This is a genomic window from Neptunomonas concharum, from assembly GCF_008630635.1.
Lineage (GTDB): Bacteria > Pseudomonadota > Gammaproteobacteria > Pseudomonadales > Balneatricaceae > Neptunomonas > Neptunomonas concharum.
Genome location: NZ_CP043869.1, coordinates 3,235,001 through 3,348,266, shown reverse-complemented (window position 1 = coordinate 3,348,266; position 113,266 = coordinate 3,235,001). Strand labels below are relative to the sequence as shown.

Genomic DNA, 113,266 nt, shown 5'->3' with positions numbered 1-113,266 from the left:
TTGGCTGAAGATGATTGGCTTTGGCATATTAGGTGTGATGTTGCTCTAATGAACGCTTTCCGGCAAGTCTCGCTTTTTAATCTGGTGTTGCTTGTTCTGTGTTTGTCTATACCAGCTTTTTTGGTTGAAAATACCTATTTACAGCGCTTCAACTGGATCTACTACGATATGGTTCATGGCTTGATGGGCCAGCAACCAAGTGATGAAGTAGTGATAGTGGCGATTGATGAAAAAAGTCTAAAAGCGCTTGGGCGTTGGCCGTGGTCACGCCATGTCCATGCCAACTTGTTACATAAAATTAATCCCCTGACGCCGAAAGCGGTGGGCTTTGATATCTTGTTTCCGGAAACCGAGACCTTAGAGGCTGATACCGCGTTGGCCGATGCGATAAAAGCCTCTGGACGAGTGGTCTTGGCGATGGCTCCTGAGGTGAGTGCGCAAGGGATCATCACATCGGAGCTGCTGCCTGAAGCGAAATTAGCAGCGTCAGCGTACGCATTGGGTCATGTGGATTTTGAGCTCAGCGTTGATGGTATTTGCCGTTCGGTTTACCTCTACGCAGGCTTAGGCAATAGTCATTGGCAGGCGTTTGCGTTAGCACTTTACTCAACCGCTACCCATAAACAGCTGGAACCGAACTTCCAGAACATCCAAGGGGATTATTGGGTACGGGATAAGCTCACATATATTCCATTCTTGAAAGATGGCCGGCCCCAGCAAGTCTCTTATATTGATGTCTTGCAAGGGCGGGCAGATGACCAACTCCGCCATAAAATAGTGCTTATTGGTGCAACGGCTGAGGGGTTAGGTGATCAACTAGCGACTCCTGTCTCGGGGGGGCGGCAGATGATGCCTGGGGTTGAGATGAACGCTCATCTTCTTACCGCACTGCTCAATCAGCGTTTTTTTACACACGCCAGCTATGTGGCTCAGTTTAGCTACGGTGTATTATTAACAGCGCTGTTTTGTGGGCTCCTTTACCTTTTCGGTCGAACGCATCATCTGATATTGCTAGTGGTATTTACAGTCGCTCAAATACTATTGTCATTTGTGCTTTTACGGCTTTTCCAATATTGGTTACCGCCTTTTGTTGGGCTGGTGGCCGTGGGCGTAGTTTATGTTATCTGGAGTTGGCGAGCGCAACTTAAGGTTAAGCAAGAGATTCGACGGCTTAATCAAGATCTTAGTCATCAGGCAGAGTACGATGCCGTTTCAATGCTGCCTAACCGCAAAGCGTTAGAGGCACAGTTGCAACAACAGTTAAAAGCGGCAAAGGCATCCGGCTATTTGGTAGGTGTCTATGTGATAAATGTGGGCGAAACCCGACTCATTAATGACCAGCTTGGTTTTAAAGTTGTGGATGAGCTACTCACGCGGGCTGCAGATCGAATACGTTTAGTGCTGGGTCATAATACTATCCTTGCTAAGGTCAATGGCGAGTTCACGATTGTTGACTCGGCTCAAACTGAGCTACGTATCAAACATATTGGTGGGCGTTTGCTGCAAATGTTGCAAAAACCTTTTCATTGGGAAGGGCAAGACTATTACCTCCCACCTAGTATTGGCATTAGTGTATTTCCTGAAGATGGCCTTAGTAGCGAGTCACTGATCAATAATGCATTCACAGCGATGCATCGAGCGAGGCTAGATCAGAATCGAGGGTTACTGTTTTTCTCCAAGAAAATGAAACAAGATCTTGTTCAGCAATCAGCCTTGGAAAACGATCTGCGAAAAGCACTTCAAAGACAAGAGTTTATCGTCTACTACCAGCCTCAGATAGGTGTTGAGAGTGGCCAGATCGTAGGAGCAGAAGCGCTATTACGGTGGCGACATAAGGCCCGAGGTATGGTGCCGCCCGATGAGTTTATCCCCCTTGCAGAAAAGCTAGGGCTGATTGATGAAATCGGCGAGTGGGTATTACAGCAGGCCTGTATTGCAGCGAAGGCTTGGAGTGGTCGATATATGCACCCGTTACGCGTTGCGGTGAATGTGTCGGCTTATCAACTGTCAGAAACCTTTGTTGAAAAAGTTGCCCATGCATTAGTTAAAACTCAGTTACCTGCGGAGTGTTTAGAGTTAGAGGTGACAGAAACCGCTCTGATGAGCAATTTGGATGTAACGTGTCAGGTGCTAAATCAAATAAAAGCCTTAGGGGTAAAGATCGCGGTTGATGATTTTGGAACGGGGTATTCATCCCTTAACTATCTGAAAATGTTTCCTGTAGATAGACTTAAAATAGATCGTACGTTTACACAGGATATTGGCCTGCAAGCCAGCTGCGAGGATATTACCCTAAGCATTATTGCCATGGCGCATCGCTTGGGTTTAGAAGTGGTGGCAGAGGGCGTGGAGACTCATGTTCAGGCAGCATTTCTGAAAGCGCAGTCTTGTCATCTGTTGCAGGGATATCTATATGGAAAGCCTATGCCCTTAGAGGCGTTCCATCGCTTTTTGAGTGATAGCTCTGTATCTGATGAGTTGTCATAAACAATATGAACTTTATTATTTTAATGCGCTAAAAAGCCATTATCTCCTTAAGCTTCAATAAGATTTCGTGAGCCACTAAGGTGTTATCAACCTTTAATTAATAATGATAACACCGAGGTGAAAACAATGAAGCGCTCCTCTTTTTCAATGAAACGACGCACTCTTTTAGCTGCTGCGATGGCCGGTTGCTTGATGGGAAGTTTCTCTGTGCAAGCGGCACCAGCCAAGCTGGATACAATCCACTTCCTAATTCCTGGCGGTGCTGGCGGCGGGTGGGATGGCACCGCACGTGGCACGGGCGAGGCACTAACAAAGTCGGGTCTAGTAGGATCAGCCTCTTTCCAAAATATGTCTGGCGGTGGTGGCGGTAAAGCAATTGCTCATCTGATCGAAACGGCTAAAAATGCGGAAGATACCTTAATGGTGAATTCCACCCCAATCGTTGTACGTTCCCTAACCAAAGTCTTCCCTCAATCGTTCCGGGATCTGACACCAGTCGCTGCAACTATCGCGGACTATGGTGCATTTGTTGTACGCGCTGATAGCCCTTTATCTGACTGGAAACAAGCGGTTGAGCTTTTTCGTGAAAACCCCCGTAAGCTGAAATTTGCGGGTGGATCATCGCGTGGCTCCTTAGATCACCTAGTGCCAGCTGCAGCTATTAAAGCAGAAGGTCTAGACCCAAAAACACTGGTTTATATCCCTTATGATGCGGGCGGTAAGGCGATGGCTGGTCTTTTGTCAGGGGAAGCAAAAATTCTATCCACAGGCTTGGGTGAAGCCTTAGATATGGCAAAAGCAGGGCAGGTACGCATCTTGGCTATTACCGCCCCTGAGCCTGTTAAAGAGGCACCCGGTGTTAAGACCCTCAAAGAGATGGGCAACGATACGGTGTTTGCTAACTGGCGTGGCTTCTTTGCAGCTCCAGGCGTCTCGAAAGAGAAAGTGGCTCAGTGGAATGCTGTGCTGAGTGAGATGTACAGCACTCCGGAGTGGGAAACGGTTCGTAGTCGTAATGGTTGGGTAAACGATTACAAGTCATCTGAAGAGTTTTACCGCTTCCTAGAGCAACAGGAAGAGCAGGTGGGCTCGTTAATGCGAGAGCTGGGTTTTCTGAAGTAAGGTGAGGCAGGGCGGTTAACGCCGCCCTGACAGTGTATGACAATAACGAAAGATCGTGTTGGTGGCCTGATATTTTTAGCAGTATCGATCGCCTATGGATACTCTGCGACGTCTATTCCGATGTACCCCGGTGATGAGCTGGAGCCGTTTACGGCTCGCACGCTACCTTATGTATTGGCGGTGCTCGGTGGTGCTATTTCGCTTTTTATTGTGTTGTTAAGCAGTGACGGTGAGACGCTGAATGATATGCCCTCTCTGAATCTCAAATTGGCCGCCGGCTTGCTGTTACTGATGGTGGCATATGGGCTGACATTAGAGTGGCTGGGCTTTTTTCTTGCGACCTCTTTGTTTCTGATTGCGGGATATTGGGTCTTGGGTGAGCGGCGAAAATCGATGCTCTTTTGGGCGTCGTTCCCGTTTGCGGGAGGCTTTTGGCTAATCCTGACACAATTGCTGGATATTTATCTTGCTCCAGGTGAGCTTATGCAGTGGCTGGGGGGTATCTAATGTTTGATGGTATTTTGACAGGTTTGCTAACCGCCGTAATGCCTTTCAACCTCTTGATGGTTTTTGTCGGATGTTTTGCCGGTACGTTTATCGGCATGTTGCCAGGTCTAGGCCCTGTTTCAGCGGTGGCGCTGATGATACCTGTGACCTATGGGCTTGATCCTTCTTCCGGCATTATCTTGATGGCTGGTGTTTATTACGGTGCCGTTTTTGGTGGATCTACATCCTCTATTCTTATCAATGCGCCGGGTTGCTCTAGCACGGTTGTTACGGCTTTTGATGGTTACCCGCTTGCGCAACAAGGTCATGCGGGTAAAGCATTGGCATTGGCTGCTTACTCGTCATTTACCGGCGGTACGATTGGTGCCATTTTTCTTTTGGTTGCTGCACCTATGTTGGCCAAAGTATCGCTGAGTTTTCAGTCAACGGATTACTTCGCCTTAATGGTCTTAGGTCTCACGGCCGTGGCGGCCTTCTCGGGTAAGGGGCAAGTACTCAAAGCCTTGATGATGACGGTCTGTGGTTTAATGATTGCAACCGTTGGTACGGATCGCTCTGCTGGAGTAGAACGTTTTACGTTTGGCATGATCGATCTGATTGATGGTATTAGCTTTCTGCTATTGGCTATGGCTACTTTTGCTTTGGCAGAAGTCGTGATGTCTGTCATGGACAAAAAAACAGCCAACGAGAGTACTGAGACGGATATGAGCCAGTTGGGCAGTATGAAGCTGACCAAGGAGGAGGTGAAAGAAGTGGCACCTGCGGTGGCTCGATCCTCAGTATTAGGCTTTATCGTTGGTGTTCTTCCCGGTGCTGGAGCGACCATTGCAGCGTTCTTAGCATACGGTGTTGAGCGTAATCTGGCCCCTCTAAAACAGAAGCTGATGTTCGGAAAAGGTGCATTACGAGGTCTGGCCGCACCGGAAACGGCAAATAATGCAGCATCTACTGGCTCCTTTGTACCTTTGTTAACTTTGGGTATTCCAGGTTCGGGTACGACCGCCATTATGTTGGGCGCTTTAATTGCCTATGGTATTCAGCCGGGGCCTCGATTATTTGTAGATAACCCTGACGTATTTTGGTCGGTGATTATCTCCATGTATTTCGGTAATTTAGTGCTCTTAATACTTAACCTGCCTCTGATCCCCTATATCTCGCGTTTACTGGTGGTGCCACGGCCTATTTTAATACCGATGATATTATTCTTCTCGCTCACCGGTGTTTATTTAGTGTCTTTCAATACCTTCGACATTCAGATGATGGTGATCATCTGTGTGATCGCGTTGGGCTTGAAACTACTTAATTTCCCGATGGCTCCGATGCTACTTGGATATATTTTAGGTGGGATGCTGGAAGATAATTTGCGCAGAGCATTGGTCATCAATGATGGTAGTTTGAGCTTTATGTGGGAACGCCCATTGACAGCTTGTATTCTCGCTTTGGCTTTCCTTGCACTGTTTGGACAACCGTTACTACAAATGATACGTAACCGTATTGGGTTTGCGAAAGCTCAACAAGCGGTGGATGGAGAGTAACAGAACCGATTAACGTGCACCCCAGCCTGCTTGAGTGGATTGGGATTTTTAGAGAGCTTCGGCTCTCTTTTTTTTATTTATATTTGGCTTGGTAGCGACGTTCGGGACGGCCGACTCCGCCGTAGCTAACGTCAGCGCTGATCTCACCCTCTGTGACTAAATACTCCAGATAGCGCCGGGCTGTGGTGCGGCTCGTACCAATGGCATCTCCCATCTCTTCCGCATTGATATGCTCGCTTGGGTTTTGCAGAAAGTGCTCTCGAACTTTGCTCAGCGTAAGCCCGTCTATACCCTTAGGTAGGCGGGTTGGTGCCGGCTCAAGGGAAGCTTGGCCGCCTTTGGGAATTAAATGATCCACATCCTGTTGATTTAGCGTTTGCAGCTCTTCAAGTTTAAGGCGGTGGTTGTAGTAAGTCAGCAGTGTTTGCTGGAGTCTTTCAAAGATTAATGGCTTAAGAATGTAGTCAAAAACGCCGCAATGCATCGCTTCGGTGAGGGTGCTAACCTCTTTGGCCGCGGTGATCAGTATGACATCCGCCTTGTTATGCTCGGCGCGGATCTGACGGAGAAAGTCTAGGCCGTTCCCTTCCGGAAAATGGATATCTAAGAGTAACAAATCGGGCTGTAAGAGCTCGGTAAGATCTTGAGCGTCGCGGGTGGAGTGTGCAATGCCTACCACCTGAAAGTTTTCTATTCGCTCAACAAAACGATGCTGGATTTCAGCGATTCGTGGATCGTCTTCAATAATCACCACGTTAATGGTTTTCATGAGTGTTGCCTCTTAGGTAGATAAACAGTGATGCGTGAGCCTCCTTTACTGGGGCACTCAACTTCTATCTGCCCATGCAGTTGGTTGATGATTTGTCGTGCTAGATATAAGCCCCAACCATGTCCTGTTTCTGACTTGCTGCTTACGCCTTTTTCAAAAATTTGGTTAACCTCAGCAGGTGGGATACCAGCGCCTTGGTCTTCGACTTCGAAGATAAGATCGTTACCAAGATCAGTCATGGATAGCTGTATCTCTTTACCGTGGTGTTTAAGTGTGGCCTCAAAAGCGTTGTCTAAGATATTACCTAGAACCGTCACCAGTTGTTCTGCCGCAATATGTGGAGGCAGTACGTCGATACGGCTCTCCTGATCAATGGTTAATTTTAGCCCCATTTCGTGGGCTCGGTTAAATTTGCCTAATAAGCAGCCGGACAGGACAGGGTCTTTTACTGCATCGACCAAGAAATGCAGTAACGCTTGGTGATCTTGCGTCTCTTGTCCAATTATTTCCAAAGCTTGTTCTGTGGCACCTATCTCTATGAGTCCTGCGATGGTATGTAATTTATTGGAGTACTCATGAGCTTGGCTGCGCAGCGTTTCAGCGTAGTGTTGGATTCGGGTTAGCTGTCTGCTGACTTCTTCCATCTCATCTTTGCGTCTAAAGCTGGATACAACGCCGGTCACTTTGCCTTCGTCGATAATCGGAATACGGTTCACTATGATGCTTTTCTGATTCGCATAACTCTCGTGGTCAAATTGGGGCTTACCACTTTCGAGAATCTCTAGAAGGTTGGTGTTAGGTAAGACCTCCCGAAGAGGCTTGCCGTTGAGAATTTGATTAGGCTCTAAGCCAAGTGTTTCGATAGCAGCACGGTTGAATGTCGTAATGATGCCGTCGGCATTAACAGAGATGACCCCTTCCCTAATCGACTCCAGCGTGGCATTTCGCTCATTAAATAAACGCGCAATCTCTTCCGGTTCCAGACCAAAAATCAGCTTCTTAATATATTTAGAGATCAAAATTGCAAAGTAGGTCGACGCTGCCAGCGCAATGAGCATCGTAAATAGTATGTTGCGCTGATAGTTGTCAATGATGTAATCCACTTTGTCCACCATATAACCCACCGATACGACACCAATGATTTGGCCATAACGGTCGATAACGGGAGCTTTACCACGGATGGAGGGGCCGAGTGATCCGGTTGCTTTGGAGATATAGGACTTCCCCTCTTTAAGAGCCGGTTCATTGTCGTCACCTACTCGGGGTTTGCCTATCCGCTCTGGGATGGGATGTGTGAACCGAATGCCCTGTGTATCGCCTATTACGATAAATCGGGCATCTCCTGTCTTGCGTATTGTTTCAACCAGTGTTTGTAGAGACTCTGAATCGCGGGATTTGACCCCATAAATAACAGCAGGCATCTGTGCAACGGCATTTGCCATCTGGAGCGCTCTTAGGCCAATCTGTTCTTCAACGGTGCTAGCTAAGTGGGATAATGCATATCCCCCCAGCAATGCAGTCTGGATAAGCACGAGCGCAGAGAGGGCTAATACCACGCGCGTCTGTAATGAAAGCTTAAATGATAGTCTATTTTTTTTCTTATTATTCATGCCGTTTACTCAGTATCGAGTCCTGCTCATAATACCTGATATGACGGAACTATGGATAAGATAGTTATATCTCATTAGGCACGGGAGTTTTTTCGGCGGATACTGGTCATAAATAGATATCGGAGAAAGGAGAAAGCCATGCTTAAAGTAAAAGATTTGATGAGGCAACATCCCCCCGTATTACAGCTGGATACCGGTTTGGCCGATGCCGTTGATGCTATTTTACAAAGCGGGTATTTAGGTTTGCCTGTAGTGGATGAGAACTCGGCCTTAACAGGGTTTTTATCGGAGCAAGATTGTATAAAAGCGCTGATAACCGATAGCTATCACTGCGACACCCATATTCATGTTCGGGATATTATGCGGGCAGATCCGTTGTTTGTTTCTCCCCAGTTGTCGATTCTGGAGCTGTCCCAAATTCTTGGGCGCGGTCAGCCGAAAATTTTCCCTGTTGTAGATGAAGAGGTTTTGGTTGGGCTAATTACCCGGGGTGATGTTATGAAGTCACTGAATGAGTCTTTGCAATCTTGCCGAGCATCCTGAATGGTGGGATGCTCGACAGACGTCTTTGTGGGCTAGCGCAAACTGATGCTTGGCCAGTGGCGTTCTTGGGCGATTTGCAGCAGTGTTTCATCCGCATCGACAACGACTGGATGATCAACGATCTCAAGCAGAGGTAAATCATTGCGTGAGTCACTGTAAAAGTGGCTGTCCTCTAATGAGTAGCCGGTCTCTTCCAGCCAGCGTTTTAGACGAATAACTTTGCCTTCTTGAAAGCAGGGGGTACCAGCTACTTTGCCGGTGTAGATGCCGTCGTGCTGTTCTGGGTCTGTTGCCAATATGGCGTCCACACCCAGTCGTTTGGCAATAGGGGAGGTGACAAAACTATTCGTAGCGGTAATGATAAGCAGGAAGTCGCCTTGAGCTTTGTGTTTTTGCAACAAGCTCAATGATTTGCTTAGTATCATCGGTTCTACTTTGTCCGCCATAAATTGCGTGTGTAAGCGATGCAGCTCGTCATTTGGAAGCATAGTCAGAGGACGCAAAGCAAAGCTGAGAAACTCATGAATATCGAGTGTTCCCTTTTTGTATTCCTCATAGAAATAGTCATTAGCTCGGCTGTATTCCGCCGCATCAACGATACCTTGTTCGCATAAGAACTCACCCCAAGCATGGTCGCTGTCACCGGCTAGTAAGGTGTTATCCAAGTCAAAAATTGCCAATCGCATCACTTATCTCCTTCCTATAGCGGCGCAAGCATAGAGGTATCTGTTAGTGCTTTCAAATATCTAAAAGAAAATTGTCTGGTAACGAGAGAGTTGGCAGGCTATTTGCGGATGGCGGGAAGTGTGGAACAATAGGGGTAATTAAGTTTAGGATTTTAAAACGTGATTGATTCAGATGGGTTCAGACCGAATGTCGGTATCATTCTGGCAAACTCTCTGGGTCAGGTGCTTTGGGCGCGGCGTATAGGACAAGATGCTTGGCAGTTTCCTCAAGGGGGAATCAATCCGGATGAGACACCAGAACAAGCGATGTACCGCGAGCTGAAAGAGGAAATCGGCCTCAATGCGAGCGATGTTGAAGTTGTTGCGGTTACCCGTGGCTGGCTTCGTTATCGACTACCCAAGCGCATGATCCGCAGACACTCCCACCCGGTCTGTGTGGGACAGAAACAGAAGTGGTATCTGTTGAGAATGTTAAGTCATGACTCAGCAGTGACCATCGACCACAGTGAGTCGCCAGAGTTTGATGGGTGGCAATGGGTGAGTTATTGGTATCCACTAGGGCAGGTTGTTTCATTTAAGCGTGAAGTGTACCGTAAGGCTATGAAGGAGTTGTCACCTAGGTTATCGCGTGTGATCGATAGACGGTAATCTTGTAATCTAAAGGAGCTGTGCTCATGCTTGAGTTGCTGCGTAAAATTGTTCAGGAAGTGAGTACAGCAGCGGATGTTAATTCTGCACTGGATCTCATCGTGCGCAGAATTCAGCGAGACATGAAAACCGAAGTTTGCTCGGTGTTTCTCTTCGATCCTTCCTCTCAGCGGTTTGTGTTGAGGGCATCGCAGGGCCTGAATCGGAAATCTATAGGCAAGGTATCGCTGTCCTCTTCTGAAGGGATCGTTGGGATGGTCGCGCGACGCGCAGAGCCTATTAACCTAGAAGATGCCGAAACCCACCCCGCCTTTTGTTATCTCCAAGAAACAGGAGAGGAACGCTTCCATGCGTTTCTTGGTGTACCTATTATCCATCAACGGCAAGTGCTGGGCGTGTTGGTGGTGCAGCAGAAAGAGTGTCGCCGCTATGATGAAAGCGAAGAAGCTTTTCTAGTGACAGTGTCGGCTCAGTTGGCGGGTGTCATTGCGCTAGCAGAGGCAACAGGTTCAGTTTCAAAAGTGTCAAAGACACAAGAAAAAGGGATTGAGTATCGGTTCGAAGGCGTGCCAGGCGCACCTGGCGTTGCTATTGGCACCGTCGTGGTTGTCGCCCCTTTGGCTAATATCGAGGCGGTTCCAGAGAAAGAAGCAGAAGATATTGAGCTGGAAATAAAGCGTTTTCAGCAAGCGCTGGACAAGGTTCGCAAAGATATTCGTAAGGTGAGCGCAAAACTGGCGCGCCGTTTGCGTCATGATGAGCAAGCTTTATTTGATGTTTATCTGCGTATGTTGGATGACAACGCTTTATCCGGGGAAATCGTTGAGCAGATTCGAGCGGGTAGTTGGGCACCGGGCGCACTGAGCCGCGTTATTATGACGAATGCTGGTCAGTTCGCCATGATGGATGATCCTTATCTTCGAGAGCGGGCAACGGATATCCGTGATCTGGGGCGACGGGTACTCAGTTATCTTCAAGAAGAAAGCGAACGACAAGCTATCGAGCTTCCCGAAAATGCAATATTGGTAGCCGATGAGCTTTCGCCCGCCTTACTGGGCGAGGTCTCTACTGAGAAGCTAGCAGGCCTTGTTTCGGTACATGGTTCTGGTAACTCTCATGCGGCGATTATAGCTCGTTCTATGGGCATACCCACAGTTATGGGGATAGTCGACTTACCTTACCGCCGTCTCGATGGCCGACATATTATTTTGGATGGCTACTCCGGCCGGCTCTACGTTGATCCGTCGGATGAATTGTTAGAGGCATATCGTGAGATTTTGCGGGAGCAGGCAGAAGTGGCGGCAGAGCTTGCCACTTTAAAGGAACTGCCTGCGATTACTCAGGACGGCGTGCGGATGCCGCTTTGGGTAAATACCGGGCTGATCGCCGATGTGGCCAGGTCTTTGGAAAAGGGAGCTGAAGGCATCGGCCTGTATCGCACAGAGATTCCTTTTATGGTGCGTGATTTTTTCCCGAGTGAGCATGAGCAAACGCAGATCTATCGTAAACAGCTGGAAGCGTTTGCGCCTTTGCCCGTGACCATGAGGACATTGGATATTGGCGGGGATAAAGCGCTGCCTTATTTTCCTATTCAGGAAGAGAACCCGTTCTTGGGCTGGAGGGGTATTCGCGTCACATTAGATCATCCTGAAATTTTTCTTGTTCAGATTCGCGCCATGCTTCGGGCGAACGAGGGCTTAGGTAATTTGCGGATTATGTTGCCTATGGTCACCAGTGTTCATGAAGTCGATGAAGCGAAACGTCTGCTGGATCGAGCTTTGGCCGAATTGCAGGACGAGGGTTATGTGGTAGAGCGCCCTTTAGTGGGTGTAATGATTGAGGTGCCCGCAGCCGTTTATCAAGCAAGGCTGTTTGCTCAGCGAGTTGATTTTATTTCTGTGGGGTCTAACGATTTAACGCAATATCTGTTGGCGGTGGATCGCAATAATCCACGAGTGGCCGGACTTTATATGGCTTATCATCCTGCTGTGTTAAAAGCCTTGGAATATATATCAAGAGAAGCCCACAAAGAGGGTGTGCAAGTCTCTATTTGCGGGGAAATGGCGGCTGAGCCGGGCGGTGCACTACTGCTGATGGCAATGGGTTATGATGTGTTATCAATGAACGCTACCAATCTTCCTGGTATAAAATCAGCGATTCGGGGCGTGACCATGGCCCAAGCGGAGGCTTTGCTAGCACAAGTCAGCCGCATGGATGATGCGGATAAAATACAAGCGCTGATGTCCGATACCATTCAAACATTAGGCTTAAGCCAGCTAGCTCGGCCAGTGCTTCCAGACTAATCGTTGTGCAAATAGCTTTTTATTCTTTGTTTCCGATAAGCGGTATTTGCTCACTGTAGCGCCGCTGTTCGAGAAACCCTTCTGCTCCATAGCTGGTTTCGATTAGCTCCGTTAGCCCATCTTTACGCTGTCTCAATACGGTGGTCGCTCGGGTTCCATACTCTGCAGAATGAATGAAGCAGGAGGACAATAATCTTTCCCATGCTTGACTGATACCGGTATCTGGCAGTTGTTCATCGGCAGCTACTTTTTGGTCGTTCAAAATATTGGCAAGATTCCCTAGTGATATTTCCGTATTGAGTGCTGCTCGTAGATTCTCTTTGGCTTTCAGGAGTTTTGGCCAAGGTGTATCAAGGAAAGCGTTACTCAGCCCGTAAATGCCGGGTGTTAATTGGGTGCTTTCTGCGCCGCGATTAGACGTATAGTAAAGTCCCGTCTTATCACCCAAGAGTAGATTAAAGCCGCCATAGTTTTGCTTAGTGTGAGATAGGTGATTTAAAAAATCAGAAGCGCTGTCTGGGCCGGTTAAGAATTCCCTTGTCAGGTTGCCGCGTGATAGGAGAGTCGTGTTTTTATCTTTTCCATTTCGGTAGTTGGTAACGGCCGAAAACTTCCCTTCTTTACTCACCCCTAGCCAAGTTCCCATCTGCTCAAGGTCTCGGCCAGCAAGAACCGTGGGATGGTCAGGCCATATATCCATTGCCAAGGTCGGGCGCGCAAAGAACTCATCGCGGTTGGCGACAAGTAATAACGGGTAGTCCGGATGGCATTGGTAAGCAAAAACAATTAAGCACACGGTAGGAGCTCTCTCTTGTATGTTTAATGAAAGACTATTCCGATACACTAGCCTTTTATACGATCATAATGGATTTTGACGGATGTTACTTACACTCTTGCTTTATTTAGTACTCGGTGCTGCTGCTGGTGTCGTTGCTGGCTTATTTGGTATCGGTGGTGGTCTTTTGATCGTTCCTGTGTTGGTGTTTAGTTTTGGCTTGCAAGGTATGTCTCCAGACGTGCTCACCCATGCAGCAGTAGCTACGTCGTTGGCGACGATCGTTGTAACCTCTATCAGCTCGATTCGTGCGCACCATAAGCGAGGTGCTGTTCGTTGGGAGATATTCAAACCGCTGATGGTGGGGATTCTAATCGGTGCGTTTGTTGGCGTGCTGACGGCAGATAAAATGGAGGGCAGGCACCTGCAAATTGCGATTGGTCTCTTCGCCTTGGCGGTTGCTTTCCAAATGGCTTTTGGGCTTAAGCCTAAAGCCGGTGCTGAAGTCCCCTCTAATAATGGTTTGGCTGGAGCTGGTGGTGTGATTGGTTGGGCGTCAGCCCTGTTTGGCATTGGAGGGGGAACGCTAACAGTGCCCTACCTCACTTGGAAGCAAGTTCCTATGCAGCAAGCTGTGGCTACCTCGGCTGCTTGTGGTCTACCCATTGCTGCCATGGGCGCACTCACTAATATTTATACGGGCTGGGGAGAAGAAGGGCTAGCACAGTGGAGCTTAGGATATATCTACCTGCCAGCCTTTCTGGGCATTATTGCCAGTAGCTCGATTTTTGCGAAGGTCGGTGCGAAATTGGCTCACAGCCTGCCCGCTGATCTATTGAAGAAGATTTTTGCGGTTTTTTTATTTTTAGTGGCACTGCGCTTTCTATTATCTAACATGTTTTAGGGAACAGTATGTGGGTTCATAATATCGATCCTATTGCCCTCGATTTAGGGTTTATGCAAATACACTGGTATGGCTTGATGTACCTTATTGCCTTTGCTACGGCGTTTGGTTTGGGCAGTTATCGAGCGAAGCAACCCAACTCTGGTTGGACGACCGAACAAGTTTCTGACCTTATTTTTTGGGGGGCGATGGGGGTTGTTCTCGGTGGGCGCATGGGCTATGTCCTTTTTTATAATTTTGATCAGTTTTTAACTGACCCACTGTGGTTATTTGCTGTCTGGGAAGGAGGGATGTCCTTTCATGGCGGCTTGATAGGTGTACTCGTTGTGCTTTGGGTATTTGGGCGGCGCTACGATAAAAGCTTTTTTCAGATGGGAGATTTTGTTGCGCCACTGGTACCTATAGGCTTGGGGGTTGGTCGCGTTGGTAACTTTATCGGCGGTGAGTTATGGGGGCGAGCGGCAGACGTACCTTGGGCGGTTGTGTTTCCGCGTGCTGGTGATGGTATTGGGCGCCATCCTTCGCAACTTTATGAAGCTCTGTTAGAAGGTTTGGTGATGTTTGCTGTACTTTGGTGGTTCTCCGCTAAACCTCGCCCGAGAATGGCCGTATCCGCCATGTTTCTGATTTTGTATGGTGTCTTTCGTTCGGCAGTTGAATTTTTCCGTGAGCCAGATGCTCATATTGGCTACATTGCCTTTGGTTGGCTAACGAAAGGGCAGTTGTTATCACTACCGATGATAGTGATAGGTCTTTTGTTATTTTATTGGGCATACCAAAAGAGAGGAAAATCTGAGCTGTGATATACGTGCAATCACAGCCCAGAGAGTGAGCTTTTGCAATCAGAACTTAAACTGTTTTACTAGGTTGCCTATTTCATTTCCGAGCCCTTTTAACTGCTCCGCCGAAGCTGTTGTTTCGATAGACTGATTCAGTGTTTGCTCTGAGATGTCGGACATGGTGTTTACATTCTGGCTTACCTCGTCTGTAGCTGCTGCTTGTTCGGTAGCTGCGGCTGAGATCTGTCCAATAGAGTCGTTAATTTGTGCGACATAAGAGGCGATAGAGGTTAGAGATTCCTCTGCGGCTCTGACTCGCTCTTCGGTGCTTTCAGCATTCAATCTGCTTTGTGCCATTGCCTTACTAGCGCTTTCTGAGCGCTGCTGCAGATTGACGATGATGGTTTGGATCTCTTCTGTTGATACCTGTGTTCGCGATGCTAAAGAGCGAACTTCGTCCGCAACAACGGCAAACCCCCGGCCCTGCTCGCCTGCTCGGGCCGCTTCAATGGCGGCGTTGAGAGCTAGTAAGTTGGTTTGCTCAGCGATACTGCGGATAACATCTAGAACGGAGCCGATCTCTTCACTATCTGAACGGAGGCTATCAACGGTGCTGCTGGATTCTGCCACTTGCTGAGATAACTGTCGCATAGCGTGTGCTGCTTCGACAACGACGCTTTTGCCTTGGTTTGCGGCAGCAGCAGTCGATTGAGAAAGCTCCGATGCCATCGCTGCGCTGTGACTTACCTCCTGCGCACTGGCTGCCATTTCATTGGTTGCAGAGGCTGCCATTTGAGCTTGTGTTTGCTGCTCATAGATCTCTTTTTGAGTCCCATTAGCCAGTGTGGTCATATTGTCGGCGGAGCTTTTTAGTGTATCAACCGATGATGCTAGCTGAGTAATGGTGCGTTGCAACTTCTCAGCGAAGGTATTGTAATTCTGTGCAAGCTTAGCTAACTCGTCAGAGCCGGAAACTGGGATGCGAATGGTTAAATCTCCTTCGCCTTGTGCAATATCTCCCAGCACTGAGTTAGTGTTATTGATCTTACTGATAATGGCTCTCGCTATGACGAAAGAAACCACGATACCGACTAAGATGCCAATGATAGTAACCAGCCAGAGCGTTGTGGTTGCCGTATGCGTGGTGTTCTCTGCGGATTCGGCTGCTGCTTGCATGGATTCTGCGATTGAGTGGCGTAGTTTGGCAACCAGAGTAACGGTTTGTGGGCCAATGGTGTCGAGCTTTTCAATGCCTTTATTTCTCTCGAAAATGACTTTACTGACGGCATTGGCAGCGGTTGCATATTTATTGATAAGATCTTGTGATTCTAATGTCAGGGTGCGTCGGGTTGGGTTTTCCAGGGTGCTCAATAAACTATCGATCTCTTTATGGACTGCACTTAGTTCATCGTTAAAGCGCTCGACTTGCGCAGGCTTGTTCTCAACAAGGAACTTGGCGGTATACAGCCGTGCTAAAAGAAGGGCGCGAATTGCCCGACCAGCATGATAAGCGGCAATAACATCACCATCCTGCTTGGCGCTATCCATGACTTTTGTCAGGTTTTTCTCAATCTTGGGGCCGTTGGCATCAAGTACGTCGTGAACTAAAGCATTACGCTTACGCATATTGGCTACAACGGTTTCCAGAAACGTATTTTGGTAATCCTGTTTCATGGATTTGAGTTTTTCCAGCATGTTCACGCGCTCAGGATTAAGGATGTCGGCAAACGCACGCGCTTGGGTTTCTTCCCATTCTTTGCTGATATCTTGGAATTTGCTAACGTGCTCCTCATCACCCGTTTTGATGTAGTTTTTTACATTCAGTCGTAATCCGTACACTTTGTCGGTTACGATGGCGGCAAGCTCTAGATCAGGCGCTAAGTCGAATGAAACAACCCTCATCTCTTCTGAAAGCTTAAAAAGCAGGTTGGTTCCTATAGCAACTGTTGTAAGCAGAATAAGGATTAATACAGTAGGAGCGATAGCAAGCTTTTTTGCTATTGATATGCTGTCTAATTTTTTCACATGGAGACCTCTGGTGATGTTCTTCTCTCTTTGGTATAGCACATAACCAGAAGAAGGGTGTTTCTAGGATGTATACTTTAGGCCTGATTCGTACGTTTTTTCTTTTGTTCTTAAATAAAGATATTATAAGACGACAGATGTTTAGTAACTTATATCTCACTGAAGGTGCTTCACGATGAAAGCGTATTTAGATCTTTGCCAGCGCATTATTAATGAAGGCCGGTGGGTTGAAAATGAGCGAACAGGTAAGCGTTGTTTGACCGTTATTAACGCAGACCTAACTTATGATGTAGAGAATAATTGCTTCCCTCTGCTAACGACTCGAAAGTCTTTTTGGAAGGCTGCTATTGCAGAGTTGCTGGGTTATATTCGTGGATATGATAGCGCTGCCGATTTTCGAGCGTTGGGCACAAAAACTTGGGATGCTAATGCGAATGAAAATGCCGCTTGGTTGAAGAACCCCTTTCGTAAAGGGCCGGATGACATGGGGCGTGTTTACGGAGTGCAGGGGCGAAATTGGCAAAAGCTGGATGGGGAAGTGATCGATCAGTTGCGTAAATTGGTTGATAACCTATCCCGTGGTATAGACGATCGCGGAGAAATTTTGAGTTTCTATAACCCCGGCGAATTTCATATGGGGTGCTTGCGTCCGTGTATGCATACGCATACATTTTCTCTGCTCGGGGATACCTTATACTTAACTTCTTATCAGCGCTCATGTGATGTGCCATTAGGATTGGTGTTTAATCAGGTTCAGGTATTCGCATTTCTAAAAATCATTGCGCAGATTACAGGCCATAAACCGGGGCAGGCGTTTCATAAAATTGTGAATGCTCATATCTATGAAGATCAGATCGCGTTGATGCGCGATGTGCAGCTCAAGCGAGAGCCGTTCAATTTGCCACAGTTGCATATTAACCCTGATATTAAATCCCTCGAAGATCTCGAAACTTGGGTGACGCTGGAAGATTTCGAAGTAACCGGGTATGAATGCCATCCTGCGATACAGTATCCTTTTTCAGTGTAAGAAGTTGTCGCGTAACTAATTTCCAAAAGGTGTAAATTGAATGAGAGTCGCTATGATCGTTGCCCAGGCTCAGAATCGTGTTATAGGACGTGATAATAAGCTGCCATGGTATCTGCCGGGGGATCTTAAGTATTTCAAGCAGGCTACGATGGGGAAGCCCATTATCATGGGGCGTAAGACGTTTGACTCCATCGGTAAGCCGCTTCCTGGGCGCCTCAATATAGTAGTCACAAGAGATCTGGATTATCAGCAAGAGGGTGTTAAGGTCGTGCACTCCTTGGATGAAGCGATCGATCTTGCTGAAAGTCAGGCGATGATTGATGGTTGTGACGAGGCAATGATTATTGGAGGAGAGCAAATCTACTCACAAGCTTTGCCATTGACTAAGAGGCTGTATGTCACGCAAGTTCATGCTGAAGTTGAAGGTGATGCCTATTTTCCTGAGTTTAAGCAGTCTGACTGGGAAGAGATTGGTCGCGAAGACTTCTCTGCAGAAGGGCCTAACCCCTATGATTATAGTTTTGTCGTGTATCAGAGAGTCACTGCATGATAGATGAGCGTTTACTGTCAGTACTTGCAGATGGATGTTTTCATTCCGGTCAGGAGCTGGGTGAGCGGCTTGGTGTGAGCCGTAGTGCTATCTGGAAACAGATGAAGATGCTTGAATCTTTAGGCGTTGAAATATATAGCGTCCGTGGGCGGGGTTATCGATTGCCTAGGGGGCTGGATTTGCTGTGTGAGCAAAGTATTTCGCAAGCTTGCCATCAGCAGGTGGGGGCGCGGCTAAAGCGTATTTTGCTTGAAAGAGTAGTCGACTCTACAAATCTCATGGCGATGCGTGACGTTCAGCAAGGATCGGCGGCTGGGCATTTATATCTGGCTGAATATCAGACAGCTGGTAAAGGGCGCAGAGGGCGGACATGGGTGAGCCCCTTTGGCTGTAATCTTTACTTTTCCCTTGTGTGGGGTTTTAGCGAGGGTGTTGCTGCGTTAGAGGGGTTAAGTTTGGTTGTAGGTTTAGCGATACATAAAGCCTTGCAATCGTTGGGTATTCAAGGGGTAAGCCTCAAATGGCCCAATGATCTGTTGGTGGGCTCTCATAAACTTGCTGGTATTCTATTGGAGATGCAGGGTGATGCAGCAGGTGAGTGTCAAGTTGTTATTGGTGTTGGTGTTAATGTGGCGATGCCTGAAGGTGAAGAAGCCAAAATAGATCAACCATGGGTCGATCTAAGCCGTTTAACCAGTATGCCCATGTCACGGAATCAGTTAATGGCCGCTATTTTAAATCACCTAATTCCTGAATTAGAGCGGTTCGGCTCAATAGGTTTTTCCGGGTATAGAGAAGAGTGGCAAGCGGTACATGCTTTTCAAAATGAACCGGTGAGGTTGATTTTAGGGAATAAAGAAATTGTTGGTCGTTGCTTGGGTGTTGACGGACATGGAGCGCTGATTATTCATCACCAAGGAGGCGTGGAGCACTTCCATGCAGGCGAAGTCAGTATGAGGGCGCTGCGTGATTCTTGAAATCGATGCTGGTAATACTTTTATCAAGTGGCGGCTAGTATGTAATAACACGGCTGTGCAGTCGGGCGCTGTTCGAACCCCTCTATTTGAGCCGGGATCATTTGATACGCTGGCAGAGTATGCCATACAGCAGGTGCTTGCTGGGTCGGTGGCAGGCGTTGAGTTCGAGAGAGCCTTGGTTGATGTGTGTGAACGTTTGTGGTCCTTAACACCCCTGTTTGCACGGACGCAGTCTTTGTGTGGGCGTGTCAAAAACAGCTATGCGGATCCCTCAAAAATGGGGGTGGATCGTTGGTTGGCTATGGTAGCGGCCTATGATCGGGCGGAGTGTCAGGTGATCGTTGTTGATTGTGGTAGTGCGATCACAATCGACTTTGTTAGCAAGGATGGGCAGCACGATGGTGGCTATATCATTCCGGGTCTGCGTCTCATGCAGGAAAGCCTACTTCGTAATACGGCTCAGGTGAGGTTTGATGAATCTGTCAGTAATCTCTTATATGTGCCGGGCACAAATACTGCTGAAGCAGTCATGCATGGCGCTGCTTTTACACTCAATGGATTGGCGCTATCTATTCGGCAAAAGGCTGATGCTGAGGGTGCGCAACTATTCATCACTGGAGGAGACGGCGCCTTATTTCATAAAATGGCTGGTGCAGGGCAGTATCTGCCGGATTTGGTTTTGGAAGCATTACCAAAAGTGTGTTTATCGTGAAAAAGTGGATTCTGGCATTTCTCGTATTGGCGAACGCTCTGACATTCTTTGGCTTCGTGATGCTCGAAAAGCCACAACAAGAAGAGGAATCTTTGGCATTAGAGCGGGCGATGGAGTTGCGCTTTGTTACTGAAGTGCCTGATCAGGCGCTGACAAAACGGTCTGAGCCTTTGGTTTTTAAGGAATTAGATAAGGATGGTTTGTGCTACGAATATCGAGGTATAGGTACGCAAGCCGATGCTGATCAAATTGCTGCCTTTATGACTGAGCAGGGGCTGGAGCCGCTCATTCTGTTGGATGATGCTCAAGATGCTCGGGCAGAACTGCCAGAGCGGCAGGAAACTGGCCAATATCGGGTGCGCTTGAAGTTGATAAGTGATGAGAATTTGATCAATAAAATCAATGATGTGCTGCTAGAAGCTTATAGAAGTATAAAAATAGAAAAAAAAGTGTGCAAAGGGGTTGCATCACAAAAACGTGATCAGTAACATATGCGCCACTTCGTTAAGCCGGTATAGCTCAGCTGGTAGAGCAACTGACTTGTAATCAGTAGGTCCCGAGTTCGACTCTTGGTGCCGGCACCACGAAGTAAAAAATGCTGGTGGGGTTCCCGAGTGGCCAAAGGGATCAGACTGTAAATCTGACGCGAAAGCTTCGGTGGTTCGAATCCACCCCCCACCACCATAACAAAGCTCGGTTCGGCGGGTATGGTATAGTGGCTATTACCTCAGCCTTCCAAGCTGAAGAGGCGGGTTCGATTCCCGCTACCCGCTCCAGAGCTTGCTATATTTGCTCAAGTAGCTCAGGGGTAGAGCACACCCTTGGTAAGGGTGAGGTCGGCGGTTCAATTCCGCTCTTGAGCTCCAGAATTTAAAAGGGTAGATGTAGAAATATGTCTGCCCTTTGTTGTATTGGTGGTCTATAGATCTTAACTGGTATGTTTGGGAATATTAACGATGGCAAAATCAACATTTGAACGTAATCTGCCGCACGTTAACGTAGGTACTATCGGCCACGTTGACCACGGTAAAACAACTTTGACAGCAGCTCTGACGCGCGTATGTGCAGAAGTATTCGGTGGTGAAGCGGTAGCGTTTGACGGTATCGATAAAGCACCAGAAGAGCGTGAGCGTGGTATCACAATCTCTACGTCGCACGTAGAGTACGAATCAAGCATCCGTCACTATGCGCACGTAGACTGCCCAGGTCACGCCGATTATGTAAAAAACATGATCACCGGTGCGGCTCAGATGGACGGCGCAATTCTAGTATGTGGCGCAACTGATGGCCCAATGCCACAGACGCGTGAGCACATCCTGCTATCTCGTCAGGTTGGTGTACCTTACATCGTAGTATTCCTGAACAAAGCCGACCTGCTTGCAGAAGACTGTGGCGGTGTTGACTCTGAAGAGTACGCTGAAATGCGTGAATTGGTAGAGATGGAAATTCGTGAGCTGCTGGATACTTACGACTTCCCAGGCGATGACACGCCAATCATCTGCGGTTCTGCATTGATGGCATTGAACGGCGAAGACGACAACGAGCTGGGCACAACAGCGGTTAAGAATCTGGTAGAAGCACTAGACTCTTACATCCCTGAGCCAGTTCGTGCGATCGATCAGCCATTCCTGATGCCTATCGAGGACGTATTCTCAATCTCTGGTCGTGGTACGGTAGTAACAGGCCGTGTTGAGCGTGGTATTGTGAAAGTGGGTGAGCCAATCGAAATCGTTGGTATCCGCGAAACACAAACAACGACATGTACAGGTGTAGAGATGTTCCGTAAGCTGCTTGACGAAGGTCGTGCAGGTGAGAACATTGGTGCCTTGTTGCGTGGTACTAAGCGTGATGACGTAGAGCGTGGTCAAGTATTGGCTAAGCCAGGTACGATCAACCCGCACACTAACTTCGAATGTGAAGTATACGTACTGAGCAAAGATGAAGGTGGTCGTCATACGCCATTCTTCAAAGGCTATCGTCCACAGTTCTACTTCCGTACAACGGACGTAACAGGTAACTGTGAACTGCCAGAAGGCGTAGAAATGGTAATGCCAGGTGACAACGTTAAAATGGTTGTTAGCCTGATTGCACCAATCGCGATGGATGAAGGTCTGCGTTTTGCGATCCGTGAAGGCGGTCGTACAGTAGGTGCAGGCGTTGTATCTAAAGTAATCGCTTAATACTTGTAAAAAGGTATTGCCAAGTACCGGGGGTGTGACTATAATGTGCATCCCTGTTTTCAGTAGGTCAGTGGCTCAATTGGCAGAGCAGCGGTCTCCAAAACCGCAGGTTGTGGGTTCGAGTCCCTCCTGGCCTGCCATCTTCAGTCGAAGATGGTTTCAAAGCGCAAGCTTTATTCGAAGCCGAGGCTAACAAGCGTGAATTCAAAAGAGACAACTGAAGTATCTAAGTTTGACGCTATAAAGTGGTTGGTAGTTATTCTGCTGGTTGCTGTAGGTGTTGTTGGTAACTCGATGTATGCGGAGCAGTCTTTGCTGTATCGTGTTATTGGGTTGCTGGTGCTGGCTTTGGTGGCTGGTTTTGTTGCATTGCAGACGGCTAAGGGTAAGGCGTTTTTCACTCTTTTTAAAGAGGCGAAAAATGAAGTGCGTAAGGTGGTTTGGCCTACGCGCCAGGAAACGCTTCAGACTACGGCGATGGTTGTGGTTGTTGTGTTGTTAATCGGCTTGTTTTTGTGGGGGCTTGACTCATTATTGGGTTGGATGGTCTCTAGTGTGATTGGTTAGGAGAGAGCGGCGTGGCTAAAAATTGGTATGTTGTTCATGCTCATTCTAACTATGAGAAGCGTGTTAAAGGTTCGCTGGAAGAGCGTATAGCGTTAGCGGGTCTTGAGGATATGTTTGGCGATATTCTTGTGCCTACTGAAGAAGTGGTTGAGATTCGCGAAGGTAAAAAGCGTAAGTCTGAGCGTAAGTTTTATCCGGGTTATGTTTTTGTTGAAATGGAAATGACGGATGAGACGTGGCATTTGGTTAAGCATACAGACCGCGTTCTAGGTTTTATTGGCGGTACGGCGGATAAGCCGGCGCCGATGACCGCTCGTGAGGCTGAAGATATGAAGTCTCGCGTTGAAAGTGGCGGTGATAAGCCTAAGCCTAAAACGGTATTTGAGCCTGGTGAAATGGTTCGTGTTTCAGATGGTCCTTTTGCTGACTTTAATGGTGTGGTTGAAGAGGTTGACTACGATAAGAATCGCCTTAAGGTTGCGGTTTTGATTTTTGGTCGCTCTACGCCGGTAGAGTTGGAGTTTGGTCAGGTCGAAAAGGCCTAAGATAAGAATTTTTGAAAACTCTGCCTTTGTTGAGGTGGAGTTTTTGCGTCTGTAAAAATCGGGGAGCCGTAAGGCGATTAACCCATAGGAGATAAAATAATGGCCAAGAAAATACAGGCTTACATTAAGCTGCAGGTCAAAGCAGGTCAGGCAAACCCAAGTCCCCCAGTTGGTCCAGCTTTGGGTCAGCATGGTGTGAACATTATGGAGTTTTGTAAGGCTTTTAACGCTGAAACTCAAGGTTTAGAGCCAGGTCTGCCTACACCAGTAGTTATTACTGTGTACAGCGATCGCAGCTTTACCTTCATCACAAAAACGCCTCCAGCTTCTATTTTGTTGAAGAAAGCAGCCGGTTTGAAGAGTGGCTCTGGCCGTCCTAATACTGAGAAAGTCGGTACTGTGACTCGTGCTCAAGTTGAAGAAATTGCAACAACTAAGATGGCAGATTTGACGGCTGCTGATATGGATGCTGCTGTTCGTACTATCGCAGGTAGTGCTCGTAGCATGGGTATCGTCGTGGAGGGTATGGAATAATGGCTAAGCTGACTAAGCGCCAAAAGGCGATCCGTGAAGTAGTTGAGTCCGGAAAAGCATACTCTATTACAGAGGCTGTAGAGACATTAGCAAAAATTTCGACTGTAGGCTTTAAAGAGTCTATCGATGTGTCTATCAATCTAGGTGTTGATCCTCGTAAATCTGACCAGGTTGTTCGCGGCTCTACTGTTTTGCCAAACGGCACAGGTAAAGATGTTCGTGTTGCTGTATTTGCTCAAGGCGAGAATGCCGAAAAAGCAAAAGAAGCTGGTGCTGATGTGGTAGGTTTTGAAGACCTTGCAGAAGCAATGAAAGGTGGTGATCTGGATTATGGCGTTGTAATCGCTACTCCTGATGCTATGCGCGTTGTGGGTCAGTTGGGTCAAGTTCTAGGTCCTCGTGGTCTGATGCCTAACCCAAAAGTTGGCACGGTAACGCCTGATGTTGTTACAGCGGTTAAAAATGCTAAGGCTGGTCAAGTACGCTTCCGTACAGATAAGAACGGGATCATCCATGCTGGTGTTGGTAAGATTGAATTTGCTCCTGAGTCGATTCAGCAGAACATCGAAGCATTGCTTGCTGATCTTAAGAAGCTAAAGCCTGCTTCTGCCAAAGGCGTTTATGTTAAGAAAGTGACACTGTCCTCTACTATGGGGCCAGGTCTGTTGGTTGATCAGGCGTCACTAAACGCTTAATCAACCCTCAAGGTTTTTTGAGGGTCTTCGTGACCTGTTAGACAGAGACGAAGGCCGTCAAAGACCGCAGGTGATACTTGTTGAAAGTGTCTTAATGGGGAACCGGCCTGCGCAGACGGTGAAAAACACCGCACACTCGTAAATCTACGTTTGTAGATTTGGTAAATAGTCGAAAGACTCAATCCAGGAGTTAATTGTGGCATTAGGACTAGAAGACAAAAAAGCGATCGTCGCTGAAGTCCAGGAAGCTGCTCAGAGCGCTCTATCAGCTGTAGTTGCTGACTCTCGCGGTGTAACCGTGACTGACATGACTGCGCTGCGTAAGCAGGCTCGTGAAAATGGCGTATGGCTGCGTGTTGTTCGTAACACGCTGGCTCGTCGTGCAGTAGCTGGATCAGCGTTCGAATGTCTGTCTGATTCTTTCGTTGGCCCTACTATCATTGCATTCTCTAACGAGCACCCAGGTGCTGGTGCGCGTATTCTGAAAGAATTCGCTAAGGGAAATGATAAGTTTGAGCTGAAAACAGCAGCCTTTGAAGGTTCAGTTGTAGACGTCAGTATGTTGGCAAGCTTGCCGACTTACGAAGAAGGTCTGGCAAAACTGATGAGCTGTATGAAAGAAGCAGCAGCTGGCAAGTTGGTACGTGTTATCGACGCTGTTCGCGTTCAAAAAGAGCAGGAAGCGGCGTAAATTACGCTCACTTGTTACAGTATTTAATGAGCTTAGGCTCCACTAGTTTTTATAGGAAAAAGTCATGTCTCTGACTAAAGAAGATATCATCAACGCAATCGCTGAAATGTCTGTAATGGATGTAGTTGAACTGGTTTCAGCTATGGAAGAAAAATTCGGCGTATCTGCTGCTGCTGCTGTTGTTGCTGGCCCTGCTGGCGATGCTGGTGCTGCTGCTGCTGAGCAAACTGAATTTGACGTTGTTCTGACCGCTGCTGGCGATAAGAAAGTAAACGTTATCAAGGCTGTTCGTGCAGCTACAGGCCTAGGTCTGAAAGAAGCTAAAGAAATGGTTGATGGTGCTCCATCTACTATTAAAGAAGGTGCTAGCAAAGAAGAAGCTGAAGAGCTTAAGAAAGCACTGGAAGAAGCTGGCGCTTCTGTTGAGCTTAAGTAATCGCACTTATGCTTTACAAGCAGCCTGAGACTGCTTGAAACACCTATGGCTGGTGGCAAATTGCCACCGGCCTTTTTCCGTTATTTATAGACAGCAATTAAATGACGGCAGCACAGACCGGAAGCTCTCATTCTGGACTGCTTCTCAACTTGGTGCACATGCTGGGGAACACTGATGGCTTATTCATATACTGAAAAGAAACGCATCCGCAAAGATTTCAGCAAATTGCTGCAAGTCATGGATGTACCTTACCTGCTAGCGATCCAGCTAGACTCTTACCGCAAATTCCTCCAAGAAGGAGTGGAAGCCGGAGATCGTAAAGAGGAAGGCCTGCACGCGGCTTTTAAATCTGTATTTCCTATTGTCTCTTATTCCGGCAATGCGGCTTTGGAATATGTTGGCTATCGTCTTGGTGAGCCCGTATTTGATGTTAAAGAGTGTCAACTGCGTGGTGTGACCTATGCGGCACCATTGCGTGTGAAAGTTCGCTTAGTGATCTATGATCGCGAAACGTCGAACAAGTCAGTCAAAGATATTAAAGAACAAGAAGTCTACATGGGCGAAATGCCTTTGATGACGGATAACGGCACTTTTGTTGTCAACGGAACAGAGCGTGTTATTGTATCTCAGTTGCACCGTTCGCCGGGTGTGTTCTTTGATCACGATAAAGGTAAAACTCACTCTTCGGGCAAGTTGTTGTATTCAGCTCGTATTATTCCTTATCGTGGGTCTTGGTTAGACTTTGAGTTTGATCCAAAAGATGCGCTTTTCGTGCGTATCGATAGACGTCGTAAGCTACCAGCAACTATCTTGCTACGTGCGTTAGGCTATGAAGCAAGCGAGATTTTAGAGATTTTCTTTGAGAATACTAACTGGACTTTGTCGGCCAGTGGTATTCAAATGGAATTGGTGCCCGAACGCCTACGTGGTGAAACCATGTCGTTCGAGATTAAGAGCCCACAGGGTGATGTGGTTGTTGAAGCGGGTCGTCGTATTACTCCGCGCCACATTAAAAAGATGGCTGATGCCTCTATGACACAGTTAGATGTTCCTATGGAATATCTAGCCGGTAAGGCGATCGCCAAAGATATTATCGACCCTGCTACGGGTGAACTCATCTGCCCTTGTAATACTGAAGTGACTGAAGAGTTAGTCGCTAAGCTATTGGCTGCTAATGTAACGGCTATTGAGACACTCTATACCAACGATTTGGATTGCGGTCCGTTTATTTCTGATACATTGCGTATTGACCCAACTCGCAGCCAGTTGGAGTCTTTGGTTGAAATTTACCGCATGATGCGCCCTGGTGAGCCACCAACCAAAGAATCAGCAGAAGCGCTATTCGAAAACCTCTTCTTCTCTGAAGAGCGTTACGATATGTCTGCTGTTGGTCGTATGAAATTTAATCGCCGCCTTGGCCGTAAAGAAGAAGTTGGCTCTGGCGTACTGGATAAAGATGACATTCTTGATGTCATGAAAACTTTGATCGATATCCGCAACGGTAAAGGTATTGTTGATGATATCGACCATTTAGGTAACCGCCGTATTCGCTCTGTTGGTGAGATGGCAGAAAACCAGTTCCGCGTCGGCCTTGTACGTGTAGAACGCGCGGTCCGCGAGCGTCTGAGCATGGCTGAATCTGATGGTTTGATGCCTCAAGATTTAATAAATGCTAAGCCAGTGGCTGCTGCAGTGAAAGAGTTCTTTGGCTCTTCACAGTTGTCGCAGTTTATGGATCAAAACAACCCGTTGTCAGAAGTTACTCATAAGCGTCGTGTATCTGCATTGGGCCCCGGCGGTTTGACGCGTGAACGTGCAGGCTTCGAGGTTCGTGACGTTCACCCAACGCACTACGGTCGTGTATGTCCTATCGAAACGCCAGAGGGGCCAAACATTGGTTTGATCAACTCCTTGGCAACATTTGCGCGCACAAACGATTATGGTTTCCTTGAGACGCCATACCGTAAAGTGGTTGATGGTGTTGTTACTGACGATATCGAATACTTGTCAGCGATTGAAGAGAACAAATATGTCATCGCGCAGGCTTCGGCCTTGATGGATGAGAACCGTCGTTTAACTGATGAGCTGGTTGCGGTTCGTCACCAGAACGAATTTACGGTAATGACGCCTGATCGCGTTGACTTCATGGACGTTTCACCACGTCAGGTTGTATCTATAGCGGCCTCTTTGATTCCGTTCCTTGAGCATGACGATGCTAACCGTGCATTGATGGGTTCAAACATGCAGCGTCAGGCTGTTCCAACACTGCGTGCTGATAAGCCGGTAGTTGGTACGGGCATGGAGCGCTATGTTGCTCGTGACTCGGGTGTATGTATCACCGCTAAACGTGGTGGAGTTATCGAATCTGTTGATGCTGCACGTATTGTTGTGCGTGTGAATGATGATGAAGTGACAGCGGGTGATGCGGGTGTTGATATTTACACGCTGACCAAGTACACGCGTTCTAACCAGAATACTTGTATTAACCAGCGTTCGATTGTCCGCCAGGGCGAAGTGGTAAGCCGCGGTGATATCATGGCGGATGGTCCATCAGTTGATATGGGTGAGCTGGCGTTAGGCCAGAACATGCGCATCGCCTTCATGCCTTGGAATGGTTACAACTTCGAAGACTCGATCCTTATCTCGGAGCGTGTTGTTCAGGAAGATCGTTTCACAACGATTCATATTCAGGAACTGACCTGTGTGGCGCGTGATACCAAATTGGGATCTGAGGAAATTACTTCCGATATTCCAAATGTGGGAGAGTCTGCACTGGCCAAACTGGATGAGTCCGGTATTGTGCATATTGGTGCGGAAGTTGGCCCTGGAGATATCCTTGTCGGTAAGGTTACACCGAAGGGAGAAACTCAGCTGACTCCAGAAGAGAAACTGCTACGTGCGATCTTTGGTGAGAAAGCGTCTGATGTAAAAGATACCTCTTTGCGCGTTAAAGGTGGTACGACCGGTAAAGTTATTGATGTACAGGTCTTTACTCGTGATGGTGTTCAAAAAGATGAGCGTGCTCTCTCGATTGAAAAAGCCGAGATGGATGCTATTCGTAAAGACTTAAATGACGAATATCGCATTGTTGAGCAAGCAACTTATGAGCGCTTAGCAAAAGTGTTGGTTGGCCTCAAGGCTGATGGTGGTGCTGGCTTGAAGAAAGGCGAAGAGATCACAGACGCTTTCTTAGGTGAAATTAAGAAAGATGAGTGGTTCAAGATTCGCGTATCTGACGATGCCGTTTCTGAGCAGTTAGAGCAAGCACAAGCGCAATTGCTAGAACGTCGTGAAGAGCTTGATAAGAAATTCGAAGATAAAAAACGTAAGCTTCAGACAGGCGATGATCTTGCGCCAGGCGTTCTTAAGATCGTTAAGGTTTATGTGGCAACAAAACGCCGCGTACAGCCTGGTGATAAGATGGCGGGCCGCCACGGTAACAAAGGTGTTATCTCGGTCATTATGCCTGTAGAAGATATGCCTTACGACGAAAATGGTGAGCCAGTAGATATAGTGCTGAACCCGCTGGGTGTACCATCGCGTATGAACGTTGGTCAGATTCTAGAAACGCATATGGGTGCAGCCGCAAAAGGCCTGGGTCGTAAGATCAATGGCATGTTGGAAGTCGAGCGCGAAAAGGCAGAAACGGTCAAAGAGATTCGTGAATTCCTGCACAAAATCTATAACTCAGAGCTAGACGGCTGGGAGTCTTCTCGTAAAGAAGATCTGGATAGTTTCTCTGATGATGAGATTATGGAGTTAGCGCGCAATCTGTGCGGTGGTGTTCCATTAGCAACGCCTGCATTTGACGGTGCGAAAGAAGCAGAAATCAAAGAGCTTTTACGTCTGGCTGACATGAATGATAGTGGTCAGGTAACGCTGTTTGATGGTCGTACCGGTGATCAGTTTGAGCGTCAGGTGACTGTTGGTTACATGTACATGCTCAAGCTTAACCACTTGGTGGATGACAAAATGCATGCTCGTTCTACCGGTTCTTATAGCTTGGTTACTCAGCAGCCGCTGGGCGGTAAGGCTCAATTCGGTGGTCAGCGCTTCGGTGAGATGGAAGTGTGGGCACTAGAAGCTTATGGAGCCGCTTATACATTGCAGGAGATGTTAACCGTGAAGTCGGATGACGTTAATGGCCGTACCAAAATGTATAAGAATATCGTTGATGGCGACCACAGAATGGAGCCGGGAATGCCGGAATCATTCAACGTATTGATCAAAGAGATCCGCTCTTTGGGTATCGATATCGAGCTTGAGAACGACTAAGGTATAACCGAATCACCCGGACGGATGATGACATCCGTCCAATAACTCCGCGAGGAGCTGTTGATAATGAAAGATTTGCTGAATCTGCTTAAGACACAAAGCCAGGCTGATGAGTTTGACTCGATCAAAATCTCACTGGCATCACCAGAAATGATCCGCTCATGGTCTTTCGGTGAGGTTAAAAAACCAGAAACTATCAATTATCGTACGTTCAAGCCTGAGCGTGATGGTCTTTTCTGTGCGAAAATTTTCGGTCCTGTGAAGGACTATGAGTGCTTGTGTGGTAAATACAAGCGCATGAAGCACCGCGGTGTTATTTGTGAAAAGTGTGGTGTTGAAGTCACACTAACTAAAGTGCGTCGTGACCGTATGGGCCATATTGAATTGGCGTCCCCTGTTGCGCATATTTGGTTCTTAAAATCGCTTCCGTCCCGTATTGGCTTAATGCTGGATATGACGCTGCGTGATATCGAGCGTGTGCTTTACTTCGAATCATTTGTAGTGATCGAGCCAGGTATGACAACGCTTGAGCGTGGTCAGTTGCTAAACGATGAGCAATACTTCGAAGCGTTAGAAGAGTTTGGAGACGAATTCGATGCGCGTATGGGTGCTGAAGCAGTTCAGATGCTGATGGCTTCTATTGATCTGGAAGAAGAGATTCAGATGCTTCGTGAAGAGATTCCGGCAACTAACTCTGAAACTAAGATCAAAAAACTATCTAAGCGCTTAAAGTTGTGTGAATCATTCTACAAATCTGGCAACAAACCAGAGTGGATGGTTATGTCGGTTCTGCCGGTTCTGCCACCTGATCTGCGCCCACTAGTACCGCTGGATGGTGGTCGTTTCGCGACATCTGATCTAAACGACCTGTATCGCCGCGTTATCAACCGTAATAACCGTTTGAAGCGCCTATTGGATCTTAATGCGCCTGATATCATCGTACGTAACGAAAAACGTATGCTGCAAGAATCCGTTGATGCGCTGCTTGATAACGGCCGTCGCGGTCGTGCAATTACGGGTTCTAACAAACGCCCTCTGAAATCTTTGGCAGATATGATCAAAGGTAAGCAGGGTCGTTTCCGTCAGAACCTGCTTGGTAAGCGTGTAGACTATTCGGGTCGTTCTGTAATCGTAGTAGGTCCGTATCTGCGTCTACACCAGTGCGGTCTGCCAAAGAAAATGGCACTGGAGCTGTTCAAGCCATTCATCTTCTCTAAGCTAGAGTTGCGCGGTTACGCGACGACGATTAAAGCTGCGAAGAAAATGGTTGAGCGCGAAGAGCCATTAGTATGGGATATTCTGGATGAAGTTATCCGTGAGCATCCTGTGCTTCTGAACCGTGCACCAACGCTTCACCGTTTAGGTATTCAGGCGTTTGAGCCTGTTCTAATTGAAGGTAAAGCGATTCAGCTTCATCCGTTGGTTTGTGCGGCGTATAACGCTGACTTTGACGGTGACCAAATGGCGGTACACGTACCGCTGACTATTGAAGCACAGCTTGAAGCACGTGCTTTGATGATGTCCACCAATAATATTTTGTCACCAGCCAATGGCGAGCCTATCATCGTTCCTTCTCAGGACGTTGTATTGGGTCTGTACTTCATGACGCGTGACCGTATCAACGCTAAAGGCGAAGGTATGGTGTTCTCGGATATTGAAGAAGTAGAGCGCGCTTATGGCGCTAAACAGGTTGATCTTCAGGCAAAAGTTAAAGTTCGTATCAGCGAAGTTATCCGCGATATCGAAGGCAATGTAACTGCATTAACTGAGCTAAAAGAGACCACTGTGGGTCGCGCAATGCTGTTCTCTATCGTTCCAGACGGATTGCCATTCTCGCTGGTTAATCAGACGATGAAGAAAAAAGCAATCTCCCGTTTGCTGAACGAAGCGTATCGTCGTTGCGGTTTGAAAGACACGGTTATCTTCGCTGACCAGTTGATGTATACCGGTTTTAAACAAGCGACAACCTCAGGTGCTTCAATTGGTGTAAACGACTTCGTTATTCCTGATGAAAAAGCAGCCATCGTTGGTGAAGCAGATGTTGAAGTAAAAGACATCGAGCGCCAATTTGCAGACGGTTTGGTGACGCAGGGCGAGAAATATAACAAGGTTATTGATATCTGGTCGCGTGCTAATGAATTGTTGGCGAAGCGAATGATGGAGAACCTGAAAACTGAGAAAACCATCGATCGTGAAGGTAATGAAGTTGATCAGGAATCGTTCAACTCTGTTTACATGATGGCCGACTCCGGTGCCCGTGGTAGTGCTGCTCAGATTCGTCAGTTGGCAGGTATGCGTGGTTTGATGGCGAAGCCGGATGGTTCTATCATCGAAACGCCAATTGTTGCTAACTTCCGTGAAGGCCTGAACGTACTTCAGTACTTCATCTCTACTCACGGTGCTCGTAAAGGTTTGGCCGATACCGCACTTAAAACAGCGAACTCGGGTTACCTGACACGCCGTTTGGTAGATGTGGCGCAAGACTTGGTTATAACAGAAGCCGATTGTGGTACTGAGAACGGCTTGGTTATGCAGCCAATGATCGAAGGCGGCGATGTGGTTGTTGCTTTGGGTGATCGTGTTCTTGGGCGTGTTGTTGCTAAGGATGTATTAGACCCGGCTGGTGTTGACGTACTCATTCCAGCAGGTACGTTGATTGATGAAGCGTGGGTTAATCGCCTTGAGAATGACGAGCGCTTCTCCTCTATCGATGAGATTATCGTACGTTCTGCGATCACGTGTAATACTCGTTTCGGTATATGCTCTGCCTGCTATGGTCGTGATTTGGGTCGTGGTCACGGTGTTAATCCTGGTGAAGCGGTTGGTGTTATTGCGGCACAGTCGATTGGTGAACCAGGTACTCAGCTGACCATGCGTACCTTCCACATCGGTGGTGCGGCATCTCGAGCAGCAGCAGTTGATAGTATTCAGGTTAAAAACGGGGGTGAAATTCGCCTGCATAACTTGAAGTATGTTGAAACACCCGCAGGTATGCTGGTAGCCACCTCTCGTTCCGGTGAGTTGGGCGTTACCGATGAGCATGGTCGTGAGCGTGAGCGCTATAAATTGCCTTATGGTGCAGTCATTAAAGTTAAAGATGGCTCATCAGTGGATGCTGGTGACATCGTTGCTAACTGGGATCCGCATACTCACCCAATTATTACAGAGGTAGCGGGTAAAGTTGTCTTCATGGGTATGGAAGACGGTATTACTGTTAAGCAGACAACGGATGAACTCACAGGCCTATCCACTACTGAGGTCTTGGATGCTAAAGACCGTCCTGCTGCAGGTAAAGATATCCGCCCAATGATCAAGCTTGTCGATGACAAGGGCAATGATATCTGCCATCCAGGTACTGATGCACCAGCGCAGTATATGTTGCCGGCTAAAGCGATCTTGAACATGGTCGATGGTGCTAGTGTGGCTGTGGGTGATGCGCTAGCGCGTATTCCGCAGGAAGGTTCTGTAAACAAAGATATCACCGGTGGTTTGCCGCGTGTTGCAGACTTGTTTGAGGCGCGTAAGCCAAAAGAGTCTTCAATTTTGGCAGAAGTATCCGGTATCGTTACCTTTGGTAAAGAGACTAAAGGTAAGAAGCGTCTGGTGATTACACCAAATGACGCAGAGCCTTATGAACTGATGATTCAGAAGTGGCGTAACCTGAACGTATTCGAGGGTGAGTACGTAGAAAAAGGTGAGGTTATTTCTGATGGCCCGTCCAATCCACATGATATCCTGCGCATTCTAGGTGTTGAACGCCTAGCAGAATACATCGTGAACGAGATTCAAGACGTTTACCGTCTGCAGGGTGTAATTATCAATGACAAGCACATTGAAGTTATTGTGCGTCAGATGTTGCGTAAAGTTGAAATTGTTACATCCGGTGATTCTACCTTTATTCCTGGTGAACAGGTCGAATATGCCGCTGTTGTTGCTGAGAATGCAGAGCTTGAAGCGGCAGATAAGATCCCTGCTAAGTTCGAGCGTGTGCTATTGGGTATTACCAAAGCATCGTTGGCTACAGAGTCGTTCATCTCTGCAGCATCTTTCCAGGAGACAACACGCGTACTCACGGAAGGTGCGGTAACAGGCAAGCAAGATTTCTTGCGCGGCCTGAAAGAAAACGTTGTTGTAGGTCGTCTGATCCCTGCGGGAACAGGCTTGGCTTACCACAGTGAACGCAAGCGTAAACGTGCGCTTGCTCAAGGAACTGAAACAGTCAGTGCAGAAGAGGTGCAAGAAGCACTGACCGCTGCATTGAATGCTTCTTTGTCGAATGCTGATTAATAAATAATCAGTGATTGACGAGATGGGGCGGAATTGGTTAAAATTCCGCCCCCTTAGTGACCGGATTATCTTAATCCGGTTTTTTGGTGCTTATTATTTAAACGTGAAAACGTGGAGTTTGCTTAAATGGCAACAATTAACCAATTGGTTCGCTCGCCACGTAAGCGCAAAGTACAAAAAAGTGACGTTCCGGCACTGCAGGCTTGTCCTCAGCGTCGTGGCGTTTGTACACGTGTTTACACAACAACTCCGAAGAAGCCTAACTCGGCTCTTCGTAAAGTTTGCCGTGTTCGTTTAACAAACGGCTTCGAAGTGACTTCCTACATCGGTGGTGAAGGTCACAACCTGCAAGAGCACAGTGTGGTGCTGATCCGTGGCGGTCGTGTAAAAGACTTGCCAGGTGTTCGTTACCATACAGTTCGTGGTGCACTTGACTGTTCAGGTGTTAACGACCGTAAACAGGGTCGTTCGAAGTACGGTACAAAACGTCCTAAGTCTTAATATCCGTATAACGGTGAGGTTGAAAGTAGTAGTGCGTCTGTTCGCAGGTTCAATACTAAATTTAGCTAGGCCGGTCACGGTAAGAGTAAGGTCAGGTAGTCGAAATCTATCTGAAGTTCCTGAAGACCTTTTAACAATGAGGGCTTATCATGCCTAGAAGACGCGTCGCTGCGAAGCGCGAAATACTACCGGATCCAAAATTCGGTAACATTACACTGGCAAAATTCATTAACCACGTTATGGTCAGCGGTAAGAAATCTGTTGCTGAGCGTATCGTGTACGGTGCACTGGACAAAATCCAGGAGCGCACAAATAACGATCCACTGGAAATGTTTGAAAAAGCATTAGAGAGCATTCAGCCGGCGGTAGAGGTTAAGTCACGTCGTGTGGGTGGTGCTACGTACCAGGTTCCATGTGAAGTTCGTCCTTCTCGTCGTATGGCATTGTCTATGCGTTGGTTAGTAGACTCAGCACGTAAGCGTGGTGAGAAGTCTATGGCTTTGCGTTTGGCTGGCGAGATGTTGGATGCGGCTGAAGGTCGTGGCGCTGCTGTTAAGAAGCGTGAAGACGTGCACCGTATGGCAGAGGCTAACAAAGCTTTTGCTCACTATCGTTTCTAACATTCAGAGGAATGAGTCGTGGCTCGTAAAACACCCCTTGCCCGTTACCGTAACATCGGTATTTGTGCGCACGTAGATGCCGGCAAAACCACTACTACAGAGCGTGTACTTTTCTATACAGGTCTGTCTCATAAAATCGGTGAGGTGCATGATGGTGCCGCAACGATGGACTGGATGGAGCAGGAGCAGGAGCGTGGTATTACTATCACTTCTGCGGCGACTACCTGTTTCTGGAAAGGCATGAACCAGCAGTTTGAAGATCACCGCGTAAATATCATCGACACCCCAGGTCACGTTGACTTTACAATCGAAGTAGAGCGTTCTTTGCGTGTACTAGATGGCGCGGTCGTTGTGCTGTGTGCGTCTTCTGGCGTTCAGCCTCAGACAGAGACAGTATGGCGTCAAGCAAACAAGTATGAAGTTCCTCGCATGGTATTCGTCAATAAGATGGACCGTGCAGGTGCTGACTTCTACATGGTTGTTGATCAGCTGAAAAAGCGTTTAGGCGCTGTTGCTGTACCAATTAATATCCCAATTGGTGCAGAAGATGAATTTAAAGGCGTTGTTGATCTGATTCGCATGAAAGCGATCATGTGGAATGAAGAAGACCAGGGTATGACCTATGAGCTGGAAGATATTCCAGCTGATCTGCAGGATAAGGCTGATGAACTGCGCGAGCAGATGGTCGAGGCGGCTGCAGAAGCTTCTGATGAGCTGATGGATAAGTACCTTGAAGAAGGTGAGCTGTCAGACGAAGAGATTAAGCAAGGTCTGCGTGCGCGTACTTTGGCTAACGAAGTTGTTCTGATGCTGGCTGGTTCTGCATTTAAGAACAAGGGCGTTCAAGCGATGCTAGACGCTGTTGTTGAATACTTGCCATCGCCAGAAGAAGTTAAGGCGATCGAAGGTACGCTAGACGATAAAGACGAAACTGTTGCAACGCGTGAAGCTGATGATAATGCTCCGTTTGCTGCTTTGGCGTTCAAAATTGCTACCGACCCGTTCGTTGGTACATTGACGTTCGTTCGTGTTTATTCAGGTGTTCTGAACTCTGGCGACAGCGTTTACAACTCTGTTAAGCAGAAGAAAGAGCGTATCGGTCGTATGGTGCAGATGCACGCAAACAGCCGTGAAGAGATCAAAGAGGTTCGTGCTGGCGATATCGCAGCGATGATCGGTCTGAAAGATGTGACTACAGGGGATACTCTGTGTGATCTGAATAACAAGATCGTACTTGAGCGCATGGAGTTCCCGGATCCGGTAATTTCTGTTGCTGTTGAGCCTAAATCAAAAGCTGATCAGGAAAAAATGGGTGTTGCGCTGGGTAAGCTTGCTCAGGAAGATCCTTCTTTCCGTGTTGAAACCGATGAAGAATCTGGTCAGACAATCATCTCTGGTATGGGCGAGCTTCACTTAGATATCATCGTAGACCGCATGCGTCGCGAATTCAGTGTTGAAGCCAACATTGGTAAGCCTCAGGTGGCATACCGTGAGAAGATCCGCCAGTCTATTGATGCAAACCATAAGTTTGCTCGTCAGTCAGGTGGTCGTGGTCAGTATGGTCACGTTATGATCGAATTCAGTCCTTCTGATGAAGAAGGTTTAGAGTTTATCAATGAGGTTGTGGGTGGTTCGATTCCTAAGGAATATATCCCTGCAGTGCAGAAAGGTATTGAAGAGCAGATGAAAAACGGCGTTATCGCTGGTTATCCTCTCATCGGCCTGAAAGCACGCCTTTATGATGGTTCATACCACGATGTTGACTCCAATGAGATGGCATTTAAAATTGCTGCATCCCAGGCGCTGAAGAAGTATGCACAGCAGGCTAGTCCTTGCTTGCTTGAGCCTATGATGAAAGTTGAAGTGGTAACACCAGAAGATTACATGGGCGATGTTATGGGTGACCTAAACCGTCGTCGTGGTCTCGTTCAGGGTATGGAAGATTCTCCTTCTGGTAAGATCATCAATGCGCAAGTTCCACTAGGTGAAATGTTTGGTTACGCAACTGATTTGCGTTCTGCGACCCAAGGTCGTGCAACATACTCTATGGAATTCGAGTGCTACGCTGAAGCTCCGAACAACATCGCTGAAGCGGTGATGAAAGATAATTAATTTCGCCAGTATAAAGAGGTAATTTCTCGTGGCAAAATCAACATTTGAACGTAATCTGCCGCACGTTAACGTAGGTACTATCGGCCACGTTGACCACGGTAAAACAACTTTGACAGCAGCTCTGACGCGCGTATGTGCAGAAGTATTCGGTGGTGAAGCGGTAGCGTTTGACGGTATCGATAAGGCACCAGAAGAGCGTGAGCGTGGTATCACAATCTCTACGTCGCACGTAGAGTACGAATCAAGCATCCGTCACTATGCGCACGTAGACTGCCCAGGTCACGCCGATTATGTAAAAAACATGATCACCGGTGCGGCTCAGATGGACGGCGCAATTCTAGTATGTGGCGCAACTGATGGCCCAATGCCACAGACGCGTGAGCACATCCTGCTATCTCGTCAGGTTGGTGTACCTTACATCGTAGTATTCCTGAACAAAGCCGACCTGCTTGCAGAAGACTGTGGCGGTGTTGACTCTGAAGAGTACGCTGAAATGCGTGAATTGGTAGAGATGGAAATTCGTGAGCTGCTGGATACTTACGACTTCCCAGGCGATGACACGCCAATCATCTGCGGTTCTGCATTGATGGCATTGAACGGCGAAGACGACAACGAGCTGGGCACAACAGCGGTTAAGAATCTGGTAGAAGCGCTAGACTCTTACATCCCTGAGCCAGTTCGTGCGATCGATCAGCCATTCCTGATGCCTATCGAGGACGTATTCTCAATCTCTGGTCGTGGTACGGTAGTAACAGGCCGTGTTGAGCGTGGTATTGTGAAAGTGGGTGAGCCAATCGAAATCGTTGGTATCCGCGAAACACAAACAACGACATGTACAGGTGTAGAGATGTTCCGTAAGCTGCTTGACGAAGGTCGTGCAGGTGAGAACATTGGTGCCTTGTTGCGTGGTACTAAGCGTGATGATGTAGAGCGTGGTCAAGTATTGGCTAAGCCAGGTACGATCAACCCGCACACTAACTTCGAGTGCGAAGTATACGTACTGAGCAAAGATGAAGGTGGTCGTCATACGCCATTCTTCAAAGGCTATCGTCCACAGTTCTACTTCCGTACAACGGACGTAACAGGTAACTGTGAACTGCCAGAAGGCGTAGAAATGGTAATGCCAGGTGACAACGTTAAGATGGTTGTTAGCCTGATTGCACCAATCGCGATGGATGAAGGTCTGCGTTTTGCGATCCGTGAAGGCGGTCGTACAGTAGGTGCAGGCGTTGTATCTAAAGTAATCGCTTAATCGTAAGCATTTAAGCTTTAAAAAGGCCCTCCTAGTGAGGGCTTTTTTTGTTTTTGGTTAAAAAGTAAACTGTGCTCTTGACGTGGCTTGCCACCCTGAGTAGAATTTGCGTCCCCTTCCTAGAAGGGGAGGTCGGCTTATGCCGTTATGAAACTTTAGAAAAGTGTGATCAAAATGCAAAACCAGAAAATCAGAATTCGTCTGAAAGCGTTTGATCATCGCCTGATCGACTCGTCTGCGCAGGAAATTGTTGATACTGCAAAGCGTACGGGTGCTCAGGTGCGTGGTCCGATCCCGCTTCCGACTCGCAAAGAGCGTTACACTGTTCTGATCTCTCCGCATGTTAATAAAGATGCGCGTGATCAGTACGAAATTCGTACGCATAAGCGTGTTCTGGATATCGTTGAGCCAACAGAAAAAACTGTTGATGCTTTAATGAAGCTGGATCTCGCTGCGGGTGTAGAAGTGCAGATCAGTTTAGGCTAATCAGGCACTGCGCAGAATTATTAATTTAATGAAGCGCTGCTTGTGGAATGCTCCTGGAATGGGCAGCCGTAGTGGGTAACAGCCCCGTACACAACTGGCAAGAGGTAATAGAAATGTCTGTAGGTTTAATCGGACGCAAAGCGGGTATGACTCGCATCTTCACAGAAGATGGCGTATCCGTGCCAGTCACGGTCATCGAGGTGGATCCGAACCGCGTGACGCAGGTTAAAACTGTTGAAACTGATGGCTACCAAGCTGTTCAGGTGACTACAGGTGGAGTTAAGGCTAATCGCCTAAACAAGCCTGAAGCTGGTCACTTTGCAAAGGCAAGTGTAGAAGCAGGTCGTGGTTTGTGGGAGTTCCGTCTGTCAGGTGATGAAGAAATCAATGTTGGTGATTCGCTAACAGTTGAGCGCTTCGAAGCAGGTCAGAAAGTAGATGTTACAGGTCAATCCAAAGGTAAGGGCTTCCAGGGTGGCGTTAAGCGCTGGAACTTCTCCATGCAGGATGCGACTCACGGTAACTCGCTGTCTCACCGTGCTCCGGGTTCCATCGGTCAGTGTCAAACTCCAGGTCGTGTTTGGAAAGGCAAAAAGATGGCAGGTCATATGGGTGCTGAACGTGTCACTGTTCAGACTCTGGAAGTTGTGCGTGTAGATGCAGAACGTAACCTGTTGTTGATCAAAGGTGCTGTTCCAGGCGCAACTGGCGGCGACGTTATCGTTAAACCAGCTGTTAAAGCTGGCGCCTAAGGGGGATAATGATGAATCTGAATCTCGCTGGAGCCAATGGATCGGTCGAAGTATCCGATCTGGCATTTGGTAAAGAATTCAACGAAGCACTTGTGCATCAGGTAGTTACAGCTTACCTGGCGGGTGCTCGTCAAGGTACAAAAGCACAGAAGACTCGCTCTGAAGTTGCTGGCGGTGGTATTAAGCCTTTCCGTCAGAAAGGAACAGGTCGTGCTCGTGCTGGTACTATTAGTTCTCCTATCTGGCGTAGTGGTGGTGTAACTTTTGCTGCTAAACCACGTAGCTATGCTCAGAAAGTGAACAAAAAAATGTATCGTGCGGCTATGCGTTGCATCTTCTCTGAACTTGTTCGTCAAGAGCGTTTGGTTGTTGTTGAGCAGTTCTCTATGGAAGCTCCAAAAACCAAGCAATTTATTGCGAAGATGAAAGAGTTTGATCTGGCGAATGCTTTGATCGTTACAGAAGATGTAGAAGCGAACCTGTATCTGGCTGCACGTAATGTCCCGCATGTGGATGTTCGCGATGTTGCTGGCATTGACCCTGTGAGCCTAGTTGGCTTTGACAAGGTTGTTGTTACAGTGGCTGCTCTGAAGAAAATTGAGGAGGCGTTAGCATGAACCAAGAACGTCTGTACAAAGTACTATTAGGTCCTCATATCTCTGAGAAAGCGACTATTATTGCTGATAGTTCTCAGCAGGTAGTTTTTCGTGTGGCAAAAGATGCTACCAAACCTGAAATCAAAGAAGCAGTAGAACAGCTATTCAACGTAAAAGTTGCAGGCGTTAATGTTCTGAACGCAAAGGGTAAAACCAAGCGTACTGCTCGTGGAATGGGCAAGCGCAGCGATGTGCGTAAGGCATACGTATGTCTTGAAGCTGGTTCTGAGATTGATTTCCTTGGTGGCGAATAAGAGGGGTTAAATCATGGCAGTTACTAAAACAAAGCCGACCTCTGCTGGACGTCGTCACGTAGTTAAGGTTGTTGGTGCTGAGCTGCATAAAGGTAAGCCTTTAGCTGCATTGCTCGAAAAGAAAAGCAAAAGCGGTGGCCGTAACAACAATGGTCGTATTACGACACGTCATATCGGCGGTGGTCACAAGCAGCATTACCGTGTTATCGATTTTCGTCGTAACAAAGACGGTATTCCTGCAACGGTTGAGCGCATCGAATATGATCCTAACCGTTCGGCGCATATTGCATTGTTAAAATATGCTGATGGTGAGCGTCGTTACATTATTGCACCGAAAGGTATTTCAGCTGGTGATAAGCTGGTTTCTGGTGCGGATGCTGATATTAAAGCAGGCAATACGCTTCCGTTGCGTAATGTTCCGCTAGGTAGTGTGGTTCACTGTATCGAACTGAAGCCTGGTAAAGGTGCTCAGATGGCTCGCTCTGCGGGTACGTCTGCTCAGTTAGTTGCGCGTGATGGTGCTTATGCAACGCTGCGTCTTCGCTCTGGTGAAATGCGTAAAGTGTTGATTGAGTGTCGTGCGACTCTTGGTGAAGTGGGCAACTCTGAGCACTCGCTGCGTCAGCTTGGTAAGGCTGGTGCAACGCGTTGGAGAGGTGTTCGTCCGACCGTTCGCGGTGTGGCGATGAACCCAGTAGATCACCCGCATGGTGGTGGTGAGGGTCGTACTTCGGGCGGTCGTCATCCTGTTACGCCTTGGGGTGTGCCAACTAAGGGTTATAAAACACGTAAGAATAAGCGTACGAACAAGTTAATCGTTCGTAAGCGTTCTGCTAAGTAACTAATTTGAGGATACAGCTGTGCCACGTTCACTGAAGAAAGGTCCATTTATCGACCTTCACCTGTTGAAGAAGGTAGAAGCTGCAATTGAGAAGAGCGATCGTAAACCAATTAAGACTTGGTCTCGTCGTTCTACTATCTTCCCTCACTTTGTAGGGTTGACGATTGCAGTTCATAACGGCCGCCAGCACGTTCCAGTCTTCGTTACTGAAGACATGGTTGGCCACAAACTGGGCGAATTCGCTGCTACACGTACTTATCGTGGTCATGCTGCGGATAAGAAGGCTAAGAAGCGTTAATAAGGGGATAAATGATGGAAGTCGCTGCTAAATTAAAAGGCGCCCGCATTTCTGCCCAGAAGGCGCGCTTAGTTGCTGATCAGATTCGCGGTAAGTCGGTGGGTGAAGCTTTGAATATCTTAGCTTTCAGCCCGAAAAAAGGGGCTGATCTGGTCAAGAAAGTGCTTGAGTCTGCTATTGCAAACGCTGAGCACAATGAAGGAGCAGATGTAGATGAGCTTTTCGTGTCAACCATCTTTGTAGATGAGGCAATGACTATGAAGCGCATCAAGCCACGTGCAAAGGGTCGCGCAGATCGCATCCTGAAGCGCAACTCCCATATCACCGTTAAGGTGTCCGACTAAGGCTGAGTGCTAGGAGAGTTCGTTATGGGTCAGAAAATACATCCGACCGGTATTCGACTTGGAATCGTTAAAGATCACACCTCTGTGTGGTATGCGGACAAGTCTGAGTACGCAAGCAAGTTGTTAAATGATCTTAAGGTGCGTGAGTATCTTGAAGGTCAGTTGAAAAATGCATCTGTCAGCCGCATCGAGATCGAGCGTCCTGCACAGAATGCAAAAATCACAATCTTTACTGCTCGCCCCGGTATCGTTATCGGTAAGAAAGGTGAAGATGTTGAGAAACTGCGTAATGCTGTTTCCGACATGATGGGTGTGCCAGTTCACATCAACATCGAAGAGATTCGCAAACCTGAGCTTGATGGTATGTTGGTAGCGCAGAGCGTTGCTAGCCAGCTAGAGCGTCGTGTTATGTTCCGTCGTGCTATGAAGCGTGCGGTTCAAAATGCTATGCGTCTGGGTGCTAAAGGCATCAAGATCCAGGTTAGTGGTCGTTTGGGTGGCGCTGAGATTGCTCGTTCTGAGTGGTATCGTGAAGGTCGTGTACCTTTGCATACGCTTCGTGCAGATATCGATTATGCTACTTATGAGGCGCACACTACTTATGGTGTGATTGGCGTTAAAGTCTGGATCTTCAAAGGTGAGGTTCTTGGTGGTATCGAGCAGGTACGCGCTGAGAAGAAAAATCCACCTAAGAAGAAAGGTTCTAAGTGAGGTAAACGTCAATGCTGCAACCAAAACGACTGAAATACCGCAAGGTAATGAAAGGTCGCAACCGCGGCCTTGCACAGCGCGGCAGTAAAGTGAGCTTTGGCGAGTATGGTCTAAAAGCCACTGGTCGCGGACGCATTACCGCGCGTCAGATCGAAGCTGCACGTCGTACCATGACTCGTCACGTAAAGCGTGGTGGTAAAATTTGGATTCGTATCTTTCCAGATAAGCCAATTACTACCAAGCCGCTAGAAGTGCGTATGGGTAAAGGTAAAGGTAACGTGGAGTACTGGGTAGCGCAGATTCAGCCAGGTCGCGTACTGTTCGAAATGAGCGGTGTGCCAGAAGATCTGATGACTGAGGCATTCAATCTTGCCGCTGCTAAGCTGCCTGTGTCTACAACCATTGTCAAACGGACGGTGATGTAATGAAAGCTAATGAACTGCGTGAAAAATCTTCCGAAGAGCTTCAGCAGGTGCTGTTGGGTCTTCTGAAAGACCAGTTCAATCTGCGTATGCAGAAAGCAACTGGTCAGCTGGCGCAGACTCACCTCCTGGGCCAGGTTCGTCGCGATATTGCTCGCGTTAAGACAGTACTGAATATTAAGGCAGGTGAAAAATGAGCGCGGAAAAACGTACTCGGACTGTAACTGGCCGTGTGGTCAGTGACAAAATGGATAAAACCATTACAGTTCTGGTTGAGCGTAAAGAGAAACATCCGATTTACGGTAAGTTTATGACGCGCTCCTCCAAATTGCATGCTCACGATGAAAAGAATGAGTGCCACATCGGGGATCTTGTTACAGTAGAAGAAACCCGTCCTTACTCCAAGAGTAAAACATGGGCGCTTGTAAGTATTGATGAGCGCGCTGCGAAGGTGTAGAATACGCGCCTTCGCTCCATTTTGACGGTTTGCCCGTCAGATTATGACGGGCAGCTAACATAGTTTTGGAGTAGACCATGATTCAAACTGAATCGATGCTTGATGTTGCTGATAACAGCGGCGCTAAGCGAGTGCAGTGTATTAAGGTCCTGGGTGGTTCACACCGCCGTTACGCAGGTATCGGTGACATTATTAAAGTTACTGTGAAAGAAGCAATTCCTCGCGGTAAGGTTAAGAAAGGTCAGGTTCTTAAGGCTGTTGTAGTACGCACCCGTAAAGGTGTGCGTCGTCCAGACGGTTCTGTAATCCGCTTTGATACAAACTCTGCGGTACTACTGAACGCTAACGACGCCCCAATGGGAACTCGTATTTTTGGCCCAGTAACGCGTGAACTTCGCTCAGAGAAGTTCATGAAAATCATTTCCCTGGCGCCTGAAGTGCTGTAAGACCTTATTCTTATTGAATTTTGTCTTCGAAAACGCCACTCCCGAAAGGGTTTGGCGTTTTTCAGCATGAGAAGGTAGTAGGAAGCGATAAAGGTATAACATGCGTAAAATTAAACGTGACGACGAAGTGATCGTCATCGCTGGTAAAGATAAAGGCAAGCGTGGGAAGGTTCTGCGTGTATTGAAGGATGATCGTTTGATCGTTTCCGGCATCAATATGGTGAAAAAACACACCAAGCCTAACCCTATGTTGGGTAAGCCGGGTGGTATCGTTGAGAAAGAAGCAGGTATTGCTACTTCTAACGTTGCGATCTTCAACCCTGCTACCGGTAAGGGTGATCGTGTTGGCTTCAAGACGCTTGAAGATGGCACAAAAGTTCGCTTCTTCAAATCTAACGGCGAAGTCGTCGCTAAATAAGGAGCAGAGCTATGTCAAGATTGAAAGCGTTGTACGCTAACGAAGTAAAGCAGCAGCTCAAAGAAGAGCTGAATAGCCCAAATATTATGGCTGTGCCTCGTGTTACTAAAATTACCTTGAATATGGGTGTTGGTGAAGCTCTGGGCGACAAAAAGCAGCTAGAATACGCTGTGCGTGATTTAACTGCGATTGCTGGTCAGAAACCGGTTGTTACTTTGGCTCGCAAGTCAATTGCAGGCTTTAAGGTACGTGAAGGTTGGCCAATTGGTTGTAAAGTAACACTACGTGGCGAACGTATGTGGGAGTTTCTAGACCGTCTTGTTGACGTTTCTATTCCACGTATTCGTGACTTCCGTGGTCTTAACCCAAAATCTTTTGACGGTCGTGGCAACTATAGCATGGGTGTTAAAGAGCAGATTATTTTCCCTGAAATCGAATACGATAAAGTGGATAAATTGCGTGGTCTGGATATTACGATCACGACAACTGCTAAGACAAACGACGAGGGTCGTGCCCTGTTGGCTGCCCTAAACTTCCCGTTCAAAAAGTGAGGTAGGGTGAGATATGGCTAAGTCATCTATGAAAGCGCGTGAAGATAAGCGCACCAAAGCAGTTGCTAAGTATGCTGAAAAGCGCGCTCAGCTAAAGGCTATTATTAAAAATCCAGCGAGCTCTGATGAGCAGCGTTGGGATGCACAGGTTGCGCTGCAGAAATTGCCGCGTGATGCTAACCCAGTTCGTCAACAGCGTCGTTGCCAGTTGACCGGTCGTCCTCATGCGGTTTACCGCAAGTTCGGTCTGTGTCGTAACAAGCTTCGTGAAGCGGCAATGCGCGGTGACGTTCCTGGTTTGAAGAAGGCAAGCTGGTAAGACAGTTTGTTAAACGGTAAGCACGATGGTCAGGGCAGTATTCTGCTACCGCATCGTGCTGCACATTTGAGGAAGTAAAACGCATGAGCATGCAAGATACTTTAGCGGATATGTTTACCCGTATCCGTAACGGTCATATGGCTGAAAAAACAGCTGTATCCATGCCGTCTTCCAAAATGAAAGTTTCAGTTGCTGAAGTACTGAAAAACGAAGGTTACATTACTGACTATGCTGTAGAAGGTGATGCTAAGCCGTTGTTGACAGTCGAGCTGAAATATTTCGATGGAAAGCCGGTTATTGAAGAGATTAAACGTGTAAGCCGTCCAGGTCTGCGCATTTACAGAGGCAAGGGTGACCTGCCAACTGTTTCTGCTGGTCTGGGTGTTGCGATTGTGTCGACATCTAAGGGTGTTATGACGGATCGTGCTGCGCGCGCTGCTGGTATCGGCGGCGAAGTCATCTGTACGGTATTCTAAGGGGATTACAATGTCACGTATTGCAAAAAATCCCGTAGTACTACCTGCAGGTGTTGAGCTGAAGCTGGATGGTCAGTCTGTCAGCGTAAAAGGTAAGAACGGTCAGCTTTCTATGGAGCTGCACTCTTCTGTTGAGATTAAGCAGGAAGGTACTGAAGTGACTTTTGCTGCGCGCGATGGCTCTAAAATCGCACGCTCTATGTCTGGTACTGCCCGTTCGCTTGTTAATAACATGGTCGTTGGTGTCAACCAGGGCTTTGAGAAAACATTGTTGCTGCAAGGTGTAGGTTATCGTGCTGCAGCTAAAGGTTCTACTTTGGGCCTGACTTTGGGTTTCTCTCACCCTATCGATTATGAATTGCCTGAAGGCGTAACAGCTGAAACCCCTAACCAAACCACAATCGTTATCCGTGGTGCTGATAAGCAGCGTGTTGGGCAAGTAGCAGCAGAAGTTCGCGCATTCCGTCCGCCAGAGCCTTATAAAGGTAAGGGTGTACGCTATGCTGACGAATATGTTCGTCGTAAAGAGGCTAAGAAGAAGTAAGGCAGGGTTATGAACGCTAAGAAACAAGCTCGTATTCGTCGCTCACGCCGTGCTCGCCTGAAAATGCGTGAACTGGGCGCAACACGTTTGTGCGTAAATCGCACACCACGTCATATTTATGCTCAGCTCATCTCTGCAGATGGTAGTCAGGTTTTGGCTTCTGCATCTACAGTTGAACAGGCATTGCGTGAAGGCTCTACTGGAAACGTCGATGCGGCGGCTAAAGTAGGTGTACTGATCGCTGAGCGTGCTAAAGAAGCAGGTATCACAAAGGTTGCTTTTGACCGATCTGGATTCAAATTCCATGGTCGTGTAAAAGCGCTGGCTGACGCAGCCCGTGAAGGCGGCCTGGAATTCTAAAGGGGTCGATGATGTCAAATCACGAACAAAAAGATGGTGAACTACAGGAAAAGCTGGTTCAGGTAAATCGCGTAGCCAAGGTAGTTAAGGGCGGTCGCATTTTTGCTTTTACAGCATTAACTGTAGTAGGTGATGGTAAAGGTCGTGTTGGCTTTGGCCGTGGTAAAGCACGTGAAGTACCTGTTGCAATTCAGAAGGCAATGGAACAAGCACGTCGTAACATGATTCGTGTTGAGTTAAACGGTGATACTTTACAGTATCCAGTTAAAGCTCGTCACGGTGCATCAAGAGTTTACATGCAGCCCGCTTCTCAGGGTACAGGTGTTATCGCCGGTGGTGCGATGCGTTCTGTTCTTGAAATCGCTGGCGTACACAACGTACTGGCTAAGTGCTACGGCTCTACAAACCCAGTTAACGTTGTTCGTGCAACAGTTAAAGGTTTGCAGCAGATGCGCTCTCCTGAAGATGTTGCCGCTAAGCGTGGTAAAACTGTAGAAGAGATTCTGGGGTAGGATATGGCTAAGACTTTAAAAGTTACACTGGTCCGCAGCCCAATCGCTACTCTACCAAAACACAAATTATGTGTTAAGGGTCTCGGTCTGCGTCGTATCGGGCATACTGTTGAGTTGGAAGATACTCCAGCTGTTCGCGGTATGATCAATAAAGTTTACTACATGGTTAATGTAGTAGGCGAGTAAGAGGAGTTCGTCATATGCGTCTGAACACTCTCAGCCCAGCTGCTGGTTCAAAACCTGCTCCTAAGCGCGTTGGTCGCGGTATTGGTTCAGGTCTTGGTAAGACTGGCGGTCGAGGTCATAAGGGTCAGAAGTCCCGCTCAGGCGGTTCTGTTAAACCGGGTTTTGAAGGCGGTCAGATGCCGTTGCAGCGTCGTCTGCCTAAGTTCGGCTTCACATCCCGTAAGGCACGTTATGCTGCTGAAATTCGTCTGAACGAATTGAACGGTATAAGTGCAGAAGTTATCGATCTGGCAGCACTGAAAGCAGCTGATATCATCTCTGAAGAGATTAAGACTGCTAAAGTCATACTGTCAGGTGAGATCAAGAAAGCAGTGAACATCAAAGGTCTTAAAGTGACTAAAGGTGCTCAGTCTGCAATCGAAGCTGCAGGCGGCAAAATCGAGGCGTAAATGGCTAAAAAAGGATCAATACCAGCAGGCATGCAGAACGGTTTAGGTGAGCTTTGGTCTCGTCTGCGTTTTGTTTTACTGGCAATCATCGTTTATCGTATCGGCGCACATATTCCTGTGCCTGGGATAAACCCTGATCGTCTGGCCGCGTTGTTCGATCAGAATCAAGGGACGATCCTAAGTCTCTTCAATATGTTCTCGGGTGGTGCTTTGGAGCGCATGAGTATTCTTGCGCTAGGTATCATGCCATACATCTCTGCCTCTATTATTATGCAGTTGATGACCGTGGTCAGCCCGCAGCTCGAACAGCTGAAGAAAGAAGGTGAAGCAGGTCGTCGTAAGATTAACCAATATACCCGTTATGGTACTGTGGTATTAGCAACCGTTCAGTCATTTGGTATGGCGGTCGGACTTGCAAACCAAGGTGTGGCATTTACGGCTGGCGCAAGCTTCTATTTTGTTGCAGTAGTAACATTAGTAGCTGGGGCTGTTTTCCTGATGTGGTTAGGGGAGCAGGTTACCGAGCGTGGTATTGGCAATGGTATATCCATTCTGATCTTTGCTGGTATTGTTGCTGGTCTTCCAAGTGCTATCGGGCAGTCTTTTGAGTCTGCTCGTCAAGGGGATCTGAATATTCTTGCGCTTCTTGCTATTGCTGTATTGGCGGTAGCAACGGTTGGGTTTGTTGTGTTTATGGAGCGTGGTCAACGCCGCATTACCATTAACTATGCTAAACGACAGCAAGGGCGTCAGGTTTTCGCAGCACAGACTAGCCATCTGCCACTGAAGGTTAATATGGCAGGTGTTATTCCGCCTATTTTCGCATCGAGTATATTGCTTTTCCCTGCATCAGTTGGTCAGTGGTTTGGCCAGACTGAGGGGATGGAATGGTTGCAAGATGTTGCCTTGGCTTTAGGCCCAGGGCAGCCGCTCTACATCATTTTGTTTGCAGTATGTATCGTGTTTTTCTGTTACTTCTATACGGCGATTATGTTTAATCCTCGGGAAGTGGCAGACAACTTGAAGAAGTCAGGTGCTTTTATACCGGGAATTCGCCCGGGTGAGCAATCTGCCCGTTATATCGACTCAGTGTTGGGCCGCTTGACCTTGTTTGGCGCGCTTTACATTACAGCGGTCTCTCTTATGCCTCAATTTTTGGTTGTAGCATGGAATGTACCCTTTTACTTCGGTGGCACTTCGTTGCTGATCGTAGTAGTCGTTGTAATGGACTTTATGGCTCAGGTGCAGTCACATTTGATGTCTCACCAATATGAGTCCCTGATGAAAAAATCAAATCTCAAAGGTGGTGGTGCAGGTTTGCTGCGCTAAACCCCTCAGGAGTGGATCATGAAGGTACGCGCGTCTGTTAAAAAGATTTGCCGTAACTGCAAGATTGTACGTCGCAACGGTTCCGTGCGCGTGATCTGCAAGGTGGAACCCCGCCATAAGCAGCGTCAGGGTTAATCACCTGGCAAGGGAGTAGAGGGTGCGGGCCTTGATTTATTTTTAATCAAGGCGTATAATTGCGCGCCTTCTATGAACATATTATAGATACTTGCGTCTGTGACGCATTTGAATGGAGTAAGTTGAATGGCCCGTATAGCTGGCGTCAATATTCCTGACAATAAGCATGCGGTTATTTCTCTAACTTACATTTATGGGATTGGCCGCACAACTGCAAAGAAAATCTGTGAAGCTTCTGGCATTGCTGAAGTTACAAAGATTTCCGAGTTAAGCGATGAGCAACTCGATGTAGTTCGTGGTGAAGTTGGCAAGTTTACAGTTGAAGGTGACCTCCGTCGTGAGGTTTCCATGAGCATCAAACGTCTCATGGACCTCGGTTGTTTCCGTGGTATTCGTCACCGCCGTAATTTGCCGGTTCGTGGGCAGCGTAGTAAGACCAACGCGCGTACGCGTAAAGGTCCGCGTAAGCCGATCCGTAAATAAGTGTTAAGCGATAGGAATTTCCAATATGGCTAAGCCAGGTAATCGCACACGTAAAAAAGTTAAAAAGCAGGTAGTGGATGGGTTAGCTCATATCCACGCTTCTTTTAACAATACTATTATCACCATTACCGATCGTCAGGGTAATGCACTTTCATGGGCAACTTCCGGGGGTTCAGGCTTCCGTGGTTCTCGTAAAAGTACACCGTTCGCAGCTCAGGTAGCAGCAGAACGTGCCGGTCAGGCAGCCCTGGAATATGGTTTGAAAAACCTCGACGTGTTTGTAAAAGGTCCTGGACCAGGACGTGAATCGGCAGTTCGTGCGCTGAACGGTTGCGGCTACAAAATTACAAACATTACGGACATCACGCCGATACCTCATAACGGCTGTCGTCCACCTAAAAAACGTCGTGTATAAACTGGAGACGGTATAATGGCAAGATATCTTGGACCAAAGTGCAAGCTGTCACGCCGTGAAGGTACAGACCTGTTCTTGAAGAGCGGTGTTCGTGCACTGGACAGTAAGTGTAAAGCTGAAACTGTTCCTGGTGTTCACGGCGCTCGTCGCGGTCGTCTGTCCGATTACGGTCTACAGCTGCGTGAAAAACAGAAAGTACGTCGTATTTACGGTGTATTGGAACGTCAGTTCCGCAACTACTACAAAGAAGCCGCGCGTCTTTCAGGCTCTACAGGTGAGAACTTGTTACAGCTGTTGGAAGGACGCTTGGATAATGTGGTGTTTCGTATGGGATTCGGCTCTACTCGTGCTGAAGCTCGTCAGATCGTGTCACATCGCCAAATCACTGTTAATGGTCAGGTTGTGAACATTCCTTCCTACCAAGTGCAGGCAGGTGACGTGGTCGCAGTTCGTGAAAAAGCTAAGAATCAATTGCGTGTTAAAAGTGCACTTGACCTAGCTTCTCAGCGTGCTTCTATTGAGTGGGTAACAGTTGATGCTGGCAAAATGGAGGGCGTTTATCGCTCAGCTCCAGAGCGTAGCGAACTGTCTGCTGACATCAATGAGCAGCTGATCGTAGAGCTGTACTCCAAGTAATTCATGAACTCTTGATTGGTGGAACTATGCAGCGTTCTGTAAATGAGTTTCTGAGTCCTCGTCACATTGACGTTCAGGAGATCAGTAACACACGTGCAAAAGTGACTCTCGAGCCACTTGAGCGTGGCTTCGGTCACACTTTGGGTAATGCTCTGCGTCGCATTCTACTCTCTTCAATGCCTGGCTGTGCCATCACTGAAGTTGAGATCGAAGGCGTCCTGCATGAATACAGCACAATTGAAGGTGTGCAGGAAGATGTTATCGAAATCCTGCTTAACTTGAAGGGTGTTGCGATTGCGCTACACAATGGCGAGGAAGCAACGCTGACACTGAGCAAAACTGGCTCAGGTGCAGTAACAGCGGGCGACATTCAGTTGAATCAGGATGTTGAAGTGGCTAACCCGGATCACGTGATTGCTCACTTGAACTCTGGTGCGACTCTGAACATGCAGTTGAAAGTAACACGCGGTCGCGGTTACGTTCCTGCTGACACTCGTATCAGTGATGAAGATGAAACTCGTGCTATTGGTCGTCTCCAGCTGGATGCAACTTATAGCCCGGTACGCCGTGTTTCTTATGTAGTCGAAAGCGCTCGTGTTGAGCAGCGTACTGACTTGGATAAGTTAGTCATTGATATCGAATCCAACGGTACGATTGATCCGGAAGAGTGCATTCGTCGTGCAGCGACTATTCTTCAACATCAGTTGTCTGTATTTGTTGATCTTGAAGATGCAGCTGATCAGGCGAAAGACGAGCCAGCAGAACCGGAAGTTGATCCGATCTTGTTGCGCCCTGTCGATGATTTGGAGTTGACGGTTCGCTCCGCTAACTGTCTGAAAGCAGAGCAGATCTACTATATTGGTGATCTGATTCAGCGTACAGAAGTTGAGCTATTGAAAACACCAAATCTGGGTAAGAAGTCGCTGACAGAGATCAAAGACGTACTTGCATCTAAGGGCTTGTCTCTGGGTATGCGTCTTGAAAACTGGCCACCGGCTAGCCTGAAGAACGACGATAAAATCGCGTCTTAAGACGCGGTTTTAACTGACCAAGTTGGTAAGGAATTTATAATGCGTCATCGTAAATCTGGTCGCCATTTAAATCGTACCAGCTCGCACCGCAAAGCGATGTTCAAGAACATGGCAAACTCTTTGTTTGAACATGAACTGATCAGAACAACTTTGCCAAAAGCGAAAGAACTTCGCCGCGTAGCTGAGCCGCTGATTACATTGGCGAAAGAAGACTCGGTTGCTAATCGCCGTCTGGCTTTTGACCGTACTCGTAGTAAAGAAGCTGTTGGTAAGCTTTTCAACGAGTTAGGACCTCGCTATGCGAATCGTCCAGGTGGTTATATCCGCATTCTGAAATGTGGAAATCGTCCAGGTGACAATGCACCGATGGCTTATGTTGAACTAGTTGACCGTCAGGTTACTGGTGCAGCTGTAGAAGCTTCTGAAGATTAATTTCTTCTTTATAAAAAACCCGGCAATGCCGGGTTTTTTTGTTTGTATGGTCTATAAAGATTAAGTCTCAAGAGGGCTTTACAGCCCTAACATAGGTTTTAAGAATCGGCCCGTATGGGAATCAGAGTTCAGCGCTACCTCTTCCGGGGTTCCTTCTGCAATGATATATCCCCCTTTAATGCCCCCTTCAGGTCCCAAGTCGACAATCCAATCTGCGGTTTTAATGACATCGAGGTTGTGCTCAATCACGACTATTGTATTGCCATGATCTCGAAGCTTGGAGAGTACTGCCATTAGCTGCTCTATGTCGTGAAAATGCAGACCAGTGGTTGGTTCATCCAGTATGTAAAGCGTTTTACCTGTGTCGCGTTTGGAGAGCTCTTTGGCGAGTTTGACCCTTTGAGCTTCCCCTCCTGAGAGGGTGGTTGCTGCTTGTCCAAGTCGAATATAGGATAAGCCTACATCAATCAGGGTTTGTAAGCGTCGGGCGAGTGCGGGAATGGCATCGAAAAAAGCCCTAGCATCTTCAACCGTCATATCGAGAATCTGATCAATACTCTTCCCTTTATATTGGATCTCTAGTGTTTCACGGTTGTATCGCTTCCCTTTACAGACATCGCAAGGCACATAAATGTCAGCAAGGAAGTGCATCTCCACTTTTATTACACCATCGCCCTGACAGGCTTCGCATCGTCCGCCTTTCACGTTAAAACTGAACCGGCCAGGTTTATAACCTCGGGATCGGGCTTCTTGTGTGCCTGATAAAAGCTCACGGATAGGAGTGAATATGCCGGTGTAGGTCGCTGGATTTGAGCGTGGGGTTCTACCGATAGGGCTTTGATCGATATCGATGACCTTGTCAAAGTGCTCTAGGCCTTCAATACTTTCATAGGGAGCCGCTTCCAATGTGGTTGCTTTATTTAGCACGGTCGCTGCTACAGGGTAGAGTGTATTATTTATTAGGGTCGATTTGCCTGAGCCAGAAACACCAGTAACGCAGGTCATGACCCCAACAGGAATCTTGAGTGTTGCTTCCTGAAGGTTGTTGCCGGTAGCTCCCTTAAGGGTTAAAAATTTGCTGTCTTTGGCGATGTGCCGTGTAGCAGGGATGGCAATCTGCTTCTTACCTGATAAATATTGTCCTGTAAGTGAAGCAGGGTTGTTCATGACCTCGGACGGTGTGCCATAAGCAACAACACTGCCTCCATGAACACCGGCACCAGGGCCGATATCGACAACGAAGTCCGCAAGGCGAATGGCATCCTCATCATGCTCGACGACAATCACGGTGTTGCCAAGGTCTCGAAGGTGGATCAGTGTATGGAGGAGCCTTTCGTTATCCCGTTGGTGTAAGCCAATGGAGGGTTCATCAAGTATGTACATAACGCCTACTAAACCGGCACCTATCTGGCTGGCAAGTCGTATACGTTGAGCTTCTCCGCCTGAGAGTGTATCGGCTTTGCGGTCCAGTGAGAGGTAGTCGAGCCCTACATTAACGAGAAACGAGAGGCGTAAGCGTATCTCTTTGAGGATTTTCTCAGCAATCTCCCCCTGTTTTCCCGCTAGCTGGAGGTTCTCAAAGTACTCAAGCCCTATACCAATCGGCATGCGAACCAAGTCGGGCAGTGTGTGTTGGTCGATAAAGACATGCCTTGCATCGCGGCGTAAACGGGTGCCGTCACAGGATGGGCAAGGCTGCATGTTTAAGTACTTGGCTAAGTCCTCGCGGACCATCTCCGACTCGGTCTCTTTATAGCGCCGCTGCAAGTTGTTCAGCACGCCTTCAAAGGGGTGTGACTTGGTGATGCTGTCACCCCGATCATTCAGGTATTTAAAAGCGATGGCCTCTTTCCCGGTTCCTTTGAGAATGGCTTGTTGGTGCTTCTTATCCAGTGCTTCAAAGGGAGTATCTATATCAAAGCCATAGTGCTCGGCAACGGCCTTGAGTTGTTGGAAGTAGTAGAGTGTCCTTCTATCCCATCCCCGAATAGCGCCTTCTGATAACGTCAGGCTAGGGTCGTGAACCACCTTTTTGGGGTCAAAAAACTGTTTCACGCCTAGGCCGTCACAGCTCGGACACGCACCATGTGGATTGTTAAAAGAGAAGAGTCGAGGCTCTAATTCTTGAATACTATGTCCGCAGACGGGGCAGGCAAACCGAGATGAAAATATCAGATCTTCATGGTCGCCATCCATAAATGCGATGCGTGCAATGCCGTCGGTAAGATTAAGGGCTGTTTCAAAAGACTCTGCTAAACGAATTTGCAGATCATCACGGACTTTAAAGCGATCAACAACTGCTTCAATCGTATGCTTTTTGTTCTTGTCCAGCTCAGGTGCTGTGTCTAGATCTGTTACGATACCATTGATGCGCGCTCTAACAAATCCCTGCTTTCTTAGATCATGTAGTGTGTGTAAGTGCTCACCTTTGCGGCCCTGAATAACAGGAGCTAACAGCATGAGCTTCGAACCCTCTTCTAAAGCAAGCACCTGGTCGACCATCTGGCTAACCGTTTGAGCAGCTAAGGGTAGATCATGCTCTGGGCAGCGTGGTTCCCCAGCGCGTGCAAAAAGAAGTCTCAGATAATCGTATACTTCGGTGATAGTACCGACGGTGGATCTGGGGTTGTGGGATGTGGATTTCTGCTCGATAGAGATAGCAGGGGATAGCCCTTCAATATGATCGACATCGGGCTTTTCCATCATAGACAAAAATTGTCGGGCATAAGTTGAGAGTGACTCAACATAGCGACGCTGTCCCTCTGCATAGAGTGTGTCAAATGCTAGGGAAGACTTCCCTGAACCTGAGAGCCCGGTAATCACCACCAACTTATCTCTTGGGATGTCCAGATCAATATTTTTCAGGTTGTGAGTGCGCGCACCGCGAACCAGAATAGTGTCCATGTTAACTCCAGCGAGACCAACAAAAAGGGGTGATTATAAAGTACCGGACTATGTTATGCTCTACGCAAATAAAGAATCGGCTGAGTAATAGCCTGATTAAGCGATACGAGGTGGAGAAAAGCATGGCACGCGGTGTAAATAAAGTGATTCTGGTAGGTAATATGGGTGGTGATCCTGAAGTGCGATACATGCCATCAGGTAATGCTGTAACCAATATTACGCTGGCGACCAGTGAAACATGGAAAGATAAACAAACAGGGCAGAACCAAGAGCGAACAGAATGGCATCGCGTTGTTTTCTTCAATAAGTTGGCAGAAATTGCAGGTGAATACTTGAGAAAAGGCTCTCAAGTCTACGTTGAAGGTTCCTTACGTACGCGAAAATGGCAGGATCAAAGTGGCCAAGATCGTTATACAACCGAAATAGTCGCTAGCGAAATGCAGATGCTAGGTGGCCGAGGTGGTAGTAGTGACGCCGGGTATAATCAAGATGCTGGTTATGCGCCTCAACAGCAAGCTCCGCAGCAGCGAGCGCCTCAACAACAAGCTCCGGCTCAGCAGCAAGCACCCGCGCAGCAAGCACCGCAGGCCGCTCCAAACTTTGATGATTTTGACGACGATATTCCGTTCTAAATTAGCTTGATTGCTCTCTGAATTTAAAAGCCTCGTTTAGCGAGGCTTTTTTAATCTGGTCGCTGTACTAAGACTTCCTTTATACTCAGGAAATACGTTTTTTATGTAGGTGTTTTATTGCATGACTGAGTGGACACAACCTGCTCCTATCAAGGTATTGGTCACGGGTTGCCATGGGCAAGTTGCTCATGAACTGGTTGCCTTAGGTCGCCTTGATTCCCATTTTGAGATGATTCCACTGGATGTAAATGCTATGGACGTGTGCTCACCTGATTCTATCAGTGCGGCGTTGGATACGTATTTGCCCGATTTTGTCGTCAATACGGCAGCATTTAATAAGGTGGATGCGGCTGAGCATGAGCATGAAAAGAGCTTTGCACTGAATCGGAATGCGGTTGGTGAGTTGGCGAAGGCCTGTGGTGCTTTATCTATTCCTGTGGTGCACCTATCAACGGATCACCTTTTTGATGGGCATTATGCCAGCGGTTACAGTGAAGAGGATGAGGTCTCGCCGCTAGGTGTATTTGGTGAGAGTAAGCGCCAGGGGGAGGAGTTGCTTCGTCAATATCAACCTCGTCATATTATTCTTCGTGTTAGCTGGATATTCAGTGCCCGTGGGGATAATTATTTACTGCGGATGTTGCACAAGGCGCGCACAGATTGTGCTATTGAGGCGGCGGATGATCGCCGAGGCTGTCCAACCTCAGCAGCCGATGTTGGCCGTGTGATTCTGGCGATGATTAAGCAGTTGCATAGCGGGGCTGATTCTTGGGGTACTTATCACTATTGTGGGGCAGAAGTGACGACCCGGTATCGATTTACCGAAGCGATTTTAGCGGGTGCTAGGCAGTACGAAGCGTTAAAAACAGAGGAACTCGTGCCGGTGCCTTCAAAAGCCCTGCATGTTGAGGTCGAACGCCCTGCTTCGTCGGTTTTGAAATGTAAAAAATTGCTGAGTACATTTGGAATCCGCCAGCGTCCATGGAGAAACGAGCTGGCGGCTGTGTTGCGGGAGATCTACCGAAAAGAATAGCCTTAGCTACACCCATGGCATCGCATTGTGCGTGATCGCAACGCTGACAATATAGGCAAGCGTTAATAAAGCAAGTGCGAATGCCGCCACACGGGTTGTTTTTGTTTTTCCGCGTTTTAAGGCGATAGTTCCGAAGGCGATGTAAAGTATCAGGCCAACGACCTTAGCGGTTAGCCAGTTTTCTTGAAGAGGGTATTGGCTAATGCTGATGGTCAATAGAATGGCACTGACAAGCAGGATAGTATCTATAATATGTGGAGCAATTCTTACCAGCTTTTTTTGTAGCCAGCGAGCGTTTGCCAACATGCCAGCTCCGCGGACGAGAAAGAACAAAATGCTCAAGCCGACACTGGTTAAATGAATGTGTTTAAAGATGGGATATAACTCAGCCATGTTAGCTCTCATATCGGAAAGTGGAGGTCTATTAGACCTTGTGCGCGGGATGTCTGCAAGCCTCTCCTTAGTGAGTAAGGCTTTGATGAAGTAAGGAGTTATAGCGTGTCTGGATGTGATCAACCGGGTTTGGTTCCGGTAGAAGAGGCGTTGGCAGAGATGCTGCGTAGTGTTGTCACTCAACCTGAAACCGAAGTGGTTTATCTAGAAAAAGCGGTGGGTAGAGTATTGGCGGAATCGCCGCTGGCAAAAGTTGATGTTCCTCCTGCTGATAACAGTAGTATGGACGGCTATGCCGTGGCTTGTAGCAGCCTGAACGCAGAAGACCCCACCTCTTTTGTGATTTCCCAACGCATACCTGCAGGGCATGCGCCCGGCCCATTATTGTCCGGTACTGTTGCGCGTATTTTTACCGGCGCTGAGATTCCTGAAGGCGCGGATGCCGTCGTGATGCAGGAAGATGTCGTGCTTGACGGTGGACGTGTTGTTGTTCCGCACGGTGTTTTCTCTGGACAGAATATTCGCCCACGAGGGCAAGATATTCGCGCAGGTCAGGCAGTTTTGGAGCAAGGCCGACGTCTTCAGCCAGCTGATGTTGGTGTACTTGCCTCGGTTGGATTAGATAGCGTCCTAGTTTATCGACCTTTGACGGTAGCAGTGATGTCGACGGGGGATGAGTTGGTTGAGCCGGGTAAGGCATTGGGGCCTGGACAGATTTACAACTCCAATCGATTTGTGCTTTCGGCTTTGTTGCAGCAGCTGGGCTTTTCTGTGGTTGATATAGGTCGAGTAGCGGATAACCCAGAAGACACACGTGAGGCATTGGAAAAAGCCGCTCAGAGAGCTGACTGCATTATTAGTACGGGAGGCGTCTCTGTGGGCGAAGAGGACCACGTTAAGTCGTCTGTCGAGGCTCTAGGCTCTTTATCTATGTGGCGATTGAAGATCAAGCCCGGTAAGCCTTTGGCGTTCGGTGAAGTGGCTTCAACCCCCTTCTTTGGGTTGCCCGGTAACCCTGCGTCTACGCTCATCACCTTTTGCATCTTAGCGCGCCCTTTTCTGCTGACATTACAAGGCTCAAAGGTAACTTCCCCGCTGATGTTTCAAGTGCCTGCTGGGTTCAAACGCTCCCATTCAGGAGGGCGCCAAGAGTATCTTCGTGCACGAATCGAGCATGGGCAAGCCGTCCCGTTTTCTAATCAAAGTTCTGGTGTGCTTTCAAGCGCCAGTTGGGCACACGGACTTGCTGTCGTGCCGGCCGATACACAGATTCAGCTAGGCGACTTAGTGGGCTTTATCCCTTTTTCTGAGTTGCTGGGGTGATTCGGTTGGGTTTAACGGGTAATAACAGGTAAAATCCCCAGTTTCTTATTTGGCCAGAGACCTTAATGGACGTGAACGCGCAACAAGACCCATTTAAAGAGATTCGACCCTATTATGACCATGAAGTGGAGGCTGTTCTTCAGCATATGCTTCATGATGATGAGCTTGTCTCGGCGGTGACTCGTTATAAGTTTCCCTCCATGCCAAACTGGCTATCGCGGATTGTGCAACCCTTTGTTCGTATTGCTATGGCGCGCGAGTTTGGTGATATCGATAGTGTGCACGGCTTCCAAATTGCTGTTGCACGCTATATGTCAAAAATGATCGCGCGCTCTACAACCAAGTTGACCTGCAGCGGTATGGAAGAGCTGGAGGAGGATGAAGCGTATCTGTTCATATCGAATCACCGAGATATTGCGATGGACCCTGCTTTTGTTAATTGGGTCAGGTATCAGTGCAAATTACCGACAGTCAGAATTGCCATCGGTGATAACTTGCTGCGCAAGCCTTACGTCTCTGATTTAATGCGTCTGAATAAAAGCTTTATTGTAAAACGCTCGACCAAAGGTCCTCGTGAGACCATGGCGGCTGTAACTCAGTTGTCAGCGTATATTAATCACAGTATTGAAGAGGGAGAGTCGGTCTGGATTGCGCAAAGAGAAGGACGTGCCAAAGACGGTAACGACAAAACTGACCCCGCCATTTTGAAAATGTTCTATATGAGCCAAAGAAAGCAGGGTAGCTTTGCTGATATCTCTAAAAAGCTCAATATTGTTCCCGTTTCTATCTCTTATGAGTTTGACCCTTGTGATCGGGCAAAAGCTAAAGAGCTTGCTTCTTTGCAGGCCTCTGGCTCTTATGAAAAAGGGCAGTTCGAGGATATTGAAAGTATTGTGCAAGGTATCACAGGATTTAAAGGCGCTGTGCATGTTCACTTTGGGGATGTTATTACCGAAAGTTTTGAAACCCCTGAGTCTTTGGCTAATGAATTGGACCGTCAGATCTATAAAAACTATTTTCTACATCCCTCGAACTATATTGCGGCGGGACAAACGGAAAAGGCAACGGCTGAGCAGATCGCGCAATTTGAGGCGCGCTTTGATGGCCTTGATGAGCAGCAAGCCGAGATACTGCGGCAAATGTATGCTAATCCTGTAAAAAACCAGCAAGGTATTATATGAGTCAGCTAACGCATCTGGATGATCAAGGGCATGCCCATATGGTGGATGTCTCGGAAAAGGCGGTAACAACCCGGGAAGCTCGCGCCTGTGCCAGTATCAAAATGAAACCAGAAACGCTACAGATGATTGTGTCGGGTAGTCATAGAAAAGGTGATGTGATGGCGGTGGCTCGCATTGCAGGTATACAAGCCGCCAAGCGTACCAGTGACTTAATACCACTATGTCACCCGTTAATGCTCAGTAAGGTTTCTGTTGAGTTGGAGCCGGATGTAGAAGCATCGTTGATTCGGATTAATACCTTATGTCGTCTTGCGGGCCAAACTGGTGTAGAGATGGAGGCTTTAACAGCAGCATCGGTGGCTGCGCTGACCCTGTATGATATGTGTAAAGCGGTTGATAAAGGCATGCAGATTACCGATATCAGGCTGCTAGAAAAAAAGGGTGGTAAAAGCGGCCATTGGTTGGCGGAGGATGAGTCATGATTACGGTAGTCTACTTTGCTCAAGTGCGCGAGCGGTTGGGATTAGAGCGTGAAGAGCTTCCATGGGATGCGGAGTTGTCTAATGTATCAGCTCTCCTAGCATTGCTTTCCAGCCGAGGCGCTATTTGGTCCGAAGTTCTTCAGACTGAGAATTTGCTGGTGGCGGTTAACCAAGAGATGGCTGATCGTGGTTCAGAATTACAGGATGGGGATGAAGTTGCCTTTTTCCCGCCGGTTACAGGTGGTTGATCCATGAGTGTAAATCAGTCTGCAGGTCTGTTAGGAAATATTCGAGCGTTATTTTATTATGCGGGCTTCTATCCGGTTACGATTATTTATAGCTTATTGTGCTTGATCGTGACGCCTATGATGCCCTTTCGGCAGCGGTTTAAGTTTGTAACGACGATCAACTACTTTTACATCGCTTGGTTGCGCATTTGTTGTGGTGTGGATGTGAAAATTGAGGGGCGAGAGAATCTTCCGAAAGAAGGTGCTTTTGTTGCTATCTCTAACCATCAAAGTGAATGGGAGACGATTTACTTCCAGTTGCTGATTAGGCCGCAGTGTGTCGTCTTAAAGCAGGAGCTACTGAAACTGCCTTTTTTCGGCTGGGCCTTGAAGCTGCTTGAACCCATCGCACTGGATCGCAGTCAACGTCGAGGTGCATTGAAGCAGCTGCTTTCTCAGGGAAAAGATCGACTAGAGAATGGCATTCCTGTATTAATTTTTCCCCAAGGTACACGACTACCGGTGAGTGAAAGAGGGAAGTTCAATAAAGGTGGTGCTATGTTAGCGGTCAGTGCGGGTGTTCCGGTTGTACCTATTGCGCATAATGCTGGGTATTACTGGCCCGGTAAAAGTTTTGCTAAGCACCCGGGTACCATTCAACTACGTATTGGCAAGCCGGTAGAGGCTGCAGGTCGCAGTGTTGATGAGGTGCATACTGAGTCAGTGGAATGGCTGTTGGGGCAGTTAGATCAGTTTGATGCTCAGCAGCAATAAAGCGGTTTTTGAAGTAACAAAAAAAGGGACTGTAATAAATACCGTCCCTTTTTTAATGGGCGTTTTGTGAGAAAGCGCCTGTTAAATGACTAGCCGTTAAAGCGTTGGAATACCAAGGTTGAGTTGGTGCCACCAAAACCGAAGCTGTTAGACATTACGCGGTTCAGTTTGACACCATCCATGCGTTCACGAACAACAGGCATGCCATCCGCTTCGGGATCTAATTCATCAATGTTTGCGGATGCGCAGATGAAGTCATTCTCCATCATTAGCAGGCTGTAGATCGCTTCTTGTACGCCGGTAGCGCCCAAAGAGTGACCTGTCAGTGATTTAGTGGAGCTAACGGGTGGCATGTCGCTACCAAATGTTTGCTTCATCGCCTTCAGTTCCTGAATGTCGCCGGCAGGAGTAGATGTACCATGAGAGTTGATATAGTCAATATTGCCGTCGACGGTACTCATCGCTTGCTGCATGCAGCGCATAGCCCCTTCTCCAGAAGGTGCTACCATGTCGTAGCCGTCGGAAGTGGCACCGTAGCCTACAACTTCGGCATAGATTTTTGCACCGCGCGCTTTAGCGTGTTCTAGATCCTCTAAAACCAACATACCTGCACCGCCGGCAATCACGAAACCATCGCGGTTGGCATCATAGGCGCGAGATGCTTTCTCTGGTGTGTCGTTGTATTTGCTGGACAGTGCGCCCATTGCATCAAACATAACGGTTAGCGACCAGTGTAGCTCTTCGCCGCCGCCTGCAAAGACGATGTCCTGTTTGCCCATTTGGATTTGCTCCATCGCATTGCCAATACAGTGAGCGCTAGTGGCACATGCTGATGTGATGGAGTAGTTGATGCCTTTGATTTTAAAGGGTGTTGCTAAGCAAGCTGATACGGTACTTCCCATCGTGCGGGTAACGCGGTAAGGGCCAACACGGCGAACACCTTTGTCACGAAGGATGTCAGCACTTTCTACAATGTCTGCAGATGAGGCGCCGCCGGAGCCTGCGATTAAGCCGGTACGTACGTTAGAGACCTGCTCTTCTGTCAGGTTGGCATCTTTAATAGCCTGATCCATTGCAAGGTAGGAGTATGCCGCGGCATTCCCCATGAAGCGGCGGAGCTTGCGGTCGATCAATTCATCCAAGTCAATATCGATACTGCCCGCGACATGGCTACGGAATCCTAACTCTTTGTACTCTTCCTGAAATTTGATTCCAGAGCGTCCCTCTTTTAAAGAATCGAGGACGGTTTCTTTATCGTTACCTAGGCAGGAAACGATTCCCATTCCTGTCACTACAACGCGTCGCATATGTTGTGTCTCCTGTTAATAGGATTTTCTTATTATTCGTTGATGAATGTTATTGCCCGCTAACTTAGTGCTGTAAGGGTGTGAAACAAGAGCGGGCAAAAAGCTGATTAGAAGTTGTCTGTTGACGTAAACAGGCCAACGCGGAGGTCTTTTGCTGTGTAGATCTCTCGGCCATCAACAGACACGGTGCCGTCGGCAATACCCATTACCAGCTTGCGCTCAATTACTCGTTTTAATTCTATATGGTAGGTAACCTTTTTCGCTGTAGGCAGTACCTGACCTGTGAATTTCACTTCTCCCGAGCCTAAGGCACGCCCGCGGCCTTTGTTGCCCCGCCATCCCAAATAGAAGCCTACAATTTGCCACATAGCGTCTAAGCCCAAACAGCCGGGCATAACCGGATCTGTAGGAAAGTGGCATTCGAAAAACCAGAGGTCAGGATTGATATCGAGCTCAGCGATGATTTCACCCTTGCCGAATTGGCCGCCATCTGAGTTGATGCTGGTGATGCGATCCATCATCAACATATTACCGACAGGCAGACGAGCGTTGCCGGGTCCAAACATTTCGCCATACCCGCATTTCAACAGGTCTTCGCGTTCAAAAGAAGAAGCTTTAGTCATGTGGAAACTGTCTATCCAGAGAATTTTTAGTCAAAATATCGGATGATTATACCGGTTTGGGGTCCACTAGGCACGATCTGAGTCATGTAAATTGGTCCAAAGCAGGAGTTTTTATCAGATTTTAGGGTGGTAATTGAGAATGGAACACGCTTTTTGGCACGATCGTTGGGCGAAAGGACGAATAGGCTTTCATCAGGCAGAAGTGAATGAGTACTTGAAGCGGTATTGGGGGAGCTTGGATATCCCTGCTCAAGCTGAAGTTTTAGTGCCTTTGTGTGGAAAGTCTCTGGATATGCTTTGGTTGCGTGAGCAAAAGTGTTCTGTATTGGGTGTGGAGCTGAGTGAACGAGCCTGTAGAGACTTCTATGCAGAGCAGGAGGTGCTGCCGGAAGAGGTGAGTAATGGTCGGTTTCTCTGTTTAAACCGAGACGGTGTGGCGTTATGGTGCGGGGATTTCTTTGATTTAGAACGAGGCGATGTCGAGAACATACAGGGTGTATTTGATCGGGCAGCACTGATCGCGCTACCGCCTGTGATGCGTGAGCGCTATGTTCAGCACCTTTGTGAGATTTTACCTGCTAAGGCTCAAATATTGTTAGTGACGCTAGAGTTTGAAGGCGATCAAGGGCCGCCATTCTCTGTCCCTGAGTCGGAAGTAGTCGAACTGTTTGCGGGGAGATTTCAGGTGGCGTGTTTAGGACGAACTCAGTTAACCAGCGATAGGGATCGAGGTAGAACGGAAGCGGTTTATAAACTTGTTGATATTCGTTCTGGCGCCTGACAAATCAGGCGCTACGCTTGACGGCCATATGTGCTAGTGTTGTTAACGTCTCTTTGAAGCTTGAATCTGGCAGCACGCTGAGTGCGTCAATAGCATGATTGGCTTGGCTGTGTGCAGCCTGCTGAGTGTACTCGATTGAACCGGTGCGCTTAACCGCTGCCATTACAGGTTCTAAGTCCTCAAGACCGCCTTTGCGTATGGCTTGACGAATCAACAGGCGCTCCTCTTCGGTGCCGGCCTTCATTGCTTGGATGAGAGGCAGGGTTGGTTTGCCCTCTGCTAAATCATCACCCACGTTTTTCCCCATCTCCTCTGCGGTAGATAGGTAGTCCATAACGTCGTCAATGAGCTGGAATGCAATACCTAAGTGATGCCCATAGCGGCGCAATGCATCGCGTTGCTCGTCTGTTGCGTCTGCCAAGATGGCGCCAACTTCGGTGGCGGCTTCAAAGAGCATAGCCGTTTTGCCAATGATCACCTGCATATACGCTTCTTCCGTAGTGTCGGGGTTGCGGCAGTTCAATAGCTGTAGCACTTCACCTTCGGCAATTACATTGGTGGCATTGGATATTACTTCCATAATCGGCATGCTGCCGATCTCCACCATGACCTGAAAAGCACGCGAATAGAGAAAGTCGCCTACCAGCACGCTAGGCGCATTTCCCCAGCGGGCATTGGCTGTATCTTTGCCGCGACGCATATCGGAGTTATCCACCACATCATCGTGTAGGAGGGTCGCGGTATGAATAAATTCGATAACAGCGGCAAGGGGTATATGGTGTTTGCCCTGATAATTACATGCATTGGCCGCCAGTAAGACAAGTAGCGGTCTTAAGCGCTTACCGCCGCCTTCCACGATATAGTGACCAATCTTTTCCACAAGGGGAACATTGGATCCTAAATGATTGATAATATAATCATTTACGGACTCGAACTGCGGTTCAATAATCGGGTTTAACTGGTGTGGCTGCATGGGATAACTTTATCATTATGATGAAAACATTAGCGCGCATGCTAGGTGCTGCGACAGAGGGTGTCAAGAATTGAGCAGAATAAGCGTAGTCGGGCTTGAATTATCGGTACTAATACTATAAAATCCCGCGCCCTGAGCTTGTCCAACTTTGCTCCCTACCATATGGGTCACCATTAGAAGTAGGTTCTGTTTTAGTAGCCGGATAAGCATAACTTGGAGAAATGTATGTTCGCAGTAATCGTAAGCGGTGGTAAGCAGTACCGTGTTAAAGAAGGTCAAACGGTGAAGCTGGAAAAGCTGAACGTTGAAGCAGGTGCAAGCTTGGAGTTTGACCGTGTTTTGATGGTTGGTAATGGTGATGACGTTAAAGTTGGCCTGCCGACTGTTGATGGTGCTAAAGTTACAGCTGAAGTTGTAGATCACGGCCGCGCTGATAAAGTAACTATTATCAAGTTCCGTCGTCGTAAGCATAGTATGAAGCGTCAGGGCCACCGTCAGTGGTTTACTGAAGTTAAAATCACTGGAATCAGCGCATAAGCTGGTTTTAACAGGAGATAGGTAATGGCTCATAAGAAAGCTGGTGGTTCAACGCGTAACGGCCGCGACTCACAATCAAAGCGTCTAGGTGTTAAGCGTTTCGGTGGTCAGGTTGTGACTGCTGGTAGCATTATTGTTCGTCAGCGTGGTACTAAGTTCCATGCGGGCACAAACGTAGGTTTGGGTAAAGACCACACATTGTTCGCAAAAGAGAACGGTGTTGTTAAGTTCGAAGTTAAAGGCCCGAATAACCGTAAATACGTCAGCATCGTTCCAGCATAAGTTCTGGTTTGTTGCTGAAAAAAGCTCCGCATAGCGGGGCTTTTTTTGTTTCTGATCATCGCTCGCGCTAAGCTTATGCGAGGTTGTTCTTGGGAGAAGAGATATGAAGTTTGTAGATGAAGCGACGATTACTGTCGAAGCGGGTAAAGGTGGCAATGGTTGCCTGAGTTTCCGTCGTGAGAAGTATGTTCCCAAGGGTGGCCCGGACGGTGGAGATGGTGGAGATGGTGGTTCAGTGTATATGGAAGCTGATGGTGGCTTGAATACGTTGATCGACTTTCGCTACACGCGCCGTTTTAAAGCGCAAAATGGTGAGGGTGGTATGGGGCGCAACTGTACCGGTGCTAAAGGCGAGGATCTGGTATTGAAGGTTCCTGTCGGTACGACCGTCATCGATATTGATACCAATGAGGTGTTGGCTGATCTGACGGAAGAGGGGCAGGTTGAGAAAATTGCTCAAGGTGGCTTCCATGGCTTAGGAAATACACGTTACAAAAGTAGTGTGAATCGAGCGCCGCGCCAAACCAGTAACGGTAGTGAGGGTGAGTTTAGGAATCTTAAACTGGAACTTAAGGTGCTCGCGGATGTTGGATTGTTAGGCTTTCCTAATGCGGGAAAGTCAACGTTTGTACGTGCCGTTTCTGCAGCTACCCCTAAGGTTGCTGACTATCCTTTTACGACCTTGGTGCCAAGTTTAGGGGTTGTGCGTACAGAGCGAAATCGAAGCTTTGTTGTAGCGGATATACCGGGCATTATTGAAGGTGCTGCAGAGGGGGCTGGATTGGGCATACGCTTCCTTAAGCACTTGGCGCGTAATCGTGTGTTACTGCATGTAGTTGATATGGCGCCTTGGGATGAGCAAACGCCAGCGGAGGCAGCTGTGATTGCGGTTGAGGAGCTAGCTAAGTTTAGCAAGACGTTGGCCGAGCAGCCCCGTTGGTTGGTATTGAATAAAATGGATATGGTGCCTGAAGATGAGCGTGAGGAGCGATGCCGGTCGGTAGTCGATGCCTTGCAATGGACTGGGCCAGTCTATCGAATTTCGGCGATTGATAAGGGCGGTGTTCAGCCGTTGCTTATGCATCTTCAGGACTTTCTTGATCAGCGTGCAGAGGCGTTTGCTGCTGACCCTGAGCTGCTTGAGCAAGAGAACGAAACGCGTGCGCTCATTGATGCGGAAGCGCGTCTGCATATCCAACGTTTGCGCGATGCGATGCGAGCGCGTCGAGAAGCGGCAGATAGTGAAGATGATGATGACTTCAATGATGATGATTACGATATTGAAGTTGAGTATGTGCGTTAAGGATGAGTAGAGGTGGGTGTGTCGTCAAGTCGAGCAAAGTTGCAACAAGCGCGTCGCTGGGTTGTAAAAATAGGTAGTGCTTTACTGACAAATGATGGTCAGGGGTTGGATTCGGAGGCGATTCGTCGTTGGGTGGATCAGTTGGCCGTGCTTCGTCAGCAGGGTGTGGAGATCGTGTTGGTGTCATCAGGTGCTGTGGCGGAAGGGATGACGCGCTTGGGTTGGTCTTCTCGACCCAATGAGCTTAATCGTTTGCAGGCGGCTGCGGCAGTCGGTCAGACGGGGCTGGTGCAGGCATATGAAGCGAATTTTCAACGCCATGATACCCACACGGCTCAGATTTTGTTGACTCATGATGATTTAACCAGTCGTAATCGTTATCTGAATGCCCGTGCGGCGTTAAAAACCTTGATTTCTATGGGGGTTGTAGCGGTTGTTAACGAGAACGATACGGTAGTGACTGATGAGTTTCGTTTTGGCGACAATGATACTTTAGCTGCGTTAGTGGCAAACCTCATTGAAGCGGATGGGGTGGTCCTGCTCACAGATCAGCAAGGTTTGTTTACGGGGGATCCGCGCAGCAATCCGGATGCTGAGTTGATCTCTGAGGTGCGTGCTGAGGATGAATCTATCATTGCGATGGCTGGTGATGGTGGAAGGCTTGGTCGTGGTGGTATGGCTACTAAGGTGCGTGCAGCGCGTTTAGCGGCTCGTTCGGGTGCTGTTACCTTGATTGCGAGTGGTCGGGAAGAAAATGTATTGCTGCGCCTAAAGGCAGGTGAGCAGTTGGGTACTTTATTGGTGCCAGAGCGCTCGCCTATGGCTGCTCGAAAACAGTGGATCGCGGGGCATTTACAGGCACGCGGTACATTGGTTTTGGATGCAGGGGCTGTGACTGCATTAAGTGAGCGCGGTAAGAGTTTGTTGCCGGCGGGTGTACGTAGTTTATCTGGCCGTTTTACCCGTGGTGAGATGGTGTTGATGACGGATGAGTCGGGTAAGGTGGTTGCTCGCGGGCTAGTGAACTATGGAGCTGCCGATGCTGAAAAAATCATAGGTAAGCCCAGTGCTCTGATTGAGTCGCTGTTGGGTTATGTGAGTGAAGAAGAGTTGGTGCACAGGGATAATCTGGTACTGGCTTAGGTTTATTCTGTGGTTTTTCTTAAGCAGTCTTCGGGCTGCTTTTTTGTTTGGGTTAGGAATTGTGGGTACAAAAAAACCGGCAAAGCCGGTTTTTTTACTGCTAAGCCTTGGCTTACGCCATTGCCTTGATGCGTGCGTTCATGCGGCTCTTGCTACGGGCAATTTTGTTCTTGCTAAAAATGCCTTTGTTGACAGAAGAGTCCATGATTGGCTGAGCAACTTTAAGTGCTTCAGCTGCAGCAGCTTTGTCACCGCTGTCGATAGCAGCAGCAACTTTTTTAATGTACGTGCGAACCATGGAGCGGAGGCTAGCATTATGCTGGCGACGCTTCTCCGCCTGGCGAGCACGTTTACGGGATCCTGCGGAGTTAGCCACGATCCGGCTCCTTATATACTTAGGTTATTAAATATCCTGATGCGCTGCACCAGAATTTGAGACGCGAGATTATTCATATTTCGGCGATGGATGTCAATAAAATGAAGAAATTTAATTATCAAAAGTTTACCATGCGCCTCATGAAGCATGATTAGCGGTAAGCAAAAAGGAAGTAAAGTGGCTGGGACTGAAAACCAAAAGGCGGTTAAACCGGCAGGTCTACTGAGGTCGAGCGGTGTTGTTGGCATGATGACGATGTTATCAAGGGTGTTGGGTTTGGCCCGTGATGTCGTTATTGCAAACTATTTTGGTGCAAGCGGCAGCGCAGATGCGTTTTTTGTTGCCTTCAAGATTCCTAATTTTTTGCGACGCTTGTTTGCTGAAGGGGCTTTTTCGCAGGCTTTTGTTCCTGTGCTGTCTGAATACCGAGAGCAGCGCTCATTGAGAGAAGTGCAGCTGTTGATCAACAACGTGGCAGGCACGTTGGGTTTGGTCCTGTTGGTAATTACCTTACTAGCAGTCGTAGCAGCGCCGCTGCTAACGGCGCTGTTTGCGCCTGGGTTCTACATGGCTGAAGGTGATAAGTTTGCTTTGGCCACTGATATGTTGCGTATCACTTTTCCCTATCTTTTACTCATCTCTCTCACGGCATTTGCGGGTGCCATACTCAATAGTTATGGGCGCTTTGCTGTCCCTGCCTTTACGCCGGTTTTGTTAAATATCTGTTTGATTGGTAGTGCGCTGTTTCTTAGTCCTCTGTTAGAGGAGCCTGTCGTAGCTTTGGCTTGGGGTGTTCTAATGGCAGGTGTTGCTCAGTTGGTGTTTCAGCTGCCGTTTTTGCGACATATCCACCTGCTGCCTAAGCCGCGTTTTGGTTGGCAGGATGAAGGCGTGCAGCGCATACTCAAATTGATGTTGCCTGCGCTGTTTGGTGTTTCGGTCGCACAAATAAACTTATTGCTAGATACGGTGCTTGCGTCATTTTTGCAAACAGGCAGTGTTTCATGGCTCTATTATTCTGATCGGCTTTCAGAATTGCCCTTGGGTGTGTTTGGCATCGCTATTTCGACCGTCATTCTGCCGAGTTTATCTCGCAAACATGCTAACAAGTCATCAGAAGCATTTGCTCAAACATTGGATTGGGCGCTGAGAATGATCCTGTTGATTGGGTTGCCTTGTGCATTGGCATTAGTGATGTTGGCAGAGCCTCTAATTATTACGCTCTTTAAATACGGCGCTATGACGGAGCGGGATGTCATGATGTCTGCTATGAGTTTGCAGGCTTATGGTGCAGGTCTGCTGGCGTTTATGCTAATTAAAGTGTTAGCGCCGGGCTACTTTTCCCGACAAGATATGAAAACGCCTGTAAAGATCGCTGTTCAGGCGATGGTTGCCAATATGATATTAAATCTGTTGCTGATTTGGCCATTGCAGCATGTTGGATTGGCGTTGGCGACATCATTGTCGGCTTTTTTGAACGCGGGCCTGCTGCTTATGGGACTGTTGAAAGCTGGGGTGTTTCGTTGGCAGCCGGGATGGGGCGTTTATTTGACAAGGTTAATGGCTGCGTTGCTGTCTCTAGGTGTGGTCATAATGCTGTTAAATGTAGATAAAGAGGTTTGGTTGCAGCATGATGTTTTTGGTCGGATCGTTTTAATGTTGAAGTTGGTAGTAGCGGGCGTGGCGGCATATTTTATGACTTTATTGCTCTGCGGCCTCAGGATTCGGCATATTCGCGCATAAACCCACCGATTTGCGGTACTCGTTGTTTATTAACTGAGCTATAATTCTGCGTTTGTTTTCTGGCTGTAAAGATTTAATGGAACTGATTCGCGGACTTCATAATCTACGTGAAAGGCATCGAGGCTGTGTGGCGACTATCGGGAACTTCGATGGTGTTCACTTAGGGCATTTGCGTGTTTTAGCACAGGTCAAAGAAAAAGCCGCTCAGTTGGGTTTGCCAACAACCGTGATTATATTTGAGCCTCAGCCGCGAGAGTATTTTGGTGGATCGCAAGTTCCTCCAAGGCTGACGCGCTTTGGCGAGAAAGTTCGCCTTTTGCAAGCGCAGGGAATCGATCGCGTCGTTTGTTTAAGTTTTAATGCTAGGCTGCAGAAGATGACAGCGGAAGCATTTGTTGAAAATCTACTGCTTCGTGGTTTGGATGTTAAGCATTTTGTGGTTGGCGATGATTTCCGTTTTGGTTGTGATCGATCGGGCGACTATCAAATGTTGAAGCAAGTTGGCGAGCAGCAAGGATTTGCTGTGGTCAATACGAAGACTTTTGAAATAGATGATCTCCGTGTTAGCAGTACCCGTGTCCGAGCGTGTTTAACAGAGAATAACTTTGGTGCAGCAGAGCGTTTATTAGGTCGGCCTTATCGTATTTCAGGTCGAGTGATGCACGGGCAAAAATTGGGGCGTCAACTAGGGGTGCCGACAGCTAACATCCGTATGCACCGTTTTGCAGCTCCGCTTAGGGGAGTCTATGCGGTAAGTGTATATACGGAGAAAGATGTATTTTTAGGCAATGGCGTTTGCAATATTGGTGTAAGGCCAACCGTCAACGGTTCACAGCCGGTGCTGGAGGTCCACCTTTTGGATTATCAGGGTGACCTTTACGGACGCTTATTGAGCGTAAAATTCGAGAAATTTCTGCGTAATGAGCAGAAATTTGAAGGGCTGGAACAGCTCAAAGAACATATATTTAATGATATCGATGCGGCGCGCGGCTACTTTGCGCTACCACACTAATCTGGAATCAAAGCAATGACCGACTATAAATCGACACTGAATCTGCCGGATACGGCATTCCCAATGCGTGGCAATCTCGCCAAACGTGAGCCAGATATGCTTAAAGCATGGCAGGATATGGGGTTATATGAGCAGATTCGTAAGGTTAGTGCGGGTCGCCCCAAGTTTATCCTGCATGATGGTCCTCCTTACGCGAATGGCAACATTCACCTAGGTCATGCCGTCAATAAAGTGCTGAAAGATATCATTATCAAAGCCAAGACCTTGGATGGCTTTGATGCGCCTTATGTCCCAGGTTGGGATTGCCACGGTCTTCCAATCGAGCATAAAGTCGAAGTGACCCACGGTAAGAATATGGGAGCGGATAAGACCCGTGAACTCTGTCGCAGCTATGCCCAAGAGCAAATCGAAGGCCAGAGGTCAGATTTTATTCGATTAGGCGTTTTTGGTGCTTGGGATAATCCTTACAAAACCATGGACTTCGCTAATGAGGCAGGAGAAATTCGTGCTTTAGCAAAAATGGTTGAAGGGGGATATGTTTTCAAAGGCTTAAAGCCTGTTAACTGGTGCTTCGATTGTGGGTCAGCATTGGCTGAAGCCGAGGTTGAATATGCCGACAAAAAGTCTTCTGCAATAGATGTGGCGTTTGAGTGTAAAGAGGTTGCAAAGTTAGCCGCGGCATTTGGCCTGAATACACTAGAAAAGCCTGCTTTTGCTGTCATCTGGACGACAACACCTTGGACGATTCCGGCTAACCAGGCCATGAATGTGCACCCGGAGTTTGAGTACGCATTGGTTGATACGGGTGAGCGCCTGTTACTATTGGCAGCAGATCTTGTCGAGAGTGCATTGGCGCGTTTTGAGCTTGAAGGGCAGATTGTTGCAAAAACTGCCGGTAAATCGCTGGAATTGATCGCATTTCAGCACCCTATTTATGATCGTGAGTCGCCTATCTATCTGGCTGATTACGTTGCATTGGATGCAGGTACTGGCATCGTTCATTCGGCACCCGCTTATGGAGAGGATGACTTTGCAAGTTGTCGCCGGTATGGCATGGCATTTGACCAGATTCTAAATCTGGTGAAGGCAGATGGTGTCTATGTCGAGGATCTGGAATTTTTTGGTGGCCTGTCGATTTGGGATGCCAATCCGGAAATTGTTGAGAAGCTGCGTGAGAACGATCGACTGTTAGATCATACCGTCATTACTCACAGCTATATGCATTGCTGGCGTCACAAAACACCACTGATTTATCGCGCAACAGCGCAGTGGTTTGTGGGTATGGATCGTACCTCTTCTGACGGCAGCAGTCTGCGTGAAAAAGCGCTGAATGCCATTGAAGAAACTCAGTTTGTGCCAAACTGGGGTAAGCCTCGCTTGCATAGCATGATTGCTAACCGCCCTGACTGGTGTATTTCTCGTCAGCGCAACTGGGGGGTGCCAATCCCCTTCTTCTTGAATAAAGAGAGTGGTGAGCTTCACCCCGATACCGTAACGCTGATGGAGCAAGTGGCGCAGCGTGTTGAGCAAGAAGGCATTGAGGCGTGGTTTAAGCTAGATGGTGCTGAACTACTAGGCGCTGAAGCGGATCAGTATGAAAAAGTAACTGATACACTGGATGTATGGTTTGATTCCGGAACCACTCATTGGCATGTGCTGCGTGGCTCCCATGAGATGGGACATGATCAAGGGCCGCGTGCAGACCTGTATTTAGAAGGGTCTGACCAGCATCGTGGTTGGTTCCACTCATCTTTGCTGACCGGTTGTGCTATTGATGGTAATGCGCCTTATCGTGCGTTGCTAACACACGGGTTCACCGTCGATGAAAAGGGTTACAAAATGTCCAAGTCATTGGGCAATGTCATTGTGCCACAGGAAGTGACGGATACACTGGGAGCAGACATCTTGCGCTTGTGGATTGCATCGACGGATTATTCTGGCGAAATGGCTGTCTCTAAGCAGATTCTGCAACGCACAGCTGATGCGTATCGTCGTATTCGTAATACGTCACGTTTCTTATTGGCAAACCTCAACGGCTTTAATCCGGAAACCGATTTGGTTTCACCCGAGAATATGCTGGCATTGGATCGCTGGGCGGTAGATGCAACAGCGCGCTTGCAGGAGAAAGTGAAAGTCGCCTATGAGCAATATCGCTTCTTAGATGTGTACCAACAAGTACACCACTTCTGTGTGCAAGAGCTGGGTGGTTTCTATCTGGACATCATTAAAGATCGTCAATACACCACTAAAGCAGATAGTTTGCCGCGTCATTCATGCCAAACAGCGCTTTACCATATTGCACAGGCGCTGACGCGCTGGATTGCGCCAATTTTAAGCTTCACGTCCGAAGAGATCTACGCGGCATTGCCAGGAGTAGAAAAGCAGAAGAGTGTTTTTCTGGATACGTGGTATGAAGGCTTGTTTGAGCTATCAGAGCATGAGGAGTTGGGGCGCGCTTTCTGGTCTCGTATTCTTGATGTGAAGAGTGCGGTCAACAAAGCGTTGGAAGCGGCGCGTAATGAAAAATTAGTAAAAGCTTCATTATCAACCGAAGCTACGCTGTTTGTGAGTGATGAAATCATGGAAGATTTATCACGACTAGGAGATGAACTGCGATTTGTCTTGATCACCTCTGATGTGATTTTGAAGCCCCTCAGTCACGCTGAAAATGCTCGTGATACTGAACTTGATGGGCTGAAGGTTGAATTAGCCATCTCTTCGCACACCAAATGCGAACGCTGCTGGCATCATAGAGAGGATGTGGGACATAGCCCAGAGCATCCTGAGCTATGTGGTCGTTGCGTTGAAAACGTTGCAGGTGAGGGAGAAGCGCGTCAATTCGCTTAGTTCGTTATGAATAAATCATTCAGATCGGCTGTAGGTTCATTGGTTTGGCTTTGGCTCACAGCACTCGTGCTCATCGTAGACCTATGGACCAAGAGCTTGGCGCAGCAGCTACTGGAATATGGGGTGCCTAATCAAGTCATCCCTATCTTGGATATGACACTGTTGTATAACACCGGCGCTGCTTTTAGCTTTTTATCAGATGCTGGCGGTTGGCAGCGTTGGTTTTTTATAGCGATTGCGTTAGCAGTCAGTGGTTTGTTACTGGTGTGGCTTAAACGCACCGAAAAGCAGCAATGGTGGCTAGGAATGGCGCTGGCTTTGATACTGGGAGGCGCGCTGGGGAATATTCATGATCGAATCTTTCTAGGGTACGTTGTGGATTTTATTTCAGTGCATTATCAGAGCTACTATTTTCCAGCTTTTAATCTGGCAGATAGTGCCATTACGTTAGGAGCTGTCGTGATGATTATTGATATGCTATTTCTGGAAAAACAGCGCGACCTTGAAGAGCTTCATGGCCAACCCGATCGGAGAAAATAATGACAGATATAGTGATAGGGCCAGAAACCACAGTGACATTGCATTTTGAGATACGTCTTGAAAATGGTGAGGTAGTTGATAGTAATTTTGAACGCGCTCCGGCCACCTTTACCGTCGGAGACGGCAATATGCTAGCTGGGTTTGAAGCTGCAATGTTTGGGCTGAAAGCGGGAGATCGGACGATACTTGAAATAACGCCCGAACACGGCTTTGGAATGCCTAACCCTAGCAATATTCAGAAAGTAGGACGTGAGAGCTTTTCGGGTATGGAGCTTGAAGAAGGGTTAGTTATTGCCTTCCAGGATGCAAGTGGTGAATTACCCGGCGTCATACGCGCATTTGATGATGTTAATGTTGAAGTAGATTTTAATCACCCATTGGCGGGCAAGGTGCTGGCTTTTGAGGTAGAAATTCTATCTGTTCAATAAAAACCTACCCTCATATACAGGAGGGCAATCATTGCCTTCCTGCTCAATTCTGTTATCTTTCTATGTTGCCAATATGGCAAGGCGTAATCTCAGAATAGCGTCTATACTCAAACATGGGGCTGTTTAGTTTTTATACAGCTTGCGTTCGCTACAATGAGAGCGATTAGTTTTACGGATAAAACTGAATAACCAAAAGGAGTCTATGGTATGAATATACAAAGATGATGAAACGTAACCGTGGTTTTACATTGATCGAGCTAATGGTCACTGTGGCTGTATTGGTAATATTAATCACCGTCGCCATACCTAGCTTTATCAATCTGATACAAAACAGCCGTTCAGCGGCATTAGCAAATTCGGTCGTCACTGCATTGAACTATGCACGCAGTGAAGCGGTCAAGCGTAATACCAATGTGGAGTTTTGTGCAGGTACCAATCGAACCACCTGTGCAGGTGCATTGACGGATGGTTGGAATGTGCAACTTTCGGACACGGAACTTCTGCGCAGTTGGGATGCCCCCGATGCAGGAGCCGTAATAACAAAAGATGTCGCAGGGGTTATTACTTTTACAGGGAGCGGTCGCTTAAATACGGGAGCCGTTACCCTGACAACAAAGTATAACAACTGTACGGGTGATCGAAGCCGAACGATTCGTATCAACGCCTCTGGTCGAGTGAGTGTGACGCGTACAGCATGTTGAATGGTAAAGATATGAGAAAGCGTGTTTATAGGCACATGATAGACAAAGCGCAGCAAGGTGCAACGCTAATAGAGATACTGATTACGGTATTAGTGATGTCGGTAGGCTTGGTTGGCATGGCTACATTGCAGTTTGATGCGGTGAAGCTTAATAATGATGCCTTGCTAAGAACCAAAGCCGTGAATCTGGCTAATGATATGGCTGACAGGATTCGAGCAAACCCCGATGCCGCTGAAGGGGGGGATTATGACTTTACCCTTGGAGCGACGGCTCCAACAAGTCCAGCCGATACGGCGGAGCAAGATCAGAGTGATTGGTTGGCTGCTTTAGCAAATGAGTTGCCTAGTGGGCAAGGCTCGATAGCTGTCAGTACGGTGGGTAATATTTCTGAAGTGAATATTCAAGTTTGTTGGGATGAGGACCGCAGTGGTACACAGCCAGCAACCTGCTTTACGTTTGTGTCGGGGCTTTAATGAGTAAGTATTACAGAAAAAAAGCGCAGCAAGGCTTCTCATTAGTTGAGTTGATGATTGCTATGCTGCTGGGATTGCTCCTTTTGGTTGGAGTAGTAAACCTGTTTTTAGGTTCCAGCCAAACATATCGTCTGCAGGAAGCTTTGTTTAGAGTTCAAGAGTCTGGGCGATTTGCATTAGATATCATTCAGAGGGATTTGTTAAATGCAGGGTTTCAGAATGTAATTCCCATTGGGGCTAATAGAGATACAGATATTGTGGCTGTCACTGGGCACCCAAACTCTACTCCCTTGCCTTCTGCGGTCATTAATAATGGGGTTGCCAGTGATATCTTGCAGCTAAATATGAATGAATTTAGAGATGGTGCTGGAACGCTTGTTGGTGACATTTACTACTATTTAGCGCCGGATGTGAGTGGAGAGAGCTCTTTGTATCGTAATGCCGATGCTGTTGTAGAGGGAGTTGAAGCCATTGAGTTTCTTTATGGTGTAGATACGGATGGTGATAGGGAGCCTGATAGCTTTAATACGCGAACTGCTGTTGGTGCGGGCCAGTGGGAGGACGTTATTGCCGTAAGAGTCAGTATATTAGTTGCTGCTGGGGGGGCGGGTATTGTTGAAACAGCGCAAACCCCATCAGCTCCTTTTGCAGCTGTCGATACTTCAGATCGAAGAATGTACCAAGTGTTTAGTAATACGATTGTACTAAGAAACAAAATGCCTTGAGTTTTCTAGGAAGATTATAGGATCTGTTATGAGAACTAAAATAGATAAACAGAAGCCTTTGCGTGAGAAAGGCGCAGCGCTAATCGTTGGTTTGATTATGCTGCTGTTGCTAACCATCATTGGGTTAAGTGCGATGCAAGGGACCGCGATGCAAGAGAAAATGAGTGGCAATATGAGAGATATTACGGTCGCTTTTAATGGTGGTGAAACAGCGTTGCGTTATGTAGAAGAAGGTTTTTTAAAAACCATGAATACGCTCGATAAAGGAAAAGGTTTTTCGGCATGCACGAGTAGTTGCCAGGTTGTTAATTCCTATCAGTCAGATCCTGCGGCCCAAAATGCTTTATTGAGTGGCGCTGCCAGTTGGGATACGGCTGCGATGGCATACGGTGCGGTCAAAGATGCGGGCGGTACAACCATTGGTATACCGACTGGCAGTAAAATTGATCATACAGGGAACCCCTCGGGTGCGGTGGTTGCTGCAAATCCCTTATTAATGGTTGAGTATATCGTATTTAAAAAGGATTCATTCGATCAAGGGCTTGGAGACGTTGACGACCGCGGAACAGATCTTTATCGAAACACGGTTAAAGCAGCAGGTGGTAGCCCTAATGCTCAAGCAATAGTGCAAACTATTTTTGCCAGACGATTTAAGTAAGGAGTTTCAGGATGTTAGGCTCACTGTATAAGAAGGGTTTGTTTGTCGCCCTGTATGTTTGTTTTCCGGCGCTGCTCAAGGCAGATCCGCTCAGCTTATCTCAAGCCCCGTTGTCAGTTTCTAGGTCGGTTGCTCCCAATGTTATGTTACTGCTGGATAACTCTGGGAGTATGAATCATATTGTGTGGGATAGCGTATACACAGAGGATAATAATGGCACGCTTGTTTGGAGTTCAGGTTATAACGACTCTGTTGTATATAATGACTGGTCGGACGGAAACTGGCAGTCAAGAAACACAGTTTTCTCTAGTAACATCGGGAATTGTACAAACGGGGGAAAGTACGGGGAAAACTCTGCCGGTGCTTGGCGTTGTTTGATATTGCCTGCTCCGGAGGGTGGTAATACGCGCTATCTCGGGAATTATCTCAACTATTTGTTTGAAAATCATGGGGTGAATAGTAGTACTGTTGATTTGACATCAGGCGCAAATGCCTTAAGCGCCGATGCTCAGATAACAAGAATGGAAACAGTAAGGCGTGTTGCACGAAAAATCATCGATGAAACGCCTAACATACGTTTTGGCTTAACCAAGTTAGGTAAATGGGATGGCAATAGCCTAGACGATAACACGGTTGCTGGAACCGTGGTTGCTGGGTGTGCAGATCCTAACTCGTTGCCGAATCCTAGTAATACGGGTTATACCCACAAAAATCTACTAGAGGATGAAATTTCAGCCTTGACTGCCTCCACTTGGACTCCGCTTGCAGAGGCTTATTATGAAGTGACACGCTATTTTAGGGGGATAGGGGCATCAGCATCAAATGGTTTCCCTAGTGGAAGCCCTATCAAGTATCGTTGCCAAAAGAATTTCACCATCATTCTGACAGACGGCTTACCGACATATGATGCGACGTTTCCCTCTTCTGATCCGGATGTGCCCTCTGGAAGAACAGTCCAAAACTGGGATGGTAATGCTAGCAATGATGGTACAGGAGGGAATGAAGATCAGGAAGGTTCTAATCTACACTTAGATGATATTGCTCTGTTTGCTTGGGATACTGATTTTAAAAAGTCAGGTGATGATGCTGCCGGTATTTCTTTTAATGATGCTGCGTTTTCTAGGCAGAATATGCTTACTTACACGGTTGGGTTTGCGGTTAATAATCAAATGTTAATCGATGCGGCTGATACTGGGCGATTCGATAACAATCCTGCTGACGGCCAGTTCTATTTGGCAAACAATGAAGATACGTTATTAGCTGCTTTAAAAGCTGCATTGCAGGATATAGCTGAGAAATCTGGGTCTTCTTCATCTGCTGCAGCAAGTACAGGGAGGGTTCAAGCGGGCTCTCGTGTTTACCAGGCTCGTTTTAATAGCGCGGACTGGAGTGGTGCATTACTTGCGTTTGATATTGAGTCAGATCCTACCAATCCTAACTATGGTAACTTGAAAGAAGATTTGTCAGGTAACGTAGTGCCTGCTTTTGATGCCGCCTTTAAAATACCAGGTTGGAACGCTAGAACTATCATATCGAATAAAGCTAATGTCGCGTCAGGCGGTAATAGCGGGATTCCTTTTAGATGGGGGCAATTTACTGGGGGGGCTAATAGCGAGCGTGATAGATATTTCAATAATGACCAAGCTATGCTTCAGTATCTTAGAGGGCGAAATACTAGCGACTCAAACCGTGATGTTTCGATTTATAGGGCAAGACCTCAGTCATCTGGGAAGTACAATAACTTAGGCGATATTGTCCATTCCTCTCCGTATTATGTGGGCGCGCCATCAGCACGCTATACAGATACGTTTGAGTCTGAAAAGTATTCGGAGTTCGCGGCGACATATAAAGATCGAACACCTATGGTTTATGTTGGAGCGAATGATGGGATGCTCCACGGTATGGACGCAGCTTCAGGCGTAGAAAAATTTGCATTCATCCCAGGTTCTTTACTGCCCAAGCTTCGTGAATTGTCTGAACCTAATTATGTGCACAAGTATTATGTTGATGGTTCCCCAACAGTTGTAGATGCTTTTGACGCAACGAATCAGAAATGGCGAACTGTACTTGTTGGCGGCTTGAATCAAGGAGGGCAGGCTATTTATGCCTTAGATATTACTGATCCTAGCACCTTTTCAGAGTCCAATGCGTCTTCTTTGTTTTTGTGGGAATTCACAGATGCTAATGATGCTGACTTAGGATATACCTACAGCAGGCCCAAGATAATCAAAATGCGGGATGGTAAGTGGTATGCCGTGTTTGGTAATGGATACAATAATACTGAAGTCGACGGTAACGTGAGTACCACAGGGGATGCTGCAATATATATTGTTGATTTATGGACAGGAACTCTTTTCAAGAAAATTACTGTTGATACTGGTAGTTCGAAGGATCCGACTTCTGCTAATAGACCAAACGGTTTTTCGACAATTACTCCAGTAGATGTGACAGGTGATAATGTTGTTGACTATATCTATGGAGGTGACCTGTTTGGTAATGTGTGGAAATTCGATGTCAGTGATGCTGATACATCCAAATGGGAATTGGATTACCGCCTATTTACCGCATGTAGTGGAGTTTCCTGCGGCGCATCCAACACACAACCAATAACGACTCCTGTCACCGTAGGGCGCTCAAAAAATGGTATTGGGCATATGGTGTACTTTGGCACTGGGAAATATCTTGAAACGACAGACAATAACGGTGCAGCTGGTGGTGTGCAGAGTTTTTATGGTATTTGGGATAAAGGCGCAACGGTTGCAAGCCGCTCAGCGCTTTTGGAGCAGTCAATTATAAGCGAAGTTCCTATCTCAGTTATTAACAAAAACGGCACTCCTGATGATACAAGCGATGATTTTCAGGAGATCGTACCGTTAAGGAAGACATCTAATAATTATGCATCAACGTCAAATTTGGGATGGTATATCGACCTAGTACCACCGGGTAACAACAGTGAAAGAGGGGAGCGCTTGATTTCGGCTCCCGTACTTAGAGGCGATCGCATAATCTATGTAACCAGTATTCCTGCGGATGATCCATGTTCGCCTAGTGGTGATAGTTGGATTATGACGATGGACGCTCTTAACGGAGGTCGATTGAATCATACATATGACATCGATAAAGATCGAAGTTTTGGCCAAGGAGATAAGCGCTTCAGCGAAGGGGGAGATCCTGTGGTGGCGACTGGAATAAAAGTCGCATCGGGGGGGAATTCACCAAGTTTTATGCCAGGGACTGATGTGGACAAGGTTATTATATCAGGAACAGATAAGATTGATATTGTCGATCTTTATGAAGGGGATAATGTAAATCGACAAAGCTGGCAGCAGATAAGTCGCTAAAGCATTTATGGGGAGGGTGTATGAGATATATAGTTGGTAATAAGCTAATTTCATTTTTTCTGGCAGTCATTATCTGCTCAATAAGCATAAATGGGTTTGCTGCTCGAAAGGGAGATGAGCGACATACATCGGGCGAAATTCAACAACTCAGCGTTAAAGATAGGACGTTATCAATAAATAATAAGCTTTACACTATTGCACCTTATGCAAAAATAAGTGATGGGGGCAAACCTATAAAACTCCGTCATTTATCAGATGGGGAAGAGGTTCGAGTAATTTTTAAAGAAAGAAAAAAGGCTTATTTACCTGAAATTATTCATATATCTGTGGTTATCAAATGAAGCGATATTCTGAAACCGGCTTCTCCCTTATCGAGCTGATGATCACTGTGGCAATCGTTGCGATTCTTGCATCGATTGCTTACCCCAGTTATCAGCAGCATGTGTTGCGCTCTTGGCGAACGACGGCAACCGGTTGTGTTTTACAGCTAGGGCAAGCGATGGAGAGACGTTATACCACCGCTACACCGATGAGTTATGCTGGTGCGTTTCCAGCGGATGGCTGTACGGCTGAGAATGGTATGGATGCACGCTATACCTTTTCATTTTCTCCGGTTGGTAATTTGGCGGCGGGTGCACAGGCTTATATTATCCAAGCTGTTCCTCAAGGGGCGCAAGCCGGTGATACACAGTGCGGTACGCTAACACTGAATGAGCAAGGTACGAGGACGGAGAGCGGTACTGGCACGGTTAATGATTGCTGGTAACGACTAACTTAAAAAAATGAACAGAAGGCCAAGGAATGGCCGGAGGTTTTTATGTGCAAGGACGCGTTTGCTTACCCGTGCCCCCGTATTCTGGGCATTCTCTCTATGCCGTTTCGGCAGCAGTCAGGTTTTACCTTGATTGAATTACTCGTCACTATGACGATTTTGCTTATCTTTATCACTCTGGGCATTCCCTCATTTTCGCAGGCGTTGGTTCGACATGAACTGCAATCCGCTTCTTTGTCTATCAGGCAAGGTCTACATATTGCGCGATCAGAATCGGTGAAGCGTTCAGGCTTGATGCATATTTGCAGTTTAGCCGCAGATCTCCAGCAGTGCTCTGGCAAGCGGGGCGTCGGGCGCACGCAATGGGCTAGAGGTATGTTGGTTTTTCATGATGTGAATAGGAATAAGCAGTTTGATCAGGGCTTGGATCAAATTCTGTATGTCACAGAGTTTCCGGATGCTATGTCGGTGGAGTGGGGGCGAGGTGACTACTTGGCTTATGCGTCCAGTGGCCGTCTGAAGTTTAGTAATGGCACATTTCGTGTGGTACATTCGGGCAGTGGTAAAGAGCGCCGTTTGGTGTTAAATCGTATAGGGCGGGTACGATCGACTGAGATTTGATATGCTGCTGTTTTCTTCGATATAGGGTTCGACATGAGCGATTTTGTCATCGTAGGGGCGGGCGTCATGGGTATGATGTTAACGCGAGAGCTGGCGCAAGCAGGCGCAACGGTTACGTTACTTGATCGAAACCATTGTGCTTCTGAGTCCACGTGGGCTGGTGGAGGTATTGTGTCACCGCTTTACCCTTGGCGCTACGCAGATCCAGTTACTTCTCTTGCAACCTGGTCTCAGAGCAGTTACATCCATCTATCTCAAGCGCTGTTAGAAGAAACAGACTGTGATCCTGAACTACGCCAAAAAGGTATGTATATGGTGGATGTGGAGGATGAGGAAGCCGCACTCGCTTGGGCTAAAAAATACCATCGCCCACTCTCCCAAGTTGATGATAAGCACCTCTATAACCTTGAGCCAAATTTCCAGCCCGGTTATCGTTCGGCCTTATGGATGCCAGAGGTTGCGAGTATTCGGAATCCGAGGTTAGGTCAAGCATTAAAGCAAAGTTTGCAGCAGATGCCGAATGTTTCGATATGTGAACATCATGATGTTGAGTGCTTTTTGCATACAGGTAAATCCGTGCTAGGGGTTAAAGCACAAGGGGCTGCGTTTTATGGAGACCATACGGTTGTTGCGGCAGGTGCTTGGAGTAGCCAGTTGCTTGCTTCACTAAATATCCAACTTCCGGTTGGGCCTGTAAAGGGGCAGATGATGGTGTTTAAAGCCCCGGTTGGTTTAGTTAACCGAGTGGTATTGATGGCTGGGCGCTATGTGATTCCAAGAAACGATGGGCACGTGCTGGTGGGCTCTACCTTAGAGAAAGAAGGTTTTGACAAAACACCCACGGACGCAGCCAAAGACGTGCTCTACCAAACGGCCATTAACATTATTCCGGCGCTAGCCGAGTATCCTATAGCTTATCATTGGGCAGGGTTACGGCCTGGCTCACCGCAGGGAATACCTTATATTGGTTCTGTACCCGGCTGGGAGAATCTATCTGTTAATGCAGGGCAGTTTCGTAATGGACTTGTATTAGCGCCAGCGTCAACGCGACTACACGCTGATCTTCTGCTAGGTCGAGAGCCTGTCATTGATCCGCAAGCTTACCAATTAGCAGGTCGTATATAGCTATAGACGTTGGTTTTGATGTTCTAATCGTAGATCGTGGGAATAGGCTGGCGCTTATGCTGAGTTTTAAGGTAGATCTCAATAATACGCGCTTCAGCCTCAGGGTCGCTTAGTTTCCCTTCGAGGAAATCATCGATTTGCTCATAGGTTAAGCCAAGAGCTGCTTCATCCGTTTTCTGGGGCGTTAGGCACTCAAGATCAGCCGTTGGTGTTTTATGTACCAACAATTCGGGTGCCCCTAGGGTACTGGCAAGCTGTCGCACTTGACGTTTGCTGAGTCCGAATAATGGTGCAAGATCGCAGGCGCCATCTCCCCATTTGGTGTAAAAGCCCGTAATGTTTTCAGCCGAGTGATCTGTACCTAATACCAATCCCCCGAGTAATCCGGCAATTTCGTATTGGATAATCATTCGGGCGCGGGCTTTCACATTCCCCTTGGCAAAGTCGACGGCGCCTTCATTGCTGGTCAGTAGATTTGTACTTTGTAAGCTCTTGCTGACTTCCTGATGGATAGCATCGGTTCCGGGTTGTACATTCACGCTAAGCGATTGACTCGGCTGAATGAACGACAGGGCAAGTTGAGCGTCGGCCTCATCTTTTTGAGTAGCATAGGGTAGACGTACGGCAACGAACTGATACGTATCGTTACCCGTCTCTTGGTTAAGCGAGTCAACAGCGAGCTGTGCTAAGCGTCCACAGGTGGAAGAGTCGACACCGCCGCTAATACCTAAAACCAAGTGAGTCAGGCCGGAGTCGCGTAAAGACTGTTTAATAAAGTCAACGCGGCGATTAATTTCAAAGTTAGCATCGATTTGGGGTAATACACGCATCTCTTTGATAATCGCATCAGCATTCATCACACTTGCTCTCCGGTACTCGTTACTCAAAAACGCCAAAGGTTATTTTGTCGAAGAAAGACCGCTCTTGTTTAGCTTTCTCTTTTGCTGCTTCAGCAGCTTTAGGGTTAATTGCGCGTGTCGGTGGGACAGGCTCTTCCGCGCCCCCTAATAGCCCAAATGTCGCTGTTTCCATTAATGATTTATTTTCTTGTCTATAGGTTTTTAAATCATAGTCTGGATAGTTACTCAGTAGAACTTCCTGAGCACTGTTGGCTAAATCGGTCATACCAAGCTCGGTGTATGCCTGAAACATAACAGCGAGTGCATCTGGTACAGCAGGTGTCTCTTTTAAGTTTTCTACAACAAAGCGGCCACGGTTTGCAGCAGCGACAAAGGCACCACGCTTCATATAATAGCGAGCAACATGTACTTCATAAGTTGCCAGACGGTTTTTTAGGAACACCATGCGCTTTTGGGCATCAGGAGCATACTGGCTGTCGGGATAACGATTCAGCAAAGTAGAAAAGCTCTCAAACGATGCGAGCGCCGCACCTGGGTCTCGCTGAGTTATATCGATTGGTAGGTACTTTTCAAAGAACGTACGGTCCTGCTCAAAGGCGGTTAGCCCTTTGAGGTAGTACGCATAGTCAATATTCTCATGAGAGGGGTGAAGTCTGATAAAACGATCAGCTGCCGCGCTGGCCGCATCAGGCTCATAATTGTTGTGATAAGCATAGATCAGCTCTAGCTGTGCTTGCTCGGAGTAGCGACCAAACGGGTAGCGAGCTTCGAGTAGTTGCAGTTTGTCGACAGCAACCTGATATTCTGATCTCTCCAGAGCGGAGATGGCTTCATCATAAAGCTGCTGCTCAGGGATATCGGGGAGCTCTTTATCACCGCCAAACCAAGAACAAGCGGATGCCAGAGTACAAAGGGTTATAATGCTAACGATTTTTACCAAACGCATGAAATAAATCCTGATATTCCAAGTAGTCGATTATCGGCGTACCCGCCGTATCGGTTATACTGAGCAAAGTGCTTCGTAACGGCCTATTTAACCATAACCGGAAGCTAAGCAAAATCATCAGAGCAACAGATCGGTAGATTGATGTCAGAAAAGATAGAATTAGAGGCAATTGTCCCGGGTGAACATACAGGAAAACGGCTAGATCAGGTCGTGGCCCTGCTTTTTTCCGACTTTTCCCGTTCTCGCTTGCAAGCGTGGATAAAAGAGGGGGCTATTACCGTTGATGGTAAACAGGTGAAGCCCAGAGAAAAACTGTACGGTGGCGAAAATATTGTCATTCAGGCCACCATTGAAGCAATGGAAGGTCATGAGGGTGAAGATATCCCGCTGGATATCGTCTATGAGGATGATGATATTCTGGTGGTTAATAAGCCGGCAGGTTTAGTCGTTCACCCCGCTGCGGGCCATCGTTCGGGAACGCTGATGAATGCATTGCTGCATCACTACCCAGATATCGCCGTTGTACCTCGCGCAGGTATTGTGCATCGCCTTGATATGGATACCACCGGATTGATGGTGGTTGCTAAAACCATTCAAGCTCAGACGGAACTGGTGTCCCAATTGCAGGAGCGCACTATGGGGCGTGAATATGAAGCGGTTGTTCAAGGTGTTATGACCGGTGGTGGTTGTGTTGAGGAGCCTATGGGGCGCCATGCCAGAAACCGTCAAAAGATGGCGGTTGTTACGATGGGCAAGGAGGCTGTGACCCACTATCGAGTGTTGCATAAATTCCGTGCACATACGCATGTGCGTCTAAAGCTTGAAACAGGGCGAACCCATCAGATTCGTGTCCATATGGCCCATATCAACTACCCGTTGGTTGGTGATCAGCTTTATGGTGGCCGTTTCCGTATGCCAAAAGGCGCGAGTGAAGAAACGCAGGAGATGTTACGAGGTTTCAAACGCCAAGCACTGCATGCGAAGAAACTGGAACTGTGGCATCCAGTGACAGGAGAATTAATGTCATGGGAGGTTGATCTGCCAAGTGATTTCAAAGCGCTGTTGGATGTCTTGAATACAGATAGCCAGCAAAGTGATCAGTTTGATCAATCGACATTTTAGGTAGCGCCTCTTATGCAGCTGATACGCCCGAGTACTCCATTATTTGAGCAGGTTCACGTGGCTTCTACTACCCGCTTGGGCGGCATTAGCCTACCTCCTTATGATAGTTTAAATGTTGGAGATCATGTGGGTGATGATCCTCAACACGTACAGACTAACCGTGCACGCTTATTGGCTCATCTGGGAATTACCCATGCGCAGTGGTTAAAGCAAGTGCATGGTACCCAATGTGTTTTGGCTGAATCGAAAGGCGACATAAAGGAGGCGGACGCTTGCTGGACCGATCAATCGGGCCTTGCTTGTGTGATTATGACTGCCGACTGTTTGCCTGTTGTATTTAGTGACGGTGAGCGGGTTGCTGCGGCCCATGCTGGGTGGCGAGGGCTTGTGAACGGCGTGCTAGAGAATACATTGGCGTGTTTTTCAGGTGAGTCGCCTTCCGTTTGGTTGGGGCCTGCAATTGGGCCGACCGCATTCGAAGTAGGCCCGGAGGTGAGGGAACAATTTTGTGATCAGTTAAGTGCATCGTCAGATTGTTTTACACCATCCCCACGTCAGGGGAAATGGATGGCGCATATTTACCACCTTGCGCGTTTGCGATTATCAGCGGCAGGTATTGATCGCATTAGTGGTGGTGAATATTGTACCTTCACAGATGCCGAGCGATTTTACTCTTATCGTCGTACGCCACAGACAGGTAGAATGGCAACGCTGGTATGGAAATCTGCGACTTCTTTGCGTTAGTCTCTTATACCGGTAATGCGGTGGTGTATTTAATTTGCTCCATAGCAAAGCTTGAGGTTACATCGCTTAGGTCAGGTGTCTCTTCTACAAGGCGTTTGTAGAACCGATCAAAGGCTGCAATATCGGCCACAACTACCCGCATTAGATAATCATACTCACCACTCATGCGGTAAAACTCTGCGACTTCTGGATAGTTGGCTACCCTCTCTGCAAACTGGGTATACCAAGCTGCTGAATGATTGCGGGTCTTGATGTGTACAAACACCGAGACATTCAGGTTGAGCTTGCTCGCATCCAGTAAAGCTACATGCTTACGAATTACCCCGGAATCTTGAAGCTTTTGCACTCTTCGCCAACAAGGGGTTGAGGATAGGTTGACTAAATCTGCAAGCTCCTGAATGCTCAACTCTCCATTTTCTTGGAGAGCGTGTAATATGACGCGGTCTGTTTTATCTATTTTTGTTTCTTGCATGAGAAAAAAATTCTATTTATTGCTGTTTTAGTAGCAATAATAGCAAATTTCTCCTCATCTGACTCATCCATAATATGCTTCATATAGGGGAGTGAAGAGATGAGTCAACACTGGACCGCTCGTGCGATACAAATCATAGAAGCCGACTATAATCGTTCTGCCGACACCCATTTAATCAAACTCGACTTCCCTGCGCTGGAGCAGATTGATATTTACCTAAAAGATGAGTCTACCCATCCCACGGGAAGTTTGAAGCATCGCCTGGCGCGGTCGTTGTTTCTCTATGCCTTGTGTAACGGTTGGTTGAAAGAGGCCAGGCCTGTGATTGAGGCATCTTCGGGTAGCACGGCTATCTCTGAAGCATATTTTGCGCGTCTTCTAGGACTGCCTTTTATTGCAGTTGTACCTGAGGGGACGGCTCAAAAAAAGCTAGATCAAATCCGATTGTATGGTGGGCAATGCTATCAAGTTGCTGCTACGGATTTATGCCACGCAGCCGCGGAGATTGCGGTGAAGTTAGGTGGACACTTTATGGATCAGTTCACCTATGCTGAGCGTGCAACCGATTGGCGGGGGAATAACAATATCGCCCAGTCGATTTTCCAGCAGATGTCAGCGGAGCGTTTTCCATTACCTCGTTGGATTGTAATGAGTGCGGGTACGGGCGGAACATCGGCGACGATTGGTCGTTATCTCCGTTATGAAAAGCACTGGGGTAACCCGTGTGAGCTGTGTGTAGTCGATCCCGAGCGCTCTGTTTTTTACGATGCTTTCAACAGTGGTGACCGATCATTGTCGCTTTCATGCGGATCCAGAATTGAGGGTATTGGTCGGCCCAAGGTTGAGCCTTCATTTATGCCTGAAGTGATCGATCGGATGATACAGGTAGAGGATGCCCAAAGCATTGCTGCAACACGGTTCCTGTCGAGAAAATTAAATCGCCTCGTGGGAGGATCTACCGGTACAAATCTCTGCGGTGTACTACAGTTAGCAGAGGAGATGCAAACGAAAGGGGAGAGCGGCAGTATCGTGACTTTACTATGTGATGGCGGTGAGCGTTATCAGGATAGTTACTTTAACGATGACTGGTTGAATTCAAAAGGAATTGCAATAGAGGGAGCAATGGAAGAGTGGGTGGATAAGTTTATTTGATATCCTATATATTGGATTTATTTCCTGCATAGTGTGGTAAATCCCCTTTTATCTGATATATTGGAATTAATTCCTTTATTTGAGATTTGGAGGTGCTATGCATCGTTCTGTATTTTTTCAGCAACTAGCGGCCCAAACAGAGCAGTTAAAAGAGCAGGGTCTGTTTAAGCGTGAAAGACTTATCACCTCGCCTCAATCTGCAATCATTCAACTTGATAGTGGGCAAGAGGTCATTAATCTCTGTGCCAATAATTATTTAGGTCTGTCCAACCATCCAGCGCTAATAGCGGCAGCAAAACAAGGGTTGGAGGAACATGGTTTTGGCGTATCTTCAGTTCGTTTTATTTGTGGCACACAAGATATTCATAAAACGTTAGAAGCGAGGCTAAGTGCTTTTCTTGGCATGGACGATGCCATTCTTTATTCATCCTGTTTCGATGCCAATGGTGGGTTGTTTGAAACCATTCTTGGGGAAGAGGATGTCATCATCAGTGACGCGCTAAATCATGCCAGTATCATCGATGGTGTTCGCTTAAGTAAAACTCGGCGCATGCGCTACGCCAATAATAACCTTCAGGAACTAGAAACCTGTTTGCAACAAGCTCAGGATGCACGGGTTCGTCTCATTGTGACTGATGGCGTCTTTTCTATGGACGGTGTCATTGCTGATCTGGCCGGAATTTGTGACCTTGCTGATACCTATAACGCGCTCGTCATGGTTGATGATTCTCATGCGGTTGGCTTTGTCGGAGAGCATGGCCGTGGTAGCCATGAGTATGCAGGGGTGCTCGATCGCATAGATATTCTCACCGGCACATTTGGTAAGGCGCTTGGGGGAGCCTCGGGCGGTTACACCGCTGGGCGTAAAGAGGTCATCAGTTGGTTGCGGCAGCGTTCTCGTCCGTATTTGTTTTCTAACTCCTTGGCACCGTCTATCGTTCAGGCAACGTTAAAGGCATTGGATTTGGTGGAGCAGGGTGGGGAGTTACGCAAGCAACTATCAGAAAATGCTCATTATTTTCGTAAAGAAATGGAGCAAGTAGGTTTTACTTTAGCGGGATGTGATCATGCCATCATCCCTGTCATGATAGGCGATGCTTCCTTGGCATCGCGTATGGCTGACAGGCTATTAGAGAAAGGTGTTTATGTCATCGGTTTCTCTTTTCCGGTCGTGCCTAAGGATCAGGCAAGGATTCGTACCCAAATGTCCGCATCTCATTCGCGGCAACAGTTGGATGCAGCGGTTGCCGCTTTTACTGAAGTGGGTAAAGAGCTGGGCGTGATTTAAAAGGACGGTAATATGAGAACATTAGCAAAGCTATATCCTCAAGAGGGTATTTGGTTGCATGAAGCAGAAAAGCCTCTGGTTGGGCATAATGATCTTCTGATACGAATTAAGAAAACGGCAATTTGTGGCACGGATGTGCATATCTATCGCTGGGATGACTGGGCGCAGAAAACAATTCCTGTCCCCATGACGGTTGGGCATGAGTATGTTGGGATTGTCGAAGAAATTGGCTGTGAGGTAGAAGGTTTTAGTGTCGGTGATCGTGTATCCGGTGAAGGGCACGTAACCTGTGGTTTGTGTCGTAACTGCCGGGCAGGGCGTCGCCATCTATGCCGAAATACACAGGGAGTCGGTGTTAATCGTGCGGGAGCATTTGCTGACTACTTGGTGATCCCTGCAAGCAATGGATTTAAGATACCGGATGATATTTCGGATGATCTTGCAGCGATTTTTGACCCTTTTGGAAATGCAGTGCATACCGCATTGTCGTTTAATGTTGTTGGCGAAGATGTTTTGATCACAGGCGCAGGCCCAATTGGAATTATGGCAGCAGCCGTAGCGCAGCATGTAGGTGCGAGGCATGTGGTACTGACGGATGTAAATCCGTACCGCCTAGCGCTGGCGAAGGAGATGGGTATCAAGCATTTGGTGAATGTGTCGCAGTACTCTCTTGCGGATGAGATGGCGGCCTTGGGTATGAAAGAGGGATTTGATGTTGGTCTGGAAATGTCGGGTTCAGCCGAAGCGTTCCGTTCCATGCTGGACTTAATGAACCACGGTGGAAAGATAGCAATGCTAGGCATTCTGCCAGATTCGACTTCCATCGACTGGTCCAAAGTGATTTTCAAAGGGCTTGAGTTAAAGGGTATCTACGGACGAGAGATGTATGATACCTGGTATAAAATGGTGAGTTTGATCCAGTCGGGGTTAGATTTAACGCCGATTATTACGCATCATTATCCTGCATCCGAGTTTCAGAAAGGTTTCGATGCAATGTGTTCGGGTGAATCAGGGAAAGTGATCTTGAACTGGTCTGAGTAGACCCCTGCATTAGCAATGCGATTACTTCTGTTTGTGCACTACTAAAAAAGCCCGGGCGACGCTCTCTCCTGGGTTTTTTACACTATGTAAGGTGTCGGCTGGGTATCTTAGGGTATCTCCTTGACCGGCAGTTTCATGAACCTCTTCATTCAACATGACCTGAACTTGTCCTTCAATGACTGAGAGGTGCTCTTGTGTGCCGACAGCGTGAGCTTCTGAACTCATTTCACAACCTGGCTGAATAATCAGCTCATACCATTCAAACTCGGTAGCAGTCGTGACTGGATTGAAGGCAACCAGTTCACACCCTTGATCGTCGCTGCGCATTCGAGGGGTATTGAGAGCGTCTTGACGAGTGATTCTCAAAGGCGGGTCTTCAACGCTGCTTTGAGCAAGCTCGTCGATGCTAACGCCCAGTGCTTGAGTAATATTCCAGAGCGTCGTAAAGGTGGGGTTTGCATTGCCGCGCTCTATCTCAGAGAGCATTGAGCGGGAGACCTTTGAAAGCTCTGCTAATTGAGAGAGGTTTAAGCCTAGCGCTTTACGGCGCTGCTTCATGGCGGCGCCAAGATTTGGGGTGTTTCTCTGGGTCACGTGAATAATACCGGTTTGAGCTAATTGGGCTGCATCATAAAACAAAGCGTTATCTTTGTCCTTATTCCCGTTTTGTGCGGGAGTTGGGGAGGGGTTGATAAAGATCATTTATTTTCTTACGAGTAAATTCGATAATCATTCGTATTCTCTTTTATAGATAGTGACTGATTGGATGACGTTGGATCAATTGAAAAAAGGCATGGCTGCTCAAATAACGGCGATTAAAGGGCCGGCTACATTGCGCCAGCGTCTGGCCACACTCGGAATTTTAAAAGGCCATGCCATAGAGCTAAGCGCTGTTTCTCCATGGGGGAACCCGCGTGCGTATCGCTTAGGGCGTCAGCAGATCTGCTTACGTAAGAGGACGCACAATGTATCGAGGTGATGCTGCTTGGGGTCGGTAATGAGTAAGTCAGAATTTACCGTTGCGTTAGTAGGTAACCCAAACAGTGGTAAGACGTCGCTATTTAATTTGCTGACAGGCGCGCATCAACGTACCGGTAACATGGCAGGTGTTACGGTTGAAGTGAAAAAGGGGCGATGTGAGCACCAAGATGTAATGTTGCACTTTGTTGATCTGCCGGGGATCTACTCACTCAGTCAGAACAAAGTAGAAGAGCGGGTCACACGGGAATATCTCTTTAATTCGCCCCCTGATCTTATACTTAATGTTGTGGATGCAAGTCATCTTACGCGACATTTAGCGCTTACTACTCAGCTGCTTGAGCAAGGCCTGCCGGTCGTACTTGCCTTGAATATGATGGATGAGGCGGCTCGTTTACAGTGCATTCCTGATATTCAGGCATTGAAGCTAGAGCTGGGTATACCGGTTTTGGCGAGTGATGGCAGAAAGAAAGTTGTCATCGCGCCATTGCTGGATCAAATAGTGTCCTCCCTTAAAGCAATAGCGATGCATAAGGGTTCATTCGTGACCACCGCCCAATCACTCATCATTGATTATGAACCGCATGTGGAGCAAGCGATCCTATCTCTGACAGAAGAGGGATTGACGCGTTGGCAAGCAGTACAGGCGTTAGAGTCCGGTGGTGACGTGGCTTTCTTGCTAACGGAATCGGAGCGTATCGGCGTTGTCTCCGCACTCGAAAAATTACAGCATTGGCACGACGAGTCTGCCACGGAGCTTATTGCTCAAGGGCGTTATGGTTTTATTCATGGCTTACTGCATGGGCTGGATGAAGCGCATATTGATATTAGTTTAGTTGATAGAGTATTAGACAGCGTGACCTTGCATCGTTGGCTCGGGTTGCCTTTGTTTTTCTTTTTGCTGTGGCTGGTTTTTGAAGCGACATTCACGGTAGGTGCGTATCCTGCTGATTGGATTGATCAGGCAGTTGGGTGGGTTGGTCAGCAGGTTGAGGTCAATCTCCCTGCCTCCCTTATTCGAGATGTGATAACTGATGGCCTATTGGCTGGAGTAGGGGGGGTGTTGGTTTTCCTTCCTAATGTCGTTTTATTATTTCTCTTTATAGCGATACTGGAACAAAGTGGCTATATGGCACGTGCTGCGTTCCTGACAGATCGGCTGATGAGCAAAGTGGGCCTACACGGTAAAGCTTTCGTTCCCCTTGTTATGGGGTTTGGTTGTAATGTTCCAGCTATCATGGCAACGAGAACCATAGAGGAACCAAGGGCACGTTTAATTACTATTTTAATTAACCCCTTTATGAGTTGTTCTGCTCGTTTGCCTGTATATGTTTTGTTGGCAGGCATCTTTTTTGCCGAGCACGCAGGCACCGCGCTTTTTGCGATTCATATGCTGGGGATTTTAGTGGCTTTTGTAATTGCTGCGATACTTTCTCGGTGGATTAAAGCGCAGCAAGATGAAACCTTTATCATGGAGTTGCCTCCATGGCGCTGGCCCTCATTTCGTTCGTTATTACTTCATGTGTGGGATAAGGTTAAAGACTTCCTGAGTAAAGTGGGAGGTGTCATCTTAGTAGGCTCCATGGCGGTTTGGGCGTTGCAGGCGTTTCCACAAGGGGCTCAGATGTCTTGGCTTGAGCAACTAGGGCAGTTGGTTGTGCCGGTATTTGAGCCGTTAGGCTTTGGCTGGGAAGAAACCGTCGCCTTGCTATCGGGCTTTCTGGCGAAAGAGGTCATTGCGTCCACCTTAGCGATGGTTTATCACACTAACCTTGATGATACTCAAGGTCTGCAAATCGCTATTGCTGCAGGGCTTGCTCCTGCTGCTGGTTTGGCGTTGATGGTTTTTTCACTACTGTATATGCCCTGTCTGGCAACGTTGGCTGTGATTCGAAGAGAAACCGGTAGCTGGCGTTGGTCTGTTCTTTCTATTGGCTTAGGCTTTACTTTGGCATGGACAGGTGCTTGGTTGGCTTACCACGTAGCTAGCCGGCTATTATAATTTGATTTAGCTCACAATTGTTTAATATTTGATCTAATGCTCTCTTGAATCATATCTATCTGCCCCCATAGTATTTCATAGAAACAATAAGGCTGTGCCTGATAGGGCAGCCGTCTACGTAGGAGATGAATATCTATGCGACCTGATAAATTTACGTCAAAACTCCAAGAGGCGCTGGCTGATGCACAGTCGCTTGCTATTGGTAAAGATCATAACTTTATAGAGCCGATACACTTGTTAGCGGCATTTCTTGAACAGCATGATGGTTCCGTCAGACCTCTGCTGTCTCATGCTGGAGCGGTGCAGACCACACTCCAAAGAAGTATTGCAGAGGCGTTAAATAGCCTACCTCAGGTGCAATCACCCGATGGCGAAATTCGCTTATCGCAAAATATGGCGCGTGTTTTTAACTTAGCTGATAAGTTTACTCAGCAACGAGGAGATCAGTTTGTCACCAGTGAAATGATCTTACTTGCGATGCTGGAGGATAAAACGGACGCAGGAAAAACCTTAAAAGCTGCGGGTGTGACAAAGGCCGCCTTAGAGCAGGCGATTGAGCAGATGCGAGGAGGCGAGAACGTGAATGATCCAAATGCTGAGGGTAACCGCCAAGCGCTAGATAAGTATTGTATTGATCTGACTGAGCGTGCTGAATCGGGTAAGTTGGACCCTGTGATTGGCCGAGATGATGAGATACGTCGTACGATTCAAGTGTTGCAACGCCGCACTAAAAACAACCCTGTCTTGATTGGTGAGCCAGGTGTCGGTAAAACCGCCATTGTCGAAGGGTTAGCTCAGCGAATTGTCAACGGAGAAGTGCCGGAAGGCCTCAAGCGCAAGAAGGTGTTATCGCTGGATATGGGATCGTTGATTGCTGGCGCCAAATTCCGCGGTGAGTTTGAGGAGCGACTCAAAGCTGTTCTTAATGAGCTATCCAAGCAAGAAGGGCAAGTAATCCTCTTTATCGATGAGTTACACACCATGGTGGGTGCCGGTAAAGGCGAAGGAGCCATGGACGCGGGCAATATGCTCAAGCCTGCGCTGGCAAGAGGTGAGTTACACTGTGTTGGTGCCACGACACTCGACGAGTATCGCCAATATGTCGAAAAAGATGCTGCATTGGAGCGCCGCTTCCAGAAAGTGCTGGTGGATGAACCTAGCGAAGAAGACACAGTGGCGATTCTTCGTGGCTTGAAAGAGCGTTACGAAATTCATCACAGTGTTGATATCACCGACTCTGCAATTATCGCTGCGGCTAAACTATCACAGCGCTACATTACTGATCGTCAGTTGCCAGATAAAGCGATAGATCTCATTGATGAGGCGGCATCCCGAATACGTATGGAGATGGACTCTAAGCCCGAAGATATGGACCGTTTAGAGCGCCGCTTAATCCAGCTGAAAATGGAACGTGAAGCGCTGAAAAAAGAGAAAGATGAAGCCGCGCGTAAACGTTTGGATGAGCTGGAAAAAACCATTAGTGGCTTAGAACGGGAGTTTGCTGATCTGGATGAGATCTGGAAAGCGGAAAAGGCCGCTCTGCAAGGTTCGCAAAAGGTAAAAGAGGAGCTGGATCAGGCGCGTATCGAGATGGAGCAAGCACGGCGCGTAGGTGATTTGCAAAAAATGTCCGAGCTGCAGTATGGACGTATTCCTGAGTTAGAGAAACAGTTAGCGGTAGCCAGTGAGGCAGAAGAAGCGGGTACGGATAATAACAAGCTGCTGCGTAACAAAGTGACGGAAGAAGAGGTGGCAGAAGTCGTATCCCGCTGGACAGGCATTCCTGTGAGCAAAATGCTTGAAGGGGAACGTGAGAAATTACTGCGCATGGAAGATGCGCTACATGATCGCGTGGTGGGCCAATCTGAAGCCGTTGTTGCCGTATCTAATGCGGTAAGACGCTCGCGGGCAGGCTTAGCTGATCCTAATCGTCCAAACGGAAGTTTCCTGTTTTTAGGGCCAACCGGCGTCGGTAAAACCGAACTATGTAAAGCCTTAGCCAGTTATCTGTTTGATACGGAAGAGGCAATGGTACGCATAGATATGTCAGAGTTTATGGAGAAACATTCCGTTGCCCGCTTAATCGGTGCGCCCCCAGGTTATGTAGGATATGAGGAGGGCGGCTACCTAACAGAGGCTGTACGCCGTAAGCCATACTCTGTGCTGCTATTGGATGAGGTAGAAAAAGCACATCCTGATGTCTTTAATATTCTGCTTCAAGTGTTGGAAGATGGTCGGCTGACGGATGGCCAAGGACGAACCGTTGATTTTAGAAACACCATTGTGGTGATGACATCAAATTTAGGCTCGCACTTGATTCAAAGCTTTAGTGATGATGACGATTACGACCTAATGAAACGCGCTGTCATGGAGGAGGTAGGTAACCACTTCCGTCCAGAGGTTATCAACCGTATAGATGAAGTCGTCGTATTCCACAGCCTGCGTAAAGATCAGGTAGCGGGTATTGCTGCTATTCAGCTAGAACGTTTACGCCAGCGTCTAGCTGAGCGGGACCTAACCTTAACTCTGACACCCACCGCCATGGATAAGCTGGTGGACGTTGGTTTTGAGCCTATCTATGGAGCACGGCCTTTGAAACGAGCCATTCAGCAATGGATTGAAAACCCGCTGGCTCAAGCGTTGCTGGCTGGTAAATATGCTCCAGGAGATGAAGTCGGCGTTGATGTGGAAGCGGGTGAGTTTATCTTTCGATAGATGATGTTATAGGAATCATCCAAAGCCCGCTTATCGTAGCGGGCTTTTTTCTGCATAGTCCAAAGTGCACAAACAGCATATCTGAATATGCCTACCCAATCTTGGGGATGTGTTGAAAAGTTCTGTTAATACACACTGTTTTTTCCAGACAGGAGAAACAGAATGAAAATACAGAAGTGTCCTCAGTTGCTATTAGTAGCAGCCTTAACCGTACCTAGCATGAGTTTCTTGGTGGGGTGTAACGCCTCAAGTAAGAGTGACAAGAGCAAAGTATGGACTCACGCTGAGCTTATTAAGCTCACTACCAGTCAGGCAGTGTCGCAGATAAAGTCAGGAAACTTAAAGAGCGTAGAGCTTACGCAAGCCTTAATTAATCAAGCTAAGAAACACCAAAACCTGAATATATTTATATCCCTAGATGAAGAAGGCGCATTAAAGAAAGCGTCTGAATTGGATGAAATATATGCAGCAGGCAATGCTCAGGGCGCCCTTTTTGGTGTTCCTGTTGTCTTAAAAGATAATATTCATGCAGCTGGTTTGCGAAATACCGCAGGTACGCCAGCCCTTTCTAGCTTTATCCCCTCTGAGAACGCTCCTACCACACAGGCTCTTGTTGATGCGGGTGCGATTGTGCTTGGTAAGGTTAACATGCATGAGCTGGCATTTGGCATTACATCTGATAACGCCGAATATGGAGCGGTAGGTAACCCATATAAACCAGAGTACACCGCTGGGGGGAGTAGTGGAGGAAGTGCAGCAGCATTGGCTGCTGGTATGGCGGTTGCTGCGTTAGGTACAGATACTGGAGGCTCTGTTCGTATTCCTGCTGCATTGAACGGTGTATATAGCTTGCGCCCGACAATGGGGCGTTATGCTCAAGAAGGTGTGACACCTATCTCTCATACGAGAGATACCGTAGGTCCATTAGCACGAAGCGTAGAAGACTTAATTATCTTGGATTCTGTTATTACAGGTGAAAATGAGTTGGTGCCTTCAAAGGCGCTCAACACTTTGCGCATTGGCGTGCCGCGTTCTTACTATTACGAAAATCTCGATCCAGAAATGGCCGCTGCAGCGGAAGGTGTTATTCAAACCTTACGCGATGCTGGTGCGTCATTGGTGGAAGTGGATATGCTAGGTGTTGCAGAACTCAATGAGAAAGTAGGGTTTCCGGTTGTGCTCTATGAAGCGGTTGAAGGCCTCACTCGCTATTTGGATATCTACAACACAGGTGTAACATTTAGTGAGCTAGCAGCTATGACCGCAAGCCCTGATGTCGCCGGCCTATTTTCAACGTTGACAACGGTTGATGAGAATAAAGATGGCGTAGCAGATGGCCTCATACCTGAAAGCGTTTACCAAGATGCGATACGAACGTATCGCCCGGCTCTGCAAGCACTTTTCCAAAGCTATTATGATGACAATCAATTGGACGCGATGTTGATCCCAACCACGCCGTTACCTTCTCGTAAAACAGAAGGCTTACTCACTGGTGTAGAATTAAACGGAGATATCGTAAATACATTTGGTACTTATATTCGAAATACCGATCCAGATAGTAATGCAGGGTTGCCGGGTGTTGCTTTCCCTGTTGCCTTGAATTCAGAGGGGCTTCCAATGGGAATGCAATTAGGTGGGCCAGCACACTCGGATAGAGCGTTATTAGCTATCGCAATGAGTGTGACAGCTGCGTTGCCTATGTTGCCAGCTCCAGATTTAGATTAGCTTAAGAGCGTGCCAATAAAAAGCGTTTGAGACCAAGCGCTTTTTATTTGGCTATGTTTGCTGGTGGGCAAGAACTAGGTTGACGAGAGAAGCTCTATTGCAGACTGCGAGCTTTCGATAAATATTCTTGAGGTGAGTACGCACCGTTGAAAAAGATATGTTTAAGTCGGCTGCAATACGCTCGTCCATTTTTCCTTCAAAAACAGCGCGTGTGATCTCTGCTTCCCTAGGTGTTAATTGGAATTTGTGCATTAATGCCTCGTTAGAGAACAAAAAGTTGGCATCATGGGCAAGGTGGAGGTGGCTATGGTGTAATGAGTTCTCGAACACACTTCTGAGCATATTGAGGATACTTAGTTCTTTACTGGAAAAGCTTCCTTTTTCTTTTCGTCTCCAGATGCGCATATCTCCAATATTATCCGAGCCGTTGTAGGCGTATAAGTTCATACCCCAGTACAATCCATCAATTCGCAAAAAGTCATTATAAAATTCTGTTTTAATAAGTTCTTTTTGCTCCATGACTTCATTGACGGAGACTGCTCTACGAAAAGCTTGAAGTTGGTGAGTGATCGGGTCCTTAAATTGATAATATTCATGATATCTTTGAAGGTTGTCCTCGGACATATTAAGGCCTAGTCCATCGACGAAAGCTTTTTGACGTGTGGACCACACAAAAGAGGCGTAGTGGTCTGCATTGAGCAACTGTAGTAAATCTAGAGCAGCATTTAAGCGAATAGATTGGCTATCTAAATTGTGTGTCAGCCCTTCAAGTATTCGCTCAAATAGCCTAAGTTCATGCGCACTAAGGTTGATCATCGTATTGTTCTGAGTCCTAGAGCCTTTGTTATTATATGTATGGCCTACCTTTTTTATACAGGCTAAATTTCGGCTGTACTATCCTCATTTCTGGGGAGGTGGTTGTTTAAGGTCTGCAGAAATGGCTCTTTTCCGTACTTTCTTGTGCTAACTGTCTGTTGTAGTGGCGAAGATCGTAGCTTTAGCCTATGTTAAGTAGATGAAACGGCTGACCCTCTCAGTGGTAGTCTGTTCTATGGAGAGACAGATTTTAGAGTAGAGTGAATGAAGAATCTTAATGTAATAATTGTTGATGATGCCAAGTTTATTTGTGAGCACGTGACAAAGATAGTCAGCGAGGCTTTTCCGTCGTTTACTGTCAAAGCGGCCTATAACGGCAAAGAAGCTCAAACGCTTATGTTGGCGGAAACGTTCGATATTGTGTTGTGTGATTGGGAGATGCCACAAATGAGTGGCTTAGAGCTTTTGCAGTGGACGCGAGCTCAAGCTCAGTACAAAACGGTCCCCTATTTGATGGTTACTAGCAGGGGGGAGCGAGAGTATGTGCTAAAAGCGATTCAGGCGGGCGTAAATGACTACTTGGGTAAGCCATTTACCAGCGAGCAGTTAGTGCAAAAGATGCAAAAACTCCTCGGTAAGAAGTCAGTGGCTCCCAACACCGTAAAGCAGGCTCAGGCGGCTAAAATGCTGGAGGCTGAGCAGAAAAAAGAAGCCGTTACGCCAAAAAATATGCCGAAGCCGAAAGGATTGGCGCATTTACGTGTGCGTGATCAAGTTTATAAATGTGCGATTAAAGACTTGAGCCTTAAAGATGTATTAGTTGTTGTGAAAAATGACGGGAATTTCCCTCAAATCTTGGATCAAGCTGTTATAGATATTGAACAGCTATCGGGTGATAGTGTAGCGCGTGTAAATGGATATGTGCAGATGCTACAAGCAGCGGAGCCTCGAATAGACTCTGCGTTTATTAACATCAAAGTAGCGCTGGTTGATGATGACCCCGATAAGATGGCACACCTATCAAAATATATTGCCAGCGTCCGTTAAGACGCTGGTGTTATTAATCTGTGTTTTTCTCAGGCAGAGTAATAGTCGCGATACCACTCAATAAAGCGCTCGATGCCTTGGTCAATTGGGGTGCTTGGGCTAAAACCTGTGGCTGCGCTTAAAGCATCTATATCGGCAAACGTTTCTACCACATCTCCCGGCTGCATAGGCAAATACTCTTTTTCGGCTTTCATGCCTAATGCAGTTTCCATATGTTGAATAAAGCTTTCTAATTCTACTGGTTGATTATTTCCGATATTGTAAACCTTATAAGGCGCTGCGCTTTCATCGGCTTCTCCTGACCAGTCTGGGTTGGCTTGAGGGATGATGTTCTGGATGCGGAAAATACTTTCAATGATGTCATCAATATATGTGAAATCTCGACGCATTTTTCCATGATTGAACACCTTGATAGGGCGGCCCTCAGAGATAGCGCTAGCGAATAGCATAGGTGCCATGTCAGGCCGCCCCCATGGCCCGTATACCGTAAAGAAGCGCAGGCCTGTTGTCGGGATGTTATATAAATGTGAATAGCTGTGAGCCATTAATTCATTACTTTTCTTTGTTGCCGCATAAAGAGATGCAGGATGGTCAACACTGTCGGTGGTTGAAAAAGGAATCTTCGTATTCGTACCATAGACAGAGCTGGATGATGCATAGACTAGGTGCTCAACCTTAAAATGGCGACAGCATTCAAGGATAACTAATGTGCCAACCAAGTTAGAGCTGGCATAGTCAAATGGCTTATTAAGAGAGTGCCTTACGCCTGCTTGTGCACCAAGATGGATGACACGTTGGATCGGTGCCTCCTGAAAGATTTTTTCAACCCCTTCTTTATCCGCTAAATCACACTGACGGAAAGTAAAATGACTAAAGGGTTCTAACATGGCTAAACGATCCGTTTTGAGTTTTGGATCATAGTAGTCATTGATATTATCCAGCCCTACCACTTCGTGCCCTTCTTTCAGAAGACGAAGTGACATATGAAAACCGATAAAACCAGCAGCGCCTGTCACTAAAAATCTCATTGTTATCTCCTGAAAAGATGGATCTTCGGAGCAAAGCCGCGAAGACTAAGCTGATAAAAACTAAACCCAAGACAGATAAGACCTGTCAATAAGCTGAAAAGACCTGTATGGGGCATTCCGCCGTTGTACCCTAAAAGGGCGATGGCACATAATCCATGAATGCCTAGTAGCGTTAAATAACCCCATCCACGAAAACGATGCTGCCAGCGGTCACAGAGTTTCAGCCCGGCCCAAGCAGATATCAGTCCGCCCGCAGCACCCATTAAAACGTCGGCAGGCCAATGTACTCCGACGGCAACGCGAGACCAACCAACAAAGCATGCTGCTATCAAGATCAGATATTGTAGAGCACGGTCTGCTGTAAGACGGGTTAATAATCCTGCAGCGGCAAAAGCCGTCAACGTGTGTCCAGAAGGCATACTCTTTTTGCTAATACTGGAACCAATTAGTTGAAATGTTCCGGGTTCCAAAATGGCCGGTGGTCTTGGGGTCGCTAACCAAGGCTTAATGCCATGGGTAATTAATGTGCCAATAATGGCTGTAAGTAGCAGAGCAAGTAGTAGATGAGGATAACGAAAAGCAAATAGCAGGGCTAAGGTGAGGACAACTAAGGTGTCTCCCATAAATGTAATGTGTTCCCAAAGGATAGGGGGGAGCATTAGGCTCAACATCTGTACGAAGTCAAAACCAGTCGATAGCCCATCGATCATGAGCAGTAGCGTACCTATTGCTAAGGCGATGAGTGCAACTTTTAAAAGCTGTTCATCAAAGGGCTGCCGTTTAGGCCAGCGCGCTTGATCGCTTGTTAAGAAGTTGTCGATACGTTTAATCATAACGATACAGCTCCACGCCGCCCTTGCTAAAAAGTAGGCTAAAGGATGCATTTGGGTCTAGCGCATAAAGGCTCTCTTTCTGGGCGACCCGCGTTAATACCATCTCCCCTTTCTGAGGAGCGCGTCGAGTTACAATTTGGTTCATATAAACTGAAAAACTAGGCATGTTGATTCCATATGTGACGATTGGCCCCCCTAAGCTCTTCGCCATATGTGCGGCTTCGCGAACTGGTTCTTGCTGAGCAGCGCCAATGAGCGGCAGTAGCAGAAAGTTGAAAGAAAGCATGCAGCCTGCGGCACCTGCCAATAAACGGCTTGGGGTATTAAAGCGTTTGAGTAACAGCAGTGAGATAGCTAATGCAACCCCCGCTACAGAGAGGATTTTAAAGACAAGGGTGTACTCCTGTGCTGCTAAAAGTAGCACGGCTTTGTCAAACGGCTTATTGGATTGGTCTGCAGCATACGTAAAGAGCAGTGGCAGAAGGCTAAAGAGTAATAAGCCCAAAGCGGGAGCCCCCAGCGACCAGCGACCAGCATGGCATAGATGTCTTGCCATCAGTATTAAGACAGGTGTAATGCCGTAGAGAATATAGTGGGGAAGCTGGGTTTTTGAGAAAGAAAAAATGGCGAGTACGAGTAAAAACCACGTGAGTAGATAAAGTTCTAATCCACGGGGGCGTTGTACAAAGAGCGATTTAATAACCGGCCAGATCAGTCCTGTAAAGGGTAGCAGCAGAAGGGGGAGTAAGACGACGTAATAAAAGGGGTTGCCGCCATGGCTTTCCATTGTGCTGCTAAAGCGGTCGATGTTGTGTTTGAGGTAGAAACCTCTGAAGAACTCCCAACCTTGATCGATGTAAACAGCAATATGCCAAGGCAGCACGATTAGGATAAAAATGGTCAAACTAATGGGGTGAAAGATGGCTCTGAGCCAGTCTTTGAAGCGTCCTTCTGAGGCAAATAAAATTAAACTGGCGCTCAGAGGGAGCGCGCAGGCAACAGGTCCTTTTGTTAAAAAGCCTAAACCTAGCCAGATGCTGATCCATACCAGTCGCTTGGTTGATGGTGTCTGGTAGTAGCGGTAGATATCAAAGAAGGCTGCACATAATAAGAAATTAAGTAGTGCATCCGCTATAGCGGCTTTGAATATGACACTGGCCAGAGGCAGAGCAGCCAACAGCCACACCATTGCTCTGGCTTCTGTATCGTTACGTTGCTCTTTAACAAAGCGGTAGCTTATCCAAATCCATCCAAGCGCAGCTAAACAAGAAGGCAGACGAAGGCTCAGTGTATTTAGGCCGAAGCCAGAAACGCTTATTGCCTGTAGCCAATAGATCATGATGGGCTTGTCGTGTCTTGGCACACCATTCATGTAGGTGGAAACCCAATTGCCGGTTTCCAGCATTTCGCGAGTAGCTGTTGTGAAGGCCCCTTCATCTAGGTCAAATAGAGGCAACCATGCCGCATAACCAAATGCGCTTACCAGCGCCAGTACAATAAGTACTGGCGTAGATAAAAGGAACGGTAAGCTTGCTGATACAGGTGGCGTTTTATTCACTCCAGCCTCTTTCTGCGGGTGGGTTGGTTGATGGGCGAACGGGCATCTGTACGGGTGCAGCACTGCGTGTAAGAATTTCCGCAAGAACGCCGGTTGTAATCAATTGGGCACTGGTCATCACAAATAATATGCCGGTAAATAGTAATGGACGATTACCGATATCCTCCCCCATGAAAATCTTGACACCAAATAGGTAAGTAAGAATCAGGCCGCCAATCGTGCCGAGAAATAAACCGATTGATCCAAAGAAGTGACCCGGGCGGCGAGAAAAGCGCATAAAGAAGAACACCGCTAATAGATCCAGAATCACACGAATCGTTCGGGAGATTCCGTACTTTGATGTGCCAAACTGACGAGCTCGGTGGTTAACCGGCATATCGCTGATGCGGTCAGGAGACGTTACACAGGCAACCCAGGCTGGAATGAAACGATGCATCTCTCCCATGAGGTGTACCTGTTTTATGACCCATGAGCGGTACACTTTCAAACTGCAGCCGTAGTCGTTTACATAAACACCGGTGTTTTTTCGGATAAGCCAGTTGGCAATGCGGGAGGGGAGTTTACGCTTGATCGCTGCATCTTGGCGATCTTTACGCCAGCCGCTGATCATATCTAAATCCCGCTCTTCAAGCGCAACGATGAGTTTAGGGATATCAGCAGGATCGTTCTGTAAATCACCATCAAGGGTTGCAATGAGTTCGCCGCGGGCAGCATCGATACCTGCCTGCATAGCAGCAGTCTGGCCAAAGTTGCGGGCGAAGTGGATAACATGAACGTGACTGCCATACTCCGCAACTGCTGCATCAAGCGCGGACGCAGTACGATCTCGGCTACCGTCGTTGACCGCGATAAGTTCCCATTTCCCGGGGTAGTCTTTTAGGGCTGCGTGTACCTCTTCCATGAAAGGGCGGATATTTTCTTCCTCATTGAAAAAAGGTACAACAACGGAGAGGCTCTGATCGCAGGGATGTTTTTCAACGGAGGATAGCCCCTCAGCTGATTGAGCATGAGCTTCGATAGTGTCAGTCATTTAGTGATCTCCTCTCGCGTTACTTTAGCAACGGGAATCCAAAAACAAATCAGAGCAAACAGCGACGTTGCTCCCAAAATAAAGAGGTGTAGGTTTACGGCTAAGCCCAGAATCTCTGAGCTTAATAAACCAAGCGGTGCAAGGCCAGCCATAAATGCAGCTTCAAAGCTGCCGCTACCTGCGATTCCATGTATAGGTAAAATACTACTCAGCTCAGCACCGAGCACCCCTGCTAGCGCCTCAAAGGTAGAGAATGATTGTAACGCTTGTGTGACCATAACTAAGGCCGCTAGTTTGCTGCCCCATGATAAAAAGGTCCATCCCACGACACGGATGAATTGATTCATAGACTGGGGTGCTGTGATGCGCAGCTTGTTAATGACAGGCTCGAGCTTTGGGTAGAGTCTGTGGGATTGCATCCAGCGTTTGCCTTTAAATCGATACAGGGCGATAGCCGTCAGCAAACAACTGACACCGGCGCAGAAGGCGATTATAGAAAAGAGTGGGAAAAAATAACCAAAGGTTATAGTCAAAAGCGCTCCGGCAATAAGCAGGTCCAATACTCTTAACCAGATTAAGCGAGCAATACCTTCGCCAATACCCACACCAAAATAACGTTTCATCAGAATGGGGAACAACCCTTCGCCTAGTCGCATAGGCAGCATATTATTGGCGTAGAGGTGTAATACGCTCAACTTGGTAACGCTTAGCAAGCGACCTTTCAGAGCGGGTTGGCATAAATCGTAGATACGAATAGCTCTTAATAGATAACTTAGAGCAAAGAGTAGTAATGCGGGTATGAGTGTGCTGAGGGGTACGGATTTCCACTGTGCTAGCACCGCTTGCCAGCCAACAAGTGCTTCAACAGCGATCAGCATCACTACGAAGATCAATCCGCCAGCCAGCCAGGATAACCGCTTTTTTCTTGAAGAAGGGGTGTCAGTTGAAGGTGTTTGCATGAAAAAGGACAAAGATCCGAACAAAAAATAATAAAGTTGGCGATTATACCTTTTGCGTACGGCAGATGGCAGCGATAATACGCTAAAGAATTGATCTTGGAGCGCGATTTTGCTGAGTTATCAACACGGCTACCACGCAGGTAATTTTGCCGATGTGCATAAACACCTTATTGTGACTTGGATATTGGAGTCGTTGAACGCCAAATCTAAACCTTGGAGTTATCTCGAAACTCATGCAGGGTGTGCGTTTTATGACCTGTCAGATGAGCAAGCGCTAAAAACAGGTGAGTTTCAGGAAGGCGTTGCTAAGCTCTGGGGTGCTAAAAAAGTACCGGCTGAATTGACGGGGTACATGTCGCTGATAAAAAACGCTAATGCAAATAACAATCTAGCGTTTTATCCTGGCTCGCCTGCCATTGCCAAAGCGTTATCAAGAGATGCTGATCGTTTGGCTATTATGGAGCTTCATCCGGGAGAGGTGCGCAAGCTGAAAGCATATTTTTATCAGGATGAAAATGTGGCTGTTCATCAGAGGGACGGTTATGAGGGTGTGCTCGCGCTGTTACCGCCGAAGCCCAATAGAGGTTTGGTATTGATTGATCCCTCTTATGAGGTAAAAACGGAATATCAGCAGGTCGCAAAGAAGGTTGTGCAAATGCACAAGCGTTGGCCGAATGGGAGTTTTGCTATTTGGTATCCGCTGCTGTCAGCAGAACTGCATAAAGAGATGAAGGCTGTGATAGTAAAGTCAGGCATTAGACGTATCTATTGCTCTGAATTGTGGGTAAAGCCCGAGGCTGTCGGTGGCATGTTTGGTAGCGGAATGCTATTAGTAAATCCTCCTTGGCAGATTGATGAGAAGATTCAATCAGTCACTCCATGGCTACGTCAACTTCTGGGGCATGTTTGCGCTAAGGAGCCACTGAGTGAGTGGCTCGTGCCGGAGTAGCGGCTTAGTACAGTGCTGTCTCGTCTTTAACAATATCTATCAATAGATCAAGAAACAGGTCATCCGCTTCGCTATGCTCAAGAGGGATCTTGACGTTAGTAGTGGCGGATAACTCCTCTGCAATCAGAGCGGCGGCGTTGGGCGAGCTCATATGCTTTCGCGTAATTTCCTTGGCAATGGTGCAAATTTCCGGCTCAGCAAAAACTTTGCGAATAAACAGCATTAGTTCATTGATGACGCGCTCTTTGTTTTTTACTTGTATAACGCTCATGATTTTTCTCCAGCATTTTTTCCACACAATATAACCTGACTTTCGTCTATGTGCATCCGCTCTGTGTGAATGTTTTGCTGCAGTTGAACAATGAGGCGCAAAATGCGAGAATGTCGCGCTATTTTTCTTCGCTCGTTTGTAGTAGGAAACCCCGAATCAAACGGCGAAACTAAGCACTACCCAGCTTAAGTCTCAGAAGGTCTGCCGGTTTAGCGATCCTTAGCCAGCATTCATCCGAACGTGGGCCATAACACAGTGGTGTGCTTGTGGTTTCTGTTATCCCAGCATCATCAGGGTGGGGTAGCGTGGACATGTTCATTTTGCAGAATCTCTGAACTGTTTACTCACCGGCAAGGGTCGGTGTCGATTAGAGGGTAATAAAGTGGAATTACTATCAGGCGCAGAAATGGTTGTTCGTGCCCTGCGAGATCAGGGTGTGAAATATATCTATGGCTATCCAGGCGGGGCCTTGCTTCATGTCTATGATGCAATTTTCCAGCAAGAGGAAGTCGAACATATTCTGGTGCGCCACGAGCAAGCTGCAACTCATATGGCGGATGCTTATGCGCGTGCTACCGGTAAGGCTGGCGTCGCGTTGGTGACATCAGGGCCAGGTGCAACAAATGCGGTAACAGGCATTGCAACCGCTTACATGGACTCAATCCCAATGGTGGTACTTACCGGTCAGGTAATGAGCCATCTGATTGGTGAGGATGCTTTCCAGGAAACCGATATGATTGGGATTTCCCGTCCTGTCGTTAAGCATAGCTTTAGCGTACAGAGGCCCGAAGATATCCCTGAGATTATATGTAAGGCATTTCATTTAGCGGAAACGGGTCGTCCGGGACCGGTCGTTGTTGATATTCCAAAGGATATGACGACTCCCACCGATCGCTTTGCCTACGAGTTTCCTAAGCAAGTTAAGATGCGTTCTTATAACCCTGTCTCTAAGGGGCATAGTGGACAGATCAAAAAAGCTTTTGATCTGTTGTTGGCAGCCAAGCGCCCAGTTATCTACACGGGTGGCGGTGTCATTATGGGTGCAGCTAGCGCTGAGTTGATCGAGCTGGCAAAAGCTTTGAACTACCCAGTCACGAATACGCTAATGGGTCTAGGTGGGTATCCGGGTACGGATCGCCAATTCATCGGTATGCTGGGAATGCATGGTAGCTATGAAGCTAACATGGCGATGCACCACAGTGATTTGATTTTAGCTATTGGCGCGCGTTTTGACGATCGTGTAACCAATGGTGTCGATAAGTTTTGCCCGACAGCTAAAATTGTTCATATCGATGTTGATCCGGCATCGATTTCGAAGACAGTGCGTGCTGATGTGCCTATCGTTGGGCCTGCTAAAGCTGTTTTGGAAGAGATGCTACAGTTGCTGAAGTCCAGCAAAAAAGAGCCTAATAAAGAAGCGATTTCGGCTTGGTGGAAACAGATTGATGAGTGGCGCCTTCGCCATGGTGGTCTCTTCCGTACGGATGATTCTGCAAAGATGAAACCGCAGCAAGTTATTGAAATGCTAAGCAAAGTAACCGGTGGTGATGCCTATGTCTGTTCGGATGTAGGTCAGCATCAGATGTTTGCTGCTCAGTATTACAAGTTTAATAAACCGAATCGTTGGATTAACTCCGGTGGTTTGGGGACGATGGGTTTTGGCTTACCTGCAGCTATGGGCGTTAAAATGAACTTCCCTGATGCTGATGTCGCCTGTGTTACGGGTGAAGGTAGCATACAGATGAATATCCAGGAGTTATCTACCTGCAAACAGTACGATCTGCCGGTTAAGATTATCTGCTTGAATAATCAGTCTTTAGGTATGGTTCGACAGTGGCAGGATATGAACTACGAGTCTCGCCACTCGCAATCTTATATGCAGTCGCTCCCAGACTTTGTGAAGCTGGTGGAGTCTTATGGTCATATCGGTATGAAAGTTGATCATTATGCTGACTTAGAAGCTGCGATGACAGAAGCGTTTTCTCTGAAAGATCGTTTGGTATTCATGGATATCGCTGTTGACCCATTTGAGCATGTATATCCAATGCAGGTGCCTCGCGGTTCTATGCGTGATATGTGGCTGAGCAAAACGGAGAGGACTTAACGATGCGTCATATCATTTCTGTTCTTCTTGAGAATGAGCCGGGAGCATTATCTCGTGTTGTAGGTTTGTTTTCTCAGCGTAACTTCAATATTGAGTCACTAACCGTCGCGCCAACAGATGATGAAACGCTTTCTCGTTTGACCGTGACAACGTTGGGTGATGACCGTGTTATTGAGCAGATTACTAAACAGCTCAATAAGTTGATTGATGTTGTGAAAGTTGTCGACCTGACGGAGGGTGATCACATTGAGCGTGAGCTTATGATGATTAAATTCAAAGCGTCGGGTGCTTTCCGTGCTGAGGTTAAGCGTACAGCGGATATTTTTCGCGGGCAAATTATTGATATTACACCTAATACCTATACGGTTCAGCTGGTAGGTTCTAGTGCGAAATTGGATGCTTTCATTGACGCATTAGGGACGACCAGCATTATGGAAGTTGTGCGTTCGGGTGTTTCTGGTATTGCTCGTGGTGAAAAGGTCCTGAGCTTATAGCAGTCGATGTTCTGTAGAAAAGCCGCTCTCTTTAGGGCGGCTTTTTTGTTTCTGCTATATGTTAAATAGGGTGTTTACGTAGTAAAAGTCTCTTAATGGATAACGCTAAATAGCATAATGGTTTTAATAAGGAGATAGCAGTATGGGTGAGTTGTTTAGGTTGGTGTTAAAAGTTCGTGATTACGAATTAGATATGCAAGGTATTGTTAATAATGGCGTTTATTTTAATTATCTGGAGCATGCGCGTCATGAGTTTCTATTGTCAAAAGGTGTTGATTTTGCTGCGCTGTCTAAGCAGGGGGTGAACTTAGTTGTGATTCGTTCGGAGCTTGACTATAAAAGTTCCCTCATGAGCGGGGATGGGTTTTGGGTTGAGGTTGCAGTCGAGCGTTTGAGTAAGGTGAAGTTTGGATTTCGGCAAAGGGTTGTTCGTGAGTCCGATGGGAAAGTCTGTGTCGAAGGTTTAGTGGTGGGGGTTGCACTTAATCAGAAAGGGCGCCCGTTTCTTCCTGCTGAAGTTGAAGCTTTGTTTACGTAGTGTTTCTGGTGGCTGTTGCTGAGTAGGATGGGCTACCGTATCAGAGAGCATCTCTGTAGAATGCAATGCTCCATATATAGAATAGTGATGTTATGAGCGAAGATCAGAAGCCTGTTGTTGGAAGTAACGAAGAGCCTAAAGAAAATATAAAACCGCGTCGTGGTATTTATTTGCTACCGAATCTATTTACGACGGGCGCTTTATTTTCCGGCTTTTATGCCGTAGTAGCTGGTATGAATAGCCAGTTTGAAGCAGCGGCCATAGCGATCTTTGTAGCCATGGTATTTGATGGGTTGGATGGCCGTGTCGCAAGGATGACCAATACATCAAGTGCCTTCGGAGCTGAATATGATTCATTATCTGACATGGTCTCTTTTGGTGTTGCTCCTGCGCTAGTGACTTTTAGTTGGGTCTTAGGAGATATCGGTAAGATAGGCTGGTTTGCTTCTTTTATATATGTAGCTGGGGCTGCTTTACGGCTTGCTCGTTTTAATACACAAATTGGTTCATTGGATAAGCGCTATTTTATGGGGCTTCCGTCCCCAGCTGCAGCAGCCTCGGTAGCTGGTTTGGTGTGGGCGGCAACAGAGTATGGTGTTGATCCCCAGCCTTTCGCTTATCTGATTGCATTCTATGTGGCCTTGACCGGGGTGATGATGGTTACTAATGCGCTTTACTACAGCTTCAAGGATGTTGATCTCAAGGGCAAGGTGCCCTTCGTAATATTGGCAGGTATTGTTTTATTGGTTGGCGTCATCTCCATAGAGCCTTCTTTATTCCTTTGGTTGCTCTTTCTGGCTTATAGCATTTCTGGTCCTATGTTTTGGCTATGGCGTAAGCGCAAGAAGGCCTGATGGGGAATTTTTTTAGGTATTAAGGTCTAAAGCTCTATTACAGCTTTTCTGTAGTGGGGCTTCCTATGTTGATTAAAAAACCAGATACCATTAAAAGCTCAGAAATTACATCTGAGTCTGTCTACCAGCAGCGTCGTTTATTTATGAAAGGGGTGGCTGCGACCCTTGCGGTAAGTCCTCTATCAGCATTGGCTGCTTATGAGCTGGAAAGCGAGGCTCCGCGTTATCTAGGGCCCGACTGGATGCGTTCAGCTCTAAATGATGCTAAGAAGAATGCGGCGTTTTCAACACAGGAAAAGCTGGCTCCTTATTCAAATATAATCACGCATAACAACTTCTACGAGTTTGGCTTATCAAAGCAGGACCCTAGTCGAAGAGCACAAGGGTTTAAGACGGATCCGTGGTCCGTTGCGATAGAAGGTGAAGCGGCAAAAACGGGTGTTTTCGCATTAGAGGACTTGCTGAGTCCTTATCAGATGGAAGAGCGCATATATCGTCTGCGTTGTGTTGAGGCGTGGTCAATGGTGATTCCATGGATTGGTATACCTTTGGCCGATATGCTGAAGCGGTTTGAGCCAAACAGTAAGGCTAAGTACGTGGAGTTTACAACGCTCTATGCGCCAGAGCAGATGCCAGGCCAAAAAGGTGTGTTCAGTACTCTGGACTGGCCTTATGTTGAGGCGTTAAGGATTGATGAAGCCATGAACCCTCTGGCCTTCATGGCTACAGGTTTGTATGGACAAGCGATGCCGCCTCAAAATGGAGCGCCTTTTCGCTTGGTTGTTCCTTGGAAGTATGGATTTAAAAGTATTAAATCGATTGTCAAAATTCGTTTTACAGAGGAAATGCCTATCACGACATGGAATAGTTCTGCACCGAAAGAATATGGATTCTACGCCAATGTGAATCCGGGTGTGGATCATCCTCGCTGGACTCAGAAAACAGAGCGCCGCTTACCATCGTCTCTATTCTCCCCAAACATTATAGATACGCAGCCATTTAATGGTTATGGCGACGAGGTTGCGCATCTCTACTCGGGGATGGATCTTCGAAAATGGTTTTGAGGATAAATCCAAAGAATAGCCGAGTTTTATGGTGGGGTGTTTTTCTGGGGTCTCTGCTGCCGTTGGTGTTGCTGATATACGATGCGGCGACAAATAGGTTAGGTGCAGACCCTGCTAAAGAGATAGTGTTGGAGCTAGGTCTCTGGGCGGCCATCTTTTTGTGGGTGGACTTATGGGTTTCTCCTCTGAAGCGGCGTTTAGGGCTAGGTTGGCTTATCAGATTTCGTAGGCTATTGGGATTATATGGCTTTTTCTATGCCATATTGCACTTGGTAGCATTCGCGACATTCATGGTGGGGTGGCGTGCGGATTTGCTATTTCAAGAGTTAAGTGAGAGACCGTATATTATTATGGGGGCTTTAGCTGTACTTTTGTTGATTCCTTTGGTGGTGACATCCACAAAAGGTATGCAGCGTCGTTTGGGTAAAAGCTGGAAGATGCTGCATCGGTTAGTTTTTGTTATATCTATTCTCGTCATGGGGCATATTATTTGGATGATCCGGGCTGATTATCTGGATGCTATTGTATTTGGAATTTTGCTAAGTGGGGCTCTTGTCGAGCGTATGTCCCTGAAGTGGGGTCCATCGCAAACAAAATCGGTGCTCTAGGTAAATATTTCATATTTTTCGTTACTTTTTATCAATAAGGTGTTGACACTTTTTGGGGTGTCTGTAGAATGCGCACCTCTTCCGGCAGAGAGCGCCAAACAGGCGAACTTGGGCAGGAAGGGTTTGATAAATAAGTACTTGATAATTAATGATTTTTAAGTATTTGTTTATTGAAGGCTAAGTCAAGCGTTGCAGCAAAATGATTCAAAAA

General features: G+C 47.4%; 122 protein-coding genes and 5 tRNA genes (1 of these 127 only partly in view). 104 read left to right on the top strand and 23 right to left on the bottom strand.

Annotated features, from left to right (window positions below):
- Window positions 1-49, top strand: partial view of a FecR domain-containing protein gene (locus tag F0U83_RS15960; protein ID WP_138988097.1) — the end only. Its footprint begins 1,559 nt before the window's first position; the window shows 49 of its 1,608 coding nt (coding positions 1,560-1,608); the start codon falls outside the window, past its left edge; it ends in the stop codon at window positions 47-49.
- Window positions 1-2,487 carry an EAL domain-containing protein gene (locus tag F0U83_RS15955; protein ID WP_138988098.1) on the top strand — a complete coding sequence of 829 codons (2,487 nt, stop codon included), beginning with the start codon at window positions 1-3 and terminating at the stop codon, window positions 2,485-2,487. The genes F0U83_RS15960 and F0U83_RS15955 overlap by 49 nt, the downstream gene beginning before the upstream one ends.
- A 126-nt stretch (window positions 2,488-2,613) precedes the next feature.
- Window positions 2,614-3,609 (top strand): tripartite tricarboxylate transporter substrate binding protein, encoded by a 996-nt coding sequence (locus F0U83_RS15950; protein ID WP_211343686.1) that lies wholly within the window; start codon window positions 2,614-2,616, stop codon window positions 3,607-3,609.
- Between the two features lie 36 nt (window positions 3,610-3,645).
- Entirely contained in the window at window positions 3,646-4,116 is a 471-nt protein-coding gene (locus F0U83_RS15945; protein ID WP_138988099.1) for a tripartite tricarboxylate transporter TctB family protein, read from the top strand.
- Window positions 4,116-5,651 (top strand): tripartite tricarboxylate transporter permease, encoded by a 1,536-nt coding sequence (locus tag F0U83_RS15940; protein ID WP_138988100.1) that lies wholly within the window; start codon window positions 4,116-4,118, stop codon window positions 5,649-5,651. The genes F0U83_RS15945 and F0U83_RS15940 overlap by 1 nt, the downstream gene beginning before the upstream one ends.
- Window positions 5,652-5,724: 73 nt before the next feature.
- Here F0U83_RS15940 and F0U83_RS15935 read toward each other — a convergent pair whose 3' ends face one another.
- Both F0U83_RS15935 and F0U83_RS15930 read right to left on the bottom strand, forming a co-directional pair.
- A complete protein-coding gene (locus tag F0U83_RS15935; protein ID WP_138988101.1) occupies window positions 5,725-6,420 on the bottom strand; it encodes a response regulator in 696 nt (231 codons plus the stop codon).
- Entirely contained in the window at window positions 6,417-8,030 is a 1,614-nt protein-coding gene (locus F0U83_RS15930) for an ATP-binding protein (RefSeq protein ID WP_138988102.1), read from the bottom strand. The genes F0U83_RS15935 and F0U83_RS15930 overlap by 4 nt, the downstream gene beginning before the upstream one ends.
- A gap of 138 nt (window positions 8,031-8,168) precedes the next feature.
- Here F0U83_RS15930 and F0U83_RS15925 point away from each other — a divergent pair, with 138 nt between their 5' ends.
- Entirely contained in the window at window positions 8,169-8,573 is a 405-nt protein-coding gene (locus F0U83_RS15925; RefSeq protein WP_138988103.1) for a CBS domain-containing protein, read from the top strand.
- A 32-nt stretch (window positions 8,574-8,605) separates the two neighbouring features.
- Here the strand turns inward: F0U83_RS15925 and F0U83_RS15920 are convergent, their stop codons facing one another.
- Window positions 8,606-9,259, bottom strand: coding sequence for a histidinol-phosphatase (locus F0U83_RS15920; RefSeq protein ID WP_138988104.1), 654 nt, complete (start codon window positions 9,257-9,259; stop codon window positions 8,606-8,608).
- A gap of 159 nt (window positions 9,260-9,418) precedes the next feature.
- Between F0U83_RS15920 and F0U83_RS15915 the strand changes: the two genes are divergently transcribed.
- Together F0U83_RS15915 and ptsP are read left to right on the top strand one after the other, a co-directional pair.
- A complete protein-coding gene (locus tag F0U83_RS15915; RefSeq protein WP_138988105.1) occupies window positions 9,419-9,907 on the top strand; it encodes an RNA pyrophosphohydrolase in 489 nt (162 codons plus the stop codon).
- 26 nt (window positions 9,908-9,933) lie between these two features.
- A complete protein-coding gene (gene ptsP / locus F0U83_RS15910) occupies window positions 9,934-12,210 on the top strand; it encodes a phosphoenolpyruvate--protein phosphotransferase (protein ID WP_138988106.1) in 2,277 nt (758 codons plus the stop codon).
- A 19-nt stretch (window positions 12,211-12,229) separates the two neighbouring features.
- Here the strand turns inward: ptsP and F0U83_RS15905 are convergent, their stop codons facing one another.
- Window positions 12,230-13,006 carry an NRDE family protein gene (locus F0U83_RS15905; RefSeq protein WP_170221858.1) on the bottom strand — a complete coding sequence of 259 codons (777 nt, stop codon included), beginning with the start codon at window positions 13,004-13,006 and terminating at the stop codon, window positions 12,230-12,232.
- Window positions 13,007-13,088: 82 nt separating this feature from the next.
- On the opposite strand from F0U83_RS15905, the gene F0U83_RS15900 reads away from it, so the two are divergent.
- Window positions 13,089-13,889 (top strand): sulfite exporter TauE/SafE family protein, encoded by an 801-nt coding sequence (locus F0U83_RS15900; RefSeq protein WP_138988108.1) that lies wholly within the window; start codon window positions 13,089-13,091, stop codon window positions 13,887-13,889.
- An 8-nt stretch (window positions 13,890-13,897) separates the two neighbouring features.
- On the top strand, window positions 13,898-14,692 hold the full coding sequence (gene lgt, locus F0U83_RS15895) for a prolipoprotein diacylglyceryl transferase (protein ID WP_138988109.1): 795 nt from the start codon (window positions 13,898-13,900) through the stop codon (window positions 14,690-14,692).
- A gap of 39 nt (window positions 14,693-14,731) precedes the next feature.
- Here lgt and F0U83_RS15890 read toward each other — a convergent pair whose 3' ends face one another.
- Window positions 14,732-16,693: a methyl-accepting chemotaxis protein gene (locus tag F0U83_RS15890; protein WP_138988110.1), complete on the bottom strand. Its 1,962-nt coding sequence runs from the start codon at window positions 16,691-16,693 to the stop codon at window positions 14,732-14,734.
- Between the two features lie 175 nt (window positions 16,694-16,868).
- Here F0U83_RS15890 and F0U83_RS15885 point away from each other — a divergent pair, with 175 nt between their 5' ends.
- The 51 genes from F0U83_RS15885 to rplQ all read left to right on the top strand — a co-directional run bounded on the left by F0U83_RS15885 (window position 16,869) and on the right by rplQ (window position 52,597).
- Window positions 16,869-17,720 carry a thymidylate synthase gene (locus F0U83_RS15885; protein ID WP_138988111.1) on the top strand — a complete coding sequence of 284 codons (852 nt, stop codon included), beginning with the start codon at window positions 16,869-16,871 and terminating at the stop codon, window positions 17,718-17,720.
- A gap of 40 nt (window positions 17,721-17,760) precedes the next feature.
- On the top strand, window positions 17,761-18,270 hold the full coding sequence (locus F0U83_RS15880; protein WP_138988112.1) for a dihydrofolate reductase: 510 nt from the start codon (window positions 17,761-17,763) through the stop codon (window positions 18,268-18,270).
- Window positions 18,267-19,247, top strand: coding sequence for a bifunctional biotin--[acetyl-CoA-carboxylase] ligase/biotin operon repressor BirA (gene birA / locus F0U83_RS15875; RefSeq protein ID WP_138988113.1), 981 nt, complete (start codon window positions 18,267-18,269; stop codon window positions 19,245-19,247). The genes F0U83_RS15880 and birA overlap by 4 nt, the downstream gene beginning before the upstream one ends.
- Window positions 19,237-19,959, top strand: coding sequence for a type III pantothenate kinase (locus F0U83_RS15870; protein WP_138988114.1), 723 nt, complete (start codon window positions 19,237-19,239; stop codon window positions 19,957-19,959). Before birA ends, F0U83_RS15870 begins: the two co-directional genes overlap by 11 nt.
- A complete protein-coding gene (locus F0U83_RS15865) occupies window positions 19,956-20,447 on the top strand; it encodes a hypothetical protein (protein WP_138988115.1) in 492 nt (163 codons plus the stop codon). The genes F0U83_RS15870 and F0U83_RS15865 overlap by 4 nt, the downstream gene beginning before the upstream one ends.
- Before the next feature lie 20 nt (window positions 20,448-20,467).
- Window positions 20,468-20,543, top strand: a tRNA-Thr gene (locus F0U83_RS15860).
- 16 nt (window positions 20,544-20,559) lie between these two features.
- Window positions 20,560-20,643: transfer RNA gene (locus F0U83_RS15855), tRNA-Tyr, on the top strand.
- A 17-nt stretch (window positions 20,644-20,660) separates the two neighbouring features.
- A tRNA-Gly gene (locus F0U83_RS15850) sits at window positions 20,661-20,735 on the top strand.
- Between the two features lie 15 nt (window positions 20,736-20,750).
- Window positions 20,751-20,825: transfer RNA gene (locus F0U83_RS15845), tRNA-Thr, on the top strand.
- 90 nt (window positions 20,826-20,915) lie between these two features.
- Window positions 20,916-22,139 carry an elongation factor Tu gene (gene tuf / locus F0U83_RS15840; RefSeq protein WP_138988116.1) on the top strand — a complete coding sequence of 408 codons (1,224 nt, stop codon included), beginning with the start codon at window positions 20,916-20,918 and terminating at the stop codon, window positions 22,137-22,139.
- Between the two features lie 64 nt (window positions 22,140-22,203).
- Window positions 22,204-22,279, top strand: a tRNA-Trp gene (locus F0U83_RS15835).
- A 58-nt stretch (window positions 22,280-22,337) separates the two neighbouring features.
- Window positions 22,338-22,706 (top strand): preprotein translocase subunit SecE, encoded by a 369-nt coding sequence (secE, locus tag F0U83_RS15830; RefSeq protein WP_246077812.1) that lies wholly within the window; start codon window positions 22,338-22,340, stop codon window positions 22,704-22,706.
- 11 nt (window positions 22,707-22,717) lie between these two features.
- A complete protein-coding gene (gene nusG / locus F0U83_RS15825; RefSeq protein ID WP_138988118.1) occupies window positions 22,718-23,251 on the top strand; it encodes a transcription termination/antitermination protein NusG in 534 nt (177 codons plus the stop codon).
- Window positions 23,252-23,350: 99 nt separating this feature from the next.
- On the top strand, window positions 23,351-23,785 hold the full coding sequence (gene rplK / locus F0U83_RS15820) for a 50S ribosomal protein L11 (RefSeq protein WP_138988119.1): 435 nt from the start codon (window positions 23,351-23,353) through the stop codon (window positions 23,783-23,785).
- Complete coding sequence (gene rplA / locus F0U83_RS15815) at window positions 23,785-24,480, top strand: 50S ribosomal protein L1 (protein ID WP_138988120.1); 696 nt, start codon at window positions 23,785-23,787, stop codon at window positions 24,478-24,480. The genes rplK and rplA overlap by 1 nt, the downstream gene beginning before the upstream one ends.
- A gap of 196 nt (window positions 24,481-24,676) precedes the next feature.
- Window positions 24,677-25,171 carry a 50S ribosomal protein L10 gene (gene rplJ, locus F0U83_RS15810; RefSeq protein WP_138988121.1) on the top strand — a complete coding sequence of 165 codons (495 nt, stop codon included), beginning with the start codon at window positions 24,677-24,679 and terminating at the stop codon, window positions 25,169-25,171.
- Between the two features lie 64 nt (window positions 25,172-25,235).
- Window positions 25,236-25,607, top strand: a complete 372-nt coding sequence (rplL, locus tag F0U83_RS15805; RefSeq protein WP_138988122.1) for a 50S ribosomal protein L7/L12 — start codon at window positions 25,236-25,238, stop codon at window positions 25,605-25,607.
- A 174-nt stretch (window positions 25,608-25,781) separates the two neighbouring features.
- Window positions 25,782-29,882: a DNA-directed RNA polymerase subunit beta gene (rpoB, locus tag F0U83_RS15800; protein ID WP_138988123.1), complete on the top strand. Its 4,101-nt coding sequence runs from the start codon at window positions 25,782-25,784 to the stop codon at window positions 29,880-29,882.
- Window positions 29,883-29,948: 66 nt separating this feature from the next.
- Entirely contained in the window at window positions 29,949-34,169 is a 4,221-nt protein-coding gene (gene rpoC, locus F0U83_RS15795; protein ID WP_138988124.1) for a DNA-directed RNA polymerase subunit beta', read from the top strand.
- A 126-nt stretch (window positions 34,170-34,295) separates the two neighbouring features.
- On the top strand, window positions 34,296-34,670 hold the full coding sequence (gene rpsL / locus F0U83_RS15790) for a 30S ribosomal protein S12 (protein WP_138988125.1): 375 nt from the start codon (window positions 34,296-34,298) through the stop codon (window positions 34,668-34,670).
- A gap of 149 nt (window positions 34,671-34,819) precedes the next feature.
- Window positions 34,820-35,290 (top strand): 30S ribosomal protein S7, encoded by a 471-nt coding sequence (rpsG, locus tag F0U83_RS15785; protein ID WP_138988126.1) that lies wholly within the window; start codon window positions 34,820-34,822, stop codon window positions 35,288-35,290.
- 18 nt (window positions 35,291-35,308) lie between these two features.
- Entirely contained in the window at window positions 35,309-37,402 is a 2,094-nt protein-coding gene (gene fusA, locus F0U83_RS15780; RefSeq protein ID WP_138988127.1) for an elongation factor G, read from the top strand.
- Between the two features lie 28 nt (window positions 37,403-37,430).
- Window positions 37,431-38,654, top strand: coding sequence for an elongation factor Tu (tuf, locus tag F0U83_RS15775; protein ID WP_138988116.1), 1,224 nt, complete (start codon window positions 37,431-37,433; stop codon window positions 38,652-38,654).
- Between the two features lie 174 nt (window positions 38,655-38,828).
- Window positions 38,829-39,140: a 30S ribosomal protein S10 gene (gene rpsJ, locus F0U83_RS15770; RefSeq protein ID WP_075174125.1), complete on the top strand. Its 312-nt coding sequence runs from the start codon at window positions 38,829-38,831 to the stop codon at window positions 39,138-39,140.
- A gap of 113 nt (window positions 39,141-39,253) precedes the next feature.
- Window positions 39,254-39,892 (top strand): 50S ribosomal protein L3, encoded by a 639-nt coding sequence (gene rplC / locus F0U83_RS15765; protein ID WP_138988128.1) that lies wholly within the window; start codon window positions 39,254-39,256, stop codon window positions 39,890-39,892.
- Between the two features lie 11 nt (window positions 39,893-39,903).
- Window positions 39,904-40,509: a 50S ribosomal protein L4 gene (gene rplD, locus F0U83_RS15760; RefSeq protein WP_138988217.1), complete on the top strand. Its 606-nt coding sequence runs from the start codon at window positions 39,904-39,906 to the stop codon at window positions 40,507-40,509.
- The gene (rplW, locus tag F0U83_RS15755) at window positions 40,506-40,802 is read left to right on the top strand and encodes a 50S ribosomal protein L23 (RefSeq protein WP_138988129.1); all 297 of its coding nucleotides are present in this window, start codon (window positions 40,506-40,508) and stop codon (window positions 40,800-40,802) included. Before rplD ends, rplW begins: the two co-directional genes overlap by 4 nt.
- Before the next feature lie 13 nt (window positions 40,803-40,815).
- Window positions 40,816-41,643: a 50S ribosomal protein L2 gene (gene rplB, locus F0U83_RS15750; RefSeq protein ID WP_138988130.1), complete on the top strand. Its 828-nt coding sequence runs from the start codon at window positions 40,816-40,818 to the stop codon at window positions 41,641-41,643.
- Window positions 41,644-41,662: 19 nt separating this feature from the next.
- The gene (gene rpsS / locus F0U83_RS15745; protein ID WP_138988131.1) at window positions 41,663-41,941 is read left to right on the top strand and encodes a 30S ribosomal protein S19; all 279 of its coding nucleotides are present in this window, start codon (window positions 41,663-41,665) and stop codon (window positions 41,939-41,941) included.
- A gap of 11 nt (window positions 41,942-41,952) precedes the next feature.
- Entirely contained in the window at window positions 41,953-42,285 is a 333-nt protein-coding gene (gene rplV, locus F0U83_RS15740; RefSeq protein ID WP_476703673.1) for a 50S ribosomal protein L22, read from the top strand.
- 24 nt (window positions 42,286-42,309) lie between these two features.
- Window positions 42,310-42,996, top strand: coding sequence for a 30S ribosomal protein S3 (rpsC, locus tag F0U83_RS15735; protein WP_138988132.1), 687 nt, complete (start codon window positions 42,310-42,312; stop codon window positions 42,994-42,996).
- Between the two features lie 11 nt (window positions 42,997-43,007).
- Window positions 43,008-43,421 carry a 50S ribosomal protein L16 gene (gene rplP / locus F0U83_RS15730; RefSeq protein WP_138988133.1) on the top strand — a complete coding sequence of 138 codons (414 nt, stop codon included), beginning with the start codon at window positions 43,008-43,010 and terminating at the stop codon, window positions 43,419-43,421.
- Entirely contained in the window at window positions 43,421-43,615 is a 195-nt protein-coding gene (rpmC, locus tag F0U83_RS15725) for a 50S ribosomal protein L29 (protein WP_138988134.1), read from the top strand. The genes rplP and rpmC overlap by 1 nt, the downstream gene beginning before the upstream one ends.
- Complete coding sequence (rpsQ, locus tag F0U83_RS15720) at window positions 43,612-43,875, top strand: 30S ribosomal protein S17 (RefSeq protein WP_138988135.1); 264 nt, start codon at window positions 43,612-43,614, stop codon at window positions 43,873-43,875. The genes rpmC and rpsQ overlap by 4 nt, the downstream gene beginning before the upstream one ends.
- Window positions 43,876-43,952: 77 nt before the next feature.
- On the top strand, window positions 43,953-44,321 hold the full coding sequence (gene rplN, locus F0U83_RS15715) for a 50S ribosomal protein L14 (protein WP_138988136.1): 369 nt from the start codon (window positions 43,953-43,955) through the stop codon (window positions 44,319-44,321).
- A gap of 100 nt (window positions 44,322-44,421) precedes the next feature.
- The gene (gene rplX, locus F0U83_RS15710) at window positions 44,422-44,739 is read left to right on the top strand and encodes a 50S ribosomal protein L24 (protein WP_138988137.1); all 318 of its coding nucleotides are present in this window, start codon (window positions 44,422-44,424) and stop codon (window positions 44,737-44,739) included.
- An 11-nt stretch (window positions 44,740-44,750) separates the two neighbouring features.
- Complete coding sequence (gene rplE / locus F0U83_RS15705) at window positions 44,751-45,290, top strand: 50S ribosomal protein L5 (protein ID WP_138988138.1); 540 nt, start codon at window positions 44,751-44,753, stop codon at window positions 45,288-45,290.
- A gap of 13 nt (window positions 45,291-45,303) precedes the next feature.
- Window positions 45,304-45,609 (top strand): 30S ribosomal protein S14, encoded by a 306-nt coding sequence (gene rpsN, locus F0U83_RS15700; RefSeq protein WP_138988139.1) that lies wholly within the window; start codon window positions 45,304-45,306, stop codon window positions 45,607-45,609.
- Window positions 45,610-45,692: 83 nt separating this feature from the next.
- Window positions 45,693-46,085: a 30S ribosomal protein S8 gene (rpsH, locus tag F0U83_RS15695; RefSeq protein ID WP_138988140.1), complete on the top strand. Its 393-nt coding sequence runs from the start codon at window positions 45,693-45,695 to the stop codon at window positions 46,083-46,085.
- 10 nt (window positions 46,086-46,095) lie between these two features.
- Window positions 46,096-46,629, top strand: coding sequence for a 50S ribosomal protein L6 (gene rplF / locus F0U83_RS15690; RefSeq protein ID WP_138988141.1), 534 nt, complete (start codon window positions 46,096-46,098; stop codon window positions 46,627-46,629).
- 9 nt (window positions 46,630-46,638) lie between these two features.
- Window positions 46,639-46,989: a 50S ribosomal protein L18 gene (gene rplR / locus F0U83_RS15685; RefSeq protein WP_138988142.1), complete on the top strand. Its 351-nt coding sequence runs from the start codon at window positions 46,639-46,641 to the stop codon at window positions 46,987-46,989.
- Window positions 46,990-47,000: 11 nt separating this feature from the next.
- Window positions 47,001-47,501 (top strand): 30S ribosomal protein S5, encoded by a 501-nt coding sequence (gene rpsE / locus F0U83_RS15680; RefSeq protein WP_138988143.1) that lies wholly within the window; start codon window positions 47,001-47,003, stop codon window positions 47,499-47,501.
- 3 nt (window positions 47,502-47,504) lie between these two features.
- The gene (gene rpmD / locus F0U83_RS15675; protein ID WP_138988144.1) at window positions 47,505-47,687 is read left to right on the top strand and encodes a 50S ribosomal protein L30; all 183 of its coding nucleotides are present in this window, start codon (window positions 47,505-47,507) and stop codon (window positions 47,685-47,687) included.
- Between the two features lie 14 nt (window positions 47,688-47,701).
- Window positions 47,702-48,136 (top strand): 50S ribosomal protein L15, encoded by a 435-nt coding sequence (rplO, locus tag F0U83_RS15670; protein ID WP_138988145.1) that lies wholly within the window; start codon window positions 47,702-47,704, stop codon window positions 48,134-48,136.
- The gene (gene secY / locus F0U83_RS15665; RefSeq protein WP_138988146.1) at window positions 48,137-49,465 is read left to right on the top strand and encodes a preprotein translocase subunit SecY; all 1,329 of its coding nucleotides are present in this window, start codon (window positions 48,137-48,139) and stop codon (window positions 49,463-49,465) included.
- A gap of 18 nt (window positions 49,466-49,483) precedes the next feature.
- Window positions 49,484-49,600: a 50S ribosomal protein L36 gene (gene rpmJ / locus F0U83_RS15660; RefSeq protein ID WP_007021200.1), complete on the top strand. Its 117-nt coding sequence runs from the start codon at window positions 49,484-49,486 to the stop codon at window positions 49,598-49,600.
- Window positions 49,601-49,726: 126 nt separating this feature from the next.
- A complete protein-coding gene (gene rpsM, locus F0U83_RS15655) occupies window positions 49,727-50,083 on the top strand; it encodes a 30S ribosomal protein S13 (RefSeq protein ID WP_138988147.1) in 357 nt (118 codons plus the stop codon).
- Window positions 50,084-50,108: 25 nt separating this feature from the next.
- Window positions 50,109-50,498: a 30S ribosomal protein S11 gene (gene rpsK / locus F0U83_RS15650; protein ID WP_138988148.1), complete on the top strand. Its 390-nt coding sequence runs from the start codon at window positions 50,109-50,111 to the stop codon at window positions 50,496-50,498.
- A 15-nt stretch (window positions 50,499-50,513) separates the two neighbouring features.
- Window positions 50,514-51,134 carry a 30S ribosomal protein S4 gene (gene rpsD, locus F0U83_RS15645; protein ID WP_138988149.1) on the top strand — a complete coding sequence of 207 codons (621 nt, stop codon included), beginning with the start codon at window positions 50,514-50,516 and terminating at the stop codon, window positions 51,132-51,134.
- 26 nt (window positions 51,135-51,160) lie between these two features.
- On the top strand, window positions 51,161-52,165 hold the full coding sequence (locus tag F0U83_RS15640; RefSeq protein ID WP_138988150.1) for a DNA-directed RNA polymerase subunit alpha: 1,005 nt from the start codon (window positions 51,161-51,163) through the stop codon (window positions 52,163-52,165).
- A gap of 39 nt (window positions 52,166-52,204) precedes the next feature.
- Entirely contained in the window at window positions 52,205-52,597 is a 393-nt protein-coding gene (gene rplQ / locus F0U83_RS15635; RefSeq protein WP_138988151.1) for a 50S ribosomal protein L17, read from the top strand.
- A 78-nt stretch (window positions 52,598-52,675) separates the two neighbouring features.
- Here the strand turns inward: rplQ and uvrA are convergent, their stop codons facing one another.
- Window positions 52,676-55,501 (bottom strand): excinuclease ABC subunit UvrA, encoded by a 2,826-nt coding sequence (uvrA, locus tag F0U83_RS15630; protein WP_138988152.1) that lies wholly within the window; start codon window positions 55,499-55,501, stop codon window positions 52,676-52,678.
- A 122-nt stretch (window positions 55,502-55,623) separates the two neighbouring features.
- On the opposite strand from uvrA, the gene ssb reads away from it, so the two are divergent.
- Both ssb and rfbD read left to right on the top strand, forming a co-directional pair.
- Window positions 55,624-56,133 carry a single-stranded DNA-binding protein gene (gene ssb, locus F0U83_RS15625; protein ID WP_138988153.1) on the top strand — a complete coding sequence of 170 codons (510 nt, stop codon included), beginning with the start codon at window positions 55,624-55,626 and terminating at the stop codon, window positions 56,131-56,133.
- 121 nt (window positions 56,134-56,254) lie between these two features.
- A complete protein-coding gene (rfbD, locus tag F0U83_RS15620; RefSeq protein WP_138988154.1) occupies window positions 56,255-57,166 on the top strand; it encodes a dTDP-4-dehydrorhamnose reductase in 912 nt (303 codons plus the stop codon).
- A gap of 6 nt (window positions 57,167-57,172) precedes the next feature.
- On the opposite strand, the gene F0U83_RS15615 is transcribed toward rfbD, so the two are convergent.
- Complete coding sequence (locus tag F0U83_RS15615) at window positions 57,173-57,559, bottom strand: SirB2 family protein (RefSeq protein ID WP_138988155.1); 387 nt, start codon at window positions 57,557-57,559, stop codon at window positions 57,173-57,175.
- 105 nt (window positions 57,560-57,664) lie between these two features.
- Between F0U83_RS15615 and F0U83_RS15610 the strand changes: the two genes are divergently transcribed.
- The 5 genes from F0U83_RS15610 to F0U83_RS15590 all read left to right on the top strand — a co-directional run bounded on the left by F0U83_RS15610 (window position 57,665) and on the right by F0U83_RS15590 (window position 61,546).
- On the top strand, window positions 57,665-58,882 hold the full coding sequence (locus F0U83_RS15610) for a molybdopterin molybdotransferase MoeA (RefSeq protein ID WP_138988156.1): 1,218 nt from the start codon (window positions 57,665-57,667) through the stop codon (window positions 58,880-58,882).
- 65 nt (window positions 58,883-58,947) lie between these two features.
- Window positions 58,948-60,063: a 1-acyl-sn-glycerol-3-phosphate acyltransferase gene (locus F0U83_RS15605; RefSeq protein WP_138988157.1), complete on the top strand. Its 1,116-nt coding sequence runs from the start codon at window positions 58,948-58,950 to the stop codon at window positions 60,061-60,063.
- Window positions 60,060-60,545 (top strand): cyclic pyranopterin monophosphate synthase MoaC, encoded by a 486-nt coding sequence (gene moaC / locus F0U83_RS15600; protein WP_138988158.1) that lies wholly within the window; start codon window positions 60,060-60,062, stop codon window positions 60,543-60,545. The genes F0U83_RS15605 and moaC overlap by 4 nt, the downstream gene beginning before the upstream one ends.
- Window positions 60,542-60,793, top strand: a complete 252-nt coding sequence (moaD, locus tag F0U83_RS15595) for a molybdopterin converting factor subunit 1 (protein ID WP_138988159.1) — start codon at window positions 60,542-60,544, stop codon at window positions 60,791-60,793. Before moaC ends, moaD begins: the two co-directional genes overlap by 4 nt.
- A gap of 3 nt (window positions 60,794-60,796) precedes the next feature.
- On the top strand, window positions 60,797-61,546 hold the full coding sequence (locus F0U83_RS15590; protein WP_138988160.1) for a lysophospholipid acyltransferase family protein: 750 nt from the start codon (window positions 60,797-60,799) through the stop codon (window positions 61,544-61,546).
- A gap of 89 nt (window positions 61,547-61,635) precedes the next feature.
- On the opposite strand, the gene fabB is transcribed toward F0U83_RS15590, so the two are convergent.
- Window positions 61,636-62,853, bottom strand: a complete 1,218-nt coding sequence (fabB, locus tag F0U83_RS15585; RefSeq protein ID WP_138988161.1) for a beta-ketoacyl-ACP synthase I — start codon at window positions 62,851-62,853, stop codon at window positions 61,636-61,638.
- A gap of 107 nt (window positions 62,854-62,960) precedes the next feature.
- Window positions 62,961-63,476, bottom strand: a complete 516-nt coding sequence (gene fabA / locus F0U83_RS15580) for a bifunctional 3-hydroxydecanoyl-ACP dehydratase/trans-2-decenoyl-ACP isomerase (RefSeq protein WP_138988162.1) — start codon at window positions 63,474-63,476, stop codon at window positions 62,961-62,963.
- A 139-nt stretch (window positions 63,477-63,615) separates the two neighbouring features.
- Between fabA and F0U83_RS15575 the strand changes: the two genes are divergently transcribed.
- Entirely contained in the window at window positions 63,616-64,257 is a 642-nt protein-coding gene (locus tag F0U83_RS15575; RefSeq protein ID WP_138988163.1) for a thiopurine S-methyltransferase, read from the top strand.
- A 4-nt stretch (window positions 64,258-64,261) separates the two neighbouring features.
- Here F0U83_RS15575 and ispB read toward each other — a convergent pair whose 3' ends face one another.
- Window positions 64,262-65,230, bottom strand: a complete 969-nt coding sequence (ispB, locus tag F0U83_RS15570; protein WP_138988164.1) for an octaprenyl diphosphate synthase — start codon at window positions 65,228-65,230, stop codon at window positions 64,262-64,264.
- A 225-nt stretch (window positions 65,231-65,455) separates the two neighbouring features.
- Between ispB and rplU the strand changes: the two genes are divergently transcribed.
- The 4 genes from rplU (at window position 65,456) to proB (ending at window position 68,495) form a co-directional block, all read left to right on the top strand.
- Entirely contained in the window at window positions 65,456-65,767 is a 312-nt protein-coding gene (gene rplU / locus F0U83_RS15565) for a 50S ribosomal protein L21 (protein ID WP_138988165.1), read from the top strand.
- A 24-nt stretch (window positions 65,768-65,791) separates the two neighbouring features.
- Complete coding sequence (gene rpmA, locus F0U83_RS15560; RefSeq protein ID WP_138988166.1) at window positions 65,792-66,049, top strand: 50S ribosomal protein L27; 258 nt, start codon at window positions 65,792-65,794, stop codon at window positions 66,047-66,049.
- Window positions 66,050-66,152: 103 nt separating this feature from the next.
- Window positions 66,153-67,352, top strand: coding sequence for an Obg family GTPase CgtA (gene cgtA, locus F0U83_RS15555; protein WP_138988167.1), 1,200 nt, complete (start codon window positions 66,153-66,155; stop codon window positions 67,350-67,352).
- Window positions 67,353-67,370: 18 nt separating this feature from the next.
- On the top strand, window positions 67,371-68,495 hold the full coding sequence (proB, locus tag F0U83_RS15550; RefSeq protein WP_138988168.1) for a glutamate 5-kinase: 1,125 nt from the start codon (window positions 67,371-67,373) through the stop codon (window positions 68,493-68,495).
- Between the two features lie 112 nt (window positions 68,496-68,607).
- On the opposite strand, the gene rpsT is transcribed toward proB, so the two are convergent.
- Window positions 68,608-68,871 (bottom strand): 30S ribosomal protein S20, encoded by a 264-nt coding sequence (gene rpsT / locus F0U83_RS15545; RefSeq protein WP_138988169.1) that lies wholly within the window; start codon window positions 68,869-68,871, stop codon window positions 68,608-68,610.
- Between the two features lie 246 nt (window positions 68,872-69,117).
- Between rpsT and murJ the strand changes: the two genes are divergently transcribed.
- From murJ to thiO, 14 genes are all read left to right on the top strand, one after another.
- On the top strand, window positions 69,118-70,614 hold the full coding sequence (gene murJ / locus F0U83_RS15540; protein WP_246077816.1) for a murein biosynthesis integral membrane protein MurJ: 1,497 nt from the start codon (window positions 69,118-69,120) through the stop codon (window positions 70,612-70,614).
- Window positions 70,615-70,690: 76 nt separating this feature from the next.
- Entirely contained in the window at window positions 70,691-71,626 is a 936-nt protein-coding gene (gene ribF, locus F0U83_RS15535) for a bifunctional riboflavin kinase/FAD synthetase (protein WP_138988171.1), read from the top strand.
- Window positions 71,627-71,641: 15 nt separating this feature from the next.
- Complete coding sequence (gene ileS, locus F0U83_RS15530; protein WP_138988172.1) at window positions 71,642-74,473, top strand: isoleucine--tRNA ligase; 2,832 nt, start codon at window positions 71,642-71,644, stop codon at window positions 74,471-74,473.
- Window positions 74,474-74,479: 6 nt separating this feature from the next.
- Window positions 74,480-75,013: a signal peptidase II gene (lspA, locus tag F0U83_RS15525; protein ID WP_138988173.1), complete on the top strand. Its 534-nt coding sequence runs from the start codon at window positions 74,480-74,482 to the stop codon at window positions 75,011-75,013.
- Complete coding sequence (locus tag F0U83_RS15520) at window positions 75,013-75,441, top strand: FKBP-type peptidyl-prolyl cis-trans isomerase (RefSeq protein WP_138988174.1); 429 nt, start codon at window positions 75,013-75,015, stop codon at window positions 75,439-75,441. Before lspA ends, F0U83_RS15520 begins: the two co-directional genes overlap by 1 nt.
- A gap of 221 nt (window positions 75,442-75,662) precedes the next feature.
- Window positions 75,663-76,142 (top strand): GspH/FimT family pseudopilin, encoded by a 480-nt coding sequence (locus tag F0U83_RS15515; RefSeq protein WP_211343687.1) that lies wholly within the window; start codon window positions 75,663-75,665, stop codon window positions 76,140-76,142.
- A gap of 11 nt (window positions 76,143-76,153) precedes the next feature.
- Window positions 76,154-76,615 (top strand): type IV pilus modification protein PilV, encoded by a 462-nt coding sequence (pilV, locus tag F0U83_RS15510; RefSeq protein WP_211343688.1) that lies wholly within the window; start codon window positions 76,154-76,156, stop codon window positions 76,613-76,615.
- Window positions 76,615-77,340, top strand: a complete 726-nt coding sequence (locus F0U83_RS15505; protein WP_138988175.1) for a PilW family protein — start codon at window positions 76,615-76,617, stop codon at window positions 77,338-77,340. The genes pilV and F0U83_RS15505 overlap by 1 nt, the downstream gene beginning before the upstream one ends.
- 28 nt (window positions 77,341-77,368) lie before the next feature.
- On the top strand, window positions 77,369-77,998 hold the full coding sequence (locus F0U83_RS15500; protein WP_138988176.1) for a pilus assembly PilX family protein: 630 nt from the start codon (window positions 77,369-77,371) through the stop codon (window positions 77,996-77,998).
- An 11-nt stretch (window positions 77,999-78,009) separates the two neighbouring features.
- Complete coding sequence (locus F0U83_RS15495; protein ID WP_138988177.1) at window positions 78,010-81,339, top strand: pilus assembly protein; 3,330 nt, start codon at window positions 78,010-78,012, stop codon at window positions 81,337-81,339.
- 20 nt (window positions 81,340-81,359) lie between these two features.
- On the top strand, window positions 81,360-81,680 hold the full coding sequence (locus F0U83_RS15490) for a hypothetical protein (RefSeq protein WP_138988178.1): 321 nt from the start codon (window positions 81,360-81,362) through the stop codon (window positions 81,678-81,680).
- Complete coding sequence (locus tag F0U83_RS15485; RefSeq protein ID WP_138988179.1) at window positions 81,677-82,105, top strand: type IV pilin protein; 429 nt, start codon at window positions 81,677-81,679, stop codon at window positions 82,103-82,105. Before F0U83_RS15490 ends, F0U83_RS15485 begins: the two co-directional genes overlap by 4 nt.
- Before the next feature lie 51 nt (window positions 82,106-82,156).
- Window positions 82,157-82,732, top strand: a complete 576-nt coding sequence (locus F0U83_RS15480) for a GspH/FimT family pseudopilin (protein ID WP_138988180.1) — start codon at window positions 82,157-82,159, stop codon at window positions 82,730-82,732.
- Between the two features lie 33 nt (window positions 82,733-82,765).
- Window positions 82,766-83,857 carry a glycine oxidase ThiO gene (gene thiO, locus F0U83_RS15475; RefSeq protein WP_138988181.1) on the top strand — a complete coding sequence of 364 codons (1,092 nt, stop codon included), beginning with the start codon at window positions 82,766-82,768 and terminating at the stop codon, window positions 83,855-83,857.
- A 23-nt stretch (window positions 83,858-83,880) separates the two neighbouring features.
- Here the strand turns inward: thiO and nadE are convergent, their stop codons facing one another.
- Complete coding sequence (gene nadE / locus F0U83_RS15470; protein ID WP_138988221.1) at window positions 83,881-84,714, bottom strand: ammonia-dependent NAD(+) synthetase; 834 nt, start codon at window positions 84,712-84,714, stop codon at window positions 83,881-83,883.
- Between the two features lie 22 nt (window positions 84,715-84,736).
- Window positions 84,737-85,663, bottom strand: coding sequence for an outer membrane protein assembly factor BamD (locus tag F0U83_RS15465; RefSeq protein WP_138988182.1), 927 nt, complete (start codon window positions 85,661-85,663; stop codon window positions 84,737-84,739).
- Window positions 85,664-85,804: 141 nt separating this feature from the next.
- Between F0U83_RS15465 and rluD the strand changes: the two genes are divergently transcribed.
- Window positions 85,805-86,785 (top strand): 23S rRNA pseudouridine(1911/1915/1917) synthase RluD, encoded by a 981-nt coding sequence (rluD, locus tag F0U83_RS15460; RefSeq protein WP_138988183.1) that lies wholly within the window; start codon window positions 85,805-85,807, stop codon window positions 86,783-86,785.
- A 12-nt stretch (window positions 86,786-86,797) separates the two neighbouring features.
- Window positions 86,798-87,529, top strand: coding sequence for a peptidoglycan editing factor PgeF (gene pgeF / locus F0U83_RS15455; protein WP_138988184.1), 732 nt, complete (start codon window positions 86,798-86,800; stop codon window positions 87,527-87,529).
- A 4-nt stretch (window positions 87,530-87,533) separates the two neighbouring features.
- On the opposite strand, the gene F0U83_RS15450 is transcribed toward pgeF, so the two are convergent.
- Complete coding sequence (locus F0U83_RS15450; protein WP_138988185.1) at window positions 87,534-88,001, bottom strand: Lrp/AsnC family transcriptional regulator; 468 nt, start codon at window positions 87,999-88,001, stop codon at window positions 87,534-87,536.
- A gap of 99 nt (window positions 88,002-88,100) precedes the next feature.
- On the opposite strand from F0U83_RS15450, the gene F0U83_RS15445 reads away from it, so the two are divergent.
- The 3 genes from F0U83_RS15445 (at window position 88,101) to tdh (ending at window position 91,482) form a co-directional block, all read left to right on the top strand.
- Window positions 88,101-89,153, top strand: a complete 1,053-nt coding sequence (locus F0U83_RS15445) for a PLP-dependent cysteine synthase family protein (protein ID WP_138988186.1) — start codon at window positions 88,101-88,103, stop codon at window positions 89,151-89,153.
- A 97-nt stretch (window positions 89,154-89,250) separates the two neighbouring features.
- Complete coding sequence (locus tag F0U83_RS15440) at window positions 89,251-90,441, top strand: glycine C-acetyltransferase (protein ID WP_138988187.1); 1,191 nt, start codon at window positions 89,251-89,253, stop codon at window positions 90,439-90,441.
- A gap of 12 nt (window positions 90,442-90,453) precedes the next feature.
- Window positions 90,454-91,482 (top strand): L-threonine 3-dehydrogenase, encoded by a 1,029-nt coding sequence (tdh, locus tag F0U83_RS15435; protein ID WP_138988188.1) that lies wholly within the window; start codon window positions 90,454-90,456, stop codon window positions 91,480-91,482.
- A gap of 21 nt (window positions 91,483-91,503) precedes the next feature.
- Here tdh and F0U83_RS15430 read toward each other — a convergent pair whose 3' ends face one another.
- Entirely contained in the window at window positions 91,504-92,184 is a 681-nt protein-coding gene (locus F0U83_RS15430) for a helix-turn-helix domain-containing protein (RefSeq protein ID WP_138988189.1), read from the bottom strand.
- Window positions 92,185-92,248: 64 nt separating this feature from the next.
- On the opposite strand from F0U83_RS15430, the gene F0U83_RS15425 reads away from it, so the two are divergent.
- From F0U83_RS15425 to iaaH, 4 genes are all read left to right on the top strand, one after another.
- Window positions 92,249-92,461 (top strand): FeoA family protein, encoded by a 213-nt coding sequence (locus F0U83_RS15425; RefSeq protein WP_138988190.1) that lies wholly within the window; start codon window positions 92,249-92,251, stop codon window positions 92,459-92,461.
- An 18-nt stretch (window positions 92,462-92,479) separates the two neighbouring features.
- Window positions 92,480-94,462, top strand: a complete 1,983-nt coding sequence (gene feoB, locus F0U83_RS15420) for a ferrous iron transport protein B (RefSeq protein ID WP_138988191.1) — start codon at window positions 92,480-92,482, stop codon at window positions 94,460-94,462.
- A 135-nt stretch (window positions 94,463-94,597) separates the two neighbouring features.
- On the top strand, window positions 94,598-97,177 hold the full coding sequence (gene clpB / locus F0U83_RS15415) for an ATP-dependent chaperone ClpB (protein WP_138988192.1): 2,580 nt from the start codon (window positions 94,598-94,600) through the stop codon (window positions 97,175-97,177).
- Window positions 97,178-97,339: 162 nt separating this feature from the next.
- The gene (iaaH, locus tag F0U83_RS15410; RefSeq protein WP_138988193.1) at window positions 97,340-98,902 is read left to right on the top strand and encodes an indoleacetamide hydrolase; all 1,563 of its coding nucleotides are present in this window, start codon (window positions 97,340-97,342) and stop codon (window positions 98,900-98,902) included.
- Window positions 98,903-98,953: 51 nt separating this feature from the next.
- Here iaaH and F0U83_RS15405 read toward each other — a convergent pair whose 3' ends face one another.
- A complete protein-coding gene (locus tag F0U83_RS15405) occupies window positions 98,954-99,718 on the bottom strand; it encodes a helix-turn-helix domain-containing protein (protein WP_138988194.1) in 765 nt (254 codons plus the stop codon).
- 264 nt (window positions 99,719-99,982) lie between these two features.
- Here F0U83_RS15405 and F0U83_RS15400 point away from each other — a divergent pair, with 264 nt between their 5' ends.
- Window positions 99,983-100,765, top strand: a complete 783-nt coding sequence (locus F0U83_RS15400) for a response regulator (protein ID WP_138988195.1) — start codon at window positions 99,983-99,985, stop codon at window positions 100,763-100,765.
- Between the two features lie 29 nt (window positions 100,766-100,794).
- On the opposite strand, the gene F0U83_RS15395 is transcribed toward F0U83_RS15400, so the two are convergent.
- From F0U83_RS15395 to F0U83_RS15375, 5 genes are read right to left on the bottom strand one after another with little or no spacing between them, the layout of a single operon-like run.
- Window positions 100,795-101,793: an NAD-dependent epimerase gene (locus F0U83_RS15395; RefSeq protein ID WP_138988196.1), complete on the bottom strand. Its 999-nt coding sequence runs from the start codon at window positions 101,791-101,793 to the stop codon at window positions 100,795-100,797.
- A gap of 2 nt (window positions 101,794-101,795) precedes the next feature.
- A complete protein-coding gene (locus tag F0U83_RS15390) occupies window positions 101,796-102,626 on the bottom strand; it encodes a phosphatase PAP2 family protein (protein ID WP_170221861.1) in 831 nt (276 codons plus the stop codon).
- On the bottom strand, window positions 102,619-104,184 hold the full coding sequence (locus F0U83_RS15385) for an ArnT family glycosyltransferase (RefSeq protein WP_138988198.1): 1,566 nt from the start codon (window positions 104,182-104,184) through the stop codon (window positions 102,619-102,621). Before F0U83_RS15385 ends, F0U83_RS15390 begins: the two co-directional genes overlap by 8 nt.
- Window positions 104,177-105,214 carry a glycosyltransferase family 2 protein gene (locus tag F0U83_RS15380; protein ID WP_138988199.1) on the bottom strand — a complete coding sequence of 346 codons (1,038 nt, stop codon included), beginning with the start codon at window positions 105,212-105,214 and terminating at the stop codon, window positions 104,177-104,179. The genes F0U83_RS15385 and F0U83_RS15380 overlap by 8 nt, the downstream gene beginning before the upstream one ends.
- Window positions 105,211-106,173 (bottom strand): lysylphosphatidylglycerol synthase transmembrane domain-containing protein, encoded by a 963-nt coding sequence (locus F0U83_RS15375; RefSeq protein ID WP_138988200.1) that lies wholly within the window; start codon window positions 106,171-106,173, stop codon window positions 105,211-105,213. The genes F0U83_RS15380 and F0U83_RS15375 overlap by 4 nt, the downstream gene beginning before the upstream one ends.
- A gap of 109 nt (window positions 106,174-106,282) precedes the next feature.
- Between F0U83_RS15375 and F0U83_RS15370 the strand changes: the two genes are divergently transcribed.
- Window positions 106,283-107,122 carry a 23S rRNA (adenine(2030)-N(6))-methyltransferase RlmJ gene (locus tag F0U83_RS15370; protein WP_138988201.1) on the top strand — a complete coding sequence of 280 codons (840 nt, stop codon included), beginning with the start codon at window positions 106,283-106,285 and terminating at the stop codon, window positions 107,120-107,122.
- 4 nt (window positions 107,123-107,126) lie between these two features.
- Here F0U83_RS15370 and F0U83_RS15365 read toward each other — a convergent pair whose 3' ends face one another.
- Window positions 107,127-107,393 carry a hypothetical protein gene (locus F0U83_RS15365; RefSeq protein ID WP_138988202.1) on the bottom strand — a complete coding sequence of 89 codons (267 nt, stop codon included), beginning with the start codon at window positions 107,391-107,393 and terminating at the stop codon, window positions 107,127-107,129.
- Window positions 107,394-107,562: 169 nt separating this feature from the next.
- Window positions 107,563-107,706 carry a hypothetical protein gene (locus tag F0U83_RS16985; RefSeq protein ID WP_211354938.1) on the bottom strand — a complete coding sequence of 48 codons (144 nt, stop codon included), beginning with the start codon at window positions 107,704-107,706 and terminating at the stop codon, window positions 107,563-107,565.
- A gap of 69 nt (window positions 107,707-107,775) precedes the next feature.
- Between F0U83_RS16985 and F0U83_RS15360 the strand changes: the two genes are divergently transcribed.
- The 6 genes from F0U83_RS15360 (at window position 107,776) to F0U83_RS15335 (ending at window position 113,055) form a co-directional block, all read left to right on the top strand.
- Window positions 107,776-109,497 carry an acetolactate synthase 3 large subunit gene (locus tag F0U83_RS15360; RefSeq protein ID WP_138988203.1) on the top strand — a complete coding sequence of 574 codons (1,722 nt, stop codon included), beginning with the start codon at window positions 107,776-107,778 and terminating at the stop codon, window positions 109,495-109,497.
- A 2-nt stretch (window positions 109,498-109,499) separates the two neighbouring features.
- On the top strand, window positions 109,500-109,991 hold the full coding sequence (ilvN, locus tag F0U83_RS15355; RefSeq protein WP_138988204.1) for an acetolactate synthase small subunit: 492 nt from the start codon (window positions 109,500-109,502) through the stop codon (window positions 109,989-109,991).
- Between the two features lie 142 nt (window positions 109,992-110,133).
- Window positions 110,134-110,529, top strand: coding sequence for an acyl-CoA thioesterase (locus tag F0U83_RS15350; protein WP_138988205.1), 396 nt, complete (start codon window positions 110,134-110,136; stop codon window positions 110,527-110,529).
- Between the two features lie 92 nt (window positions 110,530-110,621).
- A complete protein-coding gene (gene pssA / locus F0U83_RS15345; protein ID WP_138988206.1) occupies window positions 110,622-111,383 on the top strand; it encodes a CDP-diacylglycerol--serine O-phosphatidyltransferase in 762 nt (253 codons plus the stop codon).
- A gap of 65 nt (window positions 111,384-111,448) precedes the next feature.
- Window positions 111,449-112,447 (top strand): protein-methionine-sulfoxide reductase catalytic subunit MsrP, encoded by a 999-nt coding sequence (gene msrP, locus F0U83_RS15340; RefSeq protein WP_138988207.1) that lies wholly within the window; start codon window positions 111,449-111,451, stop codon window positions 112,445-112,447.
- The gene (locus F0U83_RS15335) at window positions 112,438-113,055 is read left to right on the top strand and encodes a protein-methionine-sulfoxide reductase heme-binding subunit MsrQ (RefSeq protein ID WP_138988208.1); all 618 of its coding nucleotides are present in this window, start codon (window positions 112,438-112,440) and stop codon (window positions 113,053-113,055) included. Before msrP ends, F0U83_RS15335 begins: the two co-directional genes overlap by 10 nt.
- Window positions 113,056-113,266: the final 211 nt, after the last annotated feature.

Coding starts and splice junctions, on each gene's coding strand:
- rplC (WP_138988128.1), top strand. CDS start 39,254: ATGTCTGTAGGTTTAATCGGACGCAAAGCGGGTATGACTCGCATCTTC.
- rplO (WP_138988145.1), top strand. CDS start 47,702: ATGCGTCTGAACACTCTCAGCCCAGCTGCTGGTTCAAAACCTGCTCCT.
- F0U83_RS15365 (WP_138988202.1), bottom strand. CDS start 107,393: ATGAGCGTTATACAAGTAAAAAACAAAGAGCGCGTCATCAATGAACTA.
- F0U83_RS15575 (WP_138988163.1), top strand. CDS start 63,616: ATGGAACACGCTTTTTGGCACGATCGTTGGGCGAAAGGACGAATAGGC.
- ribF (WP_138988171.1), top strand. CDS start 70,691: ATGGAACTGATTCGCGGACTTCATAATCTACGTGAAAGGCATCGAGGC.
- F0U83_RS15515 (WP_211343687.1), top strand. CDS start 75,663: ATGATGAAACGTAACCGTGGTTTTACATTGATCGAGCTAATGGTCACT.
- F0U83_RS15335 (WP_138988208.1), top strand. CDS start 112,438: ATGGTTTTGAGGATAAATCCAAAGAATAGCCGAGTTTTATGGTGGGGT.
- F0U83_RS15375 (WP_138988200.1), bottom strand. CDS start 106,173: ATGCAAACACCTTCAACTGACACCCCTTCTTCAAGAAAAAAGCGGTTA.
- rpmD (WP_138988144.1), top strand. CDS start 47,505: ATGGCTAAGACTTTAAAAGTTACACTGGTCCGCAGCCCAATCGCTACT.
- rplR (WP_138988142.1), top strand. CDS start 46,639: ATGAACGCTAAGAAACAAGCTCGTATTCGTCGCTCACGCCGTGCTCGC.
- F0U83_RS15885 (WP_138988111.1), top strand. CDS start 16,869: ATGAAAGCGTATTTAGATCTTTGCCAGCGCATTATTAATGAAGGCCGG.
- rpsM (WP_138988147.1), top strand. CDS start 49,727: ATGGCCCGTATAGCTGGCGTCAATATTCCTGACAATAAGCATGCGGTT.
- rplW (WP_138988129.1), top strand. CDS start 40,506: ATGAACCAAGAACGTCTGTACAAAGTACTATTAGGTCCTCATATCTCT.
- rplU (WP_138988165.1), top strand. CDS start 65,456: ATGTTCGCAGTAATCGTAAGCGGTGGTAAGCAGTACCGTGTTAAAGAA.
- rfbD (WP_138988154.1), top strand. CDS start 56,255: ATGACTGAGTGGACACAACCTGCTCCTATCAAGGTATTGGTCACGGGT.
- F0U83_RS15950 (WP_211343686.1), top strand. CDS start 2,614: ATGAAGCGCTCCTCTTTTTCAATGAAACGACGCACTCTTTTAGCTGCT.
- rpsK (WP_138988148.1), top strand. CDS start 50,109: ATGGCTAAGCCAGGTAATCGCACACGTAAAAAAGTTAAAAAGCAGGTA.
- F0U83_RS15940 (WP_138988100.1), top strand. CDS start 4,116: ATGTTTGATGGTATTTTGACAGGTTTGCTAACCGCCGTAATGCCTTTC.
- moaD (WP_138988159.1), top strand. CDS start 60,542: ATGATTACGGTAGTCTACTTTGCTCAAGTGCGCGAGCGGTTGGGATTA.
- ilvN (WP_138988204.1), top strand. CDS start 109,500: ATGCGTCATATCATTTCTGTTCTTCTTGAGAATGAGCCGGGAGCATTA.
- clpB (WP_138988192.1), top strand. CDS start 94,598: ATGCGACCTGATAAATTTACGTCAAAACTCCAAGAGGCGCTGGCTGAT.
- F0U83_RS15390 (WP_170221861.1), bottom strand. CDS start 102,626: ATGATTAAACGTATCGACAACTTCTTAACAAGCGATCAAGCGCGCTGG.
- F0U83_RS15465 (WP_138988182.1), bottom strand. CDS start 85,663: ATGCGTTTGGTAAAAATCGTTAGCATTATAACCCTTTGTACTCTGGCA.
- lgt (WP_138988109.1), top strand. CDS start 13,898: ATGTGGGTTCATAATATCGATCCTATTGCCCTCGATTTAGGGTTTATG.
- feoB (WP_138988191.1), top strand. CDS start 92,480: ATGAGTAAGTCAGAATTTACCGTTGCGTTAGTAGGTAACCCAAACAGT.
- rplB (WP_138988130.1), top strand. CDS start 40,816: ATGGCAGTTACTAAAACAAAGCCGACCTCTGCTGGACGTCGTCACGTA.
- rplQ (WP_138988151.1), top strand. CDS start 52,205: ATGCGTCATCGTAAATCTGGTCGCCATTTAAATCGTACCAGCTCGCAC.
- fabA (WP_138988162.1), bottom strand. CDS start 63,476: ATGACTAAAGCTTCTTCTTTTGAACGCGAAGACCTGTTGAAATGCGGG.
- F0U83_RS15925 (WP_138988103.1), top strand. CDS start 8,169: ATGCTTAAAGTAAAAGATTTGATGAGGCAACATCCCCCCGTATTACAG.
- pssA (WP_138988206.1), top strand. CDS start 110,622: ATGAGCGAAGATCAGAAGCCTGTTGTTGGAAGTAACGAAGAGCCTAAA.
- F0U83_RS15405 (WP_138988194.1), bottom strand. CDS start 99,718: ATGATCAACCTTAGTGCGCATGAACTTAGGCTATTTGAGCGAATACTT.
- murJ (WP_246077816.1), top strand. CDS start 69,118: ATGATGACGATGTTATCAAGGGTGTTGGGTTTGGCCCGTGATGTCGTT.
- rpsC (WP_138988132.1), top strand. CDS start 42,310: ATGGGTCAGAAAATACATCCGACCGGTATTCGACTTGGAATCGTTAAA.
- F0U83_RS15640 (WP_138988150.1), top strand. CDS start 51,161: ATGCAGCGTTCTGTAAATGAGTTTCTGAGTCCTCGTCACATTGACGTT.
- rplA (WP_138988120.1), top strand. CDS start 23,785: ATGGCTAAGCTGACTAAGCGCCAAAAGGCGATCCGTGAAGTAGTTGAG.
- F0U83_RS15935 (WP_138988101.1), bottom strand. CDS start 6,420: ATGAAAACCATTAACGTGGTGATTATTGAAGACGATCCACGAATCGCT.
- msrP (WP_138988207.1), top strand. CDS start 111,449: ATGTTGATTAAAAAACCAGATACCATTAAAAGCTCAGAAATTACATCT.
- rplX (WP_138988137.1), top strand. CDS start 44,422: ATGCGTAAAATTAAACGTGACGACGAAGTGATCGTCATCGCTGGTAAA.
- rpoB (WP_138988123.1), top strand. CDS start 25,782: ATGGCTTATTCATATACTGAAAAGAAACGCATCCGCAAAGATTTCAGC.
- rpsG (WP_138988126.1), top strand. CDS start 34,820: ATGCCTAGAAGACGCGTCGCTGCGAAGCGCGAAATACTACCGGATCCA.
- F0U83_RS15495 (WP_138988177.1), top strand. CDS start 78,010: ATGTTAGGCTCACTGTATAAGAAGGGTTTGTTTGTCGCCCTGTATGTT.
- rplE (WP_138988138.1), top strand. CDS start 44,751: ATGTCAAGATTGAAAGCGTTGTACGCTAACGAAGTAAAGCAGCAGCTC.
- F0U83_RS15920 (WP_138988104.1), bottom strand. CDS start 9,259: ATGCGATTGGCAATTTTTGACTTGGATAACACCTTACTAGCCGGTGAC.
- rpoC (WP_138988124.1), top strand. CDS start 29,949: ATGAAAGATTTGCTGAATCTGCTTAAGACACAAAGCCAGGCTGATGAG.
- rplF (WP_138988141.1), top strand. CDS start 46,096: ATGTCACGTATTGCAAAAAATCCCGTAGTACTACCTGCAGGTGTTGAG.
- iaaH (WP_138988193.1), top strand. CDS start 97,340: ATGAAAATACAGAAGTGTCCTCAGTTGCTATTAGTAGCAGCCTTAACC.
- rplV (WP_476703673.1), top strand. CDS start 41,953: ATGATGGAAGTCGCTGCTAAATTAAAAGGCGCCCGCATTTCTGCCCAG.
- F0U83_RS15350 (WP_138988205.1), top strand. CDS start 110,134: ATGGGTGAGTTGTTTAGGTTGGTGTTAAAAGTTCGTGATTACGAATTA.
- rpsN (WP_138988139.1), top strand. CDS start 45,304: ATGGCTAAGTCATCTATGAAAGCGCGTGAAGATAAGCGCACCAAAGCA.
- F0U83_RS15490 (WP_138988178.1), top strand. CDS start 81,360: ATGAGATATATAGTTGGTAATAAGCTAATTTCATTTTTTCTGGCAGTC.
- moaC (WP_138988158.1), top strand. CDS start 60,060: ATGAGTCAGCTAACGCATCTGGATGATCAAGGGCATGCCCATATGGTG.
- rplP (WP_138988133.1), top strand. CDS start 43,008: ATGCTGCAACCAAAACGACTGAAATACCGCAAGGTAATGAAAGGTCGC.
- rplN (WP_138988136.1), top strand. CDS start 43,953: ATGATTCAAACTGAATCGATGCTTGATGTTGCTGATAACAGCGGCGCT.
- rplK (WP_138988119.1), top strand. CDS start 23,351: ATGGCCAAGAAAATACAGGCTTACATTAAGCTGCAGGTCAAAGCAGGT.
- rpmA (WP_138988166.1), top strand. CDS start 65,792: ATGGCTCATAAGAAAGCTGGTGGTTCAACGCGTAACGGCCGCGACTCA.
- uvrA (WP_138988152.1), bottom strand. CDS start 55,501: ATGGACACTATTCTGGTTCGCGGTGCGCGCACTCACAACCTGAAAAAT.
- F0U83_RS15880 (WP_138988112.1), top strand. CDS start 17,761: ATGAGAGTCGCTATGATCGTTGCCCAGGCTCAGAATCGTGTTATAGGA.
- rpsE (WP_138988143.1), top strand. CDS start 47,001: ATGTCAAATCACGAACAAAAAGATGGTGAACTACAGGAAAAGCTGGTT.
- F0U83_RS15590 (WP_138988160.1), top strand. CDS start 60,797: ATGAGTGTAAATCAGTCTGCAGGTCTGTTAGGAAATATTCGAGCGTTA.
- rpmC (WP_138988134.1), top strand. CDS start 43,421: ATGAAAGCTAATGAACTGCGTGAAAAATCTTCCGAAGAGCTTCAGCAG.
- F0U83_RS15900 (WP_138988108.1), top strand. CDS start 13,089: ATGTTACTTACACTCTTGCTTTATTTAGTACTCGGTGCTGCTGCTGGT.
- fabB (WP_138988161.1), bottom strand. CDS start 62,853: ATGCGACGCGTTGTAGTGACAGGAATGGGAATCGTTTCCTGCCTAGGT.
- F0U83_RS15380 (WP_138988199.1), bottom strand. CDS start 105,214: ATGACTGACACTATCGAAGCTCATGCTCAATCAGCTGAGGGGCTATCC.
- F0U83_RS15505 (WP_138988175.1), top strand. CDS start 76,615: ATGAGTAAGTATTACAGAAAAAAAGCGCAGCAAGGCTTCTCATTAGTT.
- nadE (WP_138988221.1), bottom strand. CDS start 84,714: ATGAATGCTGATGCGATTATCAAAGAGATGCGTGTATTACCCCAAATC.
- tdh (WP_138988188.1), top strand. CDS start 90,454: ATGAGAACATTAGCAAAGCTATATCCTCAAGAGGGTATTTGGTTGCAT.
- F0U83_RS15520 (WP_138988174.1), top strand. CDS start 75,013: ATGACAGATATAGTGATAGGGCCAGAAACCACAGTGACATTGCATTTT.
- F0U83_RS15500 (WP_138988176.1), top strand. CDS start 77,369: ATGAGAACTAAAATAGATAAACAGAAGCCTTTGCGTGAGAAAGGCGCA.
- F0U83_RS15930 (WP_138988102.1), bottom strand. CDS start 8,030: ATGAATAATAAGAAAAAAAATAGACTATCATTTAAGCTTTCATTACAG.
- secY (WP_138988146.1), top strand. CDS start 48,137: ATGGCTAAAAAAGGATCAATACCAGCAGGCATGCAGAACGGTTTAGGT.
- F0U83_RS15485 (WP_138988179.1), top strand. CDS start 81,677: ATGAAGCGATATTCTGAAACCGGCTTCTCCCTTATCGAGCTGATGATC.
- F0U83_RS15425 (WP_138988190.1), top strand. CDS start 92,249: ATGACGTTGGATCAATTGAAAAAAGGCATGGCTGCTCAAATAACGGCG.
- rplL (WP_138988122.1), top strand. CDS start 25,236: ATGTCTCTGACTAAAGAAGATATCATCAACGCAATCGCTGAAATGTCT.
- rpsD (WP_138988149.1), top strand. CDS start 50,514: ATGGCAAGATATCTTGGACCAAAGTGCAAGCTGTCACGCCGTGAAGGT.
- F0U83_RS15445 (WP_138988186.1), top strand. CDS start 88,101: ATGAGTCAACACTGGACCGCTCGTGCGATACAAATCATAGAAGCCGAC.
- pilV (WP_211343688.1), top strand. CDS start 76,154: ATGAGAAAGCGTGTTTATAGGCACATGATAGACAAAGCGCAGCAAGGT.
- F0U83_RS15430 (WP_138988189.1), bottom strand. CDS start 92,184: ATGATCTTTATCAACCCCTCCCCAACTCCCGCACAAAACGGGAATAAG.
- tuf (WP_138988116.1), top strand. CDS start 20,916: ATGGCAAAATCAACATTTGAACGTAATCTGCCGCACGTTAACGTAGGT.
- ileS (WP_138988172.1), top strand. CDS start 71,642: ATGACCGACTATAAATCGACACTGAATCTGCCGGATACGGCATTCCCA.
- F0U83_RS15400 (WP_138988195.1), top strand. CDS start 99,983: ATGAAGAATCTTAATGTAATAATTGTTGATGATGCCAAGTTTATTTGT.
- cgtA (WP_138988167.1), top strand. CDS start 66,153: ATGAAGTTTGTAGATGAAGCGACGATTACTGTCGAAGCGGGTAAAGGT.
- rpsL (WP_138988125.1), top strand. CDS start 34,296: ATGGCAACAATTAACCAATTGGTTCGCTCGCCACGTAAGCGCAAAGTA.
- lspA (WP_138988173.1), top strand. CDS start 74,480: ATGAATAAATCATTCAGATCGGCTGTAGGTTCATTGGTTTGGCTTTGG.
- pgeF (WP_138988184.1), top strand. CDS start 86,798: ATGCAGCTGATACGCCCGAGTACTCCATTATTTGAGCAGGTTCACGTG.
- rluD (WP_138988183.1), top strand. CDS start 85,805: ATGTCAGAAAAGATAGAATTAGAGGCAATTGTCCCGGGTGAACATACA.
- rpsH (WP_138988140.1), top strand. CDS start 45,693: ATGAGCATGCAAGATACTTTAGCGGATATGTTTACCCGTATCCGTAAC.
- F0U83_RS15945 (WP_138988099.1), top strand. CDS start 3,646: ATGACAATAACGAAAGATCGTGTTGGTGGCCTGATATTTTTAGCAGTA.
- F0U83_RS15615 (WP_138988155.1), bottom strand. CDS start 57,559: ATGGCTGAGTTATATCCCATCTTTAAACACATTCATTTAACCAGTGTC.
- thiO (WP_138988181.1), top strand. CDS start 82,766: ATGAGCGATTTTGTCATCGTAGGGGCGGGCGTCATGGGTATGATGTTA.
- F0U83_RS16985 (WP_211354938.1), bottom strand. CDS start 107,706: ATGTCCACGCTACCCCACCCTGATGATGCTGGGATAACAGAAACCACA.
- F0U83_RS15605 (WP_138988157.1), top strand. CDS start 58,948: ATGGACGTGAACGCGCAACAAGACCCATTTAAAGAGATTCGACCCTAT.
- F0U83_RS15450 (WP_138988185.1), bottom strand. CDS start 88,001: ATGCAAGAAACAAAAATAGATAAAACAGACCGCGTCATATTACACGCT.
- F0U83_RS15395 (WP_138988196.1), bottom strand. CDS start 101,793: ATGAGATTTTTAGTGACAGGCGCTGCTGGTTTTATCGGTTTTCATATG.
- rpsQ (WP_138988135.1), top strand. CDS start 43,612: ATGAGCGCGGAAAAACGTACTCGGACTGTAACTGGCCGTGTGGTCAGT.
- rpsJ (WP_075174125.1), top strand. CDS start 38,829: ATGCAAAACCAGAAAATCAGAATTCGTCTGAAAGCGTTTGATCATCGC.
- rplD (WP_138988217.1), top strand. CDS start 39,904: ATGAATCTGAATCTCGCTGGAGCCAATGGATCGGTCGAAGTATCCGAT.
- birA (WP_138988113.1), top strand. CDS start 18,267: ATGATAGATGAGCGTTTACTGTCAGTACTTGCAGATGGATGTTTTCAT.
- rpmJ (WP_007021200.1), top strand. CDS start 49,484: ATGAAGGTACGCGCGTCTGTTAAAAAGATTTGCCGTAACTGCAAGATT.
- F0U83_RS15440 (WP_138988187.1), top strand. CDS start 89,251: ATGCATCGTTCTGTATTTTTTCAGCAACTAGCGGCCCAAACAGAGCAG.
- ispB (WP_138988164.1), bottom strand. CDS start 65,230: ATGCAGCCACACCAGTTAAACCCGATTATTGAACCGCAGTTCGAGTCC.
- ptsP (WP_138988106.1), top strand. CDS start 9,934: ATGCTTGAGTTGCTGCGTAAAATTGTTCAGGAAGTGAGTACAGCAGCG.
- F0U83_RS15480 (WP_138988180.1), top strand. CDS start 82,157: ATGTGCAAGGACGCGTTTGCTTACCCGTGCCCCCGTATTCTGGGCATT.
- ssb (WP_138988153.1), top strand. CDS start 55,624: ATGGCACGCGGTGTAAATAAAGTGATTCTGGTAGGTAATATGGGTGGT.